The organism is Afipia massiliensis, assembly GCF_001006325.2.
GTDB classification, from domain to species: domain Bacteria; phylum Pseudomonadota; class Alphaproteobacteria; order Rhizobiales; family Xanthobacteraceae; genus Afipia; species Afipia massiliensis_A.
In genome coordinates, this window is record NZ_LBIA02000001.1 from 2452736 (window position 1) to 2568078 (window position 115343).

110 protein-coding genes and 2 tRNA genes (2 of these 112 running past the window's edge) are annotated in these 115343 nt (G+C 59.9%); 81 read left to right on the top strand and 31 right to left on the bottom strand.

Translation table 11 applies throughout. From position 1 onward, the window contains the following. The 3 genes from YH63_RS11705 to YH63_RS11715 all read right to left on the bottom strand — a co-directional run. On the bottom strand, positions 1-221 hold the 5' portion of the coding sequence (locus YH63_RS11705) for an acyl-CoA dehydrogenase family protein (RefSeq protein ID WP_046829572.1). The gene continues 943 nt to the left of window position 1, outside the view; only the first 221 of its 1164 coding nucleotides appear in the window; its start codon is at positions 219-221; its stop codon lies beyond the left edge, outside the window. Between the two features lie 112 nt (positions 222-333). Continuing rightward, positions 334-1602 (bottom strand): cytochrome P450, encoded by a 1269-nt coding sequence (locus tag YH63_RS11710; protein ID WP_046827454.1) that lies wholly within the window; start codon positions 1600-1602, stop codon positions 334-336. A 78-nt stretch (positions 1603-1680) separates the two neighbouring features. Further along, entirely contained in the window at positions 1681-2952 is a 1272-nt protein-coding gene (locus YH63_RS11715; RefSeq protein ID WP_046827453.1) for a cytochrome P450, read from the bottom strand. Between the two features lie 275 nt (positions 2953-3227). On the opposite strand from YH63_RS11715, the gene YH63_RS11720 reads away from it, so the two are divergent. Together YH63_RS11720 and YH63_RS11725 are read left to right on the top strand one after the other, a co-directional pair. After that, complete coding sequence (locus tag YH63_RS11720; RefSeq protein ID WP_046827452.1) at positions 3228-4709, top strand: methyl-accepting chemotaxis protein; 1482 nt, start codon at positions 3228-3230, stop codon at positions 4707-4709. Positions 4710-4971: 262 nt separating this feature from the next. Next, entirely contained in the window at positions 4972-6144 is a 1173-nt protein-coding gene (locus YH63_RS11725; RefSeq protein WP_046827451.1) for an isovaleryl-CoA dehydrogenase, read from the top strand. A 141-nt stretch (positions 6145-6285) separates the two neighbouring features. Here YH63_RS11725 and YH63_RS11730 read toward each other — a convergent pair whose 3' ends face one another. Both YH63_RS11730 and YH63_RS11735 read right to left on the bottom strand, forming a co-directional pair. Beyond that, complete coding sequence (locus YH63_RS11730) at positions 6286-7101, bottom strand: DUF2927 domain-containing protein (protein ID WP_046827450.1); 816 nt, start codon at positions 7099-7101, stop codon at positions 6286-6288. Positions 7102-7342: 241 nt separating this feature from the next. After that, the gene (locus YH63_RS11735; RefSeq protein ID WP_046827449.1) at positions 7343-7915 is read right to left on the bottom strand and encodes a L,D-transpeptidase; all 573 of its coding nucleotides are present in this window, start codon (positions 7913-7915) and stop codon (positions 7343-7345) included. A gap of 461 nt (positions 7916-8376) precedes the next feature. Here YH63_RS11735 and YH63_RS11740 point away from each other — a divergent pair, with 461 nt between their 5' ends. From YH63_RS11740 to YH63_RS11750, 3 genes are all read left to right on the top strand, one after another. After that, positions 8377-9924, top strand: coding sequence for an acetolactate synthase large subunit (locus tag YH63_RS11740; RefSeq protein ID WP_046829571.1), 1548 nt, complete (start codon positions 8377-8379; stop codon positions 9922-9924). A 134-nt stretch (positions 9925-10058) separates the two neighbouring features. Further along, positions 10059-10274: a hypothetical protein gene (locus YH63_RS11745; protein ID WP_046827448.1), complete on the top strand. Its 216-nt coding sequence runs from the start codon at positions 10059-10061 to the stop codon at positions 10272-10274. Positions 10275-10469: 195 nt separating this feature from the next. Continuing rightward, positions 10470-10631, top strand: a complete 162-nt coding sequence (locus tag YH63_RS11750; protein ID WP_046827447.1) for a Flp family type IVb pilin — start codon at positions 10470-10472, stop codon at positions 10629-10631. Positions 10632-10707: 76 nt separating this feature from the next. Here the strand turns inward: YH63_RS11750 and YH63_RS11755 are convergent. The 4 genes from YH63_RS11755 to YH63_RS11770 all read right to left on the bottom strand — a co-directional run bounded on the left by YH63_RS11755 (position 10708) and on the right by YH63_RS11770 (position 14478). Continuing rightward, positions 10708-10782: transfer RNA gene (locus YH63_RS11755), tRNA-Val, on the bottom strand. 133 nt (positions 10783-10915) lie between these two features. Then, entirely contained in the window at positions 10916-12229 is a 1314-nt protein-coding gene (locus YH63_RS11760; RefSeq protein WP_052753826.1) for a GSU2403 family nucleotidyltransferase fold protein, read from the bottom strand. Between the two features lie 237 nt (positions 12230-12466). After that, positions 12467-13768 carry a hypothetical protein gene (locus YH63_RS11765; RefSeq protein WP_046827446.1) on the bottom strand — a complete coding sequence of 434 codons (1302 nt, stop codon included), beginning with the start codon at positions 13766-13768 and terminating at the stop codon, positions 12467-12469. Positions 13769-13905: 137 nt separating this feature from the next. Continuing rightward, positions 13906-14478 (bottom strand): DUF1134 domain-containing protein, encoded by a 573-nt coding sequence (locus YH63_RS11770; protein ID WP_046827445.1) that lies wholly within the window; start codon positions 14476-14478, stop codon positions 13906-13908. Between the two features lie 121 nt (positions 14479-14599). Here YH63_RS11770 and YH63_RS11775 point away from each other — a divergent pair, with 121 nt between their 5' ends. Beyond that, entirely contained in the window at positions 14600-15109 is a 510-nt protein-coding gene (locus YH63_RS11775; RefSeq protein WP_046827444.1) for a YHS domain-containing (seleno)protein, read from the top strand. On the opposite strand, the gene cysQ is transcribed toward YH63_RS11775, so the two are convergent. Next, positions 15103-15927, bottom strand: coding sequence for a 3'(2'),5'-bisphosphate nucleotidase CysQ (cysQ, locus tag YH63_RS11780; protein ID WP_046827443.1), 825 nt, complete (start codon positions 15925-15927; stop codon positions 15103-15105). The genes YH63_RS11775 and cysQ overlap by 7 nt on opposite strands. A 353-nt stretch (positions 15928-16280) precedes the next feature. Between cysQ and chpT the strand changes: the two genes are divergently transcribed. The 6 genes from chpT to YH63_RS11810 all read left to right on the top strand — a co-directional run bounded on the left by chpT (position 16281) and on the right by YH63_RS11810 (position 22880). Then, positions 16281-16928: a histidine phosphotransferase ChpT gene (gene chpT / locus YH63_RS11785; protein WP_046827442.1), complete on the top strand. Its 648-nt coding sequence runs from the start codon at positions 16281-16283 to the stop codon at positions 16926-16928. Between the two features lie 184 nt (positions 16929-17112). Next, a complete protein-coding gene (locus YH63_RS11790; protein WP_046827441.1) occupies positions 17113-19821 on the top strand; it encodes a hybrid sensor histidine kinase/response regulator in 2709 nt (902 codons plus the stop codon). Positions 19822-19832: 11 nt separating this feature from the next. Then, positions 19833-20303 (top strand): chemotaxis protein CheW, encoded by a 471-nt coding sequence (locus YH63_RS11795; RefSeq protein WP_019195899.1) that lies wholly within the window; start codon positions 19833-19835, stop codon positions 20301-20303. A 73-nt stretch (positions 20304-20376) separates the two neighbouring features. Beyond that, entirely contained in the window at positions 20377-20742 is a 366-nt protein-coding gene (locus YH63_RS11800; protein ID WP_046827440.1) for a response regulator, read from the top strand. Between the two features lie 93 nt (positions 20743-20835). Then, positions 20836-22011, top strand: a complete 1176-nt coding sequence (locus tag YH63_RS11805; RefSeq protein WP_046827439.1) for a protein-glutamate methylesterase/protein-glutamine glutaminase — start codon at positions 20836-20838, stop codon at positions 22009-22011. Further along, a complete protein-coding gene (locus tag YH63_RS11810) occupies positions 22008-22880 on the top strand; it encodes a CheR family methyltransferase (protein WP_046827438.1) in 873 nt (290 codons plus the stop codon). Before YH63_RS11805 ends, YH63_RS11810 begins: the two co-directional genes overlap by 4 nt. A gap of 444 nt (positions 22881-23324) precedes the next feature. On the opposite strand, the gene ctrA is transcribed toward YH63_RS11810, so the two are convergent. Beyond that, positions 23325-24026, bottom strand: a complete 702-nt coding sequence (gene ctrA / locus YH63_RS11815; RefSeq protein ID WP_046827437.1) for a response regulator transcription factor CtrA — start codon at positions 24024-24026, stop codon at positions 23325-23327. A gap of 368 nt (positions 24027-24394) precedes the next feature. On the opposite strand from ctrA, the gene fliI reads away from it, so the two are divergent. The 4 genes from fliI to YH63_RS11835 all read left to right on the top strand — a co-directional run bounded on the left by fliI (position 24395) and on the right by YH63_RS11835 (position 28116). Further along, positions 24395-25720: a flagellar protein export ATPase FliI gene (gene fliI / locus YH63_RS11820; protein ID WP_046827436.1), complete on the top strand. Its 1326-nt coding sequence runs from the start codon at positions 24395-24397 to the stop codon at positions 25718-25720. A gap of 106 nt (positions 25721-25826) precedes the next feature. Continuing rightward, entirely contained in the window at positions 25827-26246 is a 420-nt protein-coding gene (fliJ, locus tag YH63_RS11825) for a flagellar export protein FliJ (protein WP_002713080.1), read from the top strand. Positions 26247-26543: 297 nt separating this feature from the next. Continuing rightward, complete coding sequence (locus YH63_RS11830; protein ID WP_046827435.1) at positions 26544-27092, top strand: sigma-70 family RNA polymerase sigma factor; 549 nt, start codon at positions 26544-26546, stop codon at positions 27090-27092. A gap of 16 nt (positions 27093-27108) precedes the next feature. Continuing rightward, the gene (locus tag YH63_RS11835) at positions 27109-28116 is read left to right on the top strand and encodes an anti-sigma factor (protein WP_046827434.1); all 1008 of its coding nucleotides are present in this window, start codon (positions 27109-27111) and stop codon (positions 28114-28116) included. 135 nt (positions 28117-28251) lie between these two features. Here YH63_RS11835 and YH63_RS11840 read toward each other — a convergent pair whose 3' ends face one another. After that, the gene (locus YH63_RS11840; protein ID WP_046827433.1) at positions 28252-28461 is read right to left on the bottom strand and encodes a hypothetical protein; all 210 of its coding nucleotides are present in this window, start codon (positions 28459-28461) and stop codon (positions 28252-28254) included. Positions 28462-28764: 303 nt separating this feature from the next. After that, positions 28765-30897 (bottom strand): flagellar biosynthesis protein FlhA, encoded by a 2133-nt coding sequence (gene flhA / locus YH63_RS11845; protein ID WP_046827432.1) that lies wholly within the window; start codon positions 30895-30897, stop codon positions 28765-28767. A gap of 292 nt (positions 30898-31189) precedes the next feature. Between flhA and YH63_RS11850 the strand changes: the two genes are divergently transcribed. The 6 genes from YH63_RS11850 to YH63_RS11875 all read left to right on the top strand — a co-directional run bounded on the left by YH63_RS11850 (position 31190) and on the right by YH63_RS11875 (position 36226). Then, positions 31190-32428, top strand: coding sequence for an MFS transporter (locus YH63_RS11850; RefSeq protein ID WP_046827431.1), 1239 nt, complete (start codon positions 31190-31192; stop codon positions 32426-32428). 90 nt (positions 32429-32518) lie between these two features. Further along, on the top strand, positions 32519-32866 hold the full coding sequence (gene panD, locus YH63_RS11855; RefSeq protein WP_046827430.1) for an aspartate 1-decarboxylase: 348 nt from the start codon (positions 32519-32521) through the stop codon (positions 32864-32866). Between the two features lie 91 nt (positions 32867-32957). Further along, positions 32958-34088, top strand: coding sequence for an 8-amino-7-oxononanoate synthase (locus YH63_RS11860; RefSeq protein WP_046827429.1), 1131 nt, complete (start codon positions 32958-32960; stop codon positions 34086-34088). Beyond that, positions 34085-34726 carry a dethiobiotin synthase gene (bioD, locus tag YH63_RS11865; protein ID WP_046827428.1) on the top strand — a complete coding sequence of 214 codons (642 nt, stop codon included), beginning with the start codon at positions 34085-34087 and terminating at the stop codon, positions 34724-34726. The genes YH63_RS11860 and bioD overlap by 4 nt, the downstream gene beginning before the upstream one ends. After that, positions 34723-35979: an adenosylmethionine--8-amino-7-oxononanoate transaminase gene (locus YH63_RS11870; protein WP_046827427.1), complete on the top strand. Its 1257-nt coding sequence runs from the start codon at positions 34723-34725 to the stop codon at positions 35977-35979. The genes bioD and YH63_RS11870 overlap by 4 nt, the downstream gene beginning before the upstream one ends. A gap of 171 nt (positions 35980-36150) precedes the next feature. After that, positions 36151-36226 (top strand) — tRNA-Ile (locus tag YH63_RS11875). A gap of 248 nt (positions 36227-36474) precedes the next feature. On the opposite strand, the gene YH63_RS11885 is transcribed toward YH63_RS11875, so the two are convergent. Continuing rightward, positions 36475-36960 carry an Lrp/AsnC family transcriptional regulator gene (locus tag YH63_RS11885; RefSeq protein WP_046827426.1) on the bottom strand — a complete coding sequence of 162 codons (486 nt, stop codon included), beginning with the start codon at positions 36958-36960 and terminating at the stop codon, positions 36475-36477. A gap of 94 nt (positions 36961-37054) precedes the next feature. Between YH63_RS11885 and YH63_RS11890 the strand changes: the two genes are divergently transcribed. Next, positions 37055-38245 carry a diaminopropionate ammonia-lyase gene (locus YH63_RS11890; RefSeq protein WP_046827425.1) on the top strand — a complete coding sequence of 397 codons (1191 nt, stop codon included), beginning with the start codon at positions 37055-37057 and terminating at the stop codon, positions 38243-38245. Between the two features lie 40 nt (positions 38246-38285). Here YH63_RS11890 and YH63_RS11895 read toward each other — a convergent pair whose 3' ends face one another. Then, the gene (locus YH63_RS11895) at positions 38286-39320 is read right to left on the bottom strand and encodes a biotin-dependent carboxyltransferase family protein (RefSeq protein WP_046827424.1); all 1035 of its coding nucleotides are present in this window, start codon (positions 39318-39320) and stop codon (positions 38286-38288) included. Further along, positions 39317-40042, bottom strand: a complete 726-nt coding sequence (gene pxpB, locus YH63_RS11900) for a 5-oxoprolinase subunit PxpB (protein WP_046827423.1) — start codon at positions 40040-40042, stop codon at positions 39317-39319. The genes YH63_RS11895 and pxpB overlap by 4 nt, the downstream gene beginning before the upstream one ends. A 264-nt stretch (positions 40043-40306) precedes the next feature. On the opposite strand from pxpB, the gene YH63_RS11905 reads away from it, so the two are divergent. The 27 genes from YH63_RS11905 to YH63_RS12035 all read left to right on the top strand — a co-directional run bounded on the left by YH63_RS11905 (position 40307) and on the right by YH63_RS12035 (position 68430). Beyond that, positions 40307-41083 (top strand): GntR family transcriptional regulator, encoded by a 777-nt coding sequence (locus tag YH63_RS11905; RefSeq protein WP_246658048.1) that lies wholly within the window; start codon positions 40307-40309, stop codon positions 41081-41083. Positions 41084-41219: 136 nt separating this feature from the next. Next, positions 41220-43586 carry a xanthine dehydrogenase family protein molybdopterin-binding subunit gene (locus YH63_RS11910; RefSeq protein ID WP_046827421.1) on the top strand — a complete coding sequence of 789 codons (2367 nt, stop codon included), beginning with the start codon at positions 41220-41222 and terminating at the stop codon, positions 43584-43586. Continuing rightward, positions 43583-44413 (top strand): FAD binding domain-containing protein, encoded by an 831-nt coding sequence (locus tag YH63_RS11915; protein ID WP_046827420.1) that lies wholly within the window; start codon positions 43583-43585, stop codon positions 44411-44413. Before YH63_RS11910 ends, YH63_RS11915 begins: the two co-directional genes overlap by 4 nt. Then, complete coding sequence (locus YH63_RS11920) at positions 44410-45612, top strand: xanthine dehydrogenase family Fe-S subunit (RefSeq protein ID WP_046827419.1); 1203 nt, start codon at positions 44410-44412, stop codon at positions 45610-45612. Before YH63_RS11915 ends, YH63_RS11920 begins: the two co-directional genes overlap by 4 nt. A gap of 106 nt (positions 45613-45718) precedes the next feature. Continuing rightward, complete coding sequence (locus YH63_RS11925) at positions 45719-46495, top strand: LamB/YcsF family protein (protein WP_083992574.1); 777 nt, start codon at positions 45719-45721, stop codon at positions 46493-46495. A gap of 42 nt (positions 46496-46537) precedes the next feature. Beyond that, a complete protein-coding gene (gene npdG, locus YH63_RS11930; RefSeq protein WP_046827418.1) occupies positions 46538-47197 on the top strand; it encodes an NADPH-dependent F420 reductase in 660 nt (219 codons plus the stop codon). A 9-nt stretch (positions 47198-47206) separates the two neighbouring features. After that, positions 47207-47974: a coenzyme F420-0:L-glutamate ligase gene (gene cofE / locus YH63_RS11935; protein ID WP_046827417.1), complete on the top strand. Its 768-nt coding sequence runs from the start codon at positions 47207-47209 to the stop codon at positions 47972-47974. Continuing rightward, positions 47971-48954 (top strand): 2-phospho-L-lactate transferase, encoded by a 984-nt coding sequence (cofD, locus tag YH63_RS11940; protein ID WP_046827416.1) that lies wholly within the window; start codon positions 47971-47973, stop codon positions 48952-48954. The genes cofE and cofD overlap by 4 nt, the downstream gene beginning before the upstream one ends. Beyond that, the gene (cofC, locus tag YH63_RS11945) at positions 48954-49652 is read left to right on the top strand and encodes a 2-phospho-L-lactate guanylyltransferase (RefSeq protein ID WP_046827415.1); all 699 of its coding nucleotides are present in this window, start codon (positions 48954-48956) and stop codon (positions 49650-49652) included. The genes cofD and cofC overlap by 1 nt, the downstream gene beginning before the upstream one ends. Continuing rightward, positions 49652-52078, top strand: coding sequence for a 5-amino-6-(D-ribitylamino)uracil--L-tyrosine 4-hydroxyphenyl transferase CofH (gene cofH, locus YH63_RS11950; protein ID WP_046827414.1), 2427 nt, complete (start codon positions 49652-49654; stop codon positions 52076-52078). The genes cofC and cofH overlap by 1 nt, the downstream gene beginning before the upstream one ends. Positions 52079-52159: 81 nt before the next feature. Further along, positions 52160-53677 carry a pyridoxal-phosphate dependent enzyme gene (locus YH63_RS11955; RefSeq protein ID WP_046827413.1) on the top strand — a complete coding sequence of 506 codons (1518 nt, stop codon included), beginning with the start codon at positions 52160-52162 and terminating at the stop codon, positions 53675-53677. Then, positions 53674-54645 carry a CoA transferase subunit A gene (locus tag YH63_RS11960; protein WP_046827412.1) on the top strand — a complete coding sequence of 324 codons (972 nt, stop codon included), beginning with the start codon at positions 53674-53676 and terminating at the stop codon, positions 54643-54645. The genes YH63_RS11955 and YH63_RS11960 overlap by 4 nt, the downstream gene beginning before the upstream one ends. Further along, complete coding sequence (locus YH63_RS11965; RefSeq protein ID WP_046827411.1) at positions 54638-55408, top strand: 3-oxoadipate--succinyl-CoA transferase; 771 nt, start codon at positions 54638-54640, stop codon at positions 55406-55408. The genes YH63_RS11960 and YH63_RS11965 overlap by 8 nt, the downstream gene beginning before the upstream one ends. 17 nt (positions 55409-55425) lie before the next feature. Further along, positions 55426-56382 carry an LLM class flavin-dependent oxidoreductase gene (locus YH63_RS11970; RefSeq protein ID WP_046827410.1) on the top strand — a complete coding sequence of 319 codons (957 nt, stop codon included), beginning with the start codon at positions 55426-55428 and terminating at the stop codon, positions 56380-56382. Between the two features lie 38 nt (positions 56383-56420). Beyond that, positions 56421-57785 (top strand): L-serine ammonia-lyase, encoded by a 1365-nt coding sequence (locus YH63_RS11975; RefSeq protein WP_046827409.1) that lies wholly within the window; start codon positions 56421-56423, stop codon positions 57783-57785. A gap of 170 nt (positions 57786-57955) precedes the next feature. Continuing rightward, positions 57956-59110: an ABC transporter substrate-binding protein gene (locus tag YH63_RS11980; RefSeq protein ID WP_046827408.1), complete on the top strand. Its 1155-nt coding sequence runs from the start codon at positions 57956-57958 to the stop codon at positions 59108-59110. Between the two features lie 98 nt (positions 59111-59208). Further along, positions 59209-60081 carry a branched-chain amino acid ABC transporter permease gene (locus YH63_RS11985; RefSeq protein WP_046827407.1) on the top strand — a complete coding sequence of 291 codons (873 nt, stop codon included), beginning with the start codon at positions 59209-59211 and terminating at the stop codon, positions 60079-60081. Beyond that, complete coding sequence (locus YH63_RS11990) at positions 60078-61112, top strand: branched-chain amino acid ABC transporter permease (RefSeq protein WP_046827406.1); 1035 nt, start codon at positions 60078-60080, stop codon at positions 61110-61112. Before YH63_RS11985 ends, YH63_RS11990 begins: the two co-directional genes overlap by 4 nt. Then, positions 61112-61915 (top strand): ABC transporter ATP-binding protein, encoded by an 804-nt coding sequence (locus tag YH63_RS11995; RefSeq protein WP_046829568.1) that lies wholly within the window; start codon positions 61112-61114, stop codon positions 61913-61915. The genes YH63_RS11990 and YH63_RS11995 overlap by 1 nt, the downstream gene beginning before the upstream one ends. Next, complete coding sequence (locus YH63_RS12000) at positions 61902-62606, top strand: ABC transporter ATP-binding protein (RefSeq protein ID WP_046827405.1); 705 nt, start codon at positions 61902-61904, stop codon at positions 62604-62606. Before YH63_RS11995 ends, YH63_RS12000 begins: the two co-directional genes overlap by 14 nt. 28 nt (positions 62607-62634) lie before the next feature. Beyond that, positions 62635-62883 (top strand): hypothetical protein, encoded by a 249-nt coding sequence (locus YH63_RS12005; RefSeq protein WP_205717113.1) that lies wholly within the window; start codon positions 62635-62637, stop codon positions 62881-62883. Between the two features lie 559 nt (positions 62884-63442). Continuing rightward, a complete protein-coding gene (locus YH63_RS12010; RefSeq protein WP_046827402.1) occupies positions 63443-64345 on the top strand; it encodes an NAD(P)-dependent oxidoreductase in 903 nt (300 codons plus the stop codon). A gap of 53 nt (positions 64346-64398) precedes the next feature. Next, positions 64399-65232, top strand: a complete 834-nt coding sequence (locus tag YH63_RS12015; protein ID WP_046827401.1) for a 3-keto-5-aminohexanoate cleavage protein — start codon at positions 64399-64401, stop codon at positions 65230-65232. A 108-nt stretch (positions 65233-65340) separates the two neighbouring features. Then, entirely contained in the window at positions 65341-65925 is a 585-nt protein-coding gene (locus YH63_RS12020) for a VOC family protein (protein ID WP_246658049.1), read from the top strand. 80 nt (positions 65926-66005) lie between these two features. After that, the gene (locus YH63_RS12025) at positions 66006-67163 is read left to right on the top strand and encodes an acyl-CoA dehydrogenase family protein (RefSeq protein WP_433995117.1); all 1158 of its coding nucleotides are present in this window, start codon (positions 66006-66008) and stop codon (positions 67161-67163) included. 11 nt (positions 67164-67174) lie between these two features. Next, complete coding sequence (locus YH63_RS12030; protein ID WP_046827398.1) at positions 67175-67714, top strand: flavin reductase family protein; 540 nt, start codon at positions 67175-67177, stop codon at positions 67712-67714. Between the two features lie 14 nt (positions 67715-67728). Then, positions 67729-68430: a TetR/AcrR family transcriptional regulator gene (locus YH63_RS12035; protein WP_046829567.1), complete on the top strand. Its 702-nt coding sequence runs from the start codon at positions 67729-67731 to the stop codon at positions 68428-68430. Here YH63_RS12035 and YH63_RS12040 read toward each other — a convergent pair. From YH63_RS12040 to YH63_RS12050, 3 genes are read right to left on the bottom strand one after another with little or no spacing between them, the layout of a single operon-like run. Beyond that, positions 68398-69387 carry a Gfo/Idh/MocA family protein gene (locus YH63_RS12040; RefSeq protein ID WP_046827397.1) on the bottom strand — a complete coding sequence of 330 codons (990 nt, stop codon included), beginning with the start codon at positions 69385-69387 and terminating at the stop codon, positions 68398-68400. The two genes, YH63_RS12035 and YH63_RS12040, sit on opposite strands and share 33 nt — an antisense overlap. Positions 69388-69408: 21 nt before the next feature. Further along, the gene (locus YH63_RS12045) at positions 69409-70284 is read right to left on the bottom strand and encodes a polysaccharide deacetylase family protein (protein WP_046827396.1); all 876 of its coding nucleotides are present in this window, start codon (positions 70282-70284) and stop codon (positions 69409-69411) included. 19 nt (positions 70285-70303) lie between these two features. Further along, complete coding sequence (locus YH63_RS12050; RefSeq protein WP_046827395.1) at positions 70304-71410, bottom strand: LLM class flavin-dependent oxidoreductase; 1107 nt, start codon at positions 71408-71410, stop codon at positions 70304-70306. A 101-nt stretch (positions 71411-71511) separates the two neighbouring features. Between YH63_RS12050 and YH63_RS12055 the strand changes: the two genes are divergently transcribed. From YH63_RS12055 to YH63_RS12110, 12 genes are all read left to right on the top strand, one after another. Further along, on the top strand, positions 71512-72474 hold the full coding sequence (locus YH63_RS12055; RefSeq protein ID WP_046827394.1) for a LysR family transcriptional regulator: 963 nt from the start codon (positions 71512-71514) through the stop codon (positions 72472-72474). A gap of 249 nt (positions 72475-72723) precedes the next feature. Beyond that, entirely contained in the window at positions 72724-73605 is an 882-nt protein-coding gene (locus tag YH63_RS12060) for an FAD binding domain-containing protein (RefSeq protein ID WP_046827393.1), read from the top strand. Then, positions 73602-74087: a (2Fe-2S)-binding protein gene (locus YH63_RS12065; RefSeq protein ID WP_046827392.1), complete on the top strand. Its 486-nt coding sequence runs from the start codon at positions 73602-73604 to the stop codon at positions 74085-74087. Before YH63_RS12060 ends, YH63_RS12065 begins: the two co-directional genes overlap by 4 nt. Continuing rightward, positions 74084-76477: a xanthine dehydrogenase family protein molybdopterin-binding subunit gene (locus tag YH63_RS12070; protein ID WP_046827391.1), complete on the top strand. Its 2394-nt coding sequence runs from the start codon at positions 74084-74086 to the stop codon at positions 76475-76477. The genes YH63_RS12065 and YH63_RS12070 overlap by 4 nt, the downstream gene beginning before the upstream one ends. Before the next feature lie 34 nt (positions 76478-76511). Continuing rightward, on the top strand, positions 76512-77759 hold the full coding sequence (locus YH63_RS12075; protein WP_046827390.1) for an ABC transporter substrate-binding protein: 1248 nt from the start codon (positions 76512-76514) through the stop codon (positions 77757-77759). Between the two features lie 68 nt (positions 77760-77827). Further along, positions 77828-78703: a branched-chain amino acid ABC transporter permease gene (locus YH63_RS12080; RefSeq protein WP_170978739.1), complete on the top strand. Its 876-nt coding sequence runs from the start codon at positions 77828-77830 to the stop codon at positions 78701-78703. Positions 78704-78716: 13 nt separating this feature from the next. Beyond that, the gene (locus YH63_RS12085; protein WP_046827388.1) at positions 78717-79703 is read left to right on the top strand and encodes a branched-chain amino acid ABC transporter permease; all 987 of its coding nucleotides are present in this window, start codon (positions 78717-78719) and stop codon (positions 79701-79703) included. Then, positions 79700-80467, top strand: coding sequence for an ABC transporter ATP-binding protein (locus tag YH63_RS12090; RefSeq protein ID WP_046827387.1), 768 nt, complete (start codon positions 79700-79702; stop codon positions 80465-80467). The genes YH63_RS12085 and YH63_RS12090 overlap by 4 nt, the downstream gene beginning before the upstream one ends. Before the next feature lie 4 nt (positions 80468-80471). Continuing rightward, positions 80472-81176, top strand: coding sequence for an ABC transporter ATP-binding protein (locus YH63_RS12095; RefSeq protein WP_046827386.1), 705 nt, complete (start codon positions 80472-80474; stop codon positions 81174-81176). Positions 81177-81247: 71 nt separating this feature from the next. Further along, positions 81248-82198: a cyclase family protein gene (locus tag YH63_RS12100; protein ID WP_046827385.1), complete on the top strand. Its 951-nt coding sequence runs from the start codon at positions 81248-81250 to the stop codon at positions 82196-82198. Positions 82199-82213: 15 nt separating this feature from the next. Next, complete coding sequence (gene hisD / locus YH63_RS12105; protein ID WP_046827384.1) at positions 82214-83521, top strand: histidinol dehydrogenase; 1308 nt, start codon at positions 82214-82216, stop codon at positions 83519-83521. After that, positions 83518-84291, top strand: a complete 774-nt coding sequence (locus YH63_RS12110) for an SDR family NAD(P)-dependent oxidoreductase (protein ID WP_046827383.1) — start codon at positions 83518-83520, stop codon at positions 84289-84291. The genes hisD and YH63_RS12110 overlap by 4 nt, the downstream gene beginning before the upstream one ends. Before the next feature lie 27 nt (positions 84292-84318). Here the strand turns inward: YH63_RS12110 and YH63_RS12115 are convergent, their stop codons facing one another. The 6 genes from YH63_RS12115 to YH63_RS12140 all read right to left on the bottom strand — a co-directional run bounded on the left by YH63_RS12115 (position 84319) and on the right by YH63_RS12140 (position 91587). After that, positions 84319-84618 (bottom strand): putative quinol monooxygenase, encoded by a 300-nt coding sequence (locus tag YH63_RS12115; RefSeq protein WP_046827382.1) that lies wholly within the window; start codon positions 84616-84618, stop codon positions 84319-84321. 146 nt (positions 84619-84764) lie between these two features. Then, positions 84765-85652: a 2-hydroxy-3-oxopropionate reductase gene (locus YH63_RS12120; RefSeq protein ID WP_046827381.1), complete on the bottom strand. Its 888-nt coding sequence runs from the start codon at positions 85650-85652 to the stop codon at positions 84765-84767. 24 nt (positions 85653-85676) lie between these two features. Then, complete coding sequence (gene hyi / locus YH63_RS12125) at positions 85677-86462, bottom strand: hydroxypyruvate isomerase (protein WP_046827380.1); 786 nt, start codon at positions 86460-86462, stop codon at positions 85677-85679. 40 nt (positions 86463-86502) lie between these two features. Beyond that, on the bottom strand, positions 86503-88302 hold the full coding sequence (gcl, locus tag YH63_RS12130; protein WP_046827379.1) for a glyoxylate carboligase: 1800 nt from the start codon (positions 88300-88302) through the stop codon (positions 86503-86505). A gap of 176 nt (positions 88303-88478) precedes the next feature. Beyond that, positions 88479-89330, bottom strand: coding sequence for an IclR family transcriptional regulator (locus YH63_RS12135; RefSeq protein ID WP_046827378.1), 852 nt, complete (start codon positions 89328-89330; stop codon positions 88479-88481). Positions 89331-89418: 88 nt separating this feature from the next. Continuing rightward, positions 89419-91587, bottom strand: a complete 2169-nt coding sequence (locus tag YH63_RS12140; RefSeq protein ID WP_046827377.1) for an acetate--CoA ligase family protein — start codon at positions 91585-91587, stop codon at positions 89419-89421. A gap of 294 nt (positions 91588-91881) precedes the next feature. On the opposite strand from YH63_RS12140, the gene YH63_RS12145 reads away from it, so the two are divergent. From YH63_RS12145 to YH63_RS12200, 11 genes are all read left to right on the top strand, one after another. After that, positions 91882-92607, top strand: coding sequence for a GntR family transcriptional regulator (locus YH63_RS12145; protein ID WP_046827376.1), 726 nt, complete (start codon positions 91882-91884; stop codon positions 92605-92607). Between the two features lie 36 nt (positions 92608-92643). Next, positions 92644-94377, top strand: coding sequence for an oxalyl-CoA decarboxylase (oxc, locus tag YH63_RS12150; RefSeq protein WP_046827375.1), 1734 nt, complete (start codon positions 92644-92646; stop codon positions 94375-94377). A gap of 90 nt (positions 94378-94467) precedes the next feature. Continuing rightward, the gene (gene frc / locus YH63_RS12155; protein ID WP_046827374.1) at positions 94468-95748 is read left to right on the top strand and encodes a formyl-CoA transferase; all 1281 of its coding nucleotides are present in this window, start codon (positions 94468-94470) and stop codon (positions 95746-95748) included. A 916-nt stretch (positions 95749-96664) separates the two neighbouring features. Beyond that, on the top strand, positions 96665-97666 hold the full coding sequence (locus YH63_RS12160) for a Bug family tripartite tricarboxylate transporter substrate binding protein (RefSeq protein WP_433995118.1): 1002 nt from the start codon (positions 96665-96667) through the stop codon (positions 97664-97666). A 64-nt stretch (positions 97667-97730) separates the two neighbouring features. After that, positions 97731-98237, top strand: coding sequence for a tripartite tricarboxylate transporter TctB family protein (locus YH63_RS12165; protein WP_046829566.1), 507 nt, complete (start codon positions 97731-97733; stop codon positions 98235-98237). A 30-nt stretch (positions 98238-98267) separates the two neighbouring features. Next, positions 98268-99779, top strand: a complete 1512-nt coding sequence (locus tag YH63_RS12170) for a tripartite tricarboxylate transporter permease (RefSeq protein ID WP_046827372.1) — start codon at positions 98268-98270, stop codon at positions 99777-99779. A gap of 241 nt (positions 99780-100020) precedes the next feature. After that, positions 100021-101223 (top strand): ADP-forming succinate--CoA ligase subunit beta, encoded by a 1203-nt coding sequence (gene sucC, locus YH63_RS12175; protein ID WP_046827371.1) that lies wholly within the window; start codon positions 100021-100023, stop codon positions 101221-101223. After that, a complete protein-coding gene (sucD, locus tag YH63_RS12180; protein WP_046827370.1) occupies positions 101223-102107 on the top strand; it encodes a succinate--CoA ligase subunit alpha in 885 nt (294 codons plus the stop codon). The genes sucC and sucD overlap by 1 nt, the downstream gene beginning before the upstream one ends. 563 nt (positions 102108-102670) lie before the next feature. Beyond that, positions 102671-103117, top strand: a complete 447-nt coding sequence (locus YH63_RS12185) for a CBS domain-containing protein (RefSeq protein WP_046827369.1) — start codon at positions 102671-102673, stop codon at positions 103115-103117. A 116-nt stretch (positions 103118-103233) separates the two neighbouring features. After that, on the top strand, positions 103234-104208 hold the full coding sequence (locus tag YH63_RS12190; RefSeq protein WP_046827368.1) for a 2-dehydropantoate 2-reductase: 975 nt from the start codon (positions 103234-103236) through the stop codon (positions 104206-104208). A 111-nt stretch (positions 104209-104319) separates the two neighbouring features. After that, a complete protein-coding gene (locus YH63_RS12200) occupies positions 104320-105114 on the top strand; it encodes a fumarylacetoacetate hydrolase family protein (RefSeq protein WP_170978687.1) in 795 nt (264 codons plus the stop codon). 320 nt (positions 105115-105434) lie between these two features. On the opposite strand, the gene YH63_RS12205 is transcribed toward YH63_RS12200, so the two are convergent. Next, positions 105435-106100 carry a hypothetical protein gene (locus YH63_RS12205; RefSeq protein ID WP_083992572.1) on the bottom strand — a complete coding sequence of 222 codons (666 nt, stop codon included), beginning with the start codon at positions 106098-106100 and terminating at the stop codon, positions 105435-105437. 307 nt (positions 106101-106407) lie between these two features. Here YH63_RS12205 and YH63_RS12210 point away from each other — a divergent pair, with 307 nt between their 5' ends. The 3 genes from YH63_RS12210 to YH63_RS12220 all read left to right on the top strand — a co-directional run bounded on the left by YH63_RS12210 (position 106408) and on the right by YH63_RS12220 (position 107601). Continuing rightward, complete coding sequence (locus YH63_RS12210; RefSeq protein WP_046827366.1) at positions 106408-106665, top strand: hypothetical protein; 258 nt, start codon at positions 106408-106410, stop codon at positions 106663-106665. A gap of 159 nt (positions 106666-106824) precedes the next feature. Then, the gene (locus YH63_RS12215) at positions 106825-107301 is read left to right on the top strand and encodes a glutathione peroxidase (RefSeq protein WP_046827365.1); all 477 of its coding nucleotides are present in this window, start codon (positions 106825-106827) and stop codon (positions 107299-107301) included. Between the two features lie 51 nt (positions 107302-107352). Then, the gene (locus tag YH63_RS12220; RefSeq protein WP_137325186.1) at positions 107353-107601 is read left to right on the top strand and encodes a DUF3297 family protein; all 249 of its coding nucleotides are present in this window, start codon (positions 107353-107355) and stop codon (positions 107599-107601) included. A gap of 42 nt (positions 107602-107643) precedes the next feature. Here YH63_RS12220 and YH63_RS12225 read toward each other — a convergent pair whose 3' ends face one another. The 4 genes from YH63_RS12225 to YH63_RS12235 form a co-directional block, all read right to left on the bottom strand. Beyond that, positions 107644-108285: a tetratricopeptide repeat protein gene (locus YH63_RS12225; protein ID WP_052753825.1), complete on the bottom strand. Its 642-nt coding sequence runs from the start codon at positions 108283-108285 to the stop codon at positions 107644-107646. 86 nt (positions 108286-108371) lie between these two features. Next, positions 108372-108500, bottom strand: a complete 129-nt coding sequence (locus YH63_RS21900) for a hypothetical protein (protein WP_283809700.1) — start codon at positions 108498-108500, stop codon at positions 108372-108374. Positions 108501-108556: 56 nt separating this feature from the next. Then, positions 108557-108808, bottom strand: coding sequence for a DUF2188 domain-containing protein (locus YH63_RS12230; protein ID WP_046829562.1), 252 nt, complete (start codon positions 108806-108808; stop codon positions 108557-108559). 190 nt (positions 108809-108998) lie between these two features. After that, positions 108999-109898: a dihydrodipicolinate synthase family protein gene (locus tag YH63_RS12235; RefSeq protein WP_046827364.1), complete on the bottom strand. Its 900-nt coding sequence runs from the start codon at positions 109896-109898 to the stop codon at positions 108999-109001. Positions 109899-110225: 327 nt separating this feature from the next. Here YH63_RS12235 and YH63_RS12240 point away from each other — a divergent pair, with 327 nt between their 5' ends. From YH63_RS12240 to YH63_RS12260, 5 genes are all read left to right on the top strand, one after another. Continuing rightward, positions 110226-110567: a hypothetical protein gene (locus tag YH63_RS12240; RefSeq protein ID WP_046829561.1), complete on the top strand. Its 342-nt coding sequence runs from the start codon at positions 110226-110228 to the stop codon at positions 110565-110567. Positions 110568-110859: 292 nt separating this feature from the next. Further along, a complete protein-coding gene (locus tag YH63_RS12245; RefSeq protein ID WP_433995119.1) occupies positions 110860-111210 on the top strand; it encodes a GIY-YIG nuclease family protein in 351 nt (116 codons plus the stop codon). Positions 111211-111227: 17 nt separating this feature from the next. After that, on the top strand, positions 111228-112211 hold the full coding sequence (locus tag YH63_RS12250; RefSeq protein WP_046827363.1) for an ornithine cyclodeaminase family protein: 984 nt from the start codon (positions 111228-111230) through the stop codon (positions 112209-112211). Positions 112212-112454: 243 nt separating this feature from the next. Beyond that, positions 112455-113387: an SMP-30/gluconolactonase/LRE family protein gene (locus YH63_RS12255; RefSeq protein ID WP_046827362.1), complete on the top strand. Its 933-nt coding sequence runs from the start codon at positions 112455-112457 to the stop codon at positions 113385-113387. Between the two features lie 177 nt (positions 113388-113564). Then, positions 113565-114158 (top strand): GNAT family N-acetyltransferase, encoded by a 594-nt coding sequence (locus YH63_RS12260; RefSeq protein WP_046827361.1) that lies wholly within the window; start codon positions 113565-113567, stop codon positions 114156-114158. Between the two features lie 440 nt (positions 114159-114598). Here the strand turns inward: YH63_RS12260 and YH63_RS12265 are convergent, their stop codons facing one another. Next, positions 114599-115343, bottom strand: partial view of an alpha/beta fold hydrolase gene (locus YH63_RS12265; RefSeq protein ID WP_046827360.1) — the 3' portion only. It continues 671 nt past the right edge of the window; the window shows 745 of its 1416 coding nt (coding positions 672-1416); its start codon lies off the right edge, out of view; its stop codon occupies positions 114599-114601.

A 115343-nucleotide genomic window follows, 5' to 3' on the forward strand; every position in this document is an offset into this window, starting at 1 on the left:
TCCTCGAGGATAGCTGCTGCCGCCGACAGCTTCAGCCCGGAGCCGCCATATTCCTCGGGGATCAGCACCGAGAGATAGCCGGCATCGATCAGCGCCTGCACGAACTCTTTCGGGTACGCCATCTCGCGGTCCAGCTTACGCCAGTATTCGCCAGGGAATTGGGCGCAGAGTTTCGCTACGGATTCGCGGATGTCGGAAAAATCTTGCTCTTGATGTGTCATGTCCATGCTTTGGCAGATTGAGGATGCGCGTTCCAGCCGCGCCAGACGCGCAGCCGTATTCCGATTTTGCAACAGTAGAAATGGCGATCGTTGCGGGGCGCTGGGTCCGGGCCTACGCGTTGATGCGAACCGGCAGCTCTTCGTAGCCCTTCACAAAGCTCGAGTACACACGCTTGGGCTCGCCGACGACCTCGATGTTATCGAACCGCTTGAGGATCTCTTCCCAGATGATCTTGAGCTGCAAATCGGCCAGCCGCATGCCGACGCAGCGGTGAATGCCGAAGCCAAACGACATGTGGGTCCGCGGCCGGGCGCGGTCGATGATGAAGCTGTCCGGGTTCTCGATGACTTCGCCGTCGCGGTTTCCGGAGACGTACCACATCACGACGCGGTCGCCCTTCTTGATCAGCTTGCCGCCGAGCTCGGTATCCTGCAGGGCGGTGCGGCGCATATGGGCCAGCGGCGTCTGCCAGCGGATCACTTCGGGCACGAAGCTGTCGATCAGCGCATGGTTGTCGCGCAGCTTGTCGTACTGGTCCGGATTCTCGTTGAGTGCCAGCACCGAGCCGGTCATCGAGTTGCGGGTGGTGTCGTTGCCGCCGACGATCAGCAAAATGAGGTTGCCGAGCAGTTCGTCGCGGTTCATGTGACGCGTCGCGTCGCTGTGCGCCATCATCGAAATCAGGTCGCTGCGCGGCTCGGCGTTGACGCGCTCGTTCCACAGGCGCGTGAAGTAGTCGGCGCATTCGCCGAGTTCGCGCAGCCGCTGCTCTTCGCTGTCGTAGATTCCGCTCTTTGGCAACGCGGTCGCAAGGTCCGACCAGCGCGTCAGCTTGCGACGGTCCTCCCACGGGAAATCAAACAGGGTGGCGAGCATCTGCGTCGTGAGTTCGACGGAGACGCGGTCAACCCAATTGAAGGTTTCGTTGCGCGGCAGGTTGTCGAGAATGTCGGCGGCGCGCTCGCGGATCAGGATCGCGAGGCGATCGAGATGCACCGGGGTGAACATCGGCGACACGGTCTTGCGCTGCGGGCCGTGCTTCGGCTCGTCCATTGCGATGAAACTCGGCCAGCTATAGTCGTCGGTGACATCGCGCAGGCTGATGCCGCCGAGCTTGACGTCCGACGAGAAGATCGCGGCGTTGGTGTCGACATGCATGATGTCGTTGTACTTGGTCACCGACCAGTAATCGCCGACCGGGCAGGTCGTGCAGTAGTGTACCGGCTCTTCCTTGCGAAGCCGCTCGAAGTAGGGCCACAGCGTATCGCTGCGGAACAGTTCAGGCGCGCCCGGATGGAATTCCGAAAGCGGCGTTGAATAGGCCTTCTCGCGCGCAGCCTTCTGGCGCTCGTCGCGGGCCATGCTGATCGTTCCGTGCATCGTTCGCTTCCCTATCCCAAGACGTAATTTTCACGGCGTGTCTGACGCCCGATTTTTTATTGCCGGATGTCGGCTTTGCTATGACGCCAGCCGCACCGGAAGGGTCTCGTAGCCCTTGACGAAACTGGAATACACCCGATGCGGCGGCTCTACCACTTCGATATTGTCGTAGCGCTTGAGAATCTCCTCCCAAACGATCTTCAATTGTAATTCCGCTAGGCGAATTCCAACGCAGCGGTGGATGCCGAAGCCGAACGACAGGTGCTGGCGCGGGCGGGCACGATTGATGATGAAACTGTCGGGGTTCTCGATCACCTCGTCGTCGCGATTGCCCGAGACGTACCACATCACGACCTTGTCGCCCTTCTTGATGGTCTTGCCGCGCAACTCGGTGTCCTGCAGCGCGGTGCGGCGCATATGCGCCAGCGGCGTCTGCCAGCGGATGACCTCCGGCACCATGCTGTCGACCAGGGCATGGTTGTCGCGCAGCTTTTGATACTCGTGAGGGTTCTGGTTCAGCGCGTAAAGGCCGCCGGAGAGCGAGTTGCGGGTGGTGTCGTTGCCGCCGACGATCAGGAGGATGAGATTTCCCAGAAACGTCTTGGGGTCCATGTCGCGGGTTGCTTCCGCATGCGCCATCATCGAGATGAGGTCGCTTTTCGGCGCAGCATTGATCCGCTCGTTCCACAGCCTTGAGAAATAGGCCGCGCATTCCTGTAATTCGGCCTGCCGGGCGTCCTCGGACGCGATGATCTCGGTGTTGCCGGGCAGGGCGGTGGCGACGTCGGACCAGCGGGTCAGTTTGCGGCGATCCTCCCACGGAAAATCGAACAAGGTCGCGAGCATCTGGGTGGTGAGCTCGATCGAGACCCGGTCGACCCAGTCGAAGGTGGCGTTACGCGGCAGCGAATCCAGGCACTGTGCGGCCCGCTGGCGGATCGTGCCGGCAAGCTGGTCGAGGTGGGTGGGCGTGAACATCGGCGCGACGGTTTTGCGCTGCGCACTGTGCTTGGGCTGATCCATGGCGATGAACATCGGACGGCGGAATTCAGGCGGCGCATCGCGAATCGTGATTCCGCCGAGGCTCGATTCCGACGAATAGATCTGATGGTTGGTCTCGACATGCATGATGTCGTTGTACTTCATCACCGACCAGTACGGGCCGAACTGGCTGTCCTTGCAGTAGTGGACAGGGTCCTCCTTCCGCAGCCGTTCGAAATAGGGCCAGAATGTATCGTTGCGGAAAAGGTCGGGGTTGCCGGGATCGAAATCCTCGATCGGGGTGGAATAGGCCTTGTCGCGCGCCGCCTTCAGTTCGGAATGCCGCGCAAGATCCAGCGTGCCGTGCATCGCGCGTCTCCCTCAAACCGCTTCCGTGGTTGATCCCGGAGGCTTGCCGTTGGCCGAATTACACCCGCTCGCAAGCGATGAGGCAAGCGACCGCTGTCGTTTGCAGGCCAGGCCGTTTGCCGCGCGAGCCCTGCGGGCTGCCATTTCACCGGGCGCAGAGGTAAAAATATGCGCAACCTGAAGGTGAAAATACGGGAGCCCGCACGCCGATAAAGCTTGGTTAACGGTTTCGGCTTACCTTTGTCGCGTCTCACCCCAGAAAGGGAGCGTGCGAAATGAAGTTGTTTAAGTCCTCTCAGGAACTTACGGCAAAAGTTGACGCGCTGGGCAAATCACAGGCCGTGATCGAGTTTAACCTCGATGGCACAATTGTGACCGCCAATTCCAACTTCCTGAATGCCATGGGATATCGGCTGGATGAAATCCAAGGGAAGCACCACAGCATTTTCGTCGATCCCGAATTGCGCGACCGGGCGGAATACCGCGAATTCTGGGACGCCTTGCGCCGGGGCGAGTACCAGTCGCGCGAGTTTCCGCGTATCGCCAAGGGTGGCCGGCCGATCTGGATCCAGGCCTCGTACAATCCGCTGATGGATCGCAGCGGCAAACCTTACAAGGTGGTCAAGTTCGCCACCGACATCACCGAGCAGAAGCTGAAGAGCGCCGATTATGAAGGCCAGATCGCGGCCATTCAGAAGTCGCAGGCGGTGATCGAATTCAACCTCGACGGCACGATCATCACAGCGAACGAGAATTTTCTGAGCACGCTCGGTTATCGGCTGGACGAAATCCAGGGAAAGCATCACGGCATGTTCGTTGAGCCTCAGTATCGCGATAGCGCCGCCTACCGCGACTTCTGGGATTCGCTGCGCCGTGGCGACTATCAGGCGGCCGAATACAAACGCGTCGGCAAGGGCGGCAAGGCAATCTGGATTCAGGCCTCCTACAATCCGATCCGGGGCGCGGACGGCAAACTCGCCAAAGTGGTCAAGTTCGCAACCGACACCACCGCGCAGGTCGAGGATCGCCTTCGCCGCGGCGAAGTGCAGAAAGCCATCGACCTCGATCTCGGGCAGATCACCGATGCCGTGGCCTCGGCGTCCGAGCGGGTGACGTCGGCAGCGAGCGCATCGACGCAGACATCGTCCAACATGCAGGCGGTCGCGTCCGGCGCGGAGGAACTCGCGGCCTCCGTCGGAGAAATCAGCCGTCAGGCTGCGGATGCACTCAACATCTCGCTGCAGGCAGTACAGCAGGCCAACGAGACCAGCGCCATCGTGTCGGGCCTTGCAATAGCCGCCCAGAAGATCGGCGACGTGGTCAAACTCATCAACAACATTGCCGAACAGACCAACCTGCTTGCGCTCAATGCCACCATCGAGGCGGCCCGAGCCGGCGACGCAGGCAGGGGCTTCGCCGTCGTGGCGTCGGAAGTCAAAAGTCTCGCGACCCAGACCGCGAAGGCGACCGATGAAATCAGCGCGCAGATCGCCGAGGTTCAGGGGACCACGACCAGTGCGGTGAATGTCATCGAGGCGATCACCCAGACCATCTCCCGCATCAACGAGATTTCGGCGGCGATCGCGGCCTCGGTCGAGGAGCAGGCATCCGTGACGCAGAGCATTTCGGCCAACATGCAGGTTGCCGCGAAAGGCGTGACCGACATCAACTCTAATATGAATGACATCGCGGAAGCGACGCGTTCGGTCGATGTTTCGACCCGCAAGGTGAGGGAAGCTTCGCGCGCGCTGGTGTAGCGCCGCCGGCGCTGCCTGAAATTGGCCGCGAAATGTCAGGCGCAAGACATTTCGCGGCAGCGCTTTGCGATATGGCCAGACGGCTGGCCTAGCGATTTTTGCGACGAAGGTGTCATGCCTGACGTATGGCCGTGTGCCACGTCAGGTTGAGTCCGGTCTGTTCCGGTGGTTCTGGCTCTTCTCCCCACACCTCGCCCGTGGCATTGTCCCGGTCAAGCAATGACCGGCTCTGTCAAGGAGCCGCTTCGGGGAGACGACGACAATGATTCCGAACGCGCACAGTATGTTCAACTTCGATCTCGGCGAGACCGCGGATGCGATCCGCGAAACCGTTCGTGATTTCTCAACAAACGAAATCGCGCCGCGCGCCGAAGAGATCGACAAGAGCAATCAATTTCCGCGCGATCTCTGGCCCAAACTGGGCGCACTCGGCCTGCACGGGATCACCGTTGAGGAAGAGTACGGCGGATCGGGACTGGGCTATCTCGAACACTGCATCGCGGTGGAGGAAATCTCGCGCGGTTCCGCGTCAGTGGGCTTGTCCTATGGCGCGCATTCGAACCTGTGCGTCAACCAGATCCGGCGCAACGGCAACGAAGCCCAAAAGCGAAAGTATCTCCCGAAGCTCATCTCCGGCGAACATGTCGGTGCGCTGGCGATGTCGGAGCCGGGCGCGGGATCGGACGTCGTGTCGATGAAGACGCGCGCGGAGAAGAAGGGCGATCGGTACGTCATCAACGGCAACAAGATGTGGATCACCAACGGGCCGATCGCGGAGACGTTGGTGGTTTACGCCAAGACCGATCTGGCAGCGGGATCGCGCGGCATGACCGCGTTTCTGATCGAAAAGGGCATGAAGGGATTTTCCACGGCGCAGAAGCTCGACAAGCTCGGCATGCGCGGCTCCGATACGGCCGAACTGGTGTTCGAGGACTGCGAAGTCCCCGAGGAGAACGTGCTGGGCCATGTCGGGCGTGGCGTCAACGTGCTGATGTCTGGCCTCGATTACGAGCGTGTGGTGCTGGCGGCAGGGCCGCTGGGCATCATGCAGGGCTGCCTCGATGTCGTGATGCCTTACATTCACGAGCGCAAGCAGTTCGGCGAGCCGATCGGCAGCTTTCAGCTCGTGCAGGGGAAAGTCGCCGATATGTATGTGGCGATGAATGCTTCACGCGCCTACGTCTATGCGGTTGCGAAGGCTTGCGATCGCGGCGAGACCACGCGTGAGGACGCGGCGGGCGCGATCCTCTACGCGGCGGAACGCGCGACCCAGTGTGCGCTGGATGCGATCCAGTTGCTCGGCGGCAACGGTTACATCAACGACTATCCGACCGGGCGGCTGCTGCGTGATGCGAAGCTCTATGAGATCGGCGCCGGCACCAGCGAAATCCGCCGCATGCTGATCGGACGTGAGTTGTTCGACAAGACGGCGTGAGCGGATCAACAGTCAATCTATCCCCGTCATGCCCGGCCTTGTGCCGGGCATCCACGTCTTTGCAATAAGATCAACTAAGACGTGGATGGCCGGGACGAGCCCGGCCATGACGATCTCTGGGGATCGCGTATCCGCTAACACCTACTTCGGCAGCTTGTTCACCTTGGCGATCCATGCCCGCACGTCGGGCAGGATCGCTGGCAGCAGTGCGCGAACCTCATCGACCGTCATCCCGGCCTTGATGCGCGGGTCGTAGAGAATGTTCATGATGTACTGGTCGTACACGCCGAAGAATCCCATCGAGACCTGATCGTTGAACATCGTCCACGGCACCGTGTCGGTGTCGTTGATCGGCCCAAGCGATTGCAGCAGCTCCTCGTAGGCGCAATCGAGAAATACGAAGTTGCCGTTGTCGACGGTAAGGATCACATCCGAACGCTGGATCTCGTAGTTCTCGTTCTTGCGGAATCCCGACAGGCACTGCGGGTCCAGCGAGTCGTGGATTTCCTTGGCCTTCTCCGCGCCAAAGAACGCGGTGATCGTTTTTTGAAGATCGCGGTCGCGGACCAGAGTGACGATGGTATTGGCGTCGTCGCGCTTGTCTGTCGTCGCAATATCGAGATGTTGCACCCGCTTTGCGATGTCACCGACAACTTTGCCGATTTGCTTGCGCCGGTCGGGGCGGGCTGAGCCATCGATAAAGATGCGCACCGGCATCTGGTATTTGCGGATACGGTCGATGCGGCCGGCGAGATGATACTCCGCGCCGAATGCAGTCTTCATGAAGCCGTCGATGATCTGGCTGTCGGTGAAAACCTTTTTCTCGCTGCGCTGGCGCGCGCTGATGCCGGGTGTTTCCGCAAGGGCCGATGGCAGCAATGCGGTGTTGAGCGCGAGGCAACCCGCCATGGCGGCGATGCCCGATGTCAGCCGCCGTATTGTCGCGGATGTGTCCATTGCAATTGAGCTAGCCGTCACACCGGCGTCGTGCAAGGGAGTTTGCAGCGCGTAGACAAAATGACAGGGCCGGCCCTAGCGCGTGTTCCGCAAAAGTGGATACCGGTTTTGCGATCAGAACACGCGCTCTTTTTATTCAGAGCATTTTCTGACGGCTAACCGGATTCCACTTAGCCGGAAAATGCTCTAGGGCCGGCCTTTGAACTTGCTTGCTGGCAGATTGGTACCGTTGGGCTCGTGCCTAGTTCTTGACGACGACCGTCGCGCCGACCCGCACCCGGTTGTAAAGGTCGATGACGTCGTCATTGACCATCCGGAAGCACCCCGACGAGACGGCCTGACCAATCGTTTCGGGCTCGTTGGAGCCGTGAATGCGGTAGAGCGTCGATCCGAGATACATGGCGCGGGCGCCGAGCGGATTGTCGGGGCCGCCGACCATGTGGCGCGGCAGGTCCGGGCGGCGGCGCAACATCTGCGCCGGCGGTGTCCAGCTCGGCCATTCCTTCTTCGCGGTGATGCGATGCGTTCCACCCCAGCGGAAGCCGTCGCGGCCGACACCGATGCCGTAACGCAGGGCACGGCCGCCCTCCTGCACCAGATACAGGCGACGTTCCCTGGTATCGATGATGATCGTTCCCGGCGCGTAATTGCCCTGGAAGCCGACCGTGGTGCGCGGAATCGGGCCGGACCCGCCGCTCATTCCACCGCCGCCAAAAAGCTGAAGTAACGGGTTGAACTCTGCATCCGCCATCGCGAAGCCGGTACCGCCAAGCAAGGTCGCGGCGGTCAGAAATACGGTCAAAAGGCGCTTCATTAGAATCCTCGTAAAAGCTCGCCAGACAGTTGTTTGAAATGTTCGCTTGGAGCGTATTGCGTAGGGGTCAGAGGTGCCACGAACTCGCGAGAAAGGCCACAATTTGCCTGCTTTCGCAACCCACGGACGCGTGAATGCCTTCGCGATGGCCCATTATCTGCCTGAGGCGTGACTTCTGCGAGACATGCCCCGCCCGCACGGTCGTGCTGCCGTTCCAATCTACCACGGGCTTTGACGAACTGTCATAAGGATGGTTCATCTGGTGTAGTGGTTCGCAAATCCGCAACATTCTCTCAGCACGGCCATTTGCGGACTTGCGAACCAAAACCACACTAAAACTTTAAAATTCTAGTGCCCTTTTGAATCCGAAGTTCGCCATGGAGGCGTGCTGCAAAATCGGGCGAACTTCGGATTCAGGACACTAGCGGCATCACAACAAAATCTCGAACGGGAGTGAAATGATGAACGGTGCGGAAAGCCTGGTGCGAACATTGGTCGCGGGCGACGTGAATGTCTGCTTCACCAACCCAGGCACGTCGGAGATGCACTTTGTCGCCGCCTTGGACCGGGTCGATGGCATGCGATGCGTACTCGGGCTGTTTGAAGGCGTCGTGACCGGCGCAGCCGACGGGTATTACCGGATGGCCGGAAAGCCGGCATCGACACTGCTGCACCTGGGGCCCGGCCTCGCCAACGGCCTTGCCAACCTGCACAACGCGAAGAAGGCGCACTCCGGCATCGTCAACATCGTCGGACAGCACGCGACCTATCATATCGAATACAATGCGCCGCTGACGTCGGACATCGAAGGTATCGCCCGGCCGATGTCGGCCTGGGTCCGCACCTCGCCGGATTCGAAATCCATCGCGCGCGATGGTGCCGCCGCGATTGCCGCGGCCAGGAGTCATCCCGGGCAGATCGCCACGCTCATCCTCCCGGCAGACACAGCCTGGAACGAAGCCGATGGCATCGCGCAGGTGCCCGAGGACTCGCAGCGCGCCAGCTACTCGCCAAAGGCCGTCGATGAGGCTGCGCGGGTTCTGCGCAGCGGCGAGCAGACGTTGCTGTTGCTGACCGGAAAAGCCCTCACGGACGAAGGACTGGCGCTGGCGGCGCGCATCGCCGGCAAGACCGGATGCAAGGTGATGGGCCAGACCTACAATCCGCGTATGGCGCGGGGCCGCGGGCGCTTTTCCATCGACCGCATTCCCTATGTCATCGAGCAGGCGCTGCCGATCCTGAAGAATTTCCGGCACATCATTCTGGTCGAGACCAACGACCCGGTGGCGTTCTTCGCCTATCCGAACAAGCCGAGCCTGCTCAAGCCGGAAGGCTGCGAGGTTCATCGCATGTGCGAAGCCGGCGAGAATTCGGTCGCCGCGTTGCATGCACTGGCCGACGCGCTCGGCGCCAAGGCGAGCGACGCGAAGCCGCAGCAGCTTGTCGAACTGGCCAAACCCACCGGCGCGTTGACGTATGCATCCATCGCGCAGGCGATTGCGATGGCAATTCCGGAGAACGCCATCGTGGTGGATGAATCCATCACCACCGGGCGCGGCTTTTTTCCGCCGACTGCGGCCGCCGCTCCGCACGACTGGCTGCAGAACATGGGCGGATCGATCGGCTTCTCGACCCCGGTTGCGACCGGAGCCGCGGTCGCCTGTCCGGATCGCAAGGTGATCTGCATGGTTGGCGACGGCAGCGCAATGTACACGCTGCAGTCGCTGTGGACGCAGGCGCGCGAAGGACTCGACGTCACGACGATCGTTTTTGCCAACCGCACCTATCAGATCCTGAAGGGCGAGTTTGCCGGCGTCGATGCCGGCGAGCCGGGCCGCAAGGCGCTCGACATGCTGAACATCGATAATCCCGCGCTCGACTGGGTGTCGCTGGCGAAGGGCATGGGTGTGCCGGCCCAGTCGGTCACGACTGCCGAGGACTTTTCAAACGCACTGACCAACTCGGTGCGCGAAAAGGGGCCGCGACTGATCGAAGTGGTCATGGCATGATCCCGAAAAGCGGGAACCGGTTTTCGGAAAAGATCATGCCGGACATAACAAGATCAGCCTGATTTTACGGAAGGGAACCCTGCGCAAGTCTTCCGCGTTGAACACGTGCAAGAAGTCTTGCCAGGTTTTCCGATATGAGCGTTTTCCATGGCTCGTCATTCAGCCCCGACACCATCGCGGTCATGACGCAGGCGTTTGAAGAGGCGGTCCAGACGCTGCCGTTTCCGGTTGGATCGGCGCGGGTTCAGACGCTGGCGAAAAATATCGTCGAGCTTGCGTCACAAGGCGAACGCGATCCGGAACGCATGAAACTTCTGGCGCTGCTCGCTTTGAAGTCGGCCGAAATTTGATGCTCAACCCAGGCGATGGCGGCGTCTCGCAGAGATGTCTGCGGGTGCAGGTACGCTGCGGCGTGACGCAGGCCGGTATTATGGAAAGGTTTAGTTAAGTCTTCAGCAGCTTCTTGCGGCTAGGTTAGCCGTGGCCTGTCAAGACGGTCGCCTCGCGCGGCGATCACGTGCAAGAATTGCAACGAGGTTGAGCCCATGAAGATGGTGGTTGATTTTATTCGAGACGAAGCGGCTGCGACGTCGATCGAGTATGCGCTGCTAGCGGCGGGCATCGCGGTCGCGATTGTTGCGGCGGTGAATGGTCTCGGCACCACGCTCGGCGGCAAGTACGACACGGTCAAGACCGCGCTGGATTGAGCTCTCCGGCGTGGCCGTCGGTGGCAATGCTGACAACAATCAGGGATGAATGTCTGCGATCGGGTCGTTCGCAGAATGGTGGGCGCACAAGGGATCGAACCTTGGACCTCTCCCGTGTGAAGGGAACGCTCTCCCGCTGAGCTATGCGCCCGGAAACCAATCGTAGCAGCGGTTTAGTACATATTCGACCGCACTCCCGCAAGCCCAAAACCAGCAGTGGCGCAGATAACGTGGGAGGCGATCATAGGTCAGACAAAAGTACGGCGTGCGCGACGTCTGAATTCTCATATATCCGAAGTCTTTATCAGAACGGCGTCGGGTTCTTCGATCGGTGATTTCAAATACTTGTTCCGCGCCATCGCCTCAATTTTCGTCCTGTTTTTGAGGAAAGCCTCTGTTCTCCCGCGCTTGTCGAGTCCGTTCGTTCCGAAGTGATCATCTAACGCCTCGCGGCTGATTGCGCAGACAACCGGCTGCCCAAGTGCCTGTCCTTTAAATTCCACCACATCACGCTGAAAGTCATAACGTGGTGGAGGATTGTTGAAGGTAAGGTCAATCCCGGGAAGTTCAGAACGAAGACTCCTTACGATCTTGAGGGTTAAATCGCGGGTGTAGCCCGGCACATCGCTAAGGCCTTCATCGAGCAATTGGCGCCACTTTGGGCCACGCTTGCGAGCTTCGTCCCACGCCTGTTTCAGTTCGTGCGGGCGCATGTCGGCCAGTGCGCGCAGCAGCGCCTCGGCTTGCTTGATGTCCTTGCCGCGCCTTCCTTCTCCCTCTCGCCGCCGTCGCGAAAGTATGAGCTTGTGAACCGCAAAACGCGCAGGCGCAGGAACCTGAACGTAGATGCCAGCGCCATGCATGATGACAGCAGGTTCGGGTTCATAGATCAGGTAATCAAGAAAACGGAGCGGTTGCGCGTCTGTCTGCAATGCAGGAAGTGATTGCGGTTCACCGGTTTCTCCTCCCTCGTTGGGGGTAAGAAAGTCAACTCTCATTCCGCCGTTGGCCGTATAGCTGGTCACACGTCTTCCATCGACGAGGTGTGGTACTGGCCGGAAGGTCTTGTCGACTTCTTTCAACACGTCGAGGACTGGTGGGGTACTATCTTCAACTGCAACAGAGACAGTTTTGAATTGCGCGATATCGACGTCGCCGGTTTGAACGGGAGCAGTTGGAAGTCTGACACCTAGCATTGCTTGATACGTCTGGAATGCGACTGTCCCCACGATTACGCCACGCAATCTGAAGACGCCCGCTGTAGCGAGTGCTGCTATGATGTTGCCAATATCGGGAACAGGGCGCGGAAGCCCAAATGATCGCACTAGTGTTGATACCAGTGCCCGTCGTTCGCGAATGTCGTCACGCAGTTCTTTGTGACGGTCAATGCGCTCTAGTAACTCTGGCGTTTCTGGTCCGACATATCTTTGAGTTCGGCCTTCGGTTGAGCCTGTTTGAAAATACCAGTACCGCCTCTCCTTTACGGTTTTAGCGATGAATGTGCCTTCTTCTGCGAAGGCTTCACTAAACGCTGCGTTAGCGCATCGATCCAGCAATTCGGCATAAGTCGTCTGCAGTATGAGCTTTGGGGCCGGCATGCTTATCGCTCCTAGGTATTATACTCATTTTGCAATTTGAGTATAACTCAAAAATTGAGCGTGCTCCAGCGGTATACTCAAATTGCGAAATGAGTATAACTAATGGTATACGATTGAAAATACTCAGTTTTATCGCTTGTATTCGAGGGCGGCCTATAACGGTCGCGCAGCGCCCGTGGAACTCGCGTTAAACCGCCATCAGAACGTGATCTTGTAGGTGAAATGCGGTGGAGCAAACTACCCCGGCTGGCGGGCCCGTGAGGCATGGGCCTGCAGCGCCCGAATCCGCTGGGCCAGCGTGCCGCGCGCCTCGGTGACGGCTCCATTCGGCGCCGCGCCGTTGGAGACCGCGCCGCTCGCCGTCGTCGCTTTGACGATCGCGCTGATGGCCGGCTTCTGCTCTTCCGACGCCAGAATGGCCTCGATCGGCGAGTCCGGACCTTCGAGGGTCACCGCGAGCTTTGCGACCTCAGCGGCGATGTCGTTGATGCGTTCCCGCAGCAGCGCATTCTCCATGCGCTCGGTGGACCAGGAACTTTCGGCCTGCTGCTGAATGAGATTAATCTCTCGTTGAACCTTGGCGCGTTCGTCGCGGGCGACGGTGAGCTGTTCTTCGAGCGCGGTCTTCTCCGCGCGAAGCTTGTCCATCGCGGAGGAGTTGCCGGTGCCGGCCGCCATATCCTCGCGCAGTTTCTGCTCGGTCTGTTTCGCGGCTTCGGCCTGCTGGCGAAGCAGGTTGTTCTCGTATTCGCGCTCGGCGAGGATCTTGCCCTGCAGCGCCAGGCGATTTTCGAGATCGGTGACGCGGGTGGAGAGCATTTCGGTTTCTTTGGTCTGCACAACCAACTGGCGATCGAGGTCGCCGACCCGTCCGCTTAGATTCTCGACCTTGCCGCGTGCGTCGCTCAGTTCGCGTGTCGCGATCTCCGCTTCGTTGCGATGGTCGGTCAGGCGCCGCTGGCTGCTGGCAACTTCCTTCTCGGCGTCGTTGACGCGGTTTTGCAGCGCTTCGATCTGGCTGCGAACCGCGAGCAGTTCGATCTGGCGGCTTTCCGACGTCATCGAGCTCTGGGAGAGTTCGCTATTGAGCTTTCCGAGATCGGCCTGCTTGCCGGCCAGTTGCTGCTCGGCTGTGCGCAATGATTGCGTTTTGGCGGTAAATTCTTCTTCCGTCGCGCGCAGCTGATCCTTCAGCGCCTTCTCGCGCGCTTCGAAGGCGAAAATCGCGGCGTTCTTTTCGCTGAGTTCGATCTTCAGGCGATTGATTGCGTCGGATTTCTTGCCGAGTTCGGCGAGCTGGCTGGAGGTTTTGTTCTTGAGCTGCTCGACGCTCATTTCGAGCCTGCGGGCCGACATCGCGAATTCCGCGCGCAACTGGTCCTTGTCGGCCTGGATCTCGGCCATCGACAGCGGCGTCGCCGCCTCGAGGCGCTTGGTCGTCAGCCGTACCGCGCGGTTGTGCACCAGCGGCGTGATCATCAGACCGAACAACATCGAGACCAGAAAACCGATCGCCAAATACATGATCGGTTCGACCATATGCGTGACCCCTGCATCAGAAATAACTGTTTTTACCATGCCCGGGGGGCGTGGAAAAAGCCAGTGGGACAGCGCGTTAACGTGAATCCGCTGGCGGCTCGATGGCCGCCGGTGATGGTCCGGTCAGGAGCGAGGGATCAGAAGGGATTCCAGGTCGCGCGGGGCGTGAACTTCAGATAGCCGATATTGGCGCCCAGCCGCAGACCCACGCCGGACCGGATCGGAACCAGCACGATGCCGTTCGCCGTCAGCGCCGTCATGCCGAAGCCGCCGATGATGTAGGCCGAGCCGTCGATGCCGGCGAAGCGCTGATAGATCGCGTCGGTGGCCGGGAGGTTGTAGACCAGCACCATGGTGCGCGCGCCGTCGCCGCCCCAGTCGAAGCCGACCGACGGGCCCTGCCAGTAGACCCGCAGGTCGCCGGCGTTTTTGGTGTAGAGCGTGCCTTCGCCGTAGCGCAGGCCGGCGACGAAAGCGCCGCTGCCTTCCTCGCCGAGCACATAGCCGTTGGGCAGGCCCCACTGGCTGACCGCCCGCTCGATGACCGATGCCAGTCCGCGGGACACGCCGCCGAAGAATCGGTGACCTGCGCCGACCAGTTCGTCGGGACCATAGCTATTGGGCGCGGCTCGCTGCTGGGCCGAGGCCGGCATTGCCAGGGAAATCGTCGCTGCAAACACCAGCGCCGCGATACGCGAAGCAAAGGTCATGAAAGAACCCCTTGGACCAACAGATGGCCGAGTTTCATAGCCATCGCTTAACGCCTTGCTGAGAAGCAATGGCTTAAGCTCCGGTCCCACGTCCCCGACTCGATTGTTATCAGCATCAACTATGACGGCACGGCGGCAGGAAAATAAAGGGCGGCACCTTAGAATCGCCTGTGTTGCGGTATTGGCCGGGGCTGTGAGCCCCGCTGGACCGTATGCGGGCGCATGGGCGGCGGTCACCGAACGGGTGGTTGTGAACCGCCACAGTGGCCTTGCCATCGATGGTTTCGATCCTGTGGCCTATTTCACCGATGCTGAGGCTATGAGGGGAGAGCCGGACATCGAAGCATCCAGGGCCGGGGCCGTCTGGCGTTTTCGGAACGCTGCCAATCGTGCCGTTTTCCTGGCCCATCCGGATATCTACGGGCCCCGCTTCGGAGGGTATGACCCCGTCGATGTGGCGCAGGGCAAGGCCGTCGCAGGGCGGGCGCAGTTGTGGCTGATTTCAGGCGAGCGGTTGTACCTCTTCAGCCGTGAAGACAACCGCAATGCCTTTGCAGCCGATCCGGAAGAGGTCCTCAAACGCGCCAGCGCTAAATGGCCGGCTCTGGTCGAGAGCCTTTCAAATTATTGACCCGCCACCGCCGGATCGCCCCAGGCGATGAACTCAGGAACCAGAAAGTCCTCGCGGGCTTCCCCGAAGCAGAGGTCGGCGCCCTTGCTGTCGGTTATTTTCCCCCCTGCGGCTGTTACAACCGCATGGCCGGCGGCGACGTCCCATTCCGACGTCGGGGACAGCCGGGGATAGATGTCGGCGCCCCCCTCGGCAACACGGCCAAATTTGACCGCCGAACCCAAGGCTTGTCGGATCGCTCCCGGACGAGCCGAGATAAAGGCTTCGGTCCGCTTGTCTCCGTGGGACCGGCTGACAGCCACGATCCAGGCGCCGCCGGGACCGGGATGACGACGGGTATGGATCGGCTGGCCAGCACGAGCCTTGCCATCCTTGGTCACGAGCAGCCGTTCCGCTCCCTGGCCCACAAGTCCGCGCCAGACCAGCCCCAGGGCGGGGGCTGCAATAATTCCGAGCAGTGGCTTGCCGTGGGTGATAAGCGCGACATTGACGGTGTATTCGTCGCGACCGGCGACGAACTCCTTGGTGCCGTCCAGCGGATCGACCAGAAAAAAGCTGTTCTTGTAAGGGCGTGCCGCCAGGTCGGTGCGTTCCTCCGACAGCGCCGGAACACTCGGCAAGAGTTTGTTCAAGCCTTCGGCGATGATGTGGTGGGCCGCCATGTCTGCTTCCGTGACGGGAGATCCGTCGGATTTGCCCGTGACCTGCATCGTGGAACGGCTGACCGCGAGGATCGCGGCTCCCGCCTGGACGACGATGTCCGTCAGCGGCTCCATCAAGCGGGCAGCGGCGTCACGGTCGATTGCGGGGGTGGTCATCGGTGGGTCTCAATTGCGTACATATCGGCTTCAATCCGCTGTGGTTGGTGTCGAGTGTAGTGGTTCGCAAGTCCGCAGCATTTCTACAGCGCGTTCATTTGCGGACTTGCGAACCAAAACCACACTAGAATCATAATCTTCTAGTGTCCTTTGAATCCGAAGTTCGCTACGGAAAGCGCTGTAGAATGAGGCGAACTTCGGATTCAAGACATTAGGTCGGTGGCAGCGAGCCCAACCGCAGTGTATCAAACCATAAAGCATGTGTGATTCGCCGCGTCAGCACGCTGCGGCTGATCGTCAGCGCGTGATCACAGGAAATCGCCGAAAAATCCCTGGAAAATCCGAGGAAGTCCATGTCTGGCACGTCAACTCCCGGTCTTACACCTGATGCTCTCGAACTCGCCGCGTTGATGTGCTCGCGCGTCTGCCACGATCTCATCAACCCGGTGGGCGCGATCGTCAACGGGCTTGAGGTGTTCGACAGCAGCAACAAGGAGGACGACAAGGAGTTCGCGCTCGACCTGATCCGCAAAAGCGCGAAATCGACCTCCGCGCGCCTGCAGTTCTGCCGCATTGCTTATGGAGCCGCGGGATCGGCAGGGTCGCAGATCGATCTCGGCGAGGCCCAGAAGATGACGCGCAATCATCTTGAGGACGCAAAGACCAAGATCACCTGGAATTTGCCGCATGTGCTGATGGCGAAGAACCGCGTCAAGCTGCTGCTGAACATGTTCGTGATCGCGCAGCAGGCCATTCCCCGTGGCGGTGAACTCACCGTCGATCCAATCGGCGAAGGGGATACGATGGGGTTTCGCGTTCGTGCCGCAGGCACCAACGCGCGGGAGCCGCAGAACGTCGCGGCGCAATTGAATCTCGACAATGCCGGGTCGGTGTCCGCGCATGCGGTGCAGCCCTATTACACGGCGCTGCTGGCGCAGGCATGCGGGCTAAAGGTGTCGCTTGTTGCTGAAACGGACGCTGTCGTCCTCACCGCGTCCTAGTTGTATCTTCATAAACTCTTAATGAACTGATCCCCGGCGGTGCCATCCTCCGGGGGAACGCCTTAGCGTCTTATTCAGCGCGTTCTTTTCCAAACGCTCAACCAATATTAAACGCTTTGCGTCGAGACTGTGTGCATTCCGGGAGGCGTGTGTTGCGTGCCCGTTTGCGCGAAGGCTTGATTTTATGGACGATCTGCTGCGTGAGTTTCTGACCGAGACCAATGAGAGTCTCGATACGGTCGACAATCAGTTGGTTCGCTTCGAACAGGATCCGAACAACGCGAAGATTCTCGATAATATCTTCCGGCTAGTTCATACCATCAAAGGGACCTGCGGCTTTCTCGGATTGCCGCGTCTGGAAGCGCTCGCTCACGCTGCCGAGACGCTGATGGGCAAATTCCGTGACGGAATGCCGGTGACCGGCGAGGCCGTCACGTTGATCCTGAGCACGATCGACCGCATCAAGGAAATTCTTGGACAACTCGAGGCCACCGAAGCTGAGCCCGAAGGCGCCGACGTCGACTTGATCGACGCGCTTCACCACATGGTCGAGCAGGGCATGGCCGCTATGGCAGCGCCTGCACCTGAAGCCGCCGCTGCCAAACCCGCCGTGACGGTGGGCGCCGCGGTCCCGCAGACACTTGAGCGCGAATTGCGGCCTGGCGAGGTTTCGCTGGACGAGCTCGAGCGCGCATTCCGCGAGACGGAGACGGAAATTTCCGCGCCGCCGCTTGCTCCAGTCGAGCAGCCGGCTCCGATAGCTGAAGCTCCCAAGCCTGTCGCAGCCAAGCCAGCCGCGGCGAAGCCGAAGAAGCCCGTCATCGAGAACGAGACGGCGGAGGGCGACAAGATCGCCAACCAGTCCATTCGCGTCAACGTCGACACGCTCGAGCACCTGATGACGATGGTGTCCGAGCTGGTGCTGACCCGCAACCAGTTGCTCGAGATCAGCCGGCGCAACGAGGATTCCGAATTCAAGGTGCCGCTGCAGCGGCTCTCCAACGTCACCGCCGAGTTGCAGGAAGGCGTCATGAAGACGCGGATGCAACCGATCGGCAATGCGTGGCAAAAGCTGCCGCGCATCGTGCGCGACCTGTCGAGTGAACTCGGCAAGCAAATTGAATTGGAGATGCACGGCGCCGATACCGAGCTTGACCGCCAGGTGCTCGATCTGATCAAGGACCCGCTGACCCATATGGTCCGCAACTCGGCCGATCACGGCCTTGAGCCGACGGCCGATCGCGTCGCCGCCGGCAAGCCGGAGCAGGGCACGATCCGCGTTTCCGCCTATCATGAAGGCGGTCACATCATCATCTGCATCGCCGACAACGGGCGCGGCCTGAACACCGAGCGTATCAAGCAGAAGGCCGTTCAGAACGGTCTCGTGACCGAAGCCGACGTCGAGAAGATGACCGAGGCGCAGATCCACAAGTTCATTTTCGCGCCGGGCTTCTCCACGGCAGCGGCGGTGACGAGCGTGTCGGGCCGCGGCGTCGGCATGGACGTGGTGCGCACCAACATCGATCAGATCGGCGGCACCATCGACGTGAAGTCGGTGCCGGGCGAGGGCTCAAGCTTCACCATCAAGATTCCGCTGACACTGGCGATCGTTTCCGCGCTGATCGTGGAAGCCGCCGGCGATCGCTTCGCGATTCCGCAATTGTCGGTGGTCGAACTGGTTCGCGCGCGCTCCAATTCCGATCATCGCATCGAGCGGATCAAGGACACGCCGGTGCTGCGGCTGCGCAACAAGCTGTTGCCGCTGATGCATCTGAAGAAGCTGCTCAAGATCGACGACGGTGCGTCGATCGATCCGGAGAACGGCTTCATCGTGGTCACGCAGGTCGGCAGCCAGACGTTCGGCATCGTGGTCGATGGCGTTTTCCATACCGAGGAAATCGTCGTCAAGCCGATGTCCACCAAGCTCCGTCATATCGGGATGTTCTCGGGCAACACGATTCTTGGTGACGGCGCCGTCATCATGATCATTGATCCGAACGGCATTGCCCAGTCGCTGGGTACAGCGGCGGCGTCGCACAGCGAGATCGCAGACGAGAATGCCGCCGCACGCGCGAATTCCGATGTTCAGCTCACATCGCTTCTGGTGTTCCGGTCCGGCTCGTCTCAGCCGAAGGCGGTGCCGCTGGCGCTGGTCACACGACTGGAAGAGATCGCCGTCGACAAGATCGAGCTCTCGAACGGTCGCCATATGGTTCAGTACCGCGAGCAACTGATGCCGCTGGTCGAGATGGAAGGTGTCACGATTCGCGAAAGCGGCGTTCAGCCGATTCTAGTGTTCGCCGACGACGGCCGTTCGATGGGCCTCGTGGTCGACGAGATCATCGATATCGTCGAGGAACAGTTGAGCATCGAAGTGGCCAGTACGCGGGAAGGCGTGCTCGGCTCTGCCGTGGTGAAGGGGCAGGCGACCGAGGTGATCGACGTCGGACACTTCCTGCCGATGGCGTTCGCCGACTGGTTCAGCCGCAAGGAAATGCGTCTGTCCGCAACCGCTCAGACAGTTCTGCTGGTCGACGACTCCGCCTTCTTCCGCAACATGCTTGCCCCTGTTCTGAAGGCCGCCGGTTATCGCGTGACCGTGGCGCAAAACGGACAGGAAGGGCTCGCAGCCCTGCGTTCGGGCAATTCGTTCGACGTCGTGCTGACGGACATCGAGATGCCCGAGATGAACGGTTTCGAGTTCGCCGAAGCGATCCGTGCGGATCGGCGAATGGAAGCAATGCCGATCATCGCGTTGTCGTCGGTCGTCTCTCCGGCGGCCATCGAACGCGGCCGCCAGGCAGGTTTCCACGATTACGTCGCCAAATTCGATCGGCCGGGATTGATCGCCGCTCTGAAAGAACAGACCGCTGACGTCAAGCAGGCGGCGTAAGGAACATGACAATGGATGCAAATGTTGAAGGCGCTGATCGCGGGATCACGGAATACGTCACTGCGATGATCGGCGGACAATTGTTCGGACTGCCGATTTCGCGCGTTCAGGACGTCTTTATGCCTGAGCGGCTGACGCGGGTGCCGCTGGCGTCGGCAGATGTCGCCGGTGTTCTTAATCTTCGCGGCAGGATCGTCACGGCGATCGACATGCGCGCGCGTCTCGGTCTGGCGAAGATCGAGGATGGCCGGCCGCCGATGGCGGTAGGCGTCGATCTGCGCGGCGAATCCTACGGCTTGCTGATCGACAGCATCGGCGAGGTTCTCAAGCTCGCGGACGACAGCCGCGAGGTGAATCCGGTCAATCTCGATCCGCGCATGGCGAAAATGGCGGGCGGCGTCCATCGGCTCGACGGACAATTGATGGTGGTTCTCGACGTCGACCGCGTTCTGGAAATCAATCCGGATATGATGGCGGCCTGAAAATAATTCGGGAAGTAACGCATAAGGTTCCGTGATCGCCAGCCCGCACGGGTACCGAGGAAAAGAGGCTAAGATGAAAACATGTCTGATCGTTGACGATTCGAGCGTCATCCGGAAGGTCGCACGGCGTATTCTGGAGGGGTTGGATTTCCAGATCGTCGAAGCAGAGGATGGCGAGAAAGCCATGGAAGTCTGCAAGCGCGGAATGCCGGATGCTGTCCTGCTCGACTGGAACATGCCGGTCATGGATGGCTACGAGTTCCTCCGCAACCTGCGCATGACGCCGGGTGGCGACAAGCCGAAGGTGGTGTTCTGCACCACCGAGAACGATGTCGCTCACATTGCCCGCGCGCTCCATGCCGGTGCCAACGAGTACATCATGAAGCCGTTCGACAAGGAAATCGTGACGGCGAAGTTTCATGAGGTCGGTCTGATCTAGTGTCTTGAATCCGAAGTTCGGTTCTGCGGGCGCTGCATCCGGATTGAGTTGCGTAAGTTTGTTGCCGTTCGGTTGCGTAGAGTTGGTTATCTCATGAGCGTTGCAGTCTTGACTCCTCCCGGCTCGTCCGCACAGCGGCACGAGCCGCTGCGCGTCATGGTGGTAGATGATTCCGCCGTTATCCGCGGGCTGATTTCCCGCTGGATCGAGGCTGAGCCCGATCTGACGGTCGCAGCGTCGATCCGGACCGGGCTGGATGCGGTCAACCAGCTCGTGCGTGTCGATCCCGATGTTGTCGTGCTGGATATCGAAATGCCGGACATGGATGGCATTTCAGCGCTGCCGCTGCTGCTCGAGAAGAAGCGGAATCTCATCATCATCATGGCCTCGACCCTGACCCGCAGGAACGCGGAGATCAGCTTCAAGGCGCTGTCGCTGGGCGCCTCCGACTACATTCCAAAGCCCGAGAGTACGCGCGAGATGTCCGCCGCGGATATCTTCAAGCGGGACTTGATCGAAAAGATCCGCCATCTCGGCGCGCGGCTGCGCCGCCCAGCTGTGGTTGCCAGTCCGTCATTGTCTCCGGTTGCGCAGCCTGCGCTTGCACGGCTGCCAAAGACATCATCCGGCACAATGCCGGTGGTTGCCCAACCCAAGCTGATGCTGCGGCCGTTCAGCGCGAGCGCTCCGCGCGTACTCCTGATCGGATCATCCACTGGCGGCCCGCAGGCGCTGATGAACCTGGTGGCCGGCATCGGCCCCGTGATCGACCAGTATCCTGTCCTGATCACGCAACATATGCCGCCGACTTTCACGACCATTCTCGCGGAGCATCTAACGCGCGCGAGCGGACGTCCTGCGCACGAAGCGATTGACGGCGAGCCGGTCAAGGCCGGGAAAATCTATCTCGCCCCGGGCGGCCGTCATATGCGGGTTGCGCGCTCCGCTGCTGGTCCCGTCATCGCGCTCGACGATGGACCGCAGATCAATTTCTGCAGGCCGGCGGTCGATCCGCTGTTCTCGTCGGCCACCGAGGTCTGGCAGGCCGGGATCCTTGCCGTGGTGCTGACCGGCATGGGCTCGGACGGCGCGCAGGGCGGCAAGGCCATCGTAGCCGCTGGCGGCAATATCATCGCGCAGGACGAAGCGACAAGTGTCGTGTGGGGCATGCCGGGTGCCGTCGCCAATGCCGGGGTCTGTGCAGCGGTTCTGCCGCTTGATCAGATCGCTCCCAAGGTTGTTCGAGTGTTTTCAGGAGTTCGCGGGTGACCCCACTGGATTACGAGTTTCTGCGCAAACTTCTGAAGGATCGATCAGGATTGTTGCTGTCGTCCGACAAGCAGTATCTGATTGAGAGCCGATTGCTTCCGCTTGCGCGCAAGGCCGGTCTTTCCGGCATCGGCGAGCTGGTTCAGAAAATCAAAACCGGCGCGGAGCCGTTGATCGTCGATGTGGTCGAGGCGATGACCACCAACGAGACGTTTTTCTTCCGCGACAAGGTGCCGTTCGACCACGTTCGGGATACGGTTCTTCCCCAACTGCTGAAGGTGCGTGCCAACCGGCGCAGTCTTCGGATCTGGTGCGCAGCGTCGTCCACGGGCCAGGAGCCTTACTCGCTCGCGATGCTTTTGAAAGATGCGCTGCCTGTCGGCTGGCGCGCGGAAATCGTAGCTACCGATCTGTCTCTGGAAGTTCTCGAGAAGGCGAAAGCGGGAATTTACAGTCAGTTCGAGGTCCAGCGCGGGCTCCCGATTCAATTGCTGGTGAAGCACTTCAAGCAAGTTGGCGACGTCTGGCAGCTTAACCCTGACATCCGCGCCATGGTCCGCTATCAGCAAGCCAATCTGCTGCAGGATTTCTCCTATCTCGGGGTTTTCGACATCATCTTCTGCCGCAACGTGCTGATCTATTTCGATCAGCCGACCAAGATCGATGTGTTCGGCCGCATGCAGAAAATGAACGAGCCGGATGGCTTCTTGTTCCTGGGCGCGGCGGAGACCGTGATCGGATTGACCGATGCGTATCGGGCGTGTCCCGATCTTCGTGGTGTGTATGCCCCGAATCCTTCGCGAACGTCATCGCCGTCTCTGGTGCCGGGGATGGGATTGCGCGGCCAGAAGGCGTTTGCCGCAAGCTGACCGCGCTCGCTTCTCGGCGACGATCCTGCGTAACGGTGTGGGGGATGAGCAGCTGAAGGCTGCGCGACCTGTACCGTGAGCGAATTGAAACCTGGATGGTTGCGTCCGGCATAGCCGGACCTCTTCATCGCTCGATTGGATGGCCGCGCTGCTCTCCGCGTTCGCCATGCTGGCGATGTTCCGCGGGCATTTCGGAATTGCCGATGCTTGCGATATGCGGGATCGCCGGGCTGATGCTGAAACTTGCGGTTTGAGGTTTGCCTTATCCGCCTCGGCTTTGCCTTATCGGCCCGGGTTCGCCACAGGTTTGCCTTATCGTGCAAATGGCCGAAAGCCGGCTGCAACTTGTCGGGACTGCGCCTTTTCCCAAACAAAAACCCCGCCATTTGCGGCGGGGGTTCAGTCTGGGAGGTGGGGCCATACAGGCCCCCGGTACAACCCGTATCAAGCAGGAATGCGAACTTCCTCTTCGTGCGGTTCGCGCAGCACGTAGCCGCGGCCCCAGACGGTCTCGATGAAGTTGCGGCCTTCCGAAGCATTCGCAAGCTTCTTGCGCAGCTTGCAGATGAACACGTCGATGATCTTGAGTTCGGGCTCGTCCATGCCGCCGTAGAGATGGTTGAGGAACATCTCCTTGGTGAGGGTGGTGCCCTTGCGGAGCGAGAGCAGCTCCAGCATCTGGTATTCCTTGCCTGTCAGGTGGACGCGCTGGCCGCCGACTTCGACGGTCTTGGTGTCGAGATTGACCACCAGATCGCCGGTCTGGATGACCGACTGGGCGTGACCCTTGGAACGGCGGACGATCGCGTGGATGCGAGCGACCAGTTCGTCCTTGTGGAATGGCTTGGTCATGTAGTCGTCGGCGCCGACGCCGAGACCCTTGACCTTGTCCTCGATGCCGGCGAGGCCGGAGAGGATCAGAATCGGTGTCTTGATCTTCGAGACACGCAACTGCTTGAGAACATCATAACCGGACATGTCCGGGAGGTTCAGGTCGAGCAGAATGATGTCGTAATCATAAAGCTTTCCGAGATCGATGCCCTCTTCTCCGAGATCCGTCGTGTAGACGTTGAAGCTCTCGGATTTGAGCATCAGCTCGATCGACTGCGCTGTTGCACTGTCATCTTCTATCAGCAATACGCGCATGCCAGTCCCCTATAGTCGCCGCTCCGGGCGTCAGGCCGGCCGCAACTCGCGGCACTGGAAAAACGCCTTTGAACAACTGATTCGGATCCTGACGACATATGGTTAACAAATGCTGATTCGTGTCTGCAAGCTCTATCGTGCAATTTTTGTCGAATCGCACTAAGATATTGCCGGTAAGCAGCTTTTCGTAGCCTAGTCGTTCAAGTTCCACATTAAGAGCCGGGCCTAACCGACTCCTGCGACTCGCACCTTCGTTCTGAAGGTCAAGCGCTCTCAGTCATCAAAGACAGTGACGCAATGATTAACGATGCGGGTAAACACAGGGTTAAGGGGACGCCGCGAAATCGCGGAAACTTAAGGTTTTCGCAATGAAGGCCCTCGCCGAACAGATCTCCGACATCGACGGCGTCAATATTTATGGCCGAGTCGTCGGCGTGCGCGGTCTCATGGTCGAGATCGCTGGACCGATCCATGCGATGTCGGTCGGCGCGCGTATCGTGGTGGAGACCGGCACCAACCGTTTCATCCCGTGCGAAGTGATCGGCTTCACCGGCAACAACGCGGTGGTGATGCCGTTCGCCGGCCTCGAGGGAGTCAGGCGCGGCTGCCGTGCGGTGATCGCCAATGCCGCCAGCCAGGTGCGTCCGTCGGCCTCGTGGCTCGGGCGGGTCATCAACGCGATGGGCGAGCCGATCGACGGTAAGGGGCCTTTGGTTCAAGGTCCATCGCCGATGTCCTATCGCAACGCGCCGCCGCCGGCGCATTCCCGCAAGCGCGTCGGGGCGCCGCTTGATCTGGGCGTGCGGTCACTCAACACCTTCCTGACCTGCTGTCGCGGCCAGCGCATGGGCATCTTCGCCGGCTCCGGCGTCGGCAAATCCGTGCTGCTGTCGATGCTGGCGCGCAACGTGGATGCGGATGTCTCGGTGATCGGCCTGATCGGCGAGCGCGGCCGCGAGGTGCAGGAGTTCCTGCAGGACGATCTCGGCGAGGAGGGACTGGCTCGTTCGGTGGTGGTGGTGGCGACCTCGGATGAGCCTGCATTGATGCGGCGGCAGGCGGCTTATTTGACCTTGGCGATCGCGGAGTATTTCCGCGACGAAGACAAGGACGTCATGTGCATGATGGATTCGGTGACACGCTTCGCTATGGCGCAGCGTGAAATCGGTCTCTCTGCAGGCGAGCCGCCGACGGCCAAGGGATATACGCCAACGGTGTTCACCGAACTGCCGAAGCTGCTGGAGCGGGCGGGACCCGGACTGGGCGAGGGCACCATCACCGGCATCTTTACGGTGCTGGTGGATGGCGACGACCACAACGAGCCCGTGGCCGACGCAGTGCGCGGTATCCTCGATGGCCATATCGTCATGCAGCGCTCGATTGCCGAGCGGGGACGCTATCCGGCGATCAACATCCTGAAGTCAGTGTCCCGAACCATGCCGCGGTCCGCTGATCCGGCCTTTCTTCCGAGTGTGACCCGGGCCCGGCAGGTCATGGCGACCTATGCCGACATGGAGGAGTTGATCCGGCTCGGGGCGTACCGGGCCGGGTCGAGCCCCGAAGTCGATGAGGCCATCCGGCTGCACGAGCCGCTGGAGGCCTTCCTGCGCCAGGCCAAGGATGAGGCCACCGGGATCGGGGAGGGATACCAGCAATTGGAGCAAATCCTGCAAACCTTGGAAACGGAACGCTAACTTTGTCGCGCCATGATCCCGCCATCTGTGTTTGACCGGAGGGGCCCTTGGGGGGGTGCCGGTTCCGTCCCGGTTTCTGATTGGGACTTCTGGGGAGTACGAGTCGATGAAGTCACGTGAAACGCTGATCCGCCTGAAAAAATTTCAGGTCGACGAGAAGCGCCGAAGGGTTGCGCAGATCGAAGGCATGATCGCTGACTTCCAGCGTATGTCGGTCGACCTGGAGCGCGAGATCCAGCATGAGCAGGAGCGCGCTGGCATCAACGATCCCACGCACTTTGCCTATCCCACCTATGCCAAGGCTGCCATTCAGCGCCGTGAAAACCTGACGCGCTCGGCGGACGAATTGCGCGTTCAGCTTGAGGACGCCAAGGCGGTACTCGGCGAGGCGTTCGAGGAACTCAAGAAGGTCGAGCTTCTCGATGAGCGCGATCAGGCGCGTGAGCGCGCCGAGGAAAGCGCCCGCGAACAGGCCGATCTCGACAGCATCGGTTTGATGCGTTCGCGGATCGGAGCGATGGCCTGAGGGCTGTCGTATCCGGCAGTTGCAGCGCCGGAACCGTGCGCCGCCCAATGAACTCGTTGGTACGTCATTGCCGCAGGTCGCCTGTTTGACATCAAAGGCACTGGTTTTCGCAATATGTTTCGGTGATATGAAGCCCGGGCCGCAATGCCCGGGTTTTGCTTTTTCGTGCCTCTGATGGTTGCTGCGGTTCTGAGATGGACCGGATACGGGCAAGATGTGATACGAAATGGCAAAATCGCGGCTTCGATTTTCGAGCCTGCCGGGTACGATCGAGCGACGTATTTTTGAGGGAATTTAATGCTGACGCCGGCTGAGTTGATCTGGCTGCTCGCATCGGTTGCGAAAGGGGACGAGGCGGCATTTGAGCGCCTCTACGCCGCTACCCGGGCGAAACTCTTCGGCGTGGCCCTCCGTATCTTGAGGCGTCAGGATCTTGCGGAGGAAGTTGTCCAGGAGGCCTACGTCAAGATCTGGCACAGCGCTGGACAGTTCAATCCGTCGCTCGCGTCCCCGATCACCTGGATGGTTTCCATTGCCCGCAACCGGGCCATCGATGTTGTGCGTAAACGCAGCGAAGCGTCCCTTGAAGACGAGCCAGCCGCCATGGAAGTGGCATCCGATACGCCTGATCCGCTGGCGCGGAAGGAAATGACCGAAGAGTTGAAGCGAATTCTGGAGTGCGTCGGGTTGCTCGACCCCGAGAGGCAAAAGCTGGTGCTGCTGGCCTACTACAATGGATGGAGCCGCGAACAGCTCTCGGAGAAATTCAATACGCCGTTGAACACGGTGAAGACGTGGCTGCGGCGCAGTATGATCGAAATTCGCGGATGTCTTGGTTTGGAATGATTGCGATTGGTATGAGATGAACTACAGCGAAGACCATATCGCGCTTGCCGCGGAATACGCGCTCGGTACTCTCAGTGCCGACGAGCGCGCGCTCGTCGAAACCATGATGATCGTTGATCACGGCTTCATGGAAGTGGTCGATGCGTGGGATCGCAAGCTGAGCCCATTGCACCAGATGGTCGCTCCAGTGGAGCCGCCGCCGCATCTGTGGGACAACATCAGCGCAGCCCTCGGTCTGGTGGGACCTCAGCCGGTCGTCGTTGAAGAGCCCAAGGAAGAGCCGAAGCCGGAAGAACCGGTCACAGAGCCTGTACAGGTTGCCGAGCAAGCGGAGCAGGCCATTGGTCCGGAGCAACCTGCCGTGACTGCTGTTGCGGCCGATGCGCCGACGGCAACGCCCGTCGCGGCAGAGACGCCCGAGACCGTGCCCGAGCCGGTCGCGACACAGCCGTCCAACGTCGTTCCATTGGCCAGCCGCAAAAGCGGTGGACAGACATTCGGGTGGGTGATGACGGCGGTCGCCGCATCGCTTGCCGGTGTGATTGCGCTTCAAGCGTACCGGCCTGAATTGCTGCCGGAGAGATTACGGGTCAAGCCTCAGATTCAGGTCGTTGAAGTCACCGCGCCGGCAGCACCTGCGCCTGCGCCGGCTGCGCAGTTCGTCGCGGTGCTCCAGCAGAGTGCCACGGCGCCAGCCTTCATCCTCACTGTTGATACCGCGACGAAGAATTTCACCGTCCGCAAGGTTGGTGCGACACCTGAGCCAGGCAAGAGCTTTGAACTTTGGCTGGTGTCCGACAAGTTGCCGCGTCCGCGCTCGCTCGGCGTCATCGGCGGTGCCGATTTCACGATCCGTCCTGCACTGGCGGCGTACGATGCCGATACGATCAACAAAGCCACCTATGCCGTGACCATTGAACCCGAAGGCGGATCGCCGACTGGCGTTCCCACAGGGTCGATCGTCTACACCGGCAAACTGGTTGAGAGCGTGCCCGCGCTTCCGGCCTCCGCGTTGCCGCGATGATGTTCCGAAATGCGCACAACAAAAAACGCCCGTGGGGAGCGGGCGTTTTCTGGTCTCAGACTTGGGGTCTTCTGAGCAATCACAAGGCGACTTCGGGGGGCGGGGAAGAGAGCCTTGTGAATTCGTAAATCCTTTTTAGCGGATCGCTGATTGATCCGAGCTGGTCAACACGACGGCTTTATTCGCCTTGATCGCCGGACCGGTGGCGCGAGCGGTCTGGGTGAGGCCGTTGTCGGAAAGGCGCGCGGAGATGCTGAAACCGGCGACGCCGATTGCAGCGACAAGCGCCACGATGACGATCTTCAAATGTGTCATGCGGTCCGCACTGTAAAACGAATGGTTCATACAAACCTCCCGCCGCCTTTTTGATGCATCCGAACGTTTGTCTCGTCCGCATGCCCGTGGGTTCAAAGTCCCACGTGTTAAGAACGTAATTGGCAGGGATTTGTTTCCAAGCACCCTTCACAAACGAGTGAAATGTCTTGAACTTCCGAGAGGTCGATAAACCACTCTTATATTTCTTAGTTAAATCAATAGCTTAGGTAGCGTTCTTTTGCTGCGACGCAGTATGCTAAATTCTGATTTGCCACGAAAAGCTTGTCTGTGACCAGAATGCCGCAGGCATTTCGCCTCCAGCGGGCCATTGGATTAGATGCTTCCGACCGTTTTCAGGCGGGCGCGAGGATGAATTTCAGCCTGCGACAGAACCGTGGTTTGCGCGCGGAAACGCTCCACCAGCGAGCGTACGAACGGCCGGATAGCGGCCGACGTCACCAGCACCGGTGCTTCGCCTTCGCGTGCGGCCTGCTCGAAACGGTCGCGCACGATGGTCATGAACTCGGACAGTTTGGATGGCTGCATCGCCAGGCTGCGTTCCTCACCGGTGCCGATCAGCGACTCCGCGAAAGCCTGCTCCCATTTCGCACTGAGCGCGATCAGCGGGAGGTAACCGTTCATCGATGTGTTCTGCGCGCAAATCTGCCGCGCCAGTCGGGCACGTACGTGTTCCGACAGCGTCGATGGATTGCGTGAGAATGCGAGCCCGTCGGCGATACCTTCAAGGATCGTGGAGAGATCGCGGATCGAAATGCGTTCGGCCAGGAGCAGTTGCAGGACGCGCTGGATACCGGACACCGTGATCTGGTTGGGCACGATGTCCTTGACCAGTTCGCCCTGTTCCTTTGGCAGGTCCTTGAGCAATTTCTGGACCTCGCCGTAGGACAGCAGATCCGACATGTTGCCTTTGAGCAGTTCGGTGAGATGCGTGGAAAGGACGGTCGCGGAATCCACCACCGTGTAGCCCTTGAGCGAGGCTTCTTCCTTGAGCGACGCGTCGACCCAGGTTGCCGGCAATCCGAATGTCGGCTCGGTGGTATGGGTGCCCGGAATGGTGACCTGGTTGCCGGCCGGGTCCATGACCATGAACTGGTTCGCCCAGATGCGCCCGGTCCCGGCATCGACTTCCTTGATCTTGATGACGTAGGTGTTCGCTTCGAGCTGCACATTGTCGAGAATGCGCACGGCGGGCATCACGAAGCCCATCTCGGTGGCGAGCGAGCGGCGAAGGGCCTTGATCTGATCAGTCAGGCGATCAGTACCGTCCGGTCCATTGACGAGCGGCAGCAGCGCGTAACCCAGCTCGATCTTGAGATCATCGATCTTGAGCGCGCTTGAAATAGGCTCTTCGGCCGCCGCAGCGGCCGCTGCGGCTGCGGCTGGAGCTGCCGCCTCACGCGCTTCCTCGGCCTTGACGGTATGATTGCGGGTGCGCGCATTCCAGGCCAGCCAGCCGGCACCGCCGCCCAGCAACAGGAAAGGCAGCATTGGAATGCCCGGCAATAGCCCCAGCACCAGCATCACGCCGGACGACATGCCGAGCGCCTGCGGATAGCCGGACAACTGCTTCATCATGGCCTTGTCGGCGGCGCCGGTGACGCCAGCCTTCGACACCAGGAGGCCCGCTGCGGTCGAGACGATCAGCGCCGGCACCTGTGTCACGAGACCGTCGCCGACCGTCAGCAGCGTATAAACCTTGGCGGCGTCACCAAAACTCATTCCCTGCTGGGCAACGCCGATGATGATGCCGCCGATCACGTTGATGAACACGACCAGCAATCCGGCGATGGCGTCACCGCGCACGAACTTGGACGCACCGTCCATGGCCCCGAAGAAGCCGCTTTCGTCTTCGATCTCCTTGCGGCGCTGCTTGGCGACTTTCTCGTCGATCAGACCGGCGGACAGGTCGGCGTCGATCGCCATCTGCTTGCCCGGCATCGAGTCGAGGTGGAAGCGCGCTGCGACTTCGGCGATGCGGCCCGAACCTTTGGTGATGACGACAAAGTTCACGATCACGAGAATCGTGAAGACGATGATGCCGATGACGAAATTGCCGCCCATCACGAAGTTGCCGAACGCCTCGATGACGTGACCGGCGGCGGCGGTGCCTTCATGGCCATGCGACAGGATCAGGCGGGTCGAGGCGAGGTTGAGCGACAGCCGCAGCATGGTCGAGATCAACAGGACCGTCGGGAACGCCGAGAATTCCAGCGGTGTCTGAATGAACAGCGCGGTCATCAGGATCAGGATCGACAGCGTGATCGAGATGGCCAGAAACAGATCGAGCACCACTGCCGGCAATGGCAGGATCAGCACCACAAGAATGGTGAGAACACCGAAGGCTAGCGCGAGGTCGCCTCGCTTGAGCATGGTGCCGATGTCGCTGAAGCTGGGAAATCCGGAACTGGCCGCCGCGCTACCCTGACCCGCCGTCACATCAACCATCGTCGCCGCTTCCCCCCGCGAATGTCGCTCGCGAGCCCCAAAGGTTTGGGCGGCGGCCGAAGGGCCACCGTTCCTAAAGTGAGGCACCGCACTGGCATCCACGGGCATTCCCCCGTTCAGCGACCGACGACACTCGACTTCACCCGGCAAAATTTGCCCAGTTTATGGTTAGGAAAGAGTTAACGGGAAATCTGGCGCCCGAAATGCCGGCCTCCCGGAGGATGATATTCTCGCATAACCGCCATTCGGAGAATGACTTGACCGGCGGAGCAAGGCCGACGAAGTTGCCTCCGTGCCGGGCTCCACTGATTCACACTCTCATTCCACGACTTTTACCCCCGACTCACGCGCGGCGTGGGTGCGGCTGGGTATTGCTCTGATTGTTGGATCAATCGGCAGCGTCGGGATGTGGTCGGTGGTGGTGGTCATGCCGGTGGTCCAGGCCGACTTTGGCGCCACGCGCGGCGCGGCATCCCTGGCATTCACCTGCACCATGCTCGGCTTTGGATTCGGCGGGGTGGTCATGGGCAAACTGTCGGACCGCTTTGGCATCGTGCTGGCGATTGCGATCGGCATGGGTGCCATGCTGTTCGGCTACCTCGGCGCAGGCTATGCCGCTGCGCTCTGGCAATTCAATCTCATGCACTTTTTGATCGGTCTCGGTGCTGCCGCAACCTTCGGGCCGCTGATGACCGAGGCATCGCACTGGTTCGATCGCCACCGCGGACTTGCCGTCACCATTGCCGCCAGCGGAAACTACATCGCGGGCACGTTCTGGCCCACAATCGTCGAGCGCGGTACCGCCTATGCCGGATGGCGCGCCACCCATATCGCGATCGGAATCGGCTGCACCATTGTCATGGCGGTCGTCGTTGCGGTTCTGCGCTGGCAGATCGGCAGTGAATCGGCGCGTTCGCACGAAGATGCACCGCCACCGCGCGTCGACCTGCAGATCAGCACGAATGCGCTGACCACGGTGCTTGGCATTGCGGCAATTGCCTGTTGCGTGGCGATGTCGATGCCGCAGGTTCATATCGTCGCCTACTGCGGCGATCTTGGTTACGGCGTGGCGCGAGGCGCTGAAATGCTGTCCTTGATGCTGGCCTTCGGAATCGTCAGCCGGATCGGTTCCGGATTTCTCGCCGATCGCATCGGCGGATTGCGTACGCTGCTGGTCGGCTCGATCGCGCAGGGCGTTGCGTTGATGTTCTATCTGTTCTTCGACGGGCTGACCTCGCTGTATATCATCTCCGCGATGTTCGGCCTGTTTCAGGGCGGCATTGTGCCGAGCTACGCCATCATCGTGCGGGAATCGATGCCCTCAAATGTAGCCGGGACCCGTGTTGGCATCGTGATCTTCGCATCCGTGCTCGGCATGTCGTTCGGTGGGTGGATTTCCGGCGTCATCTTCGATGCGACTGGCTCCTATGCGGCAGCCTTCCTGAACGGTGCCGGCTGGAATGCCTTGAATATCGCCATCGTCGTGGCGCTGCTGATGCGCGCACGCCGGCGGCGCATGGCTTTCGCCTGACAGCCGGTTCCCCTAAAGTCTTGACCTCGGCAAACGGTCGTCCTAACGGACTCCCGCGCGAAACGTCCGCGCCGGAACCAGGGCAGGTCGATGCACGTCACGCTGATGAAGGGCAAGATCCACCGCGCACGCGTGACGGAGGCGGACCTGCATTATGAAGGGTCGATCTCGATCGATCGCACACTGATTGATGCTGCCGGTTTTCTCATCAACGAACGGGTCGATATCTACAACATCGATACCGGCGCCCGTTTTTCGACCTATGTCATCGAGGCGCCTGCGGGCTCAGGCATTATTGGTCTGAACGGAGCGGCAGCGCGGCTCGCGATGATGGGCGACAAGGTCATCATCGTATCCTATGCGAGTTTCGACGAGGCAGAAGCGCGGCAGTTCCAGCCGCGCGTGGTTCTCGTCAATGAAAGAAACCAGAAGCTTTAGCGTCGTCTGCGGAAGTGGATGGTCCACACAAGTCGTTGACCGGCAGCTGCTGCTAACCGTATCCGGTTTCTTCACGTCGACGGAGCGCTGCATGCTTGAGAAATTCGAAGCCGATTTGAACGATCTCGCGAGCCGTGGTCGACTGCGTTCACTTCGTGGCCGCGCCGGAATTGATTTCACATCGAACGATTATCTGGGCCTCGCCGAATCCGATGAACTGAGACGTGCTGCCTCTGACGCCATCGCGCGGGGCGTTCCGGTTGGCGCGGGCGGTTCGCGCCTGCTGCGCGGTAATCATCCCGAGCATGAAGCACTCGAGGTCGAGGCTGCGACTTACTTCGGCGCAGAAACCGCGCTTTATTTCGGCGGCGGCTTTGTCGCCAACCATGCGATCTTCTCGACACTGCCACAACGCGGCGATCTCGTTGTTCATGATGAACTGGTTCATGCCAGTGTGCATGAAGGCCTGCGCAGCGGCCGCGCCGATCGCGTCGCGGTCGCACACAACAACATCGATGCATTCGATGCCGCGATTGCCCGCTGGCGTGCAGCCGGTGGCAAGGGCCGGCCTTGGATTTCGGTCGAGAGCCTGTACAGCATGGACGGCGACAGCCCGGACATTGCGGGGTTGTTCGCCGTTGCCGATCGTCATGAGGCGATGGTCGTGATCGACGAAGCGCATGCGACCGGCGTGCTCGGCCCGCAGGGGAGGGGGCTAGCTGCTCCCTTCGAAGGACGCGACAACGTCATCACGTTGCATACTTGCGGCAAAGGGTTGGGGACTGTCGGCGGATTTATCCTGGCGCCGCGCACGATCCGCGATTTTCTGGTCAATCGTGCGCGGCCCTTCATCTTTGCAACGGCACCGTCGCCGCTGACGGCAGCGATTACGCGTTCCGCGCTTGAAATTTCCAGAACCAATCCGGAGCGTCGCGAGCGGCTGGCGGGTCTGGTGCAGTTCGCAAGTGGCGAGCTTAGCCGCCGCTGCGGTATAGCGCCGTCCGGCTCGCAGATCATTCCTGTCGTCATTGGTGCTGACCGCGCAGCAGTCGCTGTTGCTGCATCCCTTCAGCAGCGCGGATTCGACATTCGCGCGATACGTCCGCCGACCGTTCCCGAGGGGACTGCGCGCCTGCGCATTGCGCTGACACTGAATGTCGATGAAGCGGTGGTTGCGGAGTTGTTTGAGGCGCTTGCCGAAGATATGCGGAAAGCAGCATGAGCGCCCGCATCGTCGTCACCGGGACGGATACCGGGATCGGCAAGACTATCTTTGCCGCCGCACTCGCCGGCGCGCTCGATGCATTTTACTGGAAGCCGGTACAGGCCGGTCTTGACGAGGAGACCGACCGCGAAACTGTGATGCGGCTATCTGGTCTCCCCGAACAGCGCATGCTGCGCGAGGCGTACCGGCTGAAGACGCCGGCCTCGCCGCATCTTGCGGCGAAGATCGACGGCGTTACGATTGATCCGCACATGCTCGCATTGCCGGATGTAGATCGGCCTCTGGTGATCGAAGGCGCTGGTGGTCTGATGGTCCCACTGGCGGAGAATCTGACCTATATAAATGTCATGGCCCAATGGGCTGCCCCGGTTGCGCTGTGCGCACGCACCACGCTTGGCACCATCAATCATAGCCTGTTGTCGATCGAGGCTCTGCGCGCCCGCAATGTTCCCTTGCTTGGCGTCGCGTTCATCGGTGACGAAAATGTCGAATCTGAGCGAATTATCTGCCAGCTTGGTCAGACCCGGCATCTCGGCAGGCTGCCGCTTCTCGCATCGCTCACGGGTGAAAATCTGCGCGCGGCGTTTGCGCAGCATTTCAATGCCGATGACTTTCTGAAAGGCTCAGGCCAATGACAAAATCTCCGGTCTGGCATCCATTCACGCAGCATGCGGTCCAACCCGAAGCGACGCTGATTTCCAAGGGCGAGGGAGCCTGGCTCGAGGCGGCCGACGGTCGCCGCATTTTTGATGCGATCTCGTCGTGGTGGGTGGTGACCCATGGTCATCGCCACCCGCACATCGTGAAAGCTATCAAGGATCAGATCGACCGGCTGGATCAGGTGATTTTCGCAGGCTTCACGCACGAGCCGGCGGAGAAACTGGCGCGGCATCTGGTTGAGATTACGCCGCCAGAGCTTGAGTATGTCTTCTTCTCCGACAGCGGATCGACCTCGGTCGAAGTTGCGCTGAAAATGGCGCTGGGGTTCTGGCAAAATCGCGGCATCAAACGGAGCCGGATTCTGGCGCTGGAGGGTGCCTATCACGGCGACACCATCGGCGGCATGTCCGTCGGTGAGCGCGGCGTGTTTAACGCGCCGTACGATCCGCTGCTGTTCGACGTCGAGCGAATTCCGTTTCCTGCCGCCGGTCGTGAAGAGGTGACGCTGGACGCGCTGCACGTGGCGTGCAAGCGCGACGACGTTGCCGCATTGATTGTCGAGCCGCTCATTCTCGGTGCGGGCGGCATGCTGATCTATCCGGCGAGCGTTCTGGCGGAAATGAAGCGTGTCTGCGAAACGCACGATGTTCTGTTCATCGCTGATGAAGTCATGACTGGGTGGGGGCGGACCGGCACGCTGTTCGCCTGCGAACAGGCCGGCATCGCTCCCGACATTGCGTGCTATTCGAAGGGCCTGACGGGAGGCTCTGTTCCGCTGGCGGTGACGCTGTGCCGTGCCGACATTTTTGACGCGCACTATTCGACCGACCGCAGCAAGACGTTCTTTCATTCCAGTTCGTACACCGCGAACCCGGTCGCGTGCGCGGCTGCATTGGCCAATCTGGAAATCTGGCAGCGCGAGCCGGTGATGGAGCGGATCGGTTCAATCGCAGCATTACATAAAGACAGGCTCACGCGGTTTCGCGACGACCGGCGTTTTGCCAATCTGCGTCAGATCGGAACCATCGCGGCACTCGATATCGTGGCGAAGGACGCGGGCTACCTGGCCGATATCGGCCCGCGCCTCTATCGCGGGTTTCTCGCGCGCGAGTTGCTGGTCCGGCCGCTCGGCAACACGATCTACATCATGCCGCCCTATTGCAGTACGACGAGCGACCTCGATCTGGTCTATGACGCGATCGATGAACTGGCCGGCGAGGTCGCCTGAGGATCACGGCGGCCCAATGCCGTTTTCGATAGAAAGCCCTCGAAAATGTAGCCAACCGCGCCAGGAGGCCGGGATATGTTCCGGGTGGCGTGGACCTTGGATTGCCCGGCGGCGGCGGTCATTGTATGGGGTGCTTGCACCGTTGTCCGCCGTTGTGGCGGGGGACCGGCGGGGCCTGTAGCTCAATGGTTAGAGCCGACCGCTCATAACGGTCTGGTTGCAGGTTCGAGTCCTGCCGGGCCCACCATTGTTTTCAACAGCTTGAGTCGGTGCTGAGCGGGGTCTCCGATCATTGCCAACGTTTCGGCCAGTTTTCGTTTCGGGGCAAATAGCCAATGGCTTGCGGGTGATGATGGCCGTAGACTCGGTCAAGCAGTTCGACGGTCATGCTGAGAAAGCCCGCAGCTTCCCATTTGTCGACGCCGGCCTGCATGAATCACATTGCCGCAATGTGCCTCAAGGTGTGCGGCGTCACGCTGCCACCGGCAGAACAAGTCATGTACGGCTCAACGGCACTCTGAGACCGGCTTTCACCCGGTTCATTGCCACGAACGTATTAAAGTGCCTCACGTTCTTGTTCTCGAGAAACAAACGGCGACTGAGCTGCTCATACTCCTCCATCGTCGATACCGTGAGCACGAGAATGAAATCGGCGGCACCGGTTACGTAATAGCACTGCTGCACCTCGGGAGCAGCCGCGAACTCACTGCGCGCCGAGTCCATCAAGTCGGCGTGTTCGCTGTCGACCTGCACCTCCACGATAATGGTGATGGGGCGACCAACGCTGGCCGGATCGACGATTGCGGCGTTCGATTGAATGACGCGTGCGTCCTCCATCCGCCGCACACGCCGTTGGACTGCGGCGGCTGAGAGATTGACTGACTGCCCGATCTCCTGGAGCGACGTCCGATTGTTGATCTGCAACTGATCGAGGATTGCGAGGTCGAAATCGTCCAGTTGAATGGATTTTTTGGGAGGCATGCTCGTTCTGCAAAATTATTGCGTAATCTACATCAAATCAGCCCAGTTTTATCAGGTCAAGTGAGTTAATTTTGCATCCAGAAGAGGTGCGGACATGATTCAACGTAACAACAGCGATTGCTACAGCAGGCCCCTGTTGCCGGTGGACCGGCAGATGTTTGGGCCCGATGCCACTGCGAAAGCTTTAGAGATGCTGCGCCTGCATCCGAGCTATCGTGCAACGCCGTTGCGCGAACTCCACGGCTTGGCCGCGTCCGTCGGCATTCAATCGGTCCACATCAAGGATGAAAGCGGCCGGTTCGGGCTTGGAAGTTTCAAGTCACTGGGCGGCGCCTACGCGGTCGTCTGTCTCGCTCTTGAAGAAGCGAGCCGAGTGCTTGGCCGTGTGGTGAACGCGAGTGAACTGCTTGATCCCGATGTCAGAACGGTGGTGCGCAACCTCAATGTCGGCTGCGCGACGGATGGCAATCATGGCCGCTCGGTTGCCGCCGGCGCCAATCTTGCGGGATGCCGCGCGAATATTTTCGTGCATGAGGGTGTCAGTCCCGAGCGCATCGCGGCGATTGCGCGCTTCGGGGCCAATGTCGTTGAAGTTGCCGGCAATTATGACGACGCGGTCGCGGAGGCGGAGCGCGTCTGTCACGCCAACGGCTGGATCATTGTGTCCGACACGTCGTGGCCGGGTTACGAGCGCATCCCGCGCCTCGTGATGCAGGGTTATACTGTGATGGTGTCCGAGATTTTGGCCGAGCTGGAGCGGCCACCGACACATGTCTTTCTGCAGGCGGGCGTGGGAGGTTTTGCTGCAGCGATGGCCGCCAGTCTGACGCTGGATATCGGCCCAGCACGGCCCAAGTTCATTATCGTCGAGCCTGATCGCGCGGCGTGCCTTTTTGCGAGCAACAAAGTCGACGCGCCAGTCAAGATCGCGCCGGTCGAGCCGACCGTTATGGCGATGCTCGAATGCTATGAGCCCTCGATGTTGGCATGGGGAATCCTGTCGCGTCTCGCCGATGTCTATATGACGGTGTGCGATGCCGACGCGATCGCAGCAATGCAACAATTGGCGGCCGCGGAAAACGGGACCAGCCGCGTCATTGCAGGCGAAAGCGGCGGCGCCGGCCTTGCGGGTCTGCTGGCTGCCGCTGCCGATCCACACGGTCGGGAACTAATCGGACTCGACTCTCATTCGCGTGTGCTGCTGTTCAATACGGAAGGCGCGACCGATCCAACGATCTACAAGAACTTAACCGGCATCGATCCGGGCGTTCTGGTGCCGGCGTAGTGCGAAACGTTGAGCACGGTTAATATCGGAAGCCCAATCATCAGGCTTTTGCATCGACGACGCCATCGATCAGGTTGCACGTATACAACGCCTTGAGGTTGATGCCGTGCGTTTCGCTCAAAGGCTTGATGTCCTGAATGATGTTCAGGATTTTCTGATGCTCGGCCCGATGGATCGCTTCAGCTTCCTCGCGTGACACGGCTTGGAATTTCACCGTGCGTCCGGCACCGCGGACGCCAAGCTGCGGCAAATCCGCGGAGATAACGGTGGCGATCTTCGGATAGCCGCCCGTCGTCTGCGCATCGGCCATCAGAACGATGGGAAGTTTTGAGCCAGGTACCTGAATCGATCCGGCGACGATGCCATCCGATACGATGTTGTAATCGCTTTTATGCGCGAGAACGGGGCCTGCGAGACGAAAGCCCATCCGGTCAGATGCCGGCGTGATGGTGTAGATGCCGGACAGGAGTTCCCGGATAGCGTCTTCGGTGAAGTAGTTGTCCTGTGGCCCGAGAACGACGCGGATCGGTTGATCGAAACGAAGATCGCGCTGTTCGCCCAACGTGATTTCATCACGCGCCGTTACGTCGTCAATCGATCCGTGCAGCGCGTCGCCGCTTCGGAGCTGCCGGCCCGACAGTCCGCCAAAGCCCGCGCGGGTATAGGTCGATCTGCTGTTGAGGCACAGCGGCACATCGAAGCCGCCTTCGACGGCCAGATAAGAACAGAACACATCGCCGCCGAGACGCACGCGCACGGTCTCGCCCTTGGTCAGCCGCGTTGTTTGTCCCGAACGGACGAATGGATTTTCGCGTCCGCTGATCTCAAGGCCGCCCCCGCTGCCGACCAGCGCGAGGCGTACGGACGCGCTGACGACTTCGAGCTCCGGACCGGAGCCGATGATTTCCAGACATGCAGCGTTTTGCGCATTTCCGGCCAGCGCGTTGGCCAGCATGAAGCCATTGCGGTCGAGTGCACCCGACACCGGCACGCCGACATGCTGGAAGCCGCGCCGCCCTTCGTCCTGCACGGTGGTGTGAAAACCCGGGGTGATCACTTTGAGAATCGGGATCAAGCCGCGAGCTCCACGCTGCTCGGGACGTAATCGTTGCGTTCCACGGCCGTGTGGATGTGAGCGAACTCGTCAGGCGTGACCGGCCTGAACTTTACGCCGTCGCCGGGTCCGAGAAGGGCGCCTTTTGCCGACGCCGCGTCAAAGAAGTGGACAGGCGAGGTTCCGATCAGGTGCCAGCCACCGGGACTTTCATATGGATAGACCGCAGTCATGCTGGTCGCGATAGCGAGCGAGCCGGGTGGGACGCGCGTGCGCGGGTCGGATCTGCGGGGCAATTGCAATTTTTCCGGTAAGTCCCCCATATATGGATAACCCGGGACGAAGCCGATCATGTAGACATGGTATTGCGTGCCGGCATGGAGTGCTGCGACTTCCGCCACCGATAGGCCAATCGACTTCGCCACGTCCTCGATATCGGGCGCGAACTTCGGATCGTAGCAAACGGGGATATCCCATAGCCGCTTGCTGTGGGACGATTGGGTTGGCTCATCCACGAATGCCGCAATCGCCTGCTCGAGCTCGCTGCCAGTGGTCGTCAGTGAGTCGTAATTTACACTCAGCGAGCGGAATGTTGCGACGACCTCGGTCACGCCCGGCAATCTGGCTTGTTCCAAAACCTCGGCCAGCGCCAGCACCCGATCGCTGGTCTTGCGGTCGATCGTCGATCCAAACTCGACCACGAGAGCGCTGTCCGCGGCCTTTAAAATCCGGAAATCAGCCATCTATCCCACCCGTCCATTGATATTATAGTACTAAAGATAGTACTATTACGTCAAATTTGCCTGCGAGCATTCGCGCAGCGCGCCGCAAAATTGTTGTTCTCCTGCAAAGCGGGTGGGGGAATGCTTGCATTTGTGTTGCGAGAGGCGACTTCAGCTAGCGCATTGCTTTGATGTCGGGGTCAGTTATGATCTTCGCTGCGAGTCCCAGATTCCAGAAGAAGTGATAATGTGTCCAGACTGTTAAAGGCATACGACCGGAGCAGAGTGCCCCTGTATATCCAGGTCGCCTCGGTATTGAGGACGCGGATTCAGTCCGGACAGTGGAGCGCTGGGGAAAAAATTTCCACTCTAGAAGAGCTCGAACGCGAGTTTGAGGTGGCGCGCGTCACGGTGAGGCAAGCCGTGGATATTCTGCGCGAAGAAGGCCTGCTTCAGGCACGTCAAGGACTTGGTACCTTTGTCTCGAAAAAGACCCAGGACCGGCATTGGGTGAAACTCGCGACCAGTTGGAACACGTTGATCGAATCGCTGAAGGACAACGTGCCGCGGCGACTGGCGATCGATGAAGGCGTGGCGCCACCTGTTCTGGGCGATTCCGACGGCGATCTTGCCTCCAGCTACGTCAAGCTGCGCAGCGTCCAGTATCGCAACGAGGATCCGTATTCTGTCGTCAATCTTCTTCTGGCGCGGGAGGTCTTCGATCTAAGCCCTGTGCGGTTCAAGAACGCAGCCGCGCTGGTCACCATCGACGCCATGGATGAAATTACGCTGTCGGAAGCGCATCAGACGCTGACCATCGGCAGCGCCGATCCCGAAATCGCCGATCTTCTGAAGATTTCGATCGGCGCGCCGACTGTCGAAGCCCACTGCGTGGTCATCGATGACGGAGGAATCGCGATCTATGTCGGCGATATCATTTACCGCAGCGAAAGCATCAAGTTGCAAATGGACCTTCTGGGTACCAAGCCGCAGCGCGACAAGAAAGCCCGGAACGCGCACAAGGCCGTCGATCTGGCGCGGCGAAAATCGGGAAAAGCCTAGTTCCAGCGCAGTAAGCAACTTTTTTCAGCAGCTTACTTTTGTTCTTCGAGCCCCCAATGAACCGTATCTTGCTATTGTTCTAAAAATAGGATGAATTTGGCAAGGTAATCTCTCATCGGCGTCGAAGGAATTTGGCATGGTTGAGCAAGGGGTAGGCGCGCGGCTCTTGCGCAAGGAAGACGACCGCCTGATGCGGGGGCGCGGCGAATTTGTCGCCGATATTCGTCTCGCCGGCATGCAGGATGTGGCGTTCGTCCGCAGTCCGCTCGCCCATGCGCGCATTCGCGGGATATTCATACCACCGCAACATAAGGACAGCGTCTTCATCGCTGCCGATCTGGTTGGCGTGAAGCCTATTCGTGCGGTCTCAGGTTTGCCGGGATTTAAGGTCTCGGAACAGCCGGTACTTGCTGTCGATAAGGTGCGGCAGGTTGGCGAGCTTATCGCGATGTGTCTGGGACGCACGCGGGCGGAAGCAGAAGACATTGCTGCTTCGGTTGAACTCGATCTGGAAGAGCTGCCTGCGGTTTACGATATGTTGCAGGCGCGAGAACCGGGTGCGCCGCTGCTTCACGAGCACTGGGGCGACAACGTTTTCCTCGAGGCCTTCGTTGACGTGAATATCGAGAAAGCGTTCGACGCGCCGATCAAGGTGACACGCGAAATCCGCACCGCTCGGCAGTCGATGGCCCCACTGGAAGGGCGCGGCGTGGTGGCGTCATGGAGCAGCCGCCTCGAGCAGCTCACCGTCTACAGCGCAGCACAGATGCCGCACATTAATCGCACTGGACTGTCCGGATGTCTTGGGATTGACCACGGCAACATCCGCGTCATCTCACCGGATGTCGGCGGGGGTTTCGGCTACAAGGGAATTCTGCTGCCCGAGGAAGTTTGCCTGTCGTGGCTGACGATGCGGCGCGGACATCCAGTGCGCTGGATCGAGGACCGCCGCGAACATCTTACGGCTGGGGCCAACTGCCGCGAGCATCATTATCTCATTACGGGCTACGCCGACCGGGACGGGCGGCTGCGCGGCATCGATTGCGAAGCGACGGTCGATTCGGGAGCGTATTCGTCCTATCCATTTTCCGCGTGCCTTGAAGCAGCACAGGTCGCGAGCATTCTGCCGGGTCCGTACGATTTTGAATCCTACCGGTGCAAGACGTGGTCCGCAGCGACCAACAAATGCCCTATCCTGCCGTACCGCGGCGTCGCCCGCACGGGCGTCTGCTTCGCCATCGAGCTCGTGCTCGATGCGATAGCGAGGGAAGCGGGGCTTGAGCCGCACGAGGTGCGTTTCAAGAACCTCGTGCGACCGGAGCAGATGCCGTTCGACAACATCACCAAGAAGCACTTCGACAGCGGCGACTACCCGGAAGCCCTGAAGCGCGCTCTGGCGCATTTCGATCTGCCGGCATTGCGCGCGCGGCAGGCGAAAGGCGAACCGGACGGGCGGCTGCTGGGATTTGGACTTTCAATCTATTGCGAGCAGGGCGCGCACGGAACCTCGGTCTATGCGGGCTGGGGAATTCCCATGGTGCCTGGCCACGAGCAGGCGACTGCGCGCGTCACGCCGGACGGCGGGCTCGAACTGCGTGTCGGCGTTCATTCGCACGGTCAAAGTCTGGAAACCACGCTTGCCCAGGTGGCTTTTGAAATTCTCGGTATCGATACGTCGAAGATCAAAGTGGTTCTCGGTGACACCGCTATCACTCCGTATTCGACCGGTACCTGGGGTTCGCGCTGCATGGTGATGGCGGGCGGTGCGGTGGCAAGCGCCTGCCGCGAGATCGAAGATCGTGCCAAACGGATTGGTGCAAGCCTGCTGCAGGTTAAGGTTGAGGACGTTAAATTCATCGATGGTCGCGTGATTTCGACGGCGAGCGAAGTCAGTATGCAGGATATCGCGCGCGCGTGGTATCTGCGGCCTCAGGATTTGCCGTCCGACGTTCATCGCGGAGGTCTCGAAGCCACCGTCGGCTACAAGCCAGAGCGCGACAGCGGCACGTTCAGCTACGCTGCCCACGCTGTGACCGTCGCGGTCGATCCCGATCTGGGCGATGTGGAAATCCTCGACTACGTGATTGTCGAGGACGGCGGCAAGCTGGTCAATCCGATGGTCGTCGACGGCCAGATTTATGGCGGTCTGGCGCAAGGCATCGGCACCGCGCTGTATGAGGAGATGCCGTTCGACACCAATGGGCAGCCGTTGGCATCCACGTTCGCGGATTACCTGCTGCCCGGGCCGACCGAGGTGCCGGAGCCGCGCCTCGACCACATGGAGACTCTCGCGCCCTATACCGAATTTGGCGTGAAGGGACTCGGCGAGGGTGGAGCGATCGCGCCGCCGGCGGCCATCGCCAACGCGGTCAACGATGCGCTGAAGGGATTGGGCGCGGAACTGCTGTGCTCGCCGATCACGCCTCGCCGCGTGCTGGAAGCCATCGCTGCAGCTGAGGCGAGAGGAGCGGGCAACGCCGTGTCAAACGGAGCGAAATCGTGAAGCCGGTCAATTTCGCATATGAGCGTCCGAAGCAAGTTGCAGATGCGGTCAGCTTGCTTGCGGATGAGAGCGTTCATTCCAAAGTGATGGCCGGCGGCCAGTCGCTTGGTCCGATGCTCAACATGCGGCTGGTTCAGCCTGATGTCATCATCGACATCACCGCGCTTGCCGAGTTGAAGCGCATCGACAGACAAAAGGATCATCTCGTTGTCGGTGCCTGCGTCACCCACGCCGATATCGAGGATGGCCGGGTGCCCGATGTGACGAATGGCGCCATGCGCGGTGTCGCGAGCGGCATCGCGTATCGCGCGGTGCGCAATCGCGGCACCATCGGCGGCAGCCTCACCAATGCGGACCCGTCCGCGGACTGGGTGTCGGCGCTGGCTGCGCTGGGCGCGGAAGCCATCGTGCGCGGCGCGAACGGCGCGCAGGCCATGGCGGTTGAGTCCTATGTGACCGGCGCGCTGGAAACCGTGCTGGGGCCTGGGGAATTGTTGGAAGCCATCCGGGTGCCGACACTCTCCTCGTCGGCACAATGGGGCTACTATAAGGTTTGCCGCAAGACCGGCGAATACGCGCATGCCATCGGCGCCGTCCTGCTCGATCGTTCGCGAAACGTGTTCCGCGCTGTCATCGGCGCGACCGAACGCAAGCCGCTGGTGCTGACCGATGCGCGGGCGGTGTTCGGCGGAACTTACAACCTTGCGAACTTTGACCAGAATGCCGCCGACGCGATGCTGCAAACGCTCGGAATGACGGACGCACTCGACAGGCAAATTCATACGGTCGCGCTTTCGCGCGCCGTTCGACAGGCAGCCGGCTCATGAATCAGATTTCACTCAACGTCAACGGCAAACCTGTCTCGGGTCCGGTCGAGCCGCGCACCCATCTCGCGGACTTCCTGCGCGAAAGCCGCGACCTCACCGGTACGCATCTCGGATGCGAGCACGGCGTCTGCGGCGCATGCACGATTCTGGTCGATGGCGTGCCGGTTCGCTCGTGCATTACCTTTGCTGTCGCGTGCGACGGCGCCGATGTCGTCACCATTGAGGGCCTCGATGACGATGACATCACGCGCGAGCTGCGTGAGGCGTTCAAGCGCGAACACGCGTTGCAATGCGGCTACTGCACACCCGGCATGCTGGTCTCGGCGCGCGATCTGGTTGCGCGAAGCCCTTCGCCGGATGAACAAGCCATTCGTGTCGCGATGAGTGGCAATCTTTGCCGCTGCACCGGTTACGTCGGCATCATTCGCGCCATCAAGAGCGTGATCACAGCGCGACTCGCGCGTGAGATCGCGCCGATTGTTGGGGGCGGGCGTTCCGCAGTAGGTCCTGCTGGCTCCGGTCATGCCAGTGTTATGGTTGCGGGCGCTGCGCCCGCTCGCGCTGCATCGTCAGCGCCACAGATGGTGTCTGCGGCTTCGAAAGCGCTGATCGACCGCGACTGGACGCCGCAAAACTCATTCGACCAGAATTTCATTGTCCACTATCCGCGCGAGCAGGTGTGGGAGATGTTCGGCCGCGTGCAGGACGTTGCGTCGTGTTTGCCGGGCGCCAGCCTGATCGGTGAGCCAAAAGCCGATCATGTCAACGGGCAGATTCGCGTCAAGGTGGGGCCGATCTCAGCCGAGTTCCGAGGCCAGGCCGAGATCGAACGCGACGAAGGTTCCTATTCCGGGAAAATTATTGGCGCGGGAAGTGACGCCCGCAGCAGCTCCTCGACGCGCGGAATGATAACCTACCGTCTAGTGCCGACGAGTGACGGTCGGTCCACTGAAGTGGCGGTGAACGTAGGCTACACGCTGACCGGAATGCTGGCGCAGTTCGGCCGCGCAGGCATCGTCCAGGATGTAGCTGCGCGTCTGACCGCGGCTTTCGTGAAAAACCTCGAAGCTCGGCTGGGAGGCAAGACAGCAGCAGATTTGCCCGCGGCCGATGCCGGGCTCGACGCAGGATCGCTAGTGTTCTCTGTGATCGCCGGCCGGCTCAAGGGCTTGTTCCGGCGGCTTTTTGGATCCCGGTAAGGCGGCGGTGCCCGATCAAAGGTATTGTCTTCCTAATAATAGTACCTTAGGCTTGCGGAGCCTGAAAACTACGCTTCCGCCATTCGTGCTAAATTCGGAGTGAGTAATGACCATCAAGATCAATCTCAATGCTGACATGGCGGAAGGCTTCGGCGCTTACGATATCGGCGATGATAACGGCATTCTGAAGATTATCGGATCGGCAAACATCGCCTGCGGTTTTCACGCCGGCGATCCGCTGACGATGCGTCGCGTTGTCGAGAACGCCAGGCGTGAGGGCGTTACCATTGGTGTTCATCCGGGCTTTAACGATCTTTGGGGTTTCGGCCGTCGTCGCATCGACATGCGTCCAGAGGATCTGGAGTACATGGTCGCCTATCAGATCGGGGCGTTGCAGGCGATGGCGTCGTATTCCAGCGTAAAGGTCACGCATCTCAAGCCGCACGGCGCGTTGAACAACATGGCCGCGGAAAACAAGGAATACGCGATGGCGATCGGCCGAGCGATCAAGGCCGTCGATCCGAGTATCATCTACCTCGCGCTATCCGGCTCCGAAATGGAAAAGGCTGGACGCAGTCTCGGTCTCAGGGTCGCGCTCGAAGGTTTCTGCGACCGTCAGTACGAGGACGACGGCAACCTGACGTCGCGCAAGATTCCGGGTTCGGTCTTCAAGGATCCGGCAGTTGCGACCAAGCAGGTCGTCGACATGGTGGTCCACAATTTCATCACCACTCGTAGCGGCAAGCAGATTCCCTGCAAGGTACACTCGCTCTGCGTTCACGGCGACGAGCCGACCGCGGTGGCGCTTGCCAGGCAGGTGCGTGAGGGGCTGGAGAAGGCTGGGGTCAAGATGGTGACGTTGCCCGAAATGCCAATCGACTGAACATTCGTCGCTGACATTTGCATCTGAAGGAAGGCCTGTTACATGAGCGAAAAGCCAACCATTGCTATTCTCGGAGGCACCGGCGATCTCGGCTCTGGCCTCGCAAAGCGGTGGCTCGCTGCGGGTTATTCCGTCGTTGTCGGCTCGCGCTCGGCCGAGAAAGCCCAGGCTTTCGCGAAGGAACTTGGTGGCGCTGCGCGCGGTGACGATAATGTCGGAGCGGCGAAATCCGCCGATATCGTTGTGCTTGCGGTGCCGTTTGGCAGTCACGAGGCGACATTGTGCGAAGTGAAAGACGCGGTACAGGGCAAGATTGTCGTCGATGCCGCCGTGCCGCTTGTGCCGCCAAAAGTATCCGTGGTGCAACTTCCACCCGAGGGGTCGGCGGCGCAGATTGCGCAGACATTGCTCGGTGAGGGCGTCAAGGTGGTGTCTGCATTTCATAATGTCGGCGCCACCAAGCTTCACGCAGGTGGCCGTGCCGATTGCGACGTGCTGGTGTTCGGCAACGACAAGGAATCCCGTGATATCGTGATCGGATTGGCCAATGAAGTGGCCACCTGCGGTATCGATGGCGGGGTTCTCGCCAATTCTGCTGCGGCCGAAGCGCTGACGTCAGTTCTGATCGGAATCAATCGTCGCTACAAGGTTCCAGGCGCGGGCATCCGCATCACCGGGCTTCCAACGCCCGTTCCGCAATGATTGCAGTTGATGGCGAAGAGCGTCACATATCATGCTGTGCCCGGTATCCCGCTCATCGCTCCGGGCGATGATCTTGCTGCGCTCGTTGTTGAGTCCCTAAACACGGCGCAACTTCCGCTGATATCCGGCGACATCGTCGTTGTCGCCCAGAAGATCGTGTCGAAGGCTGAGAACCGCTACGTCGCATTGAAGGACGTGGTTCCGTCGGAGAAAGCACGAACGCTTGCCGGCCAGATCGGCAAGGACCCACGTTATATCGAAGTGGTTCTGTCAGAATCCGAAGAGGTCGTGCGCCATCGTCCCAACATCATGATCGTCGCGCATCGGCTTGGATTCGTGATGGCCAATGCCGGCATTGACCAATCGAACATCGAGCACGTTAACGGCGAAGAGCGCGTGCTGTTGCTGCCGCGCAATCCCGACGCGGCCGCGACTGAGCTGAAAACGCGGTTTGATACAGCATTCGGCGTCAATGTCGGAGTCGTCATCAACGACAGCTTCGGGCGTCCCTGGCGGAATGGCGTCGTTGGCGTTGCTCTTGGTGCCGCGGGTTTGCCGTCGCTGCTCGACATGATTGGTGCGCCGGACATGTTCGGCCGGCCGATGCAGATGACGGAAATCGCGGTGGCCGATGAAATCGCGGCCGGTGCCTCGCTGCTGATGGGGCAGGCGGCGGAGGGGTTGCCGGTGGTAGTCGTTCGCGGGCTGGCATTCGACGCTGCCTCACGCCCTGCTTCGGCGCTGGTGCGCCCGCGTGAACGGGACATGTTCCGATGAATGTTCAATCGACATTACCTCTGCGCGGACGGCCCGTGGTTGCGCTGTGCGGTGGCGTCGGAGGTGCCAAGCTGGCACTGGGATTGGAACGCCTGATCGGCGCTGATCTGACCGTGATCGTTAACACCGGTGACGATTTCGAGCATCTCGGCCTGCATGTTTCGCCGGACATCGACACTGTTCTTTATACACTCGGGGGGCTCAGCGACGTCGAGCGCGGCTGGGGCAGGGCGGACGAGACTTGGAATTTCATGGAGTCGCTGGGCGGCCTCGGCGGCGAGACATGGTTTCGACTCGGCGACCGCGATCTCGCCATGCACGTCGAACGTACGCGCGCGCTGCGAGCAGGGGTATCTCTCACGGATTTCACAACGGCGGTCGCGCGCCAGCTGGGGATTGCGGCAAGCATCCTCCCAATGTCGGACGATCGCGTCGAGACCATGGTGATTACGGCTGATGGGCCTCTGCCGTTCCAGCGCTATTTCGTCGGGCTGCAATGCGCGCCGGTGGTAAAGCGACTTGAATTCAGGAATGCAGAACGGGCCGCGGCTTCTAGTCAGGTTCTGGCGGCGCTCGGAAATCCAAACCTCGCCGCCGTCATTATTTGTCCGTCGAATCCGTATCTCAGCGTCGATCCCATTCTGGCAGTTTCAGGTATTCGCAAGGCTCTCGATCATGTGACCGCGCCGATTGTCGCGATCTCTCCCTTGATCGGCGGGCAGGCAGTGAAGGGCCCGACGGCAAAGATCATGGCGGAACTCGGCGTGCCGGCGGATTCCGTCGCGATCGCCCGGCACTATCGTTTCATCGATGGGTTGATCATTGACGAGACCGATCGTGGCGATGCCGGCAAGATTGATATGCCCGTGTACGTGAAATCCACATGGATGCGGAGTTTAGAGGATCGTGATCGGCTGGCGGCCGATTGCCTGGATTTCGCTGTGCGGCTGGCGGACGCTGAGAGAAGGAAAGTGACGTGATGGAAACGTTCGCTGACAACCCTTCAAACATCTGGGCCATTGTTCCCGTCAAACGGCTGAGCCACGCCAAACAGCGGCTTGCGCCGGTTTTGTCGCGAAATGAGCGGGTCAAACTTGCACGTACCATGTTGCATGAAGTTTTGACGACGCTGTGCGCCTCCGACCTTGCTGGCATCATGGTCGTCACCAGCGATCCGATGGTGGCAAAGCTTGCCACGCTGTTTGATGCACGGGTAATCCACGATGGCATGGAAGCTGGCGTTAACGCGGCGGTTCAGCAAGGCCTGGGGGCGCTCGATGCGACGGCGGGGGCGCTGATTATTCCGGCCGATGTGCCGTTCGCGACCGCAAGCGATCTGCGGGCGATCATCGATGAACTTCAGCATCATCCGGTGGTGCTGGCGCCAGCCTTGTCCGATGGCGGTACCAACGCTCTCGCTATGCGCGCGCCGGATATGATCGTGCCCAAGTTCGGTGAAGACAGCTATTTGCGCCACCAGATGCAGTCTCGGGTGAAGGGCCTTCCGTGCGGCGTCGTCAGCTCAGACGGCATCGGACGGGATATCGATCGCCCGCAAGACCTGGTCGCGCCGATGGTGACCAGGAAGTATTCGCTGACTGCGGCGCTACTCGTGGAATTGAATATTTCAATCCGCTTGGGTGTCGGTGCGCTGCCGCTCTGTGTGAGGCATATGTGATGACGGTCGTTTCTTTGCTGCGGGAATTTCCGCTGGACCGCCGCCTTACCCGCGAGGAGGCCTCTGATCTCGTTCACACCGGCGATCTGGATCAGCTTCTTGCCACCGCTGCTGCGCGGCGTGACGCCGCTCACGGACAAAAGGTGTCGTATTCGCGCAAGGTTTTCATTCCGCTGACCCAGCTTTGCCGGGACGTTTGCCACTACTGCACGTTCGCGCATGCGCCGCGTAATGGTGAAAAGCCTTACCTTTCGATCGAGCAGATGGTTACCATTGCGCAGGCAGGCAAGAAGGCGGGATGCAAGGAAGCGTTGTTTACACTGGGGGATAAACCTGAGTTGCGCTACCGCGTCGCCCGCGAAGAACTCGACAGGCTAGGCCATCCTACCACGCTGTCGTATGTCGCGGAAGCTGCGGCTGCTGTGTTTCGCGAAACAGGCCTGCTTCCGCATATCAATCCCGGCCTGATGAGCGGAGAAGACATCGACGCCCTGCGGAAGGTTTCAGTCTCTCAGGGCATTATGCTGGAGAGCATATCGGATCGCCTCGGCGAAAAAGGTGGTGCCCATCATGGTTCGCCGGACAAGGTGCCGGCCGCGCGCCTCGAAACGATGCGATTGGCCGGTGAACGGAGCGTGCCGTTCACGTCCGGTATTCTCATCGGTATTGGCGAGACGCGACAGGAGCGTATCGACTCGTTGCTTGCACTGCGTGATCTCAACGACCAGTACGGGCACATTCAGGAAATCATCGTCCAGAACTTCCGTCCAAAGGCTGGCACGCGCATGGCGAATGCTGAGTCACCGGATGTTGAAGACCACCTCTGGACGATTGCGATCGCGCGGTTGATTTTCGATCCTGAGATGAACATTCAGGCGCCACCCAACTTGAGCCCGGGCGCGCTGGGCCGACTCGTGGCTGCGGGTATCAATGACTGGGGTGGCGTGTCGCCGGTGACGCCGGATCATGTCAATCCTGAAGCGCCGTGGCCTCATCTGCGTGTTCTCGAAGCGGCGACCAAGGCTACGGGCAAGGATCTCGTCGAGCGTCTTGCGATCTATCCGGCGTTTGCGCGCGACACCAGCCGTTGGGTTGATGAGAGCCTGCGAACATCGATTCTCAATCACATCGATGGTGACGGTGCTCCTCGCGTGGACGATTGGTGTCCCGGGCATGTTGGTCAACTGCCGACGAGCGAACTTGGATGGATTCAAAGAGCGTCATCAGTCAAGCCGTCCGCGAACCTTGCTCAGGTGCTGGCGAAAGCGCAGCGAGGCGACGCGCTCGGTGAAGCGGAGATTGTTGATCTGTTCCGCGCCCGTGGTGATGACTTTGCAGCTATATGCCGCGCAGCCGATGAATTGCGTCGTGAGAAGAACGGCGACACGGTGAGCTACGTCGTAACGCGGAACATCAACTATACCAACATCTGCTCGTTCAAGTGTCAGTTTTGTGCCTTCTCGAAAGGCAAGATGAGCGAGAACCTGCGTGGACGGCCTTACGATCTCGAGATGAGTGAAGTCGCGGGGCGTGTGGTCGAAGCGTGGGAACGCGGCGCGTCCGAAGTCTGTATGCAAGGCGGTATTCATCCATCCTATACCGGACAGAAGTATCTCGATATCTGCCGGACGGTGAAAGAGGCTGTGCCGCAGATGCACATGCACGCGTTCTCGCCGTTAGAGATTCATCAGGGCGCCCAGACGTTGGGAATTCCGGTGATCGAATTTCTTCGCGAGTTGAAGGCGGCGGGCCTCGGTACGCTGCCGGGCACTGCGGCTGAGATTCTCGACGACGAGGTCCGCGCGATATTGTGTGCTGACAAGATCAACACGCAGCAGTGGCTCGATGTGATGCGCGCTGCGCATACAGTAGGCTTCCGCTCGACCGCGACCATCATGTTCGGCCACATCGAAGGTTATCGGCATTGGGCACGTCATTTGCTGCGTATCCGCAATCTGCAAGCAGATACCGGCGGCTTTACGGAGTTTGTGCCGCTTCCGTTCGTTCACATGGAAGCACCGATCTATCTCAAGGGGCGTGCGCGGCCGGGTCCCACGTTCCGCGAAGCGATTCTGATGCATGCGGTCGCGCGGCTGGTTCTCAATCCGCATGTTCTCAACATCCAGGCGTCCTGGGTGAAGCTCGGTGCTGAGGGCGTCCGTCAGTGTCTGGCTGCCGGTGTCAACGATCTTGGTGGCACCTTGATGGACGAGAGCATTTCGCGTTCGGCTGGTGCATCCCACGGTCAGGAAATGACACCGCAAGATATGGAGGCGATCATTCTGTCGGCCGGGCGCATTCCAAGGCAGCGGACGACATTTTATCGCAATGCAGAAGAGGACGTTCGGTTGCGTTCGTTTGACGCGGCTGCTGCTCGAATGGCGGGCAATAGTGATAAAAACGCGCATGCCGCAAGTATTTCGTAGGACCCGTCGCGCCGGTCTAGACATCCTATTTTACTAACGTTAGTATCATTCAAATCGGTGTGAGCCTGAAAGAGTTTGGCGATGTCTTCGGTCATCAATCCCGAAATAGTCGATAGCAAACAGCGCGCGCGAGCCATCGCGCGGGTCCGCGAGCGCGGCGTGGTGATGCCGACGTTCTCTCAGCTTGCCAATCCGTCCAGCATTCCTGCCGCTGCGTCGAAGGCGCTGGCGGATGTCGCGCCAGATGAGCCGCATGCAGGAAATCTTTGGCGTGTCCATTGGTACAATGGAGCCGATCGCGCCAGCCGGATCGATGTGCCGGGCTATCTCGTGCTCCCGGAATCGCTCACGGGTGTAAAAGCGCCGATTGTTGTGCTGCTTGGCCGGCGTTTTCCGATGATCGGCGCCCACAAGGTGTTGCCTGCCTATTCGGCTCTGGCGACGCAGCTTGTGACGGGGCGCTTCGATCCTGAGCATCAGAAGGCGATCTGGCCGTCGACCGGAAACTATTGTCGCGGGGGCGTGTCGGTGTCGCGCGTCCTTGGGTGCCGCGGCGTTGCCGTGCTTCCCGAGGGCATGAGCCGCGAGCGTTTCGAGTGGCTTGAAAAATGGGTTGCGCATCCGGACGATATCGTGCGGACGCCGGGCACCGAGAGCAACGTCAAGGAAATCTACGACAAGTGCGCGGAGCTCGATCGTGATCCGCAGAACGTCATTCTCAACCAGTTTTCGGCTTTTTCAAATTACATCATTCATTACGCCTGCACCGGGAGTGCGGCAGAGCAGGCGTTCCTCGCGTTCAAGGGCGCTGGGCAGGGGCGCCTCGCTGCGTTCGTTTCGGCCACAGGTTCGGCGGGAACCATTGCGGCCGGCGACTATCTGAAGAAGCGGCATGGAACGCAGATCGCTGCGGTCGAAGCGTTGGAATGCCCGACGATGCTGAACAACGGCTACGGCGAGCACAACATTCAAGGCATCGGCGACAAGCATATTCCGTTCATCCATAATGTGATGAACACCGACGTCGTGATCGGCGTTTCGGATCGCGTCAGCGACGGCCTTAACCTGCTGTTCGGTTCGGACGTCGGTCGCAAATATCTTCAGAAGCGGCAGAATCTCGATGCTGGTCTGATTGCGGCGTTCGCGGACGTCGGCATTTCCGGCTTCGCCAACATCGTCGCGTCGATCAAGCTGGCAAAGCAACTTCACTACGGGCCGGACGATGTCATCGTTACCGTCGCGACAGACAGCTCATCGCTTTACGACAGCGAGCGCGACAGCTATCGCGCGAAGCATTTCGCATCGTTTGACGAAGTGAATGCGGGTGAGATTTTCGGCTCCTGCCTTGGGTCGGTCGCAACCGACAATGTCATGGAGCTCACGGATCAATTGCGGCGGCAGGTTTTCAACCTCGGCTATTACACTTGGGTCGAGCAGCAAGGCGTTAGCGTCGAAGACTTTGAGCGCCGCAGGCACCAGTTGTTCTGGAGTGGTCTCGCGGACAGCCTTCCGGAATGGGACCGGCTGATCGAGGACTTCAACGCCGAGGCCTTCGGGCCGCAGCACAAGGCCGAAATGGCAGGCAAGGCAAGGTCATGAGTGTAGGTCGAGATACAGTCCAGCCATATCAGAAGCTGCGAGAGAGTCTGTCGCGTCGCGATCGGAGTCTTCGCGAAAAGGTGGTGACGCTCGAAGAAGCTGCGTCCTTCGTCAGCGACGGTGCGTCAGTGGGCATCGGCGGTTCGACCATATCGCGAACGCCGATGGCTATGATCTGGCAATTGATCCGGGCGCGAAAGAAAGAGCTCTCGTGCTCGCGCTGCATTATTTCGACCGACGGCGACCTGCTGCTCGGATCGGGTGTATCCAATCACATCATTTCGAGCTGGTTCGCCCAGGGCATCCTGTGGGGCCTATCGAAGGTGATGCGTCATCACGTCGAGGGTGGAGCGGCGCGTTACGACGAGTGGAGCCACATGGGCATGGGCATGCGGTTTCGCGCCGGCGCCATGGGCGTTCCGTTCATGCCAATGCGCTCGATGCTCGGTTCCGATGTGGGCCGGATACGCCCGGAAGCGAAAGAGTTCGACTGTCCGTATACCGGCGAGAAGCTTCTGCTTGCACCGGCGTTGAACCCCGACGTCGCGCTGATTCACGTGCAGCGCTGCGATGCTTATGGCAACGCCCAGATTGACGGCCTGCAGTTCATGGACATCGATCTCGCCATGGCCGCCAACCGCGTGATCCTGACGACGGAGCGGATCGTTTCCAACAATCAGATCCGCCGTGCGCCTGACCAGACCAAAATTCCATTCTTCTGCGTCGATGCGGTGGTTGAGGTGCCTTACGGCTCCGCCCCTCATGAATGCTACGGCGTCTACGAGCCCATGATGAAGCACCTCGACGCCTATGTGGCGCAGGTGAACGGCGATCCCGTCGGCGGAATGAAGAAATATCTCGACGAGTATGTCTACGGCCCGAAAACCTGGAATGATTTCCTCGCGATGATTGGCATGGACGAAATCGTGACGGCGAGCCGCAGGGGCAGGAGCATTTTCGATGACTGAACAGAACCGTCATACAGCCTCCGAAATGCTGGCGATTCTGAGCGCGCGCCAACTTAAGGAAGGGCAGGTTGTGTTCGCCGGCATCGGCGTTCCCTTGCTGGCAGCGACACTGGCGCAACGTCTGCGTTGCCCCGGCCTGACAATCCTGTTTGAAGGCGGCGTGATCGGCGCTTTCGTCGAGCCCGGCAAATTGCCGCCATCGACCAACGACCAGCGCTGCACCAAGCGCGCCAATATGGTGCTAGGCAGCGCCGAAGTCTTACTGCTGTTGCAGCGCGGATACGTCGATGTCGGTTTCATGGGCGGCGCGCAGATCGACAAGTATGGAAATCTGAATTCGTCCTTCATCGGCGATCCGGAGAAGCCGAAGACGCGGCTTCCCGGAACCGGCGGCGGCAACGATATCTCCAGCCTGACCAACATGATCGTTGCGATGAAGCATGAAAAGCGCCGCTTCGTCGATCAGGTGGATTTCATCACCAGCCCTGGCTTCATCCGCGGTGGAAAGTCCCGCGCAGAAAGCGGGCTTCCGGAAGGCGGTATGTTTCGAGTGATCACAGAGCTTGCAGTGTTCGGTTTCGACGAGACCTCGCGCCGGATGAAGGTCCTTGCCCTCAATCCTGGCATCACGCGCGAGCAGGTTCAGGACAACACTGGTTTCGATCTGATCTTTGACGATCAGGTCAGCATCACAGAACCACCTACCGAACACGAACTTATCACCCTGCGAATGCTCGATCCCGATCGCCTCTTCATCGCATAAGAAAACGAGGAAGCAACATGACCATACTGTCGAATACGTTCGGTATCGCCGCACGCAACTTTACCGCTTATCCCGAAATGCCGGACGCGAAGGCGCTGGTTGACTACGGTGTGCGCGTCGAAGAGCTGGGCTACGATTCGCTCTGGGTCTGGGATCACATCCTTCTCGGTGTAGATCCGCACTTCCCAATCCTGGACTCGCTGACGACGCTGACTGCGATCGCCGCGCGCACCAGCAAGATCAAGCTTGGCACCGGTATTCTTGTTCTGCCGCTGCGCAACCCAGTTGCCCTGGCCAAGCAATTGTCCAGCATGGATCAGTTCTCGGGCGGCCGCCTGCTAATGGGCATGGCGTCGGGCTGGTACAAGCGCGAGTTCGATGCCATGGGCATTCCGTTCGAAAAGCGCGGCAAGCTGATGGATGAGAATCTGGAGATCATGCGCCGTCTGTGGTCGGAGCCGATGGTTGATGGAAAGTATCTAGCGCACAACATCTCGGCCGCCGTCATGTATCCGAAGCCGGCACAGCAGCCTACCCTGCCGATCTTGATCGGTGGTTACGTCGACAGGGTTCTCCAGCGTGCAGCGACCGTGGGTGATGGCTGGCTGACTTATTTCTATTCGCCGGAGGCGTTCGCAAAATCGTGGGCCAAGCTTCGCAACTTCGCGAAGGAGGGTGGCAAGGACCCTGACAAGCTTCTCAATGCATCTCAGCTGCCGATCATGATCGGTCCGTCGAAAGCCGCAGTGCAAGATGAGATGATGGACTGGCTGAACAAGGAATGGGATTTCCCTGAGCACAGCGATTGCTCGCGCGACAGCGCGATCATGGGCTCAGTGGACGAATGCGTCGAGCAATTGAAGGCGCACCAGGCCGTCGGCGTCCAGAAGATCATCTTCGTGCCCTACAAGTACAGAATGGATCAGGTCGAGACGATCGCGAAGGAAATCATTCCAAGGCTGAAGGCGAAGTAACAGCCAAAGCTGGAGCGGACGATGCCCGATCACCCGTCATGATCAGTATTTTTGATCTGTTCAAGATCGGGATCGGGCCGTCATCGTCGCATACGGTTGGTCCGATGAAGGCCGCTGAGGCCTTTGTAACGGCTCTCGATGAGTCTCAGCGCTCTCGCCTGAAGCGATTGCAAGTCACCTTGCTCGGATCCCTTGCGTGGACCGGGCGCGGTCACGGGACGGACAAGGCGGTTATGCTCGGGCTTTCCGGTTTCTCTCCGGAATCTGTAGTTCCTGATGATGCCGATCGCCATGTGGGTGTCATCGCGGCGACAAGCAAGCTGATACTGAAGGATGGAACAACGGTTCATTTCGATCCAGTGCAGGATATCGTTTTCAAGTTTGACGGACCGACGCCGGTTCATCCGAACACCATCAGGTTTGCGGCGTTCGATCAGGATAGTCACGAACTGAAGGCGGAAACCTGGTACTCGCTCGGCGGCGGATTCGTTCAGCGGGAAGGCGAGGTGAGTTCGGCAGAATTCTCCTCCGAGGTTCCATTCGACTATCGCAGCGCGGCTGAATTGATCGAGATGTGCGACCGCTCCGGTCTTTCGATCGCGCAGGCGGTGCTCGCGAACGAAGCTGTGTTTGCGGATGAAGCGTTGGTCCACGACCGGCTTGATCGTCTCGTGGCGGTGATGTTTGATTGCATCGACCGGGGAATGCGGACCGATGGCGAATTACCGGGGGGCTTGAAGGTCAAGCGCCGCGCGCCCTCCCTGCATGCCAGGTTGCTGATGTCGGAGACGCGCAATGTGCGGCATTCGATCGCAGCAATGGATTATGCGAGCCTGTATGCGATTGCTGTGAACGAGGAAAACGCGGCAGGTGGGCGTGTTGTCACCGCGCCGACCAACGGTGCGGCAGGCGTGATTCCTGCCGTGTTGCGATACTACACCGATCATTGCGAGGGAACCTCCAAGGACGGAGTCAGGATTTTTCTCCTGACCAGCGCGGCAGTCGGTGCGTTGTGCAAGATGAATGCATCCATCTCGGGTGCTGAAGTCGGGTGTCAGGGGGAGGTAGGCGTGGCATGCTCCATGGCTGCGGCCGGCCTTGCTGCGGCGCTGGGCGGCAGCTGCCGACAGATCGAAAATGCCGCGGAGATTGGAATGGAGCACCATCTCGGGATGACGTGCGATCCGATCGGCGGACTAGTGCAAATCCCCTGCATCGAGCGCAACGCTTTTGGCGCGATCAAAGCCATCAACGCGGCTTCGCTGGCGCTAAGCGGCGATGGGTCGCACCACGTCACTTTGGATCAGGTTATCCGTACGATGCGGGATACCGGGGCCGATATGCAGACGAAATACAAGGAAACGTCGCGGGGCGGCCTTGCTGTGAGCGTGCCCGATTGCTGAAAAAACTTGACGGCGTGCGGCCAATACAGATGATACTAACATACCATAAATAGGACAAGTGGAGTTAAGGACGAGCATTTAACCCAACCATGGAAGTAAAGCGGACGAAACTGGCACAAGCCTTGCTTGAAAAAGACCGGATTTCCGCACTCAAACGGAGGAAAAGGAAGATGGCGAAACATACTAAATTTCTTGCAACAATCGCGTTGCTTTCCACGGGTCTAGCCGGGCATGCCTTCGCGCAAACGATCAAGATCGGTGTCAACGAACCGCTGACGGGGCCGTTTGCGGCCTCTGGGACCTACGTCGTCAATGGCGCTAAAATTGCCGCTGATGAGATCAATTCCAAAGGCGGTCTGCTCGGCAAGAAAATTGAACTTGTCATCGAGGACAACAAGAGCAACCCGACCGAAGCTGCGGCAGTGGCTGAAAAGCTGATCACCGCCGACAAAGTGCCGGTCATCATGGGTGCCTGGGGATCGAGCCTGACGTTGGCTGTGATGCCGAAGCTGATGGAATACAAGGTTCCGATGTTGGTTGAGACGTCGTCGTCGGGCAAGATCACGACGACCGGCAACCCCTACATTTTCCGCATCTCGCCGCCGTCGTCAGTCGAAGCAGCGGCGTTCAAGCCAATTCTTCCCAAGCTGTCGATCAAGAAGGCGGATTTCCTTGTCATCAACAATGACTGGGGTCGTGGCGCCGCTGAAGATTTCGGAAAAGTTTTGAAGGCTGAGAACATTAATGTCGGTCTCATCGAGACGATGGACCAGGCCGCTCAAGATATGAGCGCGCAGCTGTCGAAAATTAAGGCAACAGACTCCGACACCATCATGGTGACGACCGCTGTTGAGCAACTCACTCTGGTGCTGAAGCAGGCAACAGCGCTTGGCATCAAAAAGCAGATCGTGACGACAGGCGGCTCGCAGAATCCCGATCAGCTGATCGAACAAGCCGGTCTTGCTGCTAACGGGACATTCCACCTGACCACGTTCGCGCCATGGTACCCGGATGAGACGCCGAATCCCCCGGTAACCAAGTACTTCCTTGGCGAGTGGAAGAAGCGTGGCTTCAACTTTGCCGGCGCGACCGAGAGCTTCCGCGGATATGATGGCATTCGCACCATCGCCGCCGCCATCGAAAAGGCGGGCAAAGCAGAACCCGAGGCGATTGCCGCGGCATTGTGGCAGACCGAATTGCTCGGTCTGAACGGCAAGATCAAGTTCGAGAAACAGGGGCCCTCCGGCAAGGAGAGCGGGCAGAGCATGCCCAACGTCTACCTGATCAAGATCGACAACGCGAAGGTCGTTCTTCCCAAGCTGTAAGTAGACAAGGTGCGGGCATTGATCGATGTCCGCGCCTTTTCACTCCCAAGCTACGGCGGTCCTCGCCGAACGATGAGTATTGACCTGGATAATGCTCGATGACTGAATTTCTGCAACATATGATCAACATGCTGATCCTCGGCAGCACTTATGCACTGCTCGGGATCGGCCTGACCCTGATCTTTGGTATCATGCGCGTGGTGAACTTCGCGCACGGCGAGCTTTACGCATTCGGCGCGTACTTCGTCTATTTCGTCGCCGTGATGCTTGGGTTCAATTTCTTTCTCGCGCTACTCTTTGCAATTGTAGCCGGATGTCTTCTCGGCGCACTGATTGAGTTTGTCCTTTTGCGCCCCATGCGCGGCGCCGATATCGACACGACCATGCTCATCATGATCGGCGCAATGATTGTGATGCAGAATCTGGAGCAGTACGTCTGGGGAGGCGTCGCGAAGTCGGTTTCCACGCCGTTCCCGGAGACGCCGTTGACGATCGGTCCATTCTCGGTCTCGTGGCTGCGGCTTTTCGTATTCTTCGCGGCGCTGGCGTTGATCGGGGTTTCGTATTTCCTGATCAACCGCACCAAGCTTGGCAAGGCGATGCGCGCGACATTCCAGGATACCGACACTGCATCACTGATGGGTGTCAACATTCAAGCGATCTACATGGCGACGTTCGCCATTGGCTCGGCGCTGGCCGCCGCGGCAGGTGCGCTGCTCGGACCGGTTTATGTGATCTCGCCGCAGATGGGCAACATCGCGTCGCTCAAGGCGTTTGCGATCGTGATCCTCGGCGGTCTTGGCAGCATCGGCGGCGCCACCATCGGGGGCTTCATCCTGGCATTCGCCGAGGAAATGGGCGCGGGGTACATCTCGTCGGGTTACCGCGACGCCATGGGCTTTCTGATTATCATCGCGGTCTTGCTATTCAAACCGACCGGCCTCTTTGCGCGATCGGAGCGAATTGGATGACGCGGCTTCTCCCCTGGATCGCGCTGGTCGCGTTCGCATCAGTTCCGTTGTGGCTCAAGGATCCTTATCTCCTGAATGCCTTCGTCACGACGGGCATATTCATCATCGCGGCGATGAGTCTCAACCTGCTGCTGGGCTACACCGGGCAGTTGAGTCTCGGTCACGTCGCCTTTTTCGGAATCGGTGCCTATACAAGCGCGTTGACGGCACTTGGCTTCGATATCGAACTGATCGGCGGCATCCGCATCGTTCATGAGCCCTGGCCGGTCTGGCTCGGCTTTATCATCGCAATTCTGTTCACTGGCCTTTGTGGTTATGTTGTCGGGAAGCTCTCGTTTCGAGTCCGCGGCGCCTACTTCGTCATCGTGACGATCAGCTTCGCTGAGGTCGTGCGGCTGGTGGCGCTGAACTGGGTGGAGTTGACCCAAGGTCCGCTGGCATTGACCTCCATTCCGCCCTTGACGCTCGGGCTTCCAGGGATCGGCTACTTTGATTTTTTCAGCAAACAATCGAATTACTATCTGGTCCTCGGCGTCGTTGTTATCTCATACATCATCATTAGCCGCCTGGTGAATTCAAGGATCGGGCGCGCGATGGTCGCGTTGAAGGAGAATGAGTCGCTGGCGGTTTCCGTCGGCATCGACGTGACGCGCTACCTCGTGCTGGCGGCAGTTGTTTCAGCTGGTATTGCCGGCGCAGCGGGAAGTCTGTACGCGCACTATCTGAAGATCATCGATCCCGATGTCTTCCTCTTCCTCTACACCGTCACCATGGTGATCATGGTGATTACCGGGGGTAAGGGCACGCTGGCTGGGCCTCTCGTCGGTGGATTGATTTTCGGTTTCATCCCGGTGGTGGCGCGGTCGTTCGCGGCTCCGGAAATCCAGTGGATCCTCTATGGGTTGTTCATGATCCTGATCGTGTTCGTGTTGCCGCAGGGCATCGTCCCGGCCATTGAGAAATGGTTCGGCGTCGATGAAACGAAGGATTCTGTCGGCGCGCCGAAAGCCAAGACGCAGGATGTGCCATGATGCAGGTTCAAGCAGCTAAGGCGCTACCGGCGCTTTCGATCGAGCATATCGCCGTTCATTTCGGCGGGCTCGTTGCGATCTCGGACCTGAACTTCGTCGTCAATGAAGGCGAAGTTGTCAGCCTGATTGGCCCGAACGGTGCCGGCAAGACGACGGCTTTCAACGTCATCACGGGGTTTCTGCGGCCGACCAAAGGCGAGGTCCGCTATCGCGGAGTGTCCTTGAACAATCTGAAGCCGCATGAGGTCACGTCGTTGGGTCTGGTGCGGACCTTTCAGCGAACCAGCGTGTTTCAGAGCGTCAGCGTGTTCGAAAACGTCATGATCGGCTTGCATCGCCGCGGCCGCTCGCGGCTGTGGGACACTCTGCTGGCGTTGCCGCGGGAGCGTGAGTCCGAAAAGGAATTGCGGACAAGGGCTGCCGAAATCCTTGCGCTGGTCGGTATTGAACGCCGCTCGCGCGAAATGGCAGGTTCGCTCGCTTATGGTGATCAGCGGCTTCTGGGTGTCGCGTTGGCGCTGGCCGCAGATCCTTCGATGCTGCTGCTGGATGAGCCGGTCTCCGGCATGAATGCGACGGAGACGGCGCGGTTTATGCAACTCCTCGATCGGTTGCGCGGCCTCGGTGTCACGATCCTGCTCGTGGAGCATGACATGCCCATGGTAATGGGCGTGTCGGATCGCATTGTCGTCTTGAACTACGGGCGGATCATCGCCGAGGGCCCACCTTCGGCGATTCAGGGTAATCCAGAAGTCATTCGTGCTTATCTCGGGCAAGGAGCCAAGAAACGTGCTAGAGATTAGCGATCTCATTTGCCGCTATGGCAAAGTTGAAGCCATCAAGGGCATCTCTCTGTCGATCAAGCAGGGGCAGCTTGTCGCGCTGATCGGCGCGAACGGCGCCGGTAAGAGCACGACGTTGCGCTCAATTTCCGGAATTTTGCCTTCGGCGTCCGGCCGCATGATGTTTGAGGGAGAAGACATCACGCGCTGTTCGGCGCGGGAAATTCTTGCACGAGGTATTGCCCATTGTCCCGAGGGACGGCGGGTGTTTCCGGACATGACGGTCGAGGAGAATCTCGACATGGGCGCGTATCTGAGGCGCGACGCCGATGGCGTTGCCGAAGACTGTGACCGTGTCTTCACGCAGTTTCCTCGGCTCGCGGAACGCCGCAATCAAGTTGCAGGAACACTGTCCGGTGGTGAACAGCAGATGCTTGCGATCGGTCGCGCGATCATGTCCAAGCCGAAACTCATGATGTTCGATGAGCCATCGCTTGGGCTCGCGCCCAATATTGTGGAACAAGTGTTCGAGATCATCGACGGCATCCGCAAGTCAGGCACCACCATTCTGATGGTTGAGCAGAATGCCTATTCCGCGCTGGATATGTGCGACTACGCATATCTGATGGAGGCGGGGTCTATCGTTCTGTCTGGACGCGGCGAAGAGCTCATCGACAATGAGCATATCCGCAAGGCCTATCTGGGTGGGTGAAGGCCGGGCGCTGCAGGCGGACGCTCGCATGATCGATGCCGCCGTCGCTGCCGAACGATCGGCCGGACAGAATGTCAGCCTAGTGCGCCGACAGGTCGAGCAAGGGCAAGTTAACATTGCGCTTCTGATTGCGGCACAGCAGGCTTTTTTGCAGACATCACTTGCCCGCGTCGACGCGGAAGCCTCGCGCCTAGCGAATACTGTCGCCTTGTTTCAGGCTCTTGGCGGCGGATGGTGGAACAGAGATTGTGTCAACACAATGAGAGAAGCGAGTTGAGTTTAACTCGCCCTTGCAAGGTGGTGATGCTGGCTCGCGAATGATTTCAGTTGCCTGATAATAGGCTCGATCAAATAGCTTGCTTGTTGTTCGCCAGATAGCTGCTGCCTCAGTTGCGTCCGTGGGCCTTGCGCGCAGGTAATAGTTGCCTGTTTTCCCTGTTTCTTAAATATTTTTCCTGTTAGTTTGAATCGGGCCGGCGCAAGAATCCGCTGCAGCTCAGCGGCTTCTGGTTTCAATAGAGCGTTGAAGTCCCGAAATCGCGAAATTCCCTGTAAAATTCCCTGTGCTGCGAATTTTGTTGGAGGCCGTCGCGATCAGCGACTGTGTCGCCAGGGTGGCGGGATTCGAACCGGCACGTTCTTGGCCAACGTTTCGCCAATGAAACGACCGCTAATCGATTGAGGCGAACGTGATCAAACAGCCGTTAAATTGTTGATTTATCACAAGCGGATTGGTTGATAGGCTCGCTCATAACGAGTCCTGCCGGGCCCACCAAATTCGCGGGCAATCGTCATCTTCGCAAGGCCATTACCTCCACAATCGCAAGGCGCGCTGAATGGACAAGAGCGTTGGCATCATCGGCATTGGTATCATGGGCACCGCCATGGCGAGCAACCTGTGTCAGGCTGGCTTTAACGTCGTCGGTTATGACCCCATCCCCGCAGCCTGTGCGCGCCTGGAAGATTCAGGTGGCCGGGTGCTGGCCTCGCCGCGCGCGGTGGCCGAGGCTGCACCCATTATCATCATGTCACTGCCCAAAGCCGAAGCCCTGACGGATGTGATCGGTGGAGCCGAAGGCATCGTTCAGGCGGCGGGAACCGGTCAGATCGTCATTGAATGTTCGACGCTGCCGATGAACATCAAGCAAGCAGCCTTCGATGAAATGGAAAGGCACGGCAAGATACTGCTCGATTGCCCGATCAGTGGCACCGGCGCGCAGGCCGTCAACAAAGACCTCGTCATTCTGGGCAGTGGCGACAAGGACGCTTTCGAGCGTTGCGCGGCGGTCTTCGCCGGCATGTCACGCGTCCAGCATTACCTCGGGCCATTCGGGCGAGGCAGCGTGATGAAGTACATCGCCAATCATCTCGTCACGATCCATAACGTGGCGGCGGCGGAAGCCATGGTCCTCGGAATCAAGGCCGGGATTGATCCGGCGCTGGTCTACGATACGCTTGCAGACAGCGCTGGTACGTCGCGCATGTTCCAGATGCGCGGTCCCTTGATGCGCGATGAGAATTATGACGCGCCGACAGCCACGATCCGGATGCAGCTCAAGGACATCGGGATCATCGACGCTTTCGCGGACAGCCTTGATTGCGCGCTGCCGGTCTACGCGGCTGCATCGAAGATCTATCAGGCGGGCGCTGCACTTGGTCGCAGAGAACAGGATACTGCGGCCGTGTGCGCCGTGCTTGAAACCATGCACGGAATTGACCGGAAGAAATTGACGTCGTAGGTCAGTTTCTCGAGCTCGTTCTCTCAATATCTTCGTCAAAGGATAGGACTGGTATGGCCGATCTCACAATCATGGTCGCGCCGAACGGCGCGCGCAAAGGCCACGCCGAACATCCCAGCCTGCCCCTCACGGCCGACGCGCTCGCAACCGACGCGCGCGCATGTCAGGCCGCCGGTGCGCAGGCCATTCACATGCACGTCCGCGACGACAATGGCCGGCATACGCTCGATGCGTCACGTTATCTGGCTGCGACCGAAGCTGTGCGACGGACGACGGGGCCTGAATTCGTGGTCCAGATCACGACGGAAGCGGTCGGCATGTTCAAGCCGCACGAACAGATTGCCGTAGTGCGGGCAGTGCGACCCGAAGCGGTCAGCATTGCGACGAAGGAATTGATCCCGGACGCGGCAATGGAGGCTAAGGCGGCGGAGCTGTATCGTTGGGCTTACGAGCAGCGCATTGCGGTTCAGCACATCGTCTATGCCGCGACTGAATTCGATCATCTGCTCGATCTCATCGAGCGCGGAATCATCCCAGGTAAACGTCATTCGGTGATTTTCCCGCTCGGCCGCTATGCAGCGGACCAGGAAAGCGATCCTGCAGAACTTGCTCCATTCGTTGCGAAGGTTCGGGACAGCGGAGGCGCGGCGCGTTTCGACTGGTGGGTTTGCGCTTTCGGTGCGTCGGAGACTGCGTCACTGGTCGCGGCTGCGGCGATGGGCGGGCACTGCAGAATCGGATTCGAAAACAGCTTTCTCAATGCGGACGGCGCCCGTGCCGGGAGCAACGCGGAACGTGTTTCTGATCTACGCGCAGCATTGAGCGGAATTCGTCGCCCGCGCTCATCGCGAGCCGAGATTCTGAGAGCGTTGGGCCGGCCCGACTGAGCCTCGGCGGAACCACTAACAGACTGAATCATCTCAATAGTTAAGCTGCCGCCTGGCGCGAATGGCGTTGCAGCACCCTTTTTTGCAGCGCATCCTCCGCCAAGCTGCTTGCATTTCTATGGACGTAGCGTTATTTATCGGGTGATAAATCAAAAAGACGCGGTCAAATCTCGGGAGTGCAACATGAAGGTTCTCGGTTTCAATCATCTTTCCATCGGTGCGAAGGATCTGGAAGAGTCGGCTCGCTTCTATCAAACCGTCCTTGGCATGGAGCTCATCCCGACTTACAATTTTGGTTTCAAGACCAAATACTTGCGGTGCGGAGATCTTCAGCTTCATCTGTTCGAACTTGAAGATTGCATTCCGGTTTATCAGCACTTCGCGCTCGACGTGGACGATTTTCACGCAGCGTATGAGAAGGCGAAAGCGATCGGCGCGCTGGATTCCAAGGCCTTCCGCAATCCTGTCAACGAGTTGCCGGACGGCTGCGTGCAGATGTATCTGCGCGACCCTGCCGGAAACCTGGTCGAAATCGACTGGCCAGATGTGGCCACACTGGATCGTTCGCGGATTCCGGAAATGAAGCTGCTGTCCGAATTCGCAACCCAAGATGACGAAGGATTGAAAGCGTCGCTCTACCTCGATCGGCCGCACATCAAGCCGAACGCTCCCAGAAAAGCAGCGGCGCGATAACAGTCAGGGAGGCAGTCATGTCAGGCACCGTTCACAAACTGGACCGGCGTTCGAGCGGCCAGGACGACGCATATTCCGAGATGTTGCAGCGGGCCCATGCGCTTGTTCCAAAGTTGCGCGAGCGTGCCGCTAAGACCGAGGAAATGCGGCGTCTCCCCCCAGAGACTGAGAAAGAGCTTCACGAGGCTGGCTTGTTCAGGATTCTACAGCCCAAGCGGGTCGGAGGCTCGGAGCTAGACTACGTCGCGCTGGTCGACTTCGCCGACGTTGTTGCGCTGGCCGATGCTTCTGTTGCATGGAATCTTGCAAACTTGGCGAGCCATCACTGGATGCTCGGCATGTTCGACGAACGGGCACAGGATCTGATCTGGAAAGACAATGCCGATGCTCTCATCGCATCGTCATTTGTGTTTCCGGCTGGCCGCGCCACCAAGGTGGCGGGGGGATATAAACTGTCTGGCCGTTGGCCATTTTCCTCGGGTGTGGATTCGAGCGCCTGGAATATGCTCGCAGGTATTGTGTCGTCTGATGACGACGCGGATGGCGTCGAGTACCGGGTGTTTCTGCTCAAGCAGGATGACTACAAGATTCTCGATACGTGGAATTCAACCGGCCTGAAGGGGACGGGATCGAACGACGTCGAGGCCAAGGATGTGTTTGTTCCCGACCATATGACGCTTGCGGTCAGGGATGTCGCCGGTGGCGCGACGCCGGGCAGCACCGCAAATCCCGGCCCGCTTTACGCGCTGCCTGTATTCGCGTTGTTTCCGTTTGTCCTCTCAGGCGCTGCGCTTGGTAACGCACAGGCGTGTCTGGACGACTACATCGATATCGCCCGGCATCGGGCCTCCACCTACAACCGGGCCAAGCTCGGTGATTTGCAGACGACGCAAATCAAGATTGCCGAAGCCTCGGCCAAGATCGATGCAGCGCGTCTCATCATGCGGCGGACTTGTATTGACGCCATGGCCGACGCCCGGCGTGGAGACGTTCCGATGCTTGCGGAGAAGACGAGGTACCGGCGGGACGGGGCCTACGCCGTTAATCTGTGTACGGAAGCCGTTTCGTTGCTGTTTTCAGCAAGTGGCGCGCGTGGTCTTTACACCACCGGCGCACTTCAACGGCAGTTTCGGGACGCGCATGCGATCAACGCGCATATTGCGTTCAGCTTCGACGCAGCTGGGACGAACTACGGCCGCGTCGCGCTCGATTTGCCGTCTGAAAATCTGACCCTTTAAGAGGGCGGGCCATGGTCGCCGTTTCGCAGAACCCCACCGAATTCGGAAATGAGCTGTCGAGCGACAGTTCCTCAATCGATCCGCGCGATTTTCGCAATGCGCTCGGATCTTTTGCTACCGGCGTCACGGTAATCACGGCGGCGACGTCGGATGGCCAGCAAGCAGGGCTGACCTGCAATTCGTTCGCATCGGTTTCGCTCAATCCGCCGCTAGTACTCTGGAGCCTGGTAAGTTATTCGCCGAGCATGAGCATTTTTCAGAACGCGAGCCATTTTGCAGTCAACGTGCTCGGCGCGTCACAGCAAACGCTGGCAACGCAGTTTGCCACGCGCGCCGAGGACAAGTTCGCCGGGGTGTCGTGGCAGCCTGGTCTGGGCAATGCGCCTGTCCTTGCCGATGCCGTTGCCACATTCCAGTGCCGTAGCGCCGACCGCTATTACGGCGGCGACCATGTAATTTTCCTTGGTGCGGTGGAGGCTTATGCGTACAACCGTGCTGAGCCGCTGCTCTTTGCACGCGGGAATTTTGGTCACTTCGTTCCCGGGGCGTGATCCCGCAGGTTTTCATGGCAAAGAAGTCGTCCCCACCGGTTACCCGCGTCAAGCAGAAGCGCCTGTCTCCTGAGGATCGGCGTCAGGAGTTCGTCCGCAAGGCAACAGAGTTTTTTTCCGAAGAGGGATTCAACGGCGGCACCCGCGAGCTGGCGCGCCGATTGGGCGTGACCCAACCGCTGCTCTATCGCTATTTCCCGAGCAAGGAAGAGCTAATCAAGGAGGTCTACCGCAAGGTGTACCTCGAACCGCTCGATACCGGCTGGGAGAAACTTCTCACCAATCGGTCGCGTCCGATCCGTGAGCGTCTCGTGCAGTTCTATGAGGCCTACACCAACGTGATCTTTACGCGAAAATGGCTGAGGATCTATCTGTTCTCAGGTCTCAAAGGTCTCGATATCAACCGCTGGTACGTGGGCGTGGTGCGCGACAAGATCCTGACCCGCATCATCAAGGAATGCAGATTTGAAGCCGGCTTGCCGACGCAGGCCAAGCCGACGGCGACCGAGATCGAAATGGCGTGGGTTTTCCACGGCGGTATTTTCTATTACGGCGTCCGAAGATACATCTATGAGATGCCTGCTCTTCAGGAAAAGGAAGAGATGATCGCCAACGCGATCGACGGCTACCTCGCAGGATTTGCGCGGATGTCGGGCCAAGAGGCCAAGCGGCCTGCCGTGAAATCAAACCGGCTCAATGCTGCCGCTCTTCGCTGAGCACTGAATGGCCTCGAACGTCCGGACGTTGGTGAGCATCTCGCCGTGAGATACGGGATAGGAAGGGCCGCCGAGCGCTGCCCGCCCGAACGCTTCCAGATTGTCTCGCACTGCCGGATGAGGCTGATAATAGGCCGTTTCCGGCGGCTGATCGCGGACAACGCGGGTAACGTCCCAGCCGGTCGGATTCTCGGGATGAGTCCGGTCGCGGATCTCCATCCATCCCTTTGATCCAAGCAGCGCAAGACGGCCCATGAACGGCGTGGCAAGAACCGCGTTCAGTGTCGCCGTCGTACCGCTTTCGAAACCAATGGTTACCGAGAGCGTATCACCGTTTGCGAAACGGCTTCCGAGAGTCGCCAGACGGGCCCAAACATGGGTGGGCTTCCCGAGGATCGCAATCGACAGATCCACCAGATGAATGCCGGTTGCCGACAAGGGGCCGACGGGATTGACCTTGTTTGATAGGCGCCAGTTGTCGGGTGGCAGGTTGAGAAATTTGTCCTGACTGAAATTGCCCTCAAGCACGAGTGCGTTGCCAAATTCGCCGTCGGCCAGCCGCTGACGCATTTCGATCACGGCCGGCTCGAAGCGCCGTTCATGGCCGATGCCCAGTTGAACCTTTGCGGTTTTGACCGCGGCAATGGCGCGCTCGGCATCGACGGCTGTGGTGCAAAGCGGCTTTTCGCAAAACACGTGACGTCCCGATCGGGCGGCGGCTTCGATCTGGCCGGCGTGATGGTCCTGCGGGGTGCAGAGGATGACCGCCTCGATATCGGGCCGAGCCAGTGCATCTTCAAAGCGCGCAGATGTTTCAAGCCCCAATGCAGCACCCTTCGCGCGCATCGGCTCAAGCGGATCGATGCCCAGCACAGGCTTGACGATATCGCTGGTCGCGAGATTGCTGGCGATGGTTTGTCCCCACCATCCCAGCCCGACAACGGCGGCCCGGATCATACTTTTGCGCTCCAATCGGGATTAGCTCTTGGTCATCTGGCCGCGATACCAGTCGCCGATCTCGCTCGCTGTCATCAGCGCCACGCCGTCGTGGCCGATAACGTAATCGAGCAGTTGTTCCAGATATTTGATCCGGTGCGGAACGCCGGTGATGTAGGGGTGGATCGAGATCGCCATCACACGGGCGTTTTCCTCGCCCTCGAGATAGAGCCGATCGAACTGGTCGATGCTCCGACGCAGGAACTGGTCCGACGCCATGTGATGCAGTGCGTGAACGACGATGTCGTTGGTTTCTACAGTGTAGGGGATCGTCGTGATGGTCCCGTGAGGCGTTTCGATATCCTGCGGAAGATCGTCAATCACCCAGTCTGCGACATACTCGATCCCGTTCAGGCGGAGAAGATCGAGAGTTTCATTGGTTTCAGTGAGACCGGGGCTCTCCCATGAGCGGGGCGCCTTGCCCGTGAATTTTGCAATCGTATCGACCGCGCGTTTGATTGCATCGCCCTGATTGTCGAGCTTGTGCATCGGCCCTTGCAGGAAGCCATGCCCCATGAATTCAAATCCGGCCTCGCGCGCCGCCGATGCCACGCGCGGATACGACGTGCAGACGTTTCCGTTGATGGCGAGCGTTGTTGGAATGTTTCTGTCGGTCAGGGCTTTGAACTGACGCCAGAAGCCCGCCCGCATTCCGTATTCATGCCAGGCCCAGTTCGGCACGTCGGGAAGCAGCGGCTGCCCCATCGGCGGGCTGAGAACTGTGCGCGGCATCGCATTCTCGATGCGCCATTCCTCGACATTGAGAATGATCCAGACGGCGAGTTTTTTGCCGCCTGGAAGTACCAGTTTGGGTCGATCGATGAGGGCCTGATAGGGAATGCGATCGGAGAGAGCCAATTGGGATTCCTGCTTTTTGTTATTCCGCAGCTTTAGCCAGCTTTGACGAACCGGCGTTCACCAAAGGCAGCACCTTCTCCGCCGTCAAGATCATGGATTTCCGTCCAAGCTCACGATCTTTCCAATCCTTGCCAGCATAGAGCAGCGTCCCGAATGTGCCGACTTCGTTCTGGAATGCAAGGATCTGATCGGCGACGCTGTCCGGCGTACCGTAGATGATCAGCTTGTCGCAGATCATATCGAGTGTCACTTCATCGTCGGGTTGATCGCGGTGGGTCTTGAACAACTCGATTCGGCCGTTCTTCTTCAGCTTGGCGAACAGCGACCGGTAGTAATTCACATACGGACCATTCGGATCGGTCGCATAGGCCTTCGCTGTTGCCGCGTCGTCGGCGACGAAGACGCTCTTCGCGACGCGCCAGTTGGCGGGGTCCGCGGCGCGGCCGCCCCGTTCACAGCCTTCCACATATTTGGGCCAATGGCTCTTCACCCACGCCGGCATCAGGAAGTTTGCCGAGATCGGATCCCATCCCCGGACCGCGGCTTCCGTTACGCCCTTTGAGAACGGCGCGACCGCGGTGACGACGATCGGTGGATGCGGCCGCTGCAGCGGACGGGGGATATAGCCCTGGCCGATTTCCTTGATCTGCGTACGCTGCGTGGACACGGTCCAGTACTTGCCTTGAAGATTGTAAGGCGGTTCGCCGGACCAGATGCCGAGTACCTGATTGATTGCTTCGAGGAACATCTCGTTGCGGTTGAAGTCGAGATTGCCAAACAACTCCGCGTCCGACAGAAGACCGCCCGGGCTGATGCCGAAAATAAACCGGCCGTCGAGCATGTGATCCAGCATGGCGATGGTAGCAGCGACTGTTGCGGGATGTGTGTTGGGCATGTTCACGGTGCCGGTGCCGAGCCTGATCTGCTTCGTCGCGGCGGCGATCCAGGCCAGAAACGTCACGCATGAGGTGATGTTCTCGGCCTTGTCGGTGACGTGCTCGCCGACATAAGCCTCCGTGAATCCCAGTTCGTCGGCGAGAAGGAAAGCCTCGCGGTCTTCGGACAGCGACTGCCGCCAGTCCTTGTCCAACGGGTGGATCGGCATGGTGAAAAAGCCGAGGTTCATTGCATGTTTCCTTGATCGCTTGTGATTGGAGCGAAGAGTAGCGATTGTGGTCTATTAGAAAAATGATTATTCTTACTATCTCACATTAGGAAAATTGATGGATGATTTCCCTTCGGCAGATCAGATCGTTCGTCGCCGTTTATGAAGAGGGCTCGTTCACATCGGCTGCAAAACGGGAGGGTGCGACCCAGTCCGGCATTTCGCAGCACCTCAAGCAACTCGAATCCGAACTCGGCGCGGCGTTGCTTGAACGCGACGGCCGGGACGTTGAACCGACTCTGGCGGGGAGGCTGTACTATCGCGAATGCGTTGAGGTTCTGAAGAAACTGGAGGCTGCGCAGCAAAGCGTTGCCGTCAATCATGTCCGCGGTGCGATCCGTGTTGGCCTGATGCCGACCTTCACCAGATCGGTGCTTGCTCCTGCATTGGACAAGTTCCTCACCTCGGCGCCGGGCTCTGAAATCAGCGTGACCGAGGCCTATTCGGGCGTGCTGACCGAGATGATCCTTAAAGGTGAACTGGATTTTGCGGTTGTCCCGGCCTTCGAAGGGATAACCGGCATCTCGCATCGGCTTCTCGCCCGCGACCGGGAGATGCTGGTGAGTGCGAAGCGAGGCAAAAATACTCTCAAGCCGGTCAAGTTGTCTGAGCTTGGTCCGTTGAAGGTGGTGCTGCCTGGGCTTCAGAATACGCGCCGTCGCAACATCGAGACTTACTTCAGTGTGAACAGCGTCGCTGTGGCGCAACGACTGGAGCTGGACGCCATGATGGGCACGCTGCAATTTGTCGCAGCGAGCGATTGGGTGGCCATTCTGCCGTTCGTGATGATGGCCTCGGATATCGATGGCGGGCGCTTCGATGTGAGGCCGCTCGAAGATCCGCCTTTCTATTCCGAGTTCGTTTTGATCGAACCGGCGCGCAAGGTGATGTCTTCTGCGGCCGCGTTGTTCGCCGATATTCTCAGAAGGGAGGCCGAGAAATCGCGGCTGGTGTTTGAGGAACGTGCTGGCAGACAGCAACAACTAACGCGCCGACGCGCAGTGCGGTCCGGGCGGCCACAGTAAGATTGTGCAATGCGACATTTTCGTATGACGACCCCGCAAGCCACAATTCCTTAACTCTCACTTCGTTTTGCCGCGCTTGGGTCCTCGCGTGGGGTGAACCGGGAGGCCTTTATTTCCAGTGATTGGTGCAATGCCGGACACGCTGAGGCGAAATAATCGTTCGATAAACAACGCTTGACGTTTGATCTGCGGCACCGTCTAATCATTTTCGAAGCCCATCATAAAATGTGGCGAGGGGAGGTTGCCGGAATGAAAGCTTCGGCTTTCAGCTATGCGCGTGCTTCGAGCGTCGTTGACGCATTGGAGCTGCTTGCCCGGCATGGCGATCAGGCCAAGGTTCTCTCCGGTGGTCAAAGTCTTATGCCTGCATTGAATCTGAGGCTGTCGGCTCCGGAATTGCTCGTCGACATCGGTGCCATCGACGAGTTGCGCGGAATCAGCGTTGCGAGCGGCGTCCTTAGGATCGGCGCACTGACCCGTCACGTCGATGTCCTGAAGTCCGCTGAGATCGCAAAGCATGCGCCGCTTCTGACCGAAGCCATCGCGCATGTCGCGCATCCCGCGATCCGCAACAGGGGCACATTCGGCGGCAGTCTCGCGCATGCTGATCCTGCATCGGAGCTCCCGGCGTGTGTTCTCGCACTTGATGCTGTCATTCTTGTCCGCAGCAAGGATGGCGAGCGTCGTATTCAAGCCGCCGACTTTTTCACCGGCATCTACGAAACCTTGCTGGCTTCGGACGAACTGCTCGTTGCCGTTGAAATCCCTGTCGCAAAACCGAATGCGGTTCATTTTTTTCATGAGTATGCCCGCCGGAAGGGCGATTACGCCATCGTTGGATTGGCGGCGTCTGGAATTCTGAGCGGTGACGTGTTGACGGATCTCCGGCTCGGCTACTTTGCGGTGGGCGATAAGCCGATGCTTGCAACGGCGACGGAGCATCTGACAGGACGGCCGGTCACAGCATCGATGCTGGCTGACGCTCAGGCTGCGCTCGACGCGGAGCTTGATCCGCAGGAAGATCAGCAGGCTTCTGTCGGAATGCGCCGTTATCTCGCGCGCCAGTTGATGGCGCGATGCGTGTCGGCGCTGCTCGAGCGTCCAGATCTCGAAACGAAAGCGCTGGCGTGACGGATCTCGCATCAATTTCCCTGACCGTTAATGGTGAGCGCATTTCCGCGCAGGTGCTGCCACGATTGAACCTGGCTGACTTTCTGCGGGATCATCTGGGTCTCACGGGGACTCATGTCGGATGCGAGCATGGCGTGTGTGGAGCGTGCACGGTTCGCGCCAATGGCGATATCGTGCGTGCGTGCCTACTGCTTGCGGTACAGGTGGAAAACGCGTCCGTGCAGACCATCGAGGGGCTGTCGGACAGCGGGGAAGTCTCCGACTTGCAGGCGGCGTTCCGCGACCGCAATGCCCTTCAATGCGGATACTGTACGCCCGGCATGTTGATGGCCGCGCAGGATATCCTGATCCATGAGCCGCAGGCGGACCGCGAGCAAATTCGCGAGCATCTCTCCGGCAACTACTGCCGCTGCACCGGGTATCATGCGATCATCGACGCCGTGGAAGCGACGGCCCGTGCACGTTCGGAGCAGGCGCGATGAACGACGGCTCCGAGAAGCAACCCGGTCTGTCGGTTCTGGACCGCCCGAATTCGTACATCGGCAAGACGGTGCCGCGCCCGAATCTCGATCGGCTGATGCAGGGGCGTGGGCAGTATGTCAGCGACATGGTGCTGCCGCGCATGGCGCATGCGGTATTCCTGCGATCGCCCTATGCGCATGCCAAGATCCTGAACATCGATGAGACCGCGGCGAAGGCAATGCCTGGCGTTATTGCGGTCGTCACCGGTGCGGAACTGGCGAAAGTCATTACGCCCTGGGTCGGCGTGCTGTCTCATCTCAAGGGTCTCAAGTCGGCTCCGCAGCACGCGATCGCGATTGATCGCGCTTGTTGGCAAGGTGAGGCAGTGGCGGCGGTCATCGCGACCAGCCGGGCACTCGCCGAAGATGCCGCCGAGGCCGTGTTGGTGGATTACGAAGAACTCGTCCCGGTGACGGATATGCGCACGGCGCTCGATCCCGATACCCCGGTGATTCACGCCGATCTCGGGGACAATCTGGCCTTCGAGCGCAATCTCGATGCCGGGGCCGTGGATCAGGCCTTCAAGGATTCCGACGAGGTTGTGGAAGCCGAGTTCGTCTTTGGCCGGCACACCGGTGTCACGCTGGAGCCCCGCGCGGTTCTAGCTGATTGGAATTCGGGAGAGGAGCGCCTGACCGTTTACCTGGGCACCCAGGCGCCGCACATGGTGCAGAATATCGCCGCCCTGCATCTGGGTCTCGATGAGGCGCAGGTGCGCGTGGTGTGCAAGGATGTCGGTGGCTCATTCGGCATCAAGGTTCACATCTATGCCGACGAAATGGCGACTCTTGCGCTATCGAAGTTGCTGCGCCGCCCGATCAAGTTCGTTGCCGACCGGGTCGAGAGTTTCAACACCGATATTCATGCACGCGATCACGTCTGCAAGGCGCGCATCGGCGTCAGCAAGGACGGGACCATCAACGCCTTCGAGATCGACGATGTTACCGGCATCGGCCCGTACTCAATGTATCCGCGCACCAGCGCGATCGAGGCCAACCAGGTCGTCAATCTGGTCGGCGGTCCCTACACGACGCAGAATTATCGGGCACGAACCCGCGTCGTTTTCCAGAACAAAAACGTCACCTGTCAGTATCGTGGCGTGGGGCATCCCATCGCGTGCTCAATCACCGAAGGGCTGGTCGATCTTGCCGCGCAGCGGATCGGGATGGATCCGATTGAAATCCGCCGCCGCAATCTTATTCGCGATGATGCCTATCCTTGCGGGTCGCCGTCAGGACTCAAATTCGAGGCGCTGTCGCATCACGCGTCGCTCGATAAGCTGGTCGCAATGATGAACTACGATGCGTTGCGCGCCGAGCAGGCAGAGTTGCGCAAGCAGGGGATCTATCGCGGTATCGGCATCGGGAGCTTTATCGAGGTCACCAATCCCAGCGCGGCATTCTACGGCGTGGGCGGTGCGCGGATTTCGTCGCAGGACGGTGTCGCCGTGCGTCTGGATGCCACCGGCCGGGTGATTTGCCAGACGAGCATTACCGAGCAGGGGCAGGGATCTGAATCGCTGACCGCGCAGATCGTCGGAAGCGTACTCGGCGTATCGATGGAACGCGTTCGCGTGATTCTGGGGGATACCGACAATACGCCGTACGGCGGCGGCACATGGGCGTCGCGCGGAGCAGGCATCGGTGGCGAGGCCGCACTGCAGGCGGCGAAGGTGCTCCGTAAAAACATTCTGGATGTCGCAGCGGCCATTCTTCAAGCCAAGCCGGGTGATCTCGATATCGTCGATAACGCCGTAGTTGATGCCGACGGTGGACAGCAGCGTATCGAACTGCATGAGCTGGCGCGCATCGTCTACTTCCGGCCAGATACCTTGCCGCCGGGATTCCAGCCCGAGTTGATGGCGACCCGGCATTTCGTGCCGCGCGAGTATCCTTTCGCGTTTACCAACGGTGTTCAGGCCTCGTTGCTGGAGGTTGATCCTCAGACAGGCTTCATCAAGCTGCTCAGGCATTGGGTGGTCGAGGACTGCGGCACCATCATCAATCCTCAACTGGTGGATGAGCAAATCCGCGGCGGTGTGGTCCAGGGGCTGGGTGCTGCGCTTTACGAACAATGCATCTACGATGAGCGCGGACAGCTCACCAATGCCAACATGGCGGACTATCTCGTGCCGATGTCGGGCGAGATGCCGGATATCGACGTCGGGCACGTTGTCTCTCCCACGCTTGAGAGTGAACTGGGCGCCAAGGGAGCGGGCGAAGCGGGGACGGCTGCTGCGGCTGCTGTAGTCTCCAACGCCGTCAACGACGCGCTATCGCCTTTCAATGTCACGATTACTGAAATTCCGCTGACGCCACGAGTTGTTCTCGCTGCGCTCGGGCGGATCTGATCGACACCAAATAATATCAACCTCGGAGGAATATATGGCCAAGAAAACGACAGGATCCATCTCTCGCCGCCGCTTGCTGACGACCGCCAGCGCCGGCGCCGTTCTGGCGGCCTCGCCGTTTCGCATCAATCTGCTCCAGGCACAGGAAGCGACCATCAAGGTCGGATTTCCAGTCCCGCTGACCGGTCCATATGGCACCGAAGCGCAGGATCAGGTGCGTGCAGCGGAAGTCGCTATCGCTGAGTTCAATGAAGCAGGCGGCCTCAATGGCCGGAAGGCCGAATTGCTCGTGCGCGATGACAAGCTCAATCCGGGCGAGGCGGCCACCCGCACGCTGGAACTGATCGAGAAGGAAAAGGTCAACTTCATCGTCGGCAGTCTGTCTGCGTCGGTGCAGCTCGCGGTGAACAACGTCACCAAGGAACGGAAGATCATCTACAACTCGATCAGCCAGTCCGATGAAATCAACGAGGTCAAGGATTTCAGCAAATATACGTTCCACGAAGCTCTCACGCCGCACCTGACTGCGGGTGCCGTCGGACGTTATGCGTTCCCGAAGTTTGGCAAGAAGGTTGCGTTCCTCACGGCTGACTATGCCTATGGTCATGAAATGGTGCGCGGCTTCCAGGAAGCCGGCAAGGCATTTGGGGTCGAAAGCCTCGTCGATATTCGGCATCCGCTCGGCACCACCGACTTCTCTGCGTTGCTGCCGCGTATCCAGGCGCTGAAGCCGGACATTCTCGTCATCAGCAACTTCGGCCGCGATCAGCAGATCGCACTTAAGCAGGCCACCGACTTCGGCATGAAGAAGAGCATGAAGATCGTTGCGCCGATCCTGCTTTACACCGGCCGAATTGCTGCCGGTGCGCAGGCATTCGAGGGCGTCATCGGTGGAACCTCGTACTATTGGGGCATCGAGGACAAGGTTGCGTCCGCGAAGGCGTTCAACGATCGCTTCCGCAAGATGCACGGTGGCAAGGTGCCGTCGGATTACGGCGCGCTGGGCTACGCTGGCGTAAAGACATTGCTGATGGGAGCCAAGGCTGCCGGCACCACTGATACCGATAAGGTCATCGAGGCCGTCGAAGCGCTCAAGTACGATTACTACAAGGGCCCTGAGTACTATCGCAAGTGCGACCACCAGGCTGTGCAGTCGGTTCTCATCATCGAATCCAAATCGAAGCCTGAGAAGGGCGATGCCGACGTCTTCAACGTCCTCGCCACCGAGGAGCCGAGCGAAAAGAACCTCCGCACCTGCGAAGCGCTCGGCCACAAGTCCTGAACCATTTGAACTAACGGGCGCGCGTCCATCATGGGCGCGCGTCTTCTCTGGAGATATCCATGGCCGGTATGAGTTTCGATCTGATCGCGTTGCAATTGTTCACCGGTCTGGCGCTCGGCGCGATTTACGTGCTGTTCGCCATTGGACTGTCGCTGATCTTCGGCATGCTGACCGTTGTGAACTTCGCGCATGGTGCCTTCTATATGGTCGGCGCATATGTCGGGCTGTTCCTTCTCTCGCTGGGAGGAAATTTCTGGCTTTGCCTCATTGCGGTTCCATTGATCGTCGGCACTGTCGGTCTCGTTGTGGAGCGCTTCCTGATCCGGCCGCTGTATGGCCGCGGCATCGACTATCCACTTCTTCTGACGTTCGGCCTGAGCTATGTGATGGTCGAACTCATCCGTATTGCTTTCGGCAAGAGCGGCTATCCGTTCGATACGCCTGAGATCCTGCAAGGTGCGGTGAACATCGGCGTCGGATACTTCCCGCTTTATCGTCTGTTCGTCATCGGTATCGCGGCGGCGGTTCTTCTGGGTCTCTGGCTCTTCCTCGAGCGTACGAGCTTCGGCTTGATCATCCGCGCAGGTGCGCGAGATCCCCAGATTGTTCGCGTGCTCGGGGTCAACGTCTCGCGTGTCTGGCTGTTTGTTTTCGGCATCGGCTCCGGGATTGCAGCATTGGCCGGGCTTCTCGCCGCGCCGCTGCAAGGCGTTATCCCTGAAATGGGGGCGACGATTCTTGCCGAAGCGTTTGTCGTGACGGTTGTCGGCGGCATGGGCTCAATCGGGGGCGCAGTCATCGCCGGTCTTCTCGTTGGCGTGGTTGTCAGCATGACGTCGCTGTTCGCGCCCGAAATGGCCAAGGTTTCGATTTTTGCCTTGATGGCAGTAGTTCTTCTCGTCCGTCCGCAAGGCTTCTTCGGCCGCGCCGGGCTCATGAGCTGAGGCGAGCAAAACAATGAATGAACTTTCACAGACTCTGAGCCAGCCGAGCGTTGCCTCGGTAAGTTGGTTCGATTTCGCCAAGCGTCATCGGGCCATCCTTGCCAGCATTTTCGTGTTGGTGTTTCCTCTAGTGATGCCGTTCACGGCATTGGCCGTGAACATCCTGATTTACGGACTCTACGCGCTCGGGTTCAACCTGTTGTTCGGATATCTCGGACTGCTGTCGTTCGGGCACGCAGCACTGTTCGGAACAGGATCCTATCTCTGCGGCATCGCAATCGTGCATTTCGGGTTGCCGTGGTATCTCGCCATCGTGGTCGGAATTGTCGGCGGTGCCGTCATGGCGGCGGCGATCGGCGCACTGGCGATCCGCACTCGCGGCATCTATTTCGCCATGGTGACGATGGCGTTGTCGCAATGTGTCTTCTATCTTTTCTATCAGGCGGTCGATTGGACCGGCGGCGAGAACGGCCTGCGCGGAATCAATGTCCGGACCATCGATGTACTTGGGTTTAAGTTCGACTTCATCAATCCGTTGACCCGCTACTATGTCGTCGCTGTGTTCGTCATCATGGCGTTGTTTATGCTGTCGCGGATTCTGGCGTCGCCGTTTGGTGCCGTCATCGAAGCCATCCGTGAGAACGAAGCGCGGGCGCGGGCCTCCGGATATGATGTGACGCGGACGCGGTTGATCACCTTCATTCTGTCCGGTGCATTCTGCGGCTTGGCCGGCGCGCTGATGGCGCTGCATCTGTCGATCGTTCCGATCGAGATTCTGCACATCGAGACGTCCGGCATGGTGGTGATGATGTCGCTGCTGGGAGGAATGGGCACATTCTTCGGCCCGTTCGTCGGCGCGGCTGTTTTCCTGTTGCTCGAGAATCTGGTCTCAATCTGGACCGTCCATTGGCAATTGATCGTCGGTGCGGTGTTCGTGGTTTGCGTGCTGTTCTTCCCGGCCGGAATCTGGGGAACGATCTTGAAGTGGGTCAATAAATGACGTCGGCAGACACATCCTCGCAGGTCATTCTGCGCACCACCGGTGTGAGCAAATCGTTCGGGAAGTTCGTGGCCCTGAACAACATCTCGGCTGAGTTCTCCCGGAATGCGATCACCTCCATTATCGGGCCGAACGGCGCCGGGAAGAGCACCTATTTCAACCTTTTGTCGGGTGCTTTTCCTCCGTCTGCCGGCAAGGTCGAGTTCGAGGGGCGCGACGTCACCAATATCGCGCAGCACGAGTTTGCGCATATGGGCATCGCCAAGTCCTTCCAGATTACCAACGTTTTCCCGCTGCTGACGACGCGTGAGAATGTTCGCGTCGGGCTGCAGGCGTTCGTCTCGCGTTACAATATTTGGCGGCCGCGGGCCAAGCTCCCCGGACTTGTCGAAAAAGCTGACGCGTTGCTGGCGCAGGTCGGGTTGTGGGACCGCCGCGAGCGGCTGGCGAAGGAACTCGCGCATGGCGAACAGCGCGCGCTCGAAATCGGAATGGCGCTGGCCGCCAATCCGCGGCTGTTGCTGCTGGACGAACCGACGGCAGGCATGAGCCCGGAAGAGACCCGGGTGATGATGGACCTCATCGTCAAACTGGCCAAGGAGCGCACCGTCATTCTGGTCGAGCACAAGATGAAACTGGTGATGGGTATCAGCGACCGGGTGCTCGTGCTTCATCATGGCGAACTGCTCGCGCAGGGAACGCCGACGGCCGTCCGCCAGAACGAACAGGTCAAGCGGGTCTATCTTGGCCAGCGGGAGCACTGAAACGATGTTGCGTGTCGAAAATCTCAACTCCTGGTACGGCGCAAGCCACGTGTTGCAGGACATCGGCCTTGAGGTGAACAAGGGCGAGATCGTCTGCCTGATCGGCCGTAACGGGGCCGGCAAGACCACGACCTTGAAGTCAATCATTGGCCTTTTGGACAAGACCCGCGGGTCGGTGACGTTCAAGGGCAAAGAAGTGCTGGGCCAGCCGGCGCATGTCCGCTTCGGCCTGGGACTGGCCTATGTCCCCGAGGAACGCCGTATCGTGCAGGGACTGAGTGTGCGGGAAAACCTGCGGCTCGGCCTCGTTGCGTCGCCTGACAAGAAGGACGAGGTTCGACGCATCGCCCAGATCGCCGAGATTTTCCCACGCCTGGCAGAGCGGTTGGATCAGGAAGCCGTCACAATGTCCGGTGGTGAGCAACAGATGCTCGCGATCGCGCGCGCCATGATCGCCCGGCCAGACCTCATCATGCTCGATGAGCCCTCGGAAGGCATCATGCCGGTGCTCGTCGATGAGATGTTCGAACTGTTCCGCAAGATGAAGTCGGAAGGGACGACAATTCTGCTTGTCGAGCAGAACGTGGAACTGGCGCTCGATATCGCCGATCGTGCCTACGTGCTGGATCAGGGTTCTGTTGTGCATCACGCGACCGCGGCCGCGCTGCTGGCCGACGACGAAATCAAGGAGCGTTACTGCTCGGTCTAGCCAAGGGCTAGCCGACGCATTCGCTCGTCCATTAAATTATCGATCGATAAATAAACCAAGGAAGCACCATCATGAAAGTCGACAGAGCCGCTATCTATGAAGCTGCCAAGAAACTCTCGAACTGGGGCCGCTGGGGCGCGGACGATCAGGTCGGAACGCTCAATAACGTCACTCCGGAAGACGTCATCAACGCAGGCAAACTGATCAAGAAGGGGAAGGTCTTCGCGCTCGGCTTGTCGCTGAAGGAGCCGATTCAGTCCGGATTGTTCGGCGGCCGCTGGAATCCGATCCATACCATGCTGGCGACGGGCACCGACGCCGCTGCGGGTAATCAGGATATCCCGTCACCATATCTGCGTTACGCCGATGACGCGATCAACATGCCTTGTCAGGCTTCGACGCAGTGGGACGCTCTCTGTCACATCTTTCTCGATGACAAGATGTACAACGGCTATGACGCCAAGCTGGTCGATGCGCGCGGCGCCAAGAAGCTCGGTATCGAGCATACGCGCGACAAGATGGCAGGCCGCGGGGTGTTGCTCGATATGGCCCGGTTCAAGGGCGTTGAATCGCTCGACGACGGCTATGCGATTACCAATGCGGACCTCGATGCGTGCGCGAAGAAGCAGGGCGTCGAAATTCGCAAGGGCGACTTTGTGATTGTCCGCACCGGCCATCAGGAGCGCTGCCTGAAGAAAAAAGATTGGTCTGGATACGCGGGCGGCGATGCGCCGGGCATGGCGTTTGAGACCTGCTACTGGATTCGCGAAAAGGACATCGCTGCGATCTGCACCGATACCTGGGGATGCGAGGTCCGCCCGAACGAAACGAACGAGGCCAATCAGCCCTGGCACTGGGTGGTGATCCCTGCCATCGGGATTTCCATGGGTGAAATCTTCTACCTGAAGGAACTGGCGGAAGATTGCGCGCAGGATAAGGTGTATGAATTCTTCTTCGCCGCGCCGCCGATGCATTTGCCGGGCGCGGCCGGATCGCCGATCAATCCTCAGGCAATCAAGTAATCGCGGAGAAATCTGATGGCAAAGTATCTCAAGCGCAGCCGGGATGCCGCCCAGCGGGCTGAAGACGACTCAAAGGTTCGTGCCGCCGTCGAAGGGATTCTTGCGGACATCGAGAAGCGCGGCGATGACGCGGTTCGCGAACTGTCGGTGAAGTTCGACAAGTGGGATCGCAAGGATTATCGGCTGACTAATGCCGAGATCAAGGATTGCGTCGGGCAGCTTTCGAAACGGAACATCGACGACATCAAGTTCGCGCAGGAGCAGGTTCGCAATTTCGCCCAGCACCAGCGCGACTCGATGAAGGACGTCGAGGTCGAAACGCTGCCGGGCGTCGTGCTTGGCCACAAGAACATCCCGGTCAATTCCGTCGGCTGTTATGTTCCTGGCGGAAAATATCCGCTGCTGGCGTCTGCACATATGTCGGTGATCACCGCAAAGGTTGCCGGCGTTTCACGCATCATCACCTGTGCGCCGCCGTTCCAGGGCAAGCCGGCTCCGGCCATTGTCGCCGCGCAGCATCTTGCAGGTGCAGATGTCATCTATTGCCTCGGCGGCATTCAGGCCGTCGGTGCGATGGCAATCGGAACGGCATCGATCGCGCCAGTCGACATGCTGGTGGGGCCGGGCAATGCGTTTGTCGCAGAAGCGAAGCGTCAGCTTTACGGGCGCGTCGGCATCGATTTGTTTGCAGGCCCGACCGAAACACTGGTGATCGCCGATGACACCGTGGACGGCGAGATTTGCGCGACCGATTTGCTCGGGCAGGCTGAGCACGGACCAAATTCCCCCGCGATCCTGCTCACTAACTCCGAGAAGCTTGCACGCGAGACCATGGCGGAAATCGAGCGCCTCCTGAAGATCCTGCCGACCGGAGCTGTCGCAGCCAAGGCGTGGGAAGATTATGGCGAAGTGATCGTCTGCGATTCCGAAGAGGAAATGGTGAAGGAGGCAGATCGCATCGCTTCCGAGCATGTGCAGGTGATGACCCGAGATCCGGATTACTTCCTGAAGAACATGACCAACTACGGCGCGTTGTTCCTGGGGCCGCGCACCAACGTGGCCTATGGCGACAAGGTGATCGGCACCAACCACACCCTGCCGACCAACAAGGCGGCACGTTACACCGGTGGTTTGTGGGTCGGTAAGTTCCTCAAGACTGTGACGTACCAGCGCGTCCTGACGGACGAGGCATCTGCCATGATCGGTGAATATTGCTCGCGCCTCTGCATGCTAGAAGGTTTTGCCGGTCATGCCGAGCAGGCCAATGTTCGCGTCCGGCGTTATGGCGGGCGCAACGTGCCGTACGCGAGCGCCGCCGAATGAGCGGCCTGTCGCTGCCGACAACGCCGACCTTCCGGTTGGATGGCCGGCGTGCCTTGGTCACCGGGGCAGGCCGTGGGATCGGCCTAGCCGCGGCCGTGGCGTTGGCGGAAGCGGGCGCAGATGTCACGCTTTGCGCACGTACTGCGAGCGAGATCGACGAGGCGGCAGCGGCTCTACGCAAGAAGGGCTTTTCGGCGGATACGCTCGCGCTCGATGTGACAGACGTGGCGGCCTTCCGCATGGCGATTGACGCGCGTGAGCCGTTTCATGCTTTCGTCAATAATGCAGGGACCAATCGGCCCAATCCCTTCACCGACGTGCCGGTTGAAGATTTCGACGCGGTGATGAACCTGAACGTACGCGCGGCTTACTTTGCTGCACAATCCGTCGCCAAGCGGATGGTCGCGGCTAGTCTCCGCGGCTCGATCATCAATATGTCGTCGCAGATGGGGCATGTCGGCGGCGCAAACCGCTCGCTCTATTGCGCGTCGAAGTGGGCGATGGAAGGCTTCTCCAAAGCGATGGCGATTGATCTTGCTTCGCGAGGCATTCGCGTGAACACGCTGTGTCCGACCTTCATCGAAACGCCGATGACAAGGCCCTTTTTCGAGAACGCTGCGTTCAAGGAGAGCGTACTCTCCAAAATCAAGCTCGGGCGTCTCGGCACGGTCGAAGATCTGATGGGTGCGATCGTATTTCTTGCAAGCGATGCGTCAGCGCTAATGACAGGCTCGTCCTTAATGATCGACGGCGGATGGACGGCGGATTGATGCCTCGTCTATCGTCAGCGCTGTGAGCTAAGGCATCTGTAATTCCGTGACATCGTAGATCTGGATCGTCGATGGTTCGGACAGCATACTTCGCAGCGTCTTCACAAACTCGCGCGACGCCGGCACCTGAAAATGAGCCGTTAGCGCCTGCCTGTCCGCCCATTGCTCGACGAATACGAAGCGAAGCGGATTTTCACAATCGATGTGTACGGCATGCGAAATGCAGCCGGGTTCGGTGCGTGAGCGATGAACGTGTTCCAGGCTGAGCCTACGAATCTCGTCGAATGTTTCGGGTTTGGCCAAGGCTTTGCCGGTCACGACAATCATGTGTGTCTCCCCAAGCTGTTCCCACCAAGGCGGCTTTGCCAGCTGATAGATCGCGCGGGCAGACTACTCCATCGGGACGCTCATGGAAGAGCGGCGCGGTGTTGATTTCACTGCGCCGCCAATTCAACTCAAGGTATCGTAAGATCTTAGGCCTTGGCGACCTCGTGGCTCGCCATTGTCTCCAGCGCTTTCACCATCGCCGAATGATCCCAGGCCTTGCCGCCTTGAGCTGCACAGGAATTGAAGAGTTGCTGGGCCATCGATGTATTCGGCAACGACAGGCCGAGCGCTCGCGCGCCGTCGAGAGCAAGGTTGAGATCCTTCTGGTGCAACTCGATACGGAAGCCTGGGTTGAACGTGCGTTTGATCATGCGCTCCCCATGCAATTCGAGGATGCGCGATGTGGCGAGACCGCCCATTAGCGCCTGTCGCACCAGTGTCGGATCTGCGCCTGCCTTTGATGCAAATAGCAGGCCTTCGGCGACAGCCTCGATGGTCAGCGCGACAATGATCTGATTGGCGACCTTTGTGGTCTGACCGTCACCGTTGCCGCCGATGAGGGTGATGTTCTTGCCCATTTTGTCGAACAGCGGCTTGACGTTATCGAATGCACTTTGCGGTCCGCCCACCATGATGGTCAGCGACGCGGCTTTTGCACCGACCTCGCCGCCGGAGACCGGCGCGTCCAGATAGTCCGCGCCCTTTGCATTGACCCTCTTTGCAAATTCTTTCGTCGCGATCGGCGAGATCGAGCTCATATCGACGACGACTTTGCCCTTCGAAAGCCCCTCCGCGACACCGCCGGCATTGAAGAGCACTGACTCCACGTCAAGAGTATCGGGCACCATGATAATGACGACGCTGGATTTCTCTGCGATCTCTTTGCCGGACTTGCAGGCGATAGCGCCGGCTGCAACGAACTCTTTCGACGCGGCGGATTTTTCCAGCACAAACAGGCGATGCCCGGCGGCCTGGAGGTGGCCCGCCATCGGCCGTCCCATGATACCGAGGCCGATGAAACCGATATCGGTCATTCTGATCTCCCTGGTTCTTCTTGATTACGCATCGACCGTATGCGGTTCGTACCACCCAAGACCTTCAAGGGTGGTGGTCTTCGGCTTGTATTCGCAGCCGATCCAGCCACGATATCCGATCTCGTCGAGATAGCGAAAGAGGAAGGGATGGTTGATTTCACCGGTACCCGGTTCGTTCCGGCCGGGATTATCGGCCAGTTGGATATGCGCGATGCGGTCCAAGTGCTTCTTCATAGTCGGTGCGAGGTCCCCCTCCATGATTTGCATATGATAGATGTCATACTGGACGAACAGGTTCTCCGAGCCGACCTCCGAAATGATCTGGATTGCCTGCTCCGTTTCGTTGAGGAAGAACCCCGGAGTGTCGCGCGTATTGATCGGTTCGATCAGCAGCTTGATTTGCTGCTTTGCAAGCGCCGAGGTGGCGTAACGCAGATTCTCCACAAACACGCTCTGGAGTTCTGCTGGATCGGCGTCCGCTGGTGTTATGCCGGCGAGGCAATTCACCTGCCGGCAACCCAGCGCCTTGGCGTATTCAATCGCGCGTTTGACGCCGTCGCGGAATTCCGTGACGCGATCAGGAAATATCGCGATGCCGCGGTCGCCTGCGCTCCAATTTCCCGCAGGCAAATTGTGCAGCACCTGAGTGAGTCCATGTTGCTGCAATTGTTCGCCCAATACGGCTTTCTCGAAGTCGTAGGGGAACAGATACTCCACGCCCGTGAATCCGGCCGCCTTGGCTGCCGCGAAGCGGTCGAGGAACGGCAGTTCGTTGAAGAGCATCGTGAGATTGGCTGCGAATTTTGGCACGGGGAATGTCCTTTTCTTCTTTGTCTTGTGGTGGCTGCCGTCAAACGGGCAGCAGCTTGCCGCGGGAAGTCTTCTCCGGATTCGTCGGTGTGTCGTCGAGCGGCAGATCGAGCACGTCTTCGAATTCGACGATATTGTCGATCTCGGTCCCCATTGCGATGTTGGTGACCCGTTCGAGAATGAATTCGACCACCACCGGGACGCGATATTCCGCCATCATCTCACGCGCAGTCGCGAACGCGACTTGAGCATCCTCCGGGTGCGTGACGCGGATCGCCTTGCAGCCGAGGCCTTCGGCTACAGCGACGTGGTCGACGCCGTAGACGCCGAGTTCCGGCGCGTTGATATTTTCGAACGACAATTGCACGTGATAATCCATCTCGAAGCCGCGTTGTGCCTGACGGATCAGGCCCAGATAGGAGTTGTTCACGACGACGTGGATGTAGGGCAGTTTGAACTGCGCGCCGACGGCCAGTTCCTCGATCAGGAACTGGAAATCATAGTCGCCCGAAAGTGCAACGATCTCGCGCGTCGGATCGGCGGCGCGCACACCGAGTGCGGCGGGCAGGGTCCAGCCAAGTGGACCGGCCTGACCGGCATTGATCCAGTTGCGCGGCTTGTAGACGCCAAGGAATTGCGCGCCGGCAATCTGCGACAATCCGATCACGCTGACATAACAGGTATCGCGGCCGAACGCCTTGCTCATCTCCTCGTAAACGCGCTGCGGCTTGATCGGAACGTTGTCGAAGTGACTCTTGCGCAGCATGGTGCGTTTCCGGTCCTGAACCGCTGCGGGCCACGCCTGGCGCTCCTTCAGCTTGCCGGCTTTGCGCCATTCCTTCGCGACTGCGACGAAAAGCTCAAGTGCGGCCTTGGCATCGGAGACGATGCCGAAATCCGGATTGAACACGCGGCCAATTTGTGTGGGCTCGATATCGACATGCACGAAGGTGCGGCCCCTCGTGTAGGTTTCGACCGATCCGGTGTGGCGATTGGCCCAGCGGTTGCCGATGCCGAGTACGAAATCCGACTCCAGCATGGTTGCATTGCCGTAGCGGTGGCTGGTCTGAAGGCCGACCATTCCGGCCATCAGGACATGATCGTCCGGGATTGCGCCCCAGCCCATCAGCGTCGGCACCACGGGAACATTGACGATCTCGGCGAACGCCACGAGAAGGTCGGACGCGTCGGCATTGATGACACCGCCGCCGGCCACGATCAGCGGGCGCTCGGCAGCGTTGAGCATCGCGAGCGCCTTTTCGACCTGCCTGCGCGTTGCGGCGGGCTTGTAGACCGGCAAGGGCTCGTAGGTCTCGTCGTCGAATTCGATTTCGGCGAGTTGCACATCGAGTGGCAGGTCGATCAGCACCGGACCGGGACGACCAGAGCGCATGATGTGGAACGCCTGGCTGAAGACACGCGGCACCAGCGCTGGCTCGCGCACGGTGACGGCCCACTTGGTGACGGGCTTTGCGATCGACTCGATGTCAACTGCTTGGAAGTCCTCCTTATACATGCGTGCACGTGGCGCCTGTCCGGTGATGCACAGGATCGGGATCGAATCGGCGATGGCTGAATACAGCCCGGTGATCATGTCGGTTCCAGCGGGGCCGGATGTGCCGATGCAGACGCCGATATTGCCGGCCTTGGCGCGGGTGTATCCTTCGGCCATGTGAGATGCGCCTTCGACGTGGCGCGCCAGGATGTGATTGATCGATCCGCGCTTCTTGAGTGCCGAGTACAGTGGATTGATCGCGGCGCCCGGAACGCCGAACGCACAGACGACACCTTCCTTCTCAAGGATACGCACCGCCGCATCGATTGCCCGCATCTTCGCCATGTCCCACCTCGACTGGTTAAGTTCGGATGCAATCATCACGAGGATGGCAGATCGTCTCAATGGTCTTGAATTTGTTTCCCGCGATGCGACGCGCGTGTGAAATTCTCTCGCGCGATCAAATGACTAGGGAGAAGTAAAAGTGAAAATTCATACACACAAAAATGCAGCGGTTGCACTCAGTTCTTGGCTTGAACAACCGGCATGACGCCTCCGAGCGCAACAGTCAGTTCGGCGGCGACATCGCGGACGATATTGCCGATAATCGGTATGCGCTCGTCCGTGACGCGCGATGTCATTCCCGATACCGAAATTGCTGCAAGTGGCTCGCTGCAATCGTTGTAAACCACCGCAGCAATGCACCGAAGTCCCATACGGGCTTCCTCGTCATCGACCGCGTAGCCACGCTGCCGGACGATCTGCAGCGCCTTGAACAGCTCGCCGGGCCGTACGATCGATTTCTCCGTCAAACGTGGCATGCCTTGACGGTGGATGATGGCATTCACGTCTTCGTCAGAATAGGTCGCCAGCACCGCCTTGCCGACGCCGGAGGCCACCATGGCCACGCGGCCGCCCACCTTGGTGAGCGAGCGCATGATCTCGCGGCTCTCCATGCGGGTCAGAACGATGATGGTTTCGTCGTCGACGACGGCTAGATTGGCGGTTTCCCGCGTCTGGTCGCGCAGCTTGCGCAGATAGGGTATCGCATGGGCGACGAAGTTCCGCCGCCGTGCGAACGTCGATCCGACGGCGAAGCTCCGCGCGCCGATATGCCACTTCGCCTCGCTGCGGTCGAATTGCACGAAGCGCCGCTTCTCAAGCGTCGTCAGCAGGCGATGGACGGTCGAGGTGGACAGACCGGTGCGCACCGCCAGATCGGTGAGTCGGTAGCCTTCATCGTCTTCGGAAAGGGTTTCGATCAGCGTCAGAGCGCGGTTGACGGACTGCACGCCGCCATCTTTGCCTTCAGCTTCCGTCTCAACGCCGCTGCGCGGCTCAACGAGCTTTCGCCGGATCACACTTTTCTTCATTGCTACCTACGGTCGTCGATAGAAGTGAAGGTCGTGCTGAGAAGAGAAAGGGTGCCGCCCTATTGAGGCGACACCCAATTGTCAGAACTTACAGCAGGCCCGCGCCGCGTGCCCACTTGTACTTCGCGCCGAGAACTTCGACGGGGAGTTCAGTGGAGTATGCGTAAGCCGGGATGCCGTTCTGGTAGAGATACTCAGCGGCTTCCTCGACTTCGATGTCGCCGGCGAGGGAAGCTACCATCGGCTTGCTGATGCCTTTCGCTTCCATCTCCTTCTTCACCTCGACCATGTTGCGCGCGAACACCATCGGCGGCGTGACGATGGTGTGCCAGTAGCCGAGAATCAGCGAGTGAATGCGCTCATCCGACAAACCGAGTTTCACTGTGTTGACGTAAGTGATTGGCGGTTCGCCGCCGGTGATGTCGACCGGGTTGCCGGCTGCGCCGAACGGCGGGATGAATTTGCGGAACGCCGTGTCGAGATCGTCCGGCATCTTCATCAGCGACAGGCCGTTATCGACCACCGAGTCGGACAGCAGCACGCCGGAGCCACCGGCGCCGGTGATGATGAGGACGTTTTCGCCCTTCGGGGTCGGCAACGCGGGAATGCCGCGCGCAAATTCGAGGAGCTGACGCAGCGAGCGCGCGCGGATCACGCCCGATTGCTTCAAGACATCCTCATAGATCTTGTCGTTGCCGGCGAGTGCGCCGGTATGCGACGCCGCCGCCTTGGCGCCCGCCGAGGTGCGGCCTGCTTTCAGGACGACGACCGGCTTCTTCTTGGAGACGCGCTTGGCGGCTTCCGCGAAAGCGCGGCCATCTTTCAGGTCTTCGCAGTGCATCGCGATGATGTTGGTGTTCTTGTCCTGCTCGAAGAAGGCAAGCAGATCGTCTTCGTCGATGTCGGATTTGTTGCCGAGACCGACGATCGCGGACACGCCCATCTTGGCGGATCGCGAGAAGCCAATGATAGCCATGCCGATGCCGCCCGATTGCGACGACAACGCAGTCGAACCCTTCACGTCATAAGCCGTGCAGAACGTCGCGCAGAGGTTGGCCGGGGTGTAGTAGAAACCGTAAATATTCGGCCCCATCAACCGCACGTTGTATTTGTTTCCGATCGCGACGATTTCTTCCTGCAAGGCAGGCTCGTGCGCTTCGGCAAAACCCGACGGGATCAGGATTGCGCCGGGAATTTTCTTCTCACCGCACTCGATCAGCGCGCCGGCTACGAACTTGGCAGGAATCGCGAACACGGCGGTGTCGATAACGCCCGGTACATCCTTGACGCTCTTGTAGGCCTTGCGGCCCATGATCTCATCGGCCTTTGGATGGATCGGATAGATATCGCCCTTGTAGCCGCCGTTGATGAGGTTCTTCATCACCGAGTTGCCGATCTTGCCGTCTTCGGCCGAAGCGCCGATCACTGCAACGGATTTAGGCATCATGATGCGGTTCATCGCAGTCACGATTTCTTCGTTCGAGCGCGGAGCAGGGCGCGGCTTGTAATCGAAGTCGACGACGATGCGCACGTCGGCGGCAATGGCGTCCTTCTTGGTGGCGAACACCGGATTGAGGTCGAGTTCGATGATTTCCGGGAAATCGCTGACGAGTTGGGAAACGTTGACGATGATTTCGGCGAGCGCTTCACGGTTCACCGGATCGCCGCCGCGGACACCTTGCAGCATTTCGTGGGCCTGGATGCCGTCCAGCATGGACAGTGCATCGGCATTGGTTGCGGGCGCAAGGCGGAACGTGACGTCCTTCAGCACCTCGACCAGCACGCCGCCAAGGCCGAACGCCACGAGCTTGCCGAACGAGCCGTCTGTAATCGAGCCGACGATGACTTCCGTGCCGCCCAGCAGCATCTGCTGAACCTGGATGCCTTCGATCTTGGCGTCAGCCTTGTACTTCTTCGCGTTCGCGAGAATGGTCTCATAGGCCTTTTCAGCGTCGGCAGCGGTCTTCACACCGACGATCACGCCGCCGGCCTCGGTCTTGTGGAGGATGTCGGGGGAGACGATCTTCATCACCACGGGAAAGCCCATGCCGGTTGCGATCTTGGCGGCATCCGCGGCGGACTTGGCGACGCCTTCCTTCGGGACCGGAATTCCGTAAGCATCGCAGACCAGTTTGCCTTCCGGCGCGGTCAGGCTGGTGCGTTTATCTGCTTTGACGGCGTCGAGAATTTTCCGAACTTCGGCCTTTGCCTGCTGTCCGACGTCAATCTTTCGCGCTGCGTCCTGCGAATGAGCCATTACTTCCTCCTGTCACGTCCATTTTTTGGGAAACCGGATTGCGCACGGGTTGTCGGACGGCGTTTCCCGAACGCTTGAGCACCACGGTTGGGCATTGAACTGCACACCTTTTCAGAACGTGCAGAGAAAAGCCTATAAGTGGCATTTGGCATGCCAAGAACCATGTTTGTCAAGTCTGTTCGCGGGGCTTTGACGATGTGTGACCGCAGCTTGACACTTTGGCATCTGGTATGCCAAGAACACAACGAAATGCTCCCGTGGTATACAGCCCTCAACCGGAGAGGGAGATGATTCATGGTTACTCAGAAAATTTCAAAGGTGCCGCTGACCGAAAAGGATATCGCGATCGTCCGCATCGCGCCCGAAGCCAGTTTCAAAAACAAGGCTTATGACGCGCTGAAGGAAGCCATCCTCAAGATGGACATTTATGCGAGCCCGGAGCCCGTCATGCTCGACGAGCGCGCGCTGTCGGAACATCTCGGTGTTAGCCGCACGCCAATCCGCGAAGCAATCGCGATGCTGGAGCAGGATGGTTTCGTCAAAACGGTTCCACGCCGCGGCATCGTGGTTGTGCGCAAGACCAAGGCCGAAATCGTCGACATGATCCGGGCGTGGGCTGCGCTCGAGAGCATGGCCGCGCGCCTCATCACCACGACCGCGCGCAAGAAAGACATCTCTGCGCTGCGTAACTTCTTCAAGGACTTTAACAAGGATCGTCTGCCGCAGGATCACATCGCCGAGTATTCGAAGGCGAACATCGCATTCCATCAGGCGCTGATCTCGTTAAGCGAATCTCCAGTTCTGGTCGATATGACCAACGATATCCTGCTGCACGTGCGTGGCTACCGCCAATTGACGATTGGCCGGACCGACCGCACCGCGGTGTCTCTGCCTGAACATCTCGCGATCATCGAGGCGCTCGAAGAGCGCGATACAGAACTGGCCGAGAAGCGCGCGCGCGATCATACGCTTGGGCTTGCGACTTATGTCGAAACCCACGGACAGGAAATATTCACGTAGACCAACGATCAAAAAAAGAGACCAGGGAGCCCACCGATGCTTACGACGGCGAAGACGACGGCTGCAAGTGACACAGAGCAGGACCTGACGGATGGTTTTCATCTGATCATCGACGCGCTGAAACTTAACGGCCTCAATACGATCTACGGCGTCCCGGGCATTCCGATCACCGACTTTGGCCGCATGGCGCAGGCCGAGGGCATTCGCGTTCTGTCGTTTCGCCACGAGCAAAATGCCGGCTATGCTGCTTCCATCGCAGGCTTCCTGACGAAGAAGCCCGGTGTCTGTCTCACTGTTTCGGCACCTGGCTTTCTCAACGGCCTGACCGCACTCGCTCATGCCACGACCAATTGCTTCCCGATGATCCTGATTTCCGGCTCATCGGAGCGCGAGATCGTCGACCTGCAGCAGGGCGACTACGAAGAGATGGACCAACTCGCGATCGCGAAGCCGCTGTGCAAGGCGGCGTTCCGCGTGCTGCATGCGCAGGACATCGGTATTGGTGTTGCGCGCGCGATCCGCGCTGCGGTCTCCGGTCGTCCAGGTGGTGTCTATCTCGATCTTCCGGCAAAGCTGTTTGGGCAGGTGATGAACGCGGAAGCCGGTAAGAAGTCGCTGGTGAAGGTCATCGACGCGGCCCCGGCACAGATCCCGGCCCCCGATTCCGTTAAGCGTGCGCTCGACGTGCTTAAGTCGGCGAAGAAGCCGCTCATTATTCTCGGCAAGGGTGCATCCTACGCGCAGGCAGACGACGCGATCCGCGCTCTGATTGAGAAGAGCGGCATTCCATTCCTGCCGATGAGCATGGCCAAGGGCCTGCTGCCCGACACGCATCCGCAATGCGCCGGCGCGGCGCGTTCGACGGTGTTGAAGGATTCCGATGTTGTCATGCTGATCGGCGCGCGGCTGAACTGGCTGCTGTCGCACGGCAAGGGCAAGACATGGGGTGAGGCTCCGAAAAAATTCATCCAGATCGACATCGAGCCAAAGGAAATGGACTCGAACGTCGAGATCGTGGCGCCAGTGGTCGGCGACATAGGATCGTGCGTCACGGCTCTTTTGCAAGGGATGGGCGGCAACTGGACAGCTCCGCCGTCGGATTGGACCAAATCCGTTCAGACCAAGCGGGACGACAACGTTGCCAAAATGGCGCCGCGTCTGATGAACAACAACTCGCCGATGGATTACCACGGAGCGCTCGGTGTTCTGCGCACCATCATCAAGGAGCGTCCGGATGCGATTCTTGTCAATGAAGGCGCCAATACGCTCGATCTCGCGCGCGGCATCATCGACATGTATCAACCGCGCAAGCGTATCGACGTCGGCACCTGGGGCATCATGGGTATCGGCATGGGCTATTCGATTGCCGCTGCTATTGAGACCGGCAAGCCGGTGCTCGCGATCGAGGGTGACAGCGCGTTCGGATTTTCCGGCATGGAAGTGGAGACGATCTGCCGCTACAAGCTGCCGGTCTGCGTGGTAATCTTTAACAATGACGGCATTTATCGCGGTACCGACGTCAACCCCTCGGGCGGCTCAGACGTGGCGCCGACCGTATTCGTGAAGGGCGCTCGTTACGACAAGATGATGGAGGCTTTCGGCGGTGTCGGCGTCAATGCGACGACCCCCGATGAGTTGAAGCGTGCAGTCAACGCGGCGATGGATTCAGGTAAGCCGACGCTTATCAATGCGGTGATCGACCCCGCTGCCGGCAGCGAAAGCGGCCGCATCGGTAATCTCAATCCGCAAAGCGTTCTGAAGAAGAAATAAGGCCACACCGTTGGGTGCATGTTGCGCCCAATCAATTTCAGTCCTCAGGCTCGGCGTCAGAAGGCGTCGGTTGATATGGAGTAGAAGATAATGACACAGGCGCTGAAGGGCGTTCGCATTCTTGATTTCACCCACGTTCAATCGGGACCGACATGTACGCAGTTGCTGGCATGGTTCGGTGCCGATGTGATCAAGGTGGAGCGTCCCGGCGTCGGTGACATCACTCGCGGCCAGCTTATGGATGTCCCGAACGCGGACAGCCTTTATTTCACGATGCTCAACCACAACAAGCGCTCGATCACGCTCGACACCAAGAACCCGAAGGGCAAGGAAGTCCTCACCGAACTGATGAAGAAGTGCGACGTGCTGGTGGAGAATTTCGGCCCTGGCGTGCTGGATCGCATGGGCTTCCCGTGGGAGACCATCCAGAAGATCAATCCGAAATTGATCGTGGCGTCGATCAAGGGTTTCGGCCCTGGCCCTTACGAAGACTGCAAGGTGTATGAGAACGTCGCTCAGTGCACCGGCGGCGCTGCATCGACAACCGGTTTTCGCGACGGCCTGCCGCTGGTCACTGGTGCTCAGATCGGCGACAGCGGTACCGGTTTGCATCTGGCGCTCGGCATCGTCACCGCGCTTTATCAGCGCACGGTCACTGGCAAGGGTCAGAAGGTCACGGCTGCGATGCAGGACGGTGTGCTCAATCTCGCGCGCGTCAAGATGCGCGACCAGCAGCGTCTCGCACACGGGCCGCTCAAGGAATACAGTCAGTTCGGCGAAGGCATTCCGTTCGGTGATGCTGTGCCGCGCGCCGGCAACGATTCCGGGGGTGGCCAGCCGGGCCGCATCCTGAAGTGCAAGGGTTGGGAGACTGATCCGAACGCTTACCTCTATTTCATCACCCAGGCTCCTGTCTGGGAGAAGATCTGCGACGTGATCGGCGAGCCGGGTTGGAAGACGCATCCGGATTATGCTAAGCCGGCAGCGCGTTTGCCGCGCCTGAACGAGATTTTCGCGCGCATCGAACAGTGGACCATGACCAAGACCAAGTTCGAGGCGATGGAAATCCTCAACAAGGACGACATTCCATGCGGCCCGATCCTGTCGATGAAGGAAATCTCCGAGGACAAATCTCTCTATGCCACCGGGACGCTTGTTGAGGTCGATCATCCGACCCGCGGCAAGTACATTTCGGTCGGTAACCCGATCAAGCTGTCAGACAGCCCGACCGTGGTGACGCGTTCACCGTTGCTGGGTGAGCACACTGACGAGATTCTGAAACAGGTGCTGGGCTTCAACGACAATCAGGTTGCCGAAACGCATAATTCGGGTGCGCTTGCTCCGCCCCGAAAGGTTGAAGCCGCGGAATAACGACGAACGGTCGTATCATTCATTCATGTTGAGGGCCGGCGGTTTGCGCCGGCCTTTTTCTTGCGTCGAAATTCGTGGCGCTCGTGACGGCGCGCACTATCATATGCGACATTTTGTCGCAATTCAGATGCCTGTTGCGGCGCAATATTCGTCAATGCTGCTATGCAAAGTGCTTCGTGGGTTCTGGTATTTGGTATACCTGAGATGCAGACCACATTGCGCCGCGCAGTGACCAGCGCTGAACAAATCGATTTTTAGAAGACCTTCGCAACGCGAAGGAACGATACTTCGGGCGTGCGTTCCATCGCTGGGTGACTTCCTCAATGGCTTGCTTTTCCTAGCATTTTCCTACTGGGACACGCGCCCACTTAAGCCTGCGACAACGGCCTGCCGTGGCCCAGTCTTTGAATCCCAAAGTCCTATCTGCGCATGGCTGGTTAGCCGAAAAACATCAAATGCTTGCCGGAAACGTCTCGATTGTTGGGGCAGTATTCTGGTTCCAGGTGCTGGCAATGTCGCACTGCCCAAAGGCGTGGCGTCAGATTTAACTTGTACTCTGGTATATCGCATACAAGGATGTGCTCAGGCAGCGTTTGTCGAAAACGAAACAGAACAACGCGCCTTGGGAGGGGAAACTGGCCAATATCGTTCTGACGATTGCAGCCGATGCTGAGCACAGGGCCGACGGATGTCGCCCTAGCTATCAGCACGAACTTCCTCACAATGATTGCGATGACCGCTGCGGGCTGCGTGCCACGCAAGCGAGCATTTTGCGTCATGTGTATCGCAACTCTGTTTGGTGAGGTGCAGGCACGCGACGCGATAATGACAAGAGAAACCGGAACTGCGCAGTGCGGATTTCGGAACCAAGCCGCCGTTGAGCGGCATGAAACAATGTTTGGGGAGAAGTGCGATGATGCGATTGTCGATCCATACAATGCTCGGAATCTCGTTGGCGGCAGTATTGGCTTCCGGGCCTGCTGCGGCGGCTTGGGAGCCGACCCGTCCCGTTGAAATCGTCGTGCCCGCGGGCACCGGCGGCGGCGCCGACCAGATGGCGCGGACCATCCAGGGTATCGTTACCAAGCACCAGCTGATGAAACAGCCGCTGGTGGTTGTGAACAAGGCGGGCGGTGCAGGTGGCGAAGGCTTCCTCGACGTCAAAGGCTCTGCGGGTAATCCGCACAAACTGGTGATCACCCTGTCCAATCTTTTCACCACGCCGCTGGGGACGGGCATTCCGTTCAGTCACAAGGATCTGACGCCGGTCGCCATGATGGCGCTCGACGAATTCATTCTCTGGGTCAACGCGGAAAGTCCCCACAAGACGGTGAAGGACTACATCGCAGCGGTGAAGGCAAAGCCCGGTGAGTTCAAGATGGGCGGCACCGGATCGAAGCAGGAAGACCAGATCATTACGGTCGCGATCGAGAAGGCTTCGGGCACCAAGTTCACCTACATCCCCTATCGCGGCGGTGGTGAGGTCGCGGTCCAACTCGTCGGCAAACACGTCGATTCCACGGTGAACAATCCGATCGAGGCCGTGGCTCAGTGGCGGGGCGGCGCCGTACGTCCGCTCTGCGTGTTCGATGCGAAGCCGCTGCCATACAAGGACGTCATGGCTGATGGTAAATCGTGGAGCGACATTCCGACGTGCAAGTCGCAGGGGCTCGACGTCGAATATCTGATGCTGCGCGGATTCTTCACGTCGCCCAAGGCGACCAAGGATCAGGTCGAATTCTACGTCAACCTGCTCAAGAAGGTTCGTGAAACTCCGGAATGGCAGACCCTGATGAAGGATGGTGCCTTCAATCAGACTCTCATGGTCGGTTCCGAATACAGCGCTTGGGTCGAGAACGAAGAGAAGCGGCACCAGGCACTTATGAAGGATGCCGGCTTCCTGGCGGCGCCGCAATAACATCAAGGGTCAATACTGCCGGCGGATTATCTCCGCCGGCAGGGCTTCAGCGCGGGAAAAAAACATGAGCGAGCATTCTTCTGGAGTTGGTCAGCGTGGTCCGTCGCATCGATGGACGGAGTTCGGGGTGGCAGTATTCTGTATCCTGTTCGGCGCGATCACGATCATCGGCAGCGTCAAGGCGGGATCGGGGTGGGGCCCTGAAGGTCCGAAAGCCGGATTCTTTCCCTTCTACATCGGCGTCATCATTGTGCTGGCGAGCGTTGTGAACTGCATCGAGATTTTGATGCAGTCCGATGACGGTCAGCTTTTCGCGGATTGGGGGCAGCTTCGCCAGGTGATGTGCGTCGTTATTCCGACCACGATTTACACTCTGAGCATTCCGTATCTCGGCATCTACCTCGCGTCGGTCATCCTGATTGCGCTGTTCATGAAATGGCTCGGTAAATACCCGTGGACCAAGGCGGCGGCCGTGGCACTCGGCACACCTTTCGCGATCTACCTGTTCTTCGAAAAATGGTTCCTCATTCCGTTGCCAAAAGGACCGTTGGAAGACTTGCTCGGTCTCTGAAAATTCAAAGCTGCGGTTGAGGACATCGATATGGAAGAAATCGTAAATCTGTTTCACGGCTTCGCGACGGTTCTGCAGCCGTTCAACATCATGGTCATGGTCATCGGGATATTGCTCGGCGTCATCATTGGCGTGCTTCCCGGTCTTGGCGGTGCGAACGGTGTGGCGATCCTGCTACCGCTCACATTCAGCATGACGCCGACGTCGGCCATCATCATGCTGTCTTGCATCTACTGGGGGGCACTGTTTGGCGGCGCCATCACGTCGGTGCTGTTCAATATCCCCGGCGAGCCGTGGTCCGTGGCCACGACATTCGACGGCCATCCCATGGCGCAGAAGGGCAAGGCCGGCGAGGCGCTCACCGCCGCGTTCACGTCGTCCTTCGTCGGCGCGCTGTTCGCCGTCATCATGATTACGCTGGTCGCACCGCTGGTTGCGAAGTTCGCGCTTCAGTTCGGGCCGGCGGAAAAATTCGCGGTGTTCTTCATAGCGTTCTGCAGTTTCATCGGCATGGGCAAGGAGCCGCCATTTAAAACAATTGTCGCGATGATGATCGGTTTTGCGCTGGCGTCGGTCGGCCTCGACAGCGTCACGGGACAGTTGCGCATGACCTTCGGATTCACCCACCTGCTGAGTGGATTCGACTTCCTGATCGCGGTGATCGGATTGTTCGGAATCGGCGAGATCCTTCTCACCATGGAGGAGGGGCTGAACTTCCGGGGTAAGGCCGCCAAGATCAATGCAAGGGTGGTGTGGGAAACCTGGAAGGAGCTTCCGCGCTACTGGGCGACGTCGCTGCGCTCGTGTTTCATCGGCGTGTGGATGGGAATTTCGCCGGCCGGCGCAACGCCTGCATCTTTCATGAGCTATGGCATCGCCAAGCGCATGTCGAAGAGCGGCAAGAACTTCGGCAAGGGTGAGATTGAGGGCGTGGTCGCGCCCGAAACAGCTGCGCATGCGGCCGGTACCGCCGCGTTGCTGCCCATGCTGTCACTCGGCGTTCCGGGTTCGCCGACGGCTGCGGTGCTGCTCGGTGGCTTGCTGATCTGGGGACTGCAGCCAGGACCGCTGCTGTTCGTCGAACAGAAGGAATTCGTCTGGGGCCTGATTGCCAGCATGTATCTCGGAAACTTCGTCGGCCTGATTATCGTGCTGACCTGCGTGCCGCTGTTCGCAGCAATCCTGCGCATTCCGTTCAGCATCATTGCGCCTGTCATCCTGGTGCTATGTGCCATCGGCGCTTACACCGTGCACAACAACACCTTCGACGTCGTGATGATGATGGTGTTCGGTGTGGTCGGATACGTGATGAAGAAGTGCAACTATCCGATGGCGCCGCTGGTGCTTGCGATCGTGCTCGGTGACAAGGCGGAAGAGGCGTTCCGGCAATCGCTGCTGGGATCGCAGGGAAGCCTTGGCGTGTTCTTCTCCAACGGTCTGGTCGGAACGATCATGATGCTGGGATTGATTGCGCTGTTCTGGCCTTTGATCTCGAACGGCTGGACCTGGTTGCAGTCACGCACACCGAAGGCGGCGATGTGAGGTGAAGTCTGCCTGTTGCAGGCTTGACTGACACTCGCTGACCAAGAAACAACCCGACGAAGCGCGCTTATCCTTTGGATGGGCGCGCTTTTTTCTTTTCTCGTGGAGCCCCCTCGAAACCGGTTGACTCGCGCCGGGAGCACGGGCAATTTCTGGTATACATAATACAAGGTGGCGGGCGAGTACATTTTGGCCCTGAAAACAGGGCGTTTCTCGATCCGGACCACGATTGGAGGAAGCAATGAATATTCACGAGTATCAGGGCAAAGCCGTCCTGAAGAATTTTGGAGTGACTGTGTCGGCGGGTGCGCCGGCCTTCACTGTTGACGAAGCGATCGCTGCGGCGACGGCGTTGCCGGGGCCGGTTTACGTTGTGAAATCGCAGATCCATGCCGGCGGTCGCGGCAAAGGCAAGTTCAAGGGATTGCCGGCGGATGCGAAGGGCGGCGTGCGGTTGGCAAAATCGGTCGATGAAGTCGCGAGCTTTGCGAAAGAAATGCTTGGACGCACGCTCGTCACCGAACAAACCGGACCGGCAGGCAAGCAGGTCAACCGGCTGTACATCGAAGACGGCTCCGAGATCGAAAAAGAGTTTTACATCTCGATACTGGTCGATCGTGAAACATCACGCGTTGCATTCGTGGTGTCGACCGAAGGCGGCATGGACATCGAGAAGGTCGCGCACGACACGCCGGAAAAAATCGTGACCTTCTCCGTCGATCCCGCCACCGGCGTGATGGCGCATCACGGACGCAAGGTCGCGCAGGTGCTGGGCCTCACGGGCGATCTCGCCAAGCAGGCTTCGATCCTCACCGCGCAGCTCTACAACGCCTTCCTCTCCACCGACATGGCGATGCTGGAAATCAATCCGCTGGTGGTGACGAAGCAGAGTGAGCTCCGCTGCCTCGACGCCAAGATCAACTTCGATTCCAACGCGCTGTATCGTCACCACGAACTGGTGAAGCTGCGCGACCTGACCGAAGAAGATGAAAAGGAAATCGAGGCGTCGAAATACGACCTGAACTACATCGCGCTTGAAGGCACCATCGGCTGCATGGTCAACGGCGCGGGACTGGCGATGGCGACCATGGACATCATCAAGCTCTATGGCGCGACGCCGGCCAATTTCCTCGATGTCGGCGGCGGTGCGACCAAGGAGAAGGTCGCGGCCGCTTTCAAGATCATCACCTCCGATCCGAACGTGAAAGGAATTCTGGTCAACATCTTCGGCGGCATCATGCGTTGCGATGTCGTCGCGGAAGGCGTGGTCGCCGCGGTGCGCGAAGTCGGCTTGAGTGTGCCGCTGGTGGTGCGCCTCGAAGGCACCAATGTCGAACTCGGCAAGAAGGTCATCGCCGAGTCCGGATTGAATGTCGTCGCCGCCGACGATCTCGACGATGCCGCTCAGAAAATCGTTCGCGCCACACGCAAGGAAGCCGCGTAATGTCCATTCTCATCGATAGCACCACGAAGGTGATTTGCCAGGGTTTTACCGGCAAAAACGGCACTTTTCATTCCGAGCAGGCGGCGCTTTACGGCACGCAGATGGTCGGCGGCACATCGCCCGGCAAGGGCGGCTCCTCGCATCTCGGCCTGCCGGTGTTCGATACGGTGGCGGAAGCGCGCGAGAAGACCGGCGCCGACGCCAGCGTGATCTACGTCCCGCCGCCGGGCGCTGCTGACGCGATCTGCGAAGCGATCGACGCCGAGGTGCCATTGATCGTCTGCATCACGGAAGGCATTCCGGTTACCGACATGGTGCGCGTCAAGCGTGCGCTTGAAGGATCAAGCTCGCGGCTGATCGGTCCCAATTGTCCCGGCGTGATGACGGCGGGCGAGTGCAAGATCGGAATCATGCCCGGCAACATTTTCAAGAAAGGCAATGTGGGGATCGTGTCGCGTTCAGGCACGCTGACCTATGAGGCGGTGTACCAGACCTCCGCCGAAGGTCTCGGCCAGACCACGGCGGTCGGCATCGGTGGCGATCCTGTGAAGGGCACCGACTTCATCGCGATGCTTGAACTGTTCCTCGCAGATCCCGACACCAAGTCGATCGTGATGATCGGCGAGATCGGCGGCTCGTCGGAAGAAGACGCGGCGCAGTTCATCAAGGACGAGGCGAAGCGCGGACGCAAGAAGCCGATGGTCGGTTTCATCGCCGGCCGCACAGCGCCTCCCGGTCGTCGCATGGGCCATGCCGGTGCGATCATCTCGGGCGGGAAGGGCGATGCCGAATCCAAGATCGCGGCGATGGAAGCCGCCGGCATTCGCGTCTCGCCGTCACCCGCGCGTCTTGGCAAGACGCTGGTGGATGTGCTGAAGGGCTGATAGTTTCTGCGCGAGGATGTGCGGAGACTTTCTTCATCGATGATGCTTCGATCAACACGTCGTCATGCCCGGGCTTGTCCCGGGCATCTGCGTTTGCGGGACCACGCATCGTCATTGCGAGCGCAGCGAAGCAATCCAGATACGATGGCCGTCAGGCGACGGCTGGATTGCTTCGTCGCTGCGCTCCTCGCAATGACGGAGGAGATGCGTCGCATTCGCTGATTTTGTATCAGCTTCCCAACATTGGCGGGCGAGGGGCCTTTGCCGTGCGCTTTCAACGCCTTGCCCGTCATTCGTCGTGCTTATCGCTGCAAATGGCCAAACGGTGACGAACCCCAGCGCAAAAGGCCGGATGGTGACGGCATCGCGGCGGCTGCACCTGGCCTGCACGGGCGTCCCATCGTCGTTCAGGGGCTCAGGCATACCACCGCAAAATAGGAATTTGTTCCGATTGACTCGTGGCATAATGTATACCAGTATTGAGACGTCAACGGGGACATCCATCCTCGGACACGAGCACCCGCTGGGGAGAGACATCCCCGCCACGGACCAGGGAGGTTGTGATGAGAGTCGGAGACATCCTGAACAGGAAGAGCACCCGTATCGCCACCGTCCGCATGAACGAGACCGTCGCGACCGCCGCGCGGCTGCTCCGCAACGAAAACATCGGCGCGCTCGTCGTGACGGATGTGTGCCACACCGAAGGCAATGTCGCTGTCGGCATGTTCTCCGAGCGCGACGTGGTGCGCGCCGTTGCCGAGCACGGGCCGGCCGGAATCAACATGAAGGTTTCCGCGCTCATTTCAGTGCAAAAAATGGTGTCGTGTCATTCCACGGATTCGCTGGAGTACGTGCGCGATCTGATGAACGACAATCACATCCGGCATCTGCCGGTGATCGACGATCACACCCTGATCGGCGTGATCAGCATGCGGGACATCAACGCCACCACCGGCTTCGATGCGATGGCGCGCCCCGGCCCAAGGCCAGCCGAACTCGCGTTTGTCTAAGGGGTATCTCCCTGCAGGGCGCGATCACATGCACTCTCCGGTCGTGTGACCGCACCCTGCTTTTTTCTTCAGGATCCATTCCGCACCTCATTGCTGCAATCATTTTGGGAAACGCGATGAAGATCTGTATTTACGGTGCGGGTGCGGTTGGCGGCTATCTCGGCGTGCAGCTTGCGCAGGCGGGGGCCGATGTCAGCCTGGTGGCGCGCGGCGCGCATCTGGCGGCGATGAAGGCCAACGGCCTGAAGCTCCTGATCGGCGACGAAGAGCGCGTGGTGCATCCGCGCTGCACTGACAATCCCGCCGAGCTCGGCGTGCAGGATGTCGTCATCATCTGCCTCAAGGCGCACTCGATCACCGGCGTGATCGAGGCGATGCAGCCGCTGCTCGGGCCGAAGACGCGCATCGTCACCGCGGTGAACGGCATTCCCTACTGGTACTTCTACAAGCACGGCAACGCCTGCGAAGGTTCGACGCTGGAAAGCATCGACCCCGGCGGGCGCCAGTGGAAGGAGCTTGGACCGGAGCGCGCCATCGGCTGCGTGGTTTATCCGGCGACCGAGATCGAAGCGCCCGGCGTGATCCGCCATGTCTACGGCGACCGCTTTCCGCTCGGTGAGCCGTCGGGCGAGAAGAGCGCCGATGTCGAGGCGCTGTCGGCGCTGTTCGTCAAGGCGGGCCTTCAGGCGCCGGTGCTGGAGAATATCCGCGACGAAATCTGGCTCAAGCTGTGGGGCAACGTCTGCTTCAATCCGATCAGCGCACTGACTCATGCCACGCTCGATGTGATCGGCAGCGATCCGGGCACGCGGGCGGTGGCCAGGTCCATGATGGTGGAGGCCCAGACCATCGCCGAGAAGTTCGGCATCAGGTTCCGCGTCGATGTCGAGCGCCGGATCGAGGGCGCGCGCAAGGTCGGCGCACACAAGACGTCGATGCTGCAGGATCTTGAACGCGGCCGGCCGATGGAAATCGATCCGCTCGTCACCGTGGTGCAGGAGATGGGCGCGCTGTCGAAAATCCCGACGCCGTCGATCGACGTCGTGCTGGCGCTGGTGGCGCAGCGCGCCAAGATCGCGGAGCTATATTGATTTCCAATCCTGTCGCCTCAATTGTCATTGCGAGCGAAGCGAAGCAATCCAGTTTTCTTGCATAAGGACTGGATTGCTTCGTCGCTACGCTCCTCGCAATGACGGGAAGCAATGTTCTTTGGAGATTCAGCCGTGACGCAGTGGATTCGCTTTCGCCATCAGGATCAGACCGGGTTCGGCACGCTGTCGGGCCAGAATATCACCGTGCATCACGGCGACATGTTCGACAGTCCGAAGGCGAACGGCAAGACCTTGTCGCTGTCCGATGTCCAGTTGCTCGCGCCCACCACGCCGTCGAAGGTCGTCGCGCTGTGGAACAACTTTCACGCCCTGGCGGCGAAGCTCAACGTCGCCGAACCGGCCGAGCCGCTTTATCTGCTGAAAGCGCCGACGACCGTGACGTCGCCGAACGCGGTGGTGCAGAAGCCTGCATGGTATGACGGGAAGGTCGCCTATGAAGGCGAGCTTGCCATTGTGATCGGAAAGACCTGCCGCGCGGTGTCGGTCGAAGAGGCCGACGATTTCATCCTCGGCTACACCTGCGTCAACGACATCACCGCCGCGGACATTCTCAACAAGGACCCGACGTTTCCGCAGTGGGCGCGCGCCAAGGGCTTCGACGACTTCTGCCCGTTCGGTCCCGCCATCGTCACGGACATCGATCCGGCAAAGTTGACTGTGCGCACCATTCTCAACGGCGCGGAGCGGCAGTCCTACAGGATCTCGGACATGATCTTCTCGGCGCAGGAACTGGTCAGCAAAATCTCGCACGACATGACGTTGCTGCCCGGCGATATCATCGCCTGCGGCACGTCATTGGGCGTCGGTGTGATGAAGGAGCCGGTCAACAAGATCACCATCGCCATCGACGGCGTCGGCGAGCTGACCAACGAGTTCAGGAATTGAAGTTTGGTCGTCCCGACGAAGGCCGGGACCATTGACCTTCGCGAAATGTAACGATGGTGCGTCATCCTGAGGAGCGCGCCGCGCTTGCGGCGAGCCTCGAAGGATGCGCAGCCGCGGTCACCGTCATCCTTCGAGGCTCGCAAGTGCTCGCACCTCAGGATGACGGTGATTGTCCGCGAGTAGCTATGGATCCCCGCTTTCGCGGGGACGACGATCGTTATGATGTCGTCATTGCGAGGAGCACTTGCGACGAAGCAATCCAGTCTTTCTCTTTGAATTTATGGATTGCTTCGCTGCGCTCGCAATGACGCCGCGCTATCTCAACGCGAATTTTCCGGCTCGTTCCTGGCTGCCTTGGTGCCAGTGAGTTCGGCGAACGCCGGACCGAGCCCCGTCATGCGCACCAGAACCGCGATGTCGTTCTTCTGCGCGCCGCTGAGCTGGGCGTAAAGTGCGCGCGTCGCGGTTTTCAGCCGCGTAATGGCGTCGCTCTCGATGTCGAACGAATCGTCGTGATTTTTCTTCAGCCGCTTCTGGTAGTCCTCGATCTGCAGCGTGACCTCGCGCATCGCATTTTCCACCGGCGGCCAGTACTTCTGCTGCGCGGGCGTGAGGTTCAAGCGCTTCTTGATACCGGCGATCTGGCTGTCGTTGAGGAACAGCCGCGACGGCTTCTCGGATTTCGCCGTGGCCCTGCGCGGCAGCGTCACCGGCGCCGTCATCCAGGCGCGCGCGGTTTCATACATGTCGTTCGGAACGGTGGATTCGGTGCTTTCTGCCGGAACCGGAGACGCGATGACGCGGTCCTGTTTCGTCATCGTGTTGGAGACCGGATAGCGTGCGTCGAAGTCGTCCGCGGGATCGTCCCTGGTCAGCGATGCGGATGCGCTCTGGAAGAACAACTGGTCGCCGATCAGCCAGCCGCCGACGCCGGCCAGAAGGCCCGCGCCGCACATCAGCACGATGTATGTCGTCCGGATCGCCAAAACGTTTCTCTGTCGCAGATTCCCGCTGTCGCTGAAACCGGTCAAGTCTCGCCCAAATTGTTGAACAATTGTGGCTTTCCGAGGCTCCAAAACCTCTCGGGAGGGCTCACAGGCCTTAGCGCGGAGTTGCCAACATCGGGTAAATCGGTGGCTTTCGGGATGCAAGACACGGCATCGCGGATCGGTTAAAGGGACCTCTGCGGCGTTGCGGGCGATGTTTGGGCATGGTCTCGTCCGGCCGCCGGTTCCCGTCCCTGGATCGATCCAGGGGCATGCTGCCGACCATGCCCCAATCCGGAGAACAACAATGAGCGAAAAGCCGCATGGGCTGAAGAGCGACGGCAACAAATCGTTGACGCAGTACGAGGCGGAAGGCCGCGCGGTGCGCGCCAACATGGAAAAGCTGCGCGCGCTGCGCCTCGCTAGGGAGGCCGCCGAAGCGGCTGCTGCGCCGCCGGCCAAGGCCAAAGCCAGGAAAGGGGCGGCAAAGCCCGCCAAGAAAGAGGCCCCGGCGAAGCTCTCCGAGTGGCTCGCCAATCAGCAAAAGGGCGGCTTCCGGACCTGAGGACATGGCGGGGATTTATTCGTCATTGCGAGGAGCGCAGCGACGAAGCAATCCAGCCGTGCTTTGCCTAAGACTGGATTGCTTCGCTTCGCTCGCAATGACGACGCGGATACCGTACTTTCCGGGTCCGATTTGCGGGACTTGCGCAGGAGAACGTCATTGACCACGGTCTACGATTTCTCGGCAGCGACGCTGGACGGCGAAAAGCGTCCGCTCAAGGCCTATGAGGGGCAGGTGCTGCTGATCGTCAACACCGCGAGCGCCTGCGGCTTCACGCCCCAATATGCGCAACTCGAGGAATTGCAGCGCGCGCTCGGCCCGCGCGGCTTTTCGGTGCTCGGTTTTCCGTGCAATCAGTTCGGCGGTCAGGAGCCGGGCAGCGCGCAGGAGATCGCCGCGTTCTGCTCGCAGAAGTACGACGTGACGTTTCCGATGTTCGCCAAGGTCGACGTCAATGGCGGCAATGCGCTGCCGCTGTTCGATCATCTCAAGCGCGAGAAGCCCGGGCTGCTCGGCTCATCGATCAAATGGAATTTCACCAAGTTTCTGGTCGATCGCGCCGGCAAGGTCGTTGCGCGCTACGGCTCGACCACGGCGCCCGGCGCGCTGACCAGCGATATTGAAAAGCTCCTGTAAGATCAGGACACCGACTTCAAGAACAAGACTCAAGACCAACATGATCAGGATATGACGATGAGCGACCAGCTTCCCGACCGCCTCTCCACCGACCCCCGCAGCCCCTATTACAACGCGGACGTGCTGTCGCGCGATGTCGGCATCCGCTTCAAGGGCGTCGAGAAGAACAACGTCGAGGAATATTGCGTCAGCGAGGGCTGGGTGCGCGTCACTGCGGGTTCGTCCAAGGACCGCTTCGGCAATCCGCTGACCATCAAGCTGACCGGCGCGGTAGAGCCCTATTTCCGCGACGAGAAGTAATTTCCAGCTCTGCCGTTGTCCCGGCCTTCGCCGGGACGACGGTTATTGACCGCGAACACCCGCCGCTTCGGCGCGCTGGCGCGCGGTCTCATAAGCGGCCTTGGATTCGTCGTGGCGCTCAAGCTTGTGCAAGGTGAGGCCGGTCCCGGTCCAACTGGCCACAAGACCGGGTTGCAGTGCCACTGCATGCTGATAGGCCGCCAGCGCGTCGTCGTAACGGGCGAGGTCGAACAGCGCGTTGCCTCTGTTGTGATGGGCCAGCGCATATTTCGGCTGCAGCGCGATCGCCTTGTCGAAATCGGCAATCGCGGCCTGATAGTCCTTCAGGTCGTTATGGACCGTGCCGCGGTTGCTCCAGGCTTCCGCGTCGTTCGGGCTGAGTGCAAGCGCCTGCGTGAACTGCGCCAGCGCCTCGTCCGCGCGGCCCAGCGCCTTGAGCGCGAGCCCGTGATTGCACAGGGCTGCATACGCATTCGGATTGAGCTTCAGCGCCGACCGCAGCAGCCGCTCGGCTTCCGCATATTTTCCAGTGCCGACGAGAATGGCGCCGAGCACGCTCAGGGCAAGCGGATGATCGGACGTCCTGCGCAGCAATTTGCGAAGGACCTTCTCGGCCTCGCGAATCCGCCCGGCCTGGAAGAACGAAATCGCTTCACTGAATAAGATGTCGGTCGAGGCGGCCACTGTCGGTCTCGCTAAAGGGAAGGGTTTGGAGTTCGCGCCGTCCGCGCGTCGTCAGGTCCACCGGCGGACCCGCAAGATGCCGGAGACTATGGCGTGACGATCAGGTATCCGCCGACCACAATAATGACTGAGAGCAGGGTGAGGACGCCAAGCACCCCGGCGATGATCGCCGGCAGTTCATGGGTTTCGAGCCAGTTACGCAATGCTTTGACCATGCGGGTTTTCTAGCCCGGGCCGTTCCGCCTTGCAATCGCCCGCGCCGGAACCGCCGTCAGCGTTTGCTCCGGTCCACCACCTCGGTGGAGGGGCGGTCGCTGCCGCGGACGGTTTCCTCGCGCCAGTTGCCCTGGCCGTCCTCGAACTGGATGACCTCGGTCCGGCCTGGCACGCGCTGTTCCGCCGCCGCGCGGGCTGCGGCGGCGTGGGCGGCCTCATGGGTCCGGAAGGTCTCCGAAAACACGTTGTTGAACTTGTAAGCCCAGCCACCATCGTGCTCGACCACTTCGTAAACGACCTTGACCATGCGGGCACCCTTCGGTTCACGGCGCGATAGGTCCAATACGTGTTGCCTGCGGCGGCCGATTTCAACGCCCGATGGGCAGGAACCGGCAGGCGACCGGCTTCACGAAGTTTCGTCAGTGCGGCAACTCACCTCTCCCCGCAAGGGCGGGGCAAGGGAGTCAGTAGACCTGACCCAAGGGAGCAAAGCCGGCTCAGGCCAATCCGGCCAGCACGCCTTCCACGATCTTGCGTTCTTCGGCGGTCAGCGGCGTCTGCGGCGCGATCGGATCGCCCACGTCATAGCCCTGTATGTCCAGCCCGGCCTTGATGCAGGCCGCGAGATTGAACCGCGCGAACACCTCGTTGACCCGCCACAACTTGCGCTGCAGCGCGACGGCTTCGTCCCAGCGCCCCGCCTTGCACAGATCATAGAGTTTCACGCTTTCGCGCGGCACGATGCAGGCCGGTCCCGCCATCCAGCCAACGCCGCCGATCAGCATCACCGCCGCCGGGATATGCGCCGACGCCGCGAACACGCGCATCTTGTCGCCGCAGCGGTTGATGATCGACAGCAGGCGGCCGGTGTTGTTCGATGCATCCTTGATGTACTGGATGCGCGGATGCTCGGCGAGGCGCGCGATCACGTCGAGGGTGAGGTCCGAGCGCTGGAAGTTCGGATTGGTGTAGATCACCACGGGAATATCGACGGCGTCCGCGATGGCGCGGAAATACGCCTCGACCTGCGCGTCCTTCACCGGGAAATACGCTTCGAGAATGGCCAGGATGCCGTCGGCGCCGAGCGCCTGATACGCCTTCGCCTGCGCGACCGCGTCCGCTGTCGATGTCGACGCCACGCCCGCGATCACCGGCACGCGCTTCGCGGTGGCTTCTACCGTCGCCGTGACCACGGCGGTGCGCTGCTCGCGGCTGAGATAGGCGAACTCGCCGGTCGAGCCGAGCGGCGTCACCCCATGAACACCAGCCTTGATCATGTCGTCGCAGAGGTTGCCGAGCACGTCGGTCTTGATGCGGCCGTCGGCCGTGGTCGGCGAGACGAGATAGGGAAACACACCGTGCAAGTTTTTTGGCAGGTCTGTGGGCTGGTCGCTCATTTGCGGGCTTTGCTCTTGCTGTTCTTTGGCTGGTTCTTGGCGGGGCGGCGTTAACGATTGACGCCTGTTTTCGACGTTTCGATCGGTCGGCGCAAGCCTCGCACAGCATGATGTGGACGCGCCGCGCGCATGCGGCACAAGATGTCGGTCCCTCGTCCGGCTAGCATGGTATGAATCGCTGATTCGGTCGCGTTTCGTTCCACCCGCGTTCCAAATGTTAAGATCGGGCAACATCTGCGTCATGATGTCCGTTACGTTCTGAGACAGTTTGCGCAGGACCGGCCGAAACATGCACGATACGGCGAGGCTTTGAGGAGGTCGGACATGATGAAGCGGATGATGATCGCCGCGCTGCTGATGCCGCACGGCGCGATGGCGCAGGACGTGCCCGGCATCGAGATCTGCACCGCCGAGAAGACCATGGAGCGGCGCACCGGCTGCCTGCAGAGCAACGTCAACTTCCTGAAGTCGTCGCTGACCAAGGCGTCGCTGGAAAGCCAGCAAAAGATCGACGCCGCCAACCGGCAGATCGATGCCTTGAAAGCCACCGTGATCGCCCTGCAGAACACCGTCGCGCAATTACAGGGTCAGGTGCAGGCGCTGGGCAAGCCGAACGGGACGGCCAAGGATTCGTCAAAGGAAGCGCCGAAGGCGCCCGCTGCCAAGTGAGGCGCGCGGTCTCTACACATTCGATGTCGTCCCCGCGAAGGCGGGGACCCATAACCCCTAGCGGCTCTGTTCAAGCAGGATATTTCAACAGCCTCCCGCAACTGCGACGACAGGGAGTATGGGTCCCCGCCTTCGCGGGGACGACGTGTGGTGAGATCGTGCCGTGACGGCCACATCTCCATCCTCATCGAAGCGTGGTGTGGCGAAATCCGGGCCGGGCGCAGCGAAAGCCGCAGCGAAGTCCAAGCCTCGCGCCGCGACATCGAAGCCGCGGATCGCAAAATCCAAGAAACTGAAATCCAGGCCCGTCGCGTTCGTCTATGTGCTGGGCAGTTTTCACAAGGGCCGCTACATTTCCTACGTCGGCTGGACCAACGACGTGACGCAGCGCCTGGAAAAACATAACGCCGGCACCGGCGCGCGCTCGACCCGCGGACGGACCTGGACGCTGCTGCACACCGAGCCGTTCACGACACGGAACGAAGCCATGAGCCGCGAATGGCACCTCAAGCGCGACCGCGCGTTCCGGAAGAAACTGATGGATGGCGTGAGGGCGGCAGCCGTCATTGCGAGCGAAGCGAAGCAATCCATGAGCCAGAAAACGAAGACTGGATTGCTTCGTCGCTTGCGCTCCTCGCAATGACGGAGCAAAAAAATACGATGAATCCGGCCACCGCATCCCCCATCGTCATCGACGCCGCGCGCACCCGCGCCAGCCTGCCGTTCGACCGGCTGATCCCGGCGCTGCGCGAGGCGTTTACCGTGGGCGCCGATGTGCCGCTGCGGCACCATCATTTCATGCCGCAGCCAGACGGCTCGACCGCGACCATTCTCATCATGCCGGCGTGGCAGCGTGCCTTTGTCGGCATCAAGATCGTCACGATCTTCCCCGAGAACGGCAAGAAGGCGCTGCCCGGGTTGTTTTCCAGTTACCTGCTGTGCGACGGCGACACCGGCCAGCATGTCGCGCTGATCGACGGCAACGAGATCACCTCGCGGCGCACGGCGGGCATCGCGGCGCTCGGCGGGGCGTTTCTTGCGCGCGAAAACGCGAGGAAGCTGCTGATTGCCGGTTCGGGCCGGATCGCCAGTCTGGTGGCGGATGCGTTCCGCGCCGTGCGGCCGATCGACAAGGTCGCGGTGTGGAATGTCAACGAGGCGGGCGCGGCGCGGCTGGTGTTCGATCTGCGCACGAAGGGCATCGATGCGTCTGTCGCGCCCGATCTGGAGCGCGCGGTGGGCGAGGCGGATATCGTCAGTTGCGCCACGCTTGCAGCGAAGCCGATCATCAAGGGCGCGTGGCTGAAGCCGGGCACGCATCTCGATCTGATCGGCAGCTTTACGCCATTCATGCGCGAGGCCGACGACGAGGTGTTTCGCAGGGGCCGCGTCTATGTGGACACCTACGATGCATTGAAGGAGTCCGGCGAGCTGCTCGATCCCATCCGCAACGATGTCATTGCAGCCGACGATATCGCCGGTTCGCTGGCCGAACTGTGCCGCGGCGAGCGCAAGGGCCGCGGAAGCGACCGCGAAATCACGGTGTTCAAGGCGGTGGGCAACGCGCTGTCGGACATCGCCGCCGCCGGGCTGGTGTGGAAGGATTTTGGGCGAGCGACTCTAGAGTCGGAATGGCCGGACTGAACTGGGGAGGCCGGACCCATCACCCCTGTCGCAGCCTTCAGCAAAGTCGTTTTCAATGTACCGTCCCAACGGACAAGCCGGTGGTTATGGGTCCCCGCCTTCGCGGGGACGACGTGTTGATGAATTCTGCTTGTCATGGGATGTCATCGGCAGGCCAGCCCTGCACCCCCGCACTAGTCATTCGCAAAACCGCACGATAGGTTTCGCGCGTCAAAAATCAAAAACACTTGTCGGGAGGTCTTCATGTCAAACGTCCGCGTCATCGCAACCGGTCTCGAATTTCCCGAAGGGCCGGTGGTGATGCCCGATGGCTCGGTGGTGCTGGTGGAAATCCGCCGCCAGACATTGACCCGCGTTTATCCCGACGGGCGCAAGGAGATCATCGCGAAGATTCCCGGCGGGCCGAATGGCGCTGCGCTGGGACCGGACGGCAAGATGTACCTCTGCAACAACGGCGGCTTCTCGTGGGCGCCCGGTCCGCGCGGTGCGTTGATGCCAGGCAGCCCGCGTCCGTCGGAATATATCGGCGGCTCGTTGCAGCGTGTCGATCTCTCCAACGGCAATATCGAGACGCTGTTCACCCATTGCGGCGAGCATCCGCTGAAGGGACCCAATGACTTGGTGTTCGACAGGCAGGGCGGGCTCTGGTTCACGGATCTCGGCAAGCGCCGTGCCCGCGACATGGATGTCGGCGCGCTCTACTACATGAAGCCGAACGCCACCGAACTGATCGAGGCGGTGCATCCGCTGCTGCCCGCCAACGGCGTCGGTCTGTCGCCGGACGAGAAGACCGTCTATGTCGCCGAAACGCCGACCGCGCGGCTGTGGGCGTTCGACATCGGCAATCCCGGCGAGATCAAGCCGGGCGATGTGATCTATCGCGGCGAGATGGGCAAGCCCATCGCTGGCCTCGGCGGTTATCAGATGTTCGACTCGCTCGGCGTCGAAGCCTCGGGCAATGTCTGCGTCGCGACGCTGATCTCGGGTTGCATCTCGGTGATCGCGCCGGATGGCAAGCTGGTCGAACAGGTGCCGACCGGCGATAACGTCACCACCAACATCGCGTTCGGCGGGCCTGAACTGAAGACCGCCTACATCACGCTGTCCGGCAAGGGCGAACTGGTGGCGATGGACTGGCCGCGCGGCGGCCTGCCGCTGAATTTTTTGAACAAGTAGTTTCGCCGTCATTCCGGGGCGCGAGCCATTGCGAGCGAGCCCGGAATCCAGGAATTATTCTTGATGAACTCTTCTGGATTCCGGATCGGCCCGCTGTCGCGGCCCGTCCGGAATGACGCGCAGGCTACGCAGCATGCGTGATTGCTAAATATCGTACGCAATATCGAAGGATGACCGATGACCTGGCTCTCTCCCATCACTCTCGAAGGGCCGCATGCGCGGCTCGAGCCGCTGTCACGGGATCACAAGGATGGTCTCGTCGAGGCGGTGAAGGACGGCGAGCTGTGGAAGCTCTGGTACACCTCGATCCCCGCGCCGGAGACCATGGACGCGGAGATCGCGCGGCGTCTTGGTTTGCAGACTGCGGGATCGATGCTGCCGTTCACGGTGAAGGATGCCGGCGGCAAGATCGCGGGCATGACGACGTACATGAACGTCGATGCGGCCAACCGGCGCGTCGAGATCGGCTCGACCTGGTATGCGCAGCGCGTCCAGCGCACGCCGCTCAACACCCAGTGCAAGCTGCTGCTGCTGACCCATGCGTTCGAAAAGCTCAACTGCATCGCGGTGGAGTTCCGCACGCACTTCTTCAATCACCAGTCGCGGCGCGGCATCGAGCGGCTGGGCGCCAAGCTCGACGGCATCCTGCGCAGTCATCAGGTCGCGCCGAACGGCACGCTGCGCGACACGGTTGTCTACAGCATCATCGCGTCGGAATGGCCGACGGTGAAAGCGCATCTGACCTATCAGTTGCACGAGAAGGCGCGGTAGTCGTCATTGCGAGGAGCTTTGCGACGAAGCAATCCAGCCTTTGTCATCGGCGCCTTTGGAATACTGGATTGCTTCGCTTCGCTCGCAATGACGTTGCGCGAAACATCTGTCCTGAGTTCCAGAATTAACCCGCGCGGCGCGTATTAAGGTTTAAACGCGGCTGTCGTTGCGCGCGAGAACAGGCGGGCTAACGTCTGATCGCGGACAATTGCCCATGTCCGTCGATAGCAGACGGGATCGTCGGGCGGCATATTGCGCTCGGCGATCCTCTCATATGAGGCAACCATGTCCGAAGCTCTCTTCGTTCTCGCCTTGGTGTTCGTCGCCGGTTTCGGCATCGGCTACGGCGTACGGTCCCAAGTATCGATCATGCGCAGGGCACGAGCCCGTCGCGGCATAACGCGCACGGGGCCGTGACGCGAACACAACCGGCGAGGGCGCTAGGCCTTGCCGAGAAACCGGCGGATCTCGTCGAGAAAGATCGGCGCGCCGGGGTCCTGTGCGAGCAGGATATGGTTCTTGCCCGGCAGCGTGACGAAGCGTGCGCCCGGGATGCCTGCTGCAAGCTCGCGGCTTGACGCAATCGGCACCCTGCGGTCGTTGCGGACATGCATCACGAGGGTGGGCACCTTGATCTGCGGCAGCAGGTGCCGGACGTCGAAGTTGGCAACAGTGTCGAGGTATCTCACGGCGCATTCCGCCGAAGCGCTGATGCGCTGCGCCTCGTTGAAAGCGTCGATCTGTTCTTTCGTGGCCTCGGGCATCATCGACGCCGTGAACAGCTGCCGGAAGGTCGGCTCGTTCGCGCCCCAGCCGAGTTTCATCAGTGTCTTCATCGCGTCGAACTGCTCGAGCGCGGCGGGTGTCACGTCCGGGCTCTTGTAGGCGCCCGCGGCAAAGCCTCCGTACAGGATCAGGTGCGAAACCCGTTCCGGATGCTGGAGCGCGAACGCGATGGCCACGGCGCATCCTTGCGACAGGGCGAGAATCGGAAACCGCTCAAGCCCGGCCGCGTTGGCCACGCACTCCATGTCGCTGACCCATGTATCGAGCGAGAGATTGCCGACGTCCCAATCCGACAGCCCGTTGCCGCGCGCATCGAAGCGCACCAGCGAGAACGTCGATGCGAGTTCGAGCAGGAAGTGCCGGAAGATCGGCAGCTCCCAGTCGTATTCGAGATGTCCG

Excerpts from the sequence above, each read along its gene's own strand:
- YH63_RS21900 (WP_283809700.1), bottom strand. The coding sequence starts at position 108,500 with ATGGTCAAAGCATTGCGTAACTGGCTCGAAACCCATGAACTGCCGGCG.
- YH63_RS11920 (WP_046827419.1), top strand. The coding sequence starts at position 44,410 with ATGAATCAGATTTCACTCAACGTCAACGGCAAACCTGTCTCGGGTCCG.
- YH63_RS12255 (WP_046827362.1), top strand. The coding sequence starts at position 112,455 with ATGTCAAACGTCCGCGTCATCGCAACCGGTCTCGAATTTCCCGAAGGG.
- YH63_RS12040 (WP_046827397.1), bottom strand. The coding sequence starts at position 69,387 with ATGATCCGGGCCGCCGTTGTCGGGCTGGGATGGTGGGGACAAACCATC.
- YH63_RS11910 (WP_046827421.1), top strand. The coding sequence starts at position 41,220 with ATGGTTGAGCAAGGGGTAGGCGCGCGGCTCTTGCGCAAGGAAGACGAC.
- YH63_RS12055 (WP_046827394.1), top strand. The coding sequence starts at position 71,512 with ATGATTTCCCTTCGGCAGATCAGATCGTTCGTCGCCGTTTATGAAGAG.
- YH63_RS12210 (WP_046827366.1), top strand. The coding sequence starts at position 106,408 with ATGAGCGAAAAGCCGCATGGGCTGAAGAGCGACGGCAACAAATCGTTG.
- ctrA (WP_046827437.1), bottom strand. The coding sequence starts at position 24,026 with ATGCGCGTATTGCTGATAGAAGATGACAGTGCAACAGCGCAGTCGATC.
- YH63_RS12120 (WP_046827381.1), bottom strand. The coding sequence starts at position 85,652 with ATGACCGATATCGGTTTCATCGGCCTCGGTATCATGGGACGGCCGATG.
- cofD (WP_046827416.1), top strand. The coding sequence starts at position 47,971 with ATGAATGTTCAATCGACATTACCTCTGCGCGGACGGCCCGTGGTTGCG.
- cofH (WP_046827414.1), top strand. The coding sequence starts at position 49,652 with ATGACGGTCGTTTCTTTGCTGCGGGAATTTCCGCTGGACCGCCGCCTT.
- YH63_RS11710 (WP_046827454.1), bottom strand. The coding sequence starts at position 1,602 with ATGCACGGAACGATCAGCATGGCCCGCGACGAGCGCCAGAAGGCTGCG.
- YH63_RS12050 (WP_046827395.1), bottom strand. The coding sequence starts at position 71,410 with ATGAACCTCGGCTTTTTCACCATGCCGATCCACCCGTTGGACAAGGAC.
- YH63_RS11790 (WP_046827441.1), top strand. The coding sequence starts at position 17,113 with ATGGACGATCTGCTGCGTGAGTTTCTGACCGAGACCAATGAGAGTCTC.
- YH63_RS11740 (WP_046829571.1), top strand. The coding sequence starts at position 8,377 with ATGAACGGTGCGGAAAGCCTGGTGCGAACATTGGTCGCGGGCGACGTG.
- YH63_RS11955 (WP_046827413.1), top strand. The coding sequence starts at position 52,160 with ATGTCTTCGGTCATCAATCCCGAAATAGTCGATAGCAAACAGCGCGCG.
- YH63_RS12260 (WP_046827361.1), top strand. The coding sequence starts at position 113,565 with ATGACCTGGCTCTCTCCCATCACTCTCGAAGGGCCGCATGCGCGGCTC.
- YH63_RS12200 (WP_170978687.1), top strand. The coding sequence starts at position 104,320 with ATGTTCTTTGGAGATTCAGCCGTGACGCAGTGGATTCGCTTTCGCCAT.
- YH63_RS12085 (WP_046827388.1), top strand. The coding sequence starts at position 78,717 with ATGAATGAACTTTCACAGACTCTGAGCCAGCCGAGCGTTGCCTCGGTA.
- gcl (WP_046827379.1), bottom strand. The coding sequence starts at position 88,302 with ATGGCGAAGATGCGGGCAATCGATGCGGCGGTGCGTATCCTTGAGAAG.
- YH63_RS11925 (WP_083992574.1), top strand. The coding sequence starts at position 45,719 with ATGACCATCAAGATCAATCTCAATGCTGACATGGCGGAAGGCTTCGGC.
- YH63_RS11980 (WP_046827408.1), top strand. The coding sequence starts at position 57,956 with ATGGCGAAACATACTAAATTTCTTGCAACAATCGCGTTGCTTTCCACG.
- YH63_RS12230 (WP_046829562.1), bottom strand. The coding sequence starts at position 108,808 with ATGGTCAAGGTCGTTTACGAAGTGGTCGAGCACGATGGTGGCTGGGCT.
- YH63_RS12100 (WP_046827385.1), top strand. The coding sequence starts at position 81,248 with ATGAAAGTCGACAGAGCCGCTATCTATGAAGCTGCCAAGAAACTCTCG.
- YH63_RS11770 (WP_046827445.1), bottom strand. The coding sequence starts at position 14,478 with ATGACCTTTGCTTCGCGTATCGCGGCGCTGGTGTTTGCAGCGACGATT.
- YH63_RS11885 (WP_046827426.1), bottom strand. The coding sequence starts at position 36,960 with ATGCCTCCCAAAAAATCCATTCAACTGGACGATTTCGACCTCGCAATC.
- YH63_RS11795 (WP_019195899.1), top strand. The coding sequence starts at position 19,833 with ATGGATGCAAATGTTGAAGGCGCTGATCGCGGGATCACGGAATACGTC.
- YH63_RS12185 (WP_046827369.1), top strand. The coding sequence starts at position 102,671 with ATGAGAGTCGGAGACATCCTGAACAGGAAGAGCACCCGTATCGCCACC.
- YH63_RS11835 (WP_046827434.1), top strand. The coding sequence starts at position 27,109 with ATGAACTACAGCGAAGACCATATCGCGCTTGCCGCGGAATACGCGCTC.
- YH63_RS12165 (WP_046829566.1), top strand. The coding sequence starts at position 97,731 with ATGAGCGAGCATTCTTCTGGAGTTGGTCAGCGTGGTCCGTCGCATCGA.
- YH63_RS11840 (WP_046827433.1), bottom strand. The coding sequence starts at position 28,461 with ATGAACCATTCGTTTTACAGTGCGGACCGCATGACACATTTGAAGATC.
- YH63_RS12235 (WP_046827364.1), bottom strand. The coding sequence starts at position 109,898 with ATGAGCGACCAGCCCACAGACCTGCCAAAAAACTTGCACGGTGTGTTT.
- YH63_RS12095 (WP_046827386.1), top strand. The coding sequence starts at position 80,472 with ATGTTGCGTGTCGAAAATCTCAACTCCTGGTACGGCGCAAGCCACGTG.
- YH63_RS12250 (WP_046827363.1), top strand. The coding sequence starts at position 111,228 with ATGAATCCGGCCACCGCATCCCCCATCGTCATCGACGCCGCGCGCACC.
- panD (WP_046827430.1), top strand. The coding sequence starts at position 32,519 with ATGCACGTCACGCTGATGAAGGGCAAGATCCACCGCGCACGCGTGACG.
- YH63_RS12035 (WP_046829567.1), top strand. The coding sequence starts at position 67,729 with ATGGCAAAGAAGTCGTCCCCACCGGTTACCCGCGTCAAGCAGAAGCGC.
- YH63_RS11715 (WP_046827453.1), bottom strand. The coding sequence starts at position 2,952 with ATGCACGGCACGCTGGATCTTGCGCGGCATTCCGAACTGAAGGCGGCG.
- YH63_RS12110 (WP_046827383.1), top strand. The coding sequence starts at position 83,518 with ATGAGCGGCCTGTCGCTGCCGACAACGCCGACCTTCCGGTTGGATGGC.
- cysQ (WP_046827443.1), bottom strand. The coding sequence starts at position 15,927 with ATGACCACCCCCGCAATCGACCGTGACGCCGCTGCCCGCTTGATGGAG.
- YH63_RS12145 (WP_046827376.1), top strand. The coding sequence starts at position 91,882 with ATGGTTACTCAGAAAATTTCAAAGGTGCCGCTGACCGAAAAGGATATC.
- YH63_RS11830 (WP_046827435.1), top strand. The coding sequence starts at position 26,544 with ATGCTGACGCCGGCTGAGTTGATCTGGCTGCTCGCATCGGTTGCGAAA.
- YH63_RS11965 (WP_046827411.1), top strand. The coding sequence starts at position 54,638 with ATGACTGAACAGAACCGTCATACAGCCTCCGAAATGCTGGCGATTCTG.
- YH63_RS11765 (WP_046827446.1), bottom strand. The coding sequence starts at position 13,768 with ATGGTCGAACCGATCATGTATTTGGCGATCGGTTTTCTGGTCTCGATG.
- YH63_RS12240 (WP_046829561.1), top strand. The coding sequence starts at position 110,226 with ATGAAGCGGATGATGATCGCCGCGCTGCTGATGCCGCACGGCGCGATG.
- YH63_RS11995 (WP_046829568.1), top strand. The coding sequence starts at position 61,112 with ATGCAGGTTCAAGCAGCTAAGGCGCTACCGGCGCTTTCGATCGAGCAT.
- YH63_RS12140 (WP_046827377.1), bottom strand. The coding sequence starts at position 91,587 with ATGGCTCATTCGCAGGACGCAGCGCGAAAGATTGACGTCGGACAGCAG.
- YH63_RS11735 (WP_046827449.1), bottom strand. The coding sequence starts at position 7,915 with ATGAAGCGCCTTTTGACCGTATTTCTGACCGCCGCGACCTTGCTTGGC.
- YH63_RS11760 (WP_052753826.1), bottom strand. The coding sequence starts at position 12,229 with ATGCCGGCCCCAAAGCTCATACTGCAGACGACTTATGCCGAATTGCTG.
- YH63_RS11745 (WP_046827448.1), top strand. The coding sequence starts at position 10,059 with ATGAGCGTTTTCCATGGCTCGTCATTCAGCCCCGACACCATCGCGGTC.
- YH63_RS11775 (WP_046827444.1), top strand. The coding sequence starts at position 14,600 with ATGACGGCACGGCGGCAGGAAAATAAAGGGCGGCACCTTAGAATCGCC.
- YH63_RS11985 (WP_046827407.1), top strand. The coding sequence starts at position 59,209 with ATGACTGAATTTCTGCAACATATGATCAACATGCTGATCCTCGGCAGC.
- YH63_RS11870 (WP_046827427.1), top strand. The coding sequence starts at position 34,723 with ATGACAAAATCTCCGGTCTGGCATCCATTCACGCAGCATGCGGTCCAA.
- cofE (WP_046827417.1), top strand. The coding sequence starts at position 47,207 with ATGGCGAAGAGCGTCACATATCATGCTGTGCCCGGTATCCCGCTCATC.
- YH63_RS11990 (WP_046827406.1), top strand. The coding sequence starts at position 60,078 with ATGACGCGGCTTCTCCCCTGGATCGCGCTGGTCGCGTTCGCATCAGTT.
- YH63_RS11975 (WP_046827409.1), top strand. The coding sequence starts at position 56,421 with ATGATCAGTATTTTTGATCTGTTCAAGATCGGGATCGGGCCGTCATCG.
- YH63_RS12005 (WP_205717113.1), top strand. The coding sequence starts at position 62,635 with ATGATCGATGCCGCCGTCGCTGCCGAACGATCGGCCGGACAGAATGTC.
- YH63_RS12190 (WP_046827368.1), top strand. The coding sequence starts at position 103,234 with ATGAAGATCTGTATTTACGGTGCGGGTGCGGTTGGCGGCTATCTCGGC.
- YH63_RS12060 (WP_046827393.1), top strand. The coding sequence starts at position 72,724 with ATGAAAGCTTCGGCTTTCAGCTATGCGCGTGCTTCGAGCGTCGTTGAC.
- YH63_RS12070 (WP_046827391.1), top strand. The coding sequence starts at position 74,084 with ATGAACGACGGCTCCGAGAAGCAACCCGGTCTGTCGGTTCTGGACCGC.
- fliJ (WP_002713080.1), top strand. The coding sequence starts at position 25,827 with ATGAAGTCACGTGAAACGCTGATCCGCCTGAAAAAATTTCAGGTCGAC.
- YH63_RS11970 (WP_046827410.1), top strand. The coding sequence starts at position 55,426 with ATGACCATACTGTCGAATACGTTCGGTATCGCCGCACGCAACTTTACC.
- chpT (WP_046827442.1), top strand. The coding sequence starts at position 16,281 with ATGTCTGGCACGTCAACTCCCGGTCTTACACCTGATGCTCTCGAACTC.
- oxc (WP_046827375.1), top strand. The coding sequence starts at position 92,644 with ATGCTTACGACGGCGAAGACGACGGCTGCAAGTGACACAGAGCAGGAC.
- YH63_RS11725 (WP_046827451.1), top strand. The coding sequence starts at position 4,972 with ATGATTCCGAACGCGCACAGTATGTTCAACTTCGATCTCGGCGAGACC.
- YH63_RS11805 (WP_046827439.1), top strand. The coding sequence starts at position 20,836 with ATGAGCGTTGCAGTCTTGACTCCTCCCGGCTCGTCCGCACAGCGGCAC.
- sucD (WP_046827370.1), top strand. The coding sequence starts at position 101,223 with ATGTCCATTCTCATCGATAGCACCACGAAGGTGATTTGCCAGGGTTTT.
- sucC (WP_046827371.1), top strand. The coding sequence starts at position 100,021 with ATGAATATTCACGAGTATCAGGGCAAAGCCGTCCTGAAGAATTTTGGA.
- YH63_RS12135 (WP_046827378.1), bottom strand. The coding sequence starts at position 89,330 with ATGAAGAAAAGTGTGATCCGGCGAAAGCTCGTTGAGCCGCGCAGCGGC.
- YH63_RS11800 (WP_046827440.1), top strand. The coding sequence starts at position 20,377 with ATGAAAACATGTCTGATCGTTGACGATTCGAGCGTCATCCGGAAGGTC.
- YH63_RS11750 (WP_046827447.1), top strand. The coding sequence starts at position 10,470 with ATGAAGATGGTGGTTGATTTTATTCGAGACGAAGCGGCTGCGACGTCG.
- YH63_RS11960 (WP_046827412.1), top strand. The coding sequence starts at position 53,674 with ATGAGTGTAGGTCGAGATACAGTCCAGCCATATCAGAAGCTGCGAGAG.
- YH63_RS12030 (WP_046827398.1), top strand. The coding sequence starts at position 67,175 with ATGGTCGCCGTTTCGCAGAACCCCACCGAATTCGGAAATGAGCTGTCG.
- npdG (WP_046827418.1), top strand. The coding sequence starts at position 46,538 with ATGAGCGAAAAGCCAACCATTGCTATTCTCGGAGGCACCGGCGATCTC.
- YH63_RS11890 (WP_046827425.1), top strand. The coding sequence starts at position 37,055 with ATGATTCAACGTAACAACAGCGATTGCTACAGCAGGCCCCTGTTGCCG.
- YH63_RS12115 (WP_046827382.1), bottom strand. The coding sequence starts at position 84,618 with ATGATTGTCGTGACCGGCAAAGCCTTGGCCAAACCCGAAACATTCGAC.
- cofC (WP_046827415.1), top strand. The coding sequence starts at position 48,954 with ATGGAAACGTTCGCTGACAACCCTTCAAACATCTGGGCCATTGTTCCC.
- YH63_RS12220 (WP_137325186.1), top strand. The coding sequence starts at position 107,353 with ATGACGATGAGCGACCAGCTTCCCGACCGCCTCTCCACCGACCCCCGC.
- hisD (WP_046827384.1), top strand. The coding sequence starts at position 82,214 with ATGGCAAAGTATCTCAAGCGCAGCCGGGATGCCGCCCAGCGGGCTGAA.
- YH63_RS11720 (WP_046827452.1), top strand. The coding sequence starts at position 3,228 with ATGAAGTTGTTTAAGTCCTCTCAGGAACTTACGGCAAAAGTTGACGCG.
- flhA (WP_046827432.1), bottom strand. The coding sequence starts at position 30,897 with ATGGTTGATGTGACGGCGGGTCAGGGTAGCGCGGCGGCCAGTTCCGGA.
- YH63_RS12075 (WP_046827390.1), top strand. The coding sequence starts at position 76,512 with ATGGCCAAGAAAACGACAGGATCCATCTCTCGCCGCCGCTTGCTGACG.
- YH63_RS11860 (WP_046827429.1), top strand. The coding sequence starts at position 32,958 with ATGCTTGAGAAATTCGAAGCCGATTTGAACGATCTCGCGAGCCGTGGT.
- YH63_RS12080 (WP_170978739.1), top strand. The coding sequence starts at position 77,828 with ATGAGTTTCGATCTGATCGCGTTGCAATTGTTCACCGGTCTGGCGCTC.
- fliI (WP_046827436.1), top strand. The coding sequence starts at position 24,395 with ATGAAGGCCCTCGCCGAACAGATCTCCGACATCGACGGCGTCAATATT.
- YH63_RS12160 (WP_433995118.1), top strand. The coding sequence starts at position 96,665 with ATGCGATTGTCGATCCATACAATGCTCGGAATCTCGTTGGCGGCAGTA.
- bioD (WP_046827428.1), top strand. The coding sequence starts at position 34,085 with ATGAGCGCCCGCATCGTCGTCACCGGGACGGATACCGGGATCGGCAAG.
- frc (WP_046827374.1), top strand. The coding sequence starts at position 94,468 with ATGACACAGGCGCTGAAGGGCGTTCGCATTCTTGATTTCACCCACGTT.
- YH63_RS11730 (WP_046827450.1), bottom strand. The coding sequence starts at position 7,101 with ATGGACACATCCGCGACAATACGGCGGCTGACATCGGGCATCGCCGCC.
- YH63_RS12170 (WP_046827372.1), top strand. The coding sequence starts at position 98,268 with ATGGAAGAAATCGTAAATCTGTTTCACGGCTTCGCGACGGTTCTGCAG.
- YH63_RS12015 (WP_046827401.1), top strand. The coding sequence starts at position 64,399 with ATGGCCGATCTCACAATCATGGTCGCGCCGAACGGCGCGCGCAAAGGC.
- YH63_RS12025 (WP_433995117.1), top strand. The coding sequence starts at position 66,006 with ATGTTGCAGCGGGCCCATGCGCTTGTTCCAAAGTTGCGCGAGCGTGCC.
- pxpB (WP_046827423.1), bottom strand. The coding sequence starts at position 40,042 with ATGGCTGATTTCCGGATTTTAAAGGCCGCGGACAGCGCTCTCGTGGTC.
- YH63_RS12010 (WP_046827402.1), top strand. The coding sequence starts at position 63,443 with ATGGACAAGAGCGTTGGCATCATCGGCATTGGTATCATGGGCACCGCC.
- YH63_RS12090 (WP_046827387.1), top strand. The coding sequence starts at position 79,700 with ATGACGTCGGCAGACACATCCTCGCAGGTCATTCTGCGCACCACCGGT.